We start from the raw sequence: 96,995 nt of genomic DNA, 5'->3' as shown, positions 1-96,995 counted from the left end.
AAACAATCTGCAGGAACTTAATGTACACTTACATTTTGCCGAAACAATCTGCAGGGACTTAATGTACATTTACATGTACTTTGGCAAAATGTTTTATTAAATATTTTGCTATTTGCTAATCGCCATTTACCAATCGCTATCTGCCAATTTTTATTATTTTTGTTTCCTATTGAAAAATATCCACTTAATATTTTTAAGAATGAAGCTGTTCACCACGCTATGCAATTACCTATGGAGGGCATGGTTCGTCCTTTTAGCTTTTCTGCTCATCCTCCTTTTGGGGCCTTTTACCCTACTCTTTTCCATCCGCCCAAAAGATTTCCCGAAAGCCTATATATTTATTCGTCTTTGGTGCTATATCCTTTTTTATGGCATGGGGTTTAGGTACCAACTCATGAATACAACGGGGCAACAGCTGGACAGAAAGCAGAATTATATTCTCATTGCCAATCATACTTCCATCATGGATATTATGCTGATGAGTATCTTGCACCCACACCATCCTATATGTTTTATCGGCAAAGCGGAACTGGCAAAAATTCCTATATTCGGGCTTATCTATAAAAGAATATGTATCACGGTGGATAGAGGGAACATTAAAAGCCGAGCAAGGGTGTATCCATTAGCTGCACAGAAAATAAAAAATGGGCAAAGCCTAGTTATCTTTCCAGAAGGAGGCGTTCCTGATGATACTTCTGTAATCCTAGCTCCCTTTAAAGAAGGAGCATTTAAAATAGCTTCGGAACATCAAATCCCGATTGCCGTGTACACATTCCAAGGACTAAAGGAAATGTTTCCTTTCGATAACAAGAAAGGTTACCCTGGTAAAATAAAAGTGCATTTTCATGGTATTTTACCCCCCAATACAAACGCCGAAACGCTGAAAACAGAGGCTTTCCACAGAATGAAAAAAGTTTTAGAAGTTTATTATGTATGATGATGGAAGTTAGAGGTTAGAGATTAGAAGTTAGAGGGCTAAAGGCCATTTGAGATTTGAAATTGTTTGAAAGTTTGATAAAATTTGAAATTTCAAACCATCTCAAACCATTTCAAACCACTTCAAACCATTTAAAATTATACAAAGCCTAGCCAACTTCCTCCTGCCCATCAAAAATTCAAAAATTATTTAGCATAAGCTCCTAAAAAATAATTACATTTGTTCACTATTCAAAAAAATATGGCATCCACTAAAACCACTCATTGGGGACAGTTCATTCCCCTTGTTTCCGTTTTTTTCTTTTGGGGATTTGTAGCAGCAAGTAATGATATTTTAATTCCCGTATTCAAAAAAGCATTTCATCTCACGCAAAGCCAAAGTCAGCTGGTAGCATTGGCATTTTACATTGCCTACACAGTAGGGTCTTTGGTTTACCTTTTCATTTCTAAGGCGATAAAAGTAGATGTAATCAATAAGATAGGATACAAAAATGGACTGATTTACGGTCTCATCATTTCAGCACTCGGTACGCTATTATTTTATCCTGCTGCCAATACAGGCTCTTTTGTACTGATGATTTCGGGACTTTTCATTGTAGGATTAGGCTTTTCATTACAGCAAATCGTGGCCAATCCGCTTGCCATTGCTTTAGGTCCAAAAGAAACGGGAGCCCAGAGACTTACCTTAGCAGGAGGCGTGAATAATCTGGGTACTACCATAGGTCCACTCATTGTCTCTTTTGCCATTTTCGGTGCGGTGAGTTCAGGAAACACCGAAGCGAGTATAGAAAGCGTGAAAATCCCTTACCTCAGTCTAGGTGCGGCGTTTATCATTGTAGCTATTTTAATAAAATTTTCAAAACTTCCGCAAGTAACAGCAGTCATTGAAGAGGAAAAAGAAGTGCAACATTCGGTAGCCAGAACTTCGGCATTCCAATACCCTCAACTGATTTTAGGGATGATAGGTATCTTCCTCTATGTGGGAGTGGAAGTTTCCACCGCCAGTAACCTGCCAGACTATATGGAAAAAGTGCTAGGATTTCAGACGAAAGATATCGCTCCTTATATTTCATTGTACTGGGCTTCTATGATGATTGGGAGATGGGGCGGAGCTATAGAAGCATTTGATGTAAAAGGGGGGATGAAAAAATTCTTACAATTCCTCGCTCCCTATTTGGCTTTCTCAGTATTTCTATTGGTCAATTTCATTGCAGACCATGATTTAAACAATTTTTATCCCTATGCAGTAGTCATCTTGGTACTCATCGTGGCAGATATGGCCAGTAAAGGAAACCCTGCAAGAATGCTTTTTATCTTTTCAATGATGGGGATTATAGCATTGGCTACTGGAATGCTTACCACGGGAATGACTTCCGTATATGCCTTTACCAGCGTAGGACTTTTCTGCTCTACCCTATGGCCATGTATTTTTGCTTTAGCCATCAATGGATTAGGAAAATATACCAACCAAGGCTCCAGTTTTCTCATCATGATGATTATGGGAGGCGGGATAGTGAGCTGGTTCCAAGGCTATTTAGCAGACCTTACCAATATCCATTTTAGCTATATCGTAGGGATATTATGTTTTGCGTACTTAGCATTTTACGCTTTAGTAGTACCCAAAATTTTAGCTAAACAAGGGCTTTCCTTGGAGGAAAAGAAATAAATCCTATGGCGGGAAATAAAAAACAAATTCGGATAACAATATTTTGGACAATGATTTTCATCGTTCAGATGTTGTTTTTCCAGTTTCTTCCTCAGTTCCCTAAACTGCTCCAAACTTTCAATGTATTTTTTGAAAAGCAGAAGTATGTCCATATGGCCATTTTCAGCAGACAGAATTTTCCTTGGGGAGATATTTTTTATCTCTTATTAGGAATGGGGCTTATCATTTGGATGATACTTCAGTGCAAAAAGTGGTCTTGGCGGCGGATGAATCTTTTTCTCCTCTCCCTGATTATTTTTAGTCTTTTGTACCAAATATTTTGGGGAATACGCTATCAGCATCCTCCTATAGATAAAAATATTTACCTACAAAAATTCACTGATGAAGAAATAAAATCTGTAGCCAAAAAAATTATTTTCAATGCCAATACGCTTCGGCAACAAATCTCTGAAGAAGAGTTCCATAATCCTCCAGAGGAAATCATCAAAAAATCAGCTCATTCTATCCTCCACCAACAGAAAAAAAACCTTCCTCCATCAGAACAATACAATATTTCTATCCCTCATGTAAAAACTTCCCTCTATACGCCCATTCTTAGTTATTTAGGGGTATGGGGCTATTATAATCCATTTACTGCCGAAGCGAATATAAACAGGAACCTCCCCTCCGTAGCTCTCCCTTTCACCGCTGCCCACGAAATGGCACACCAAATGGGCGTAGCAAGAGAAGGCGAAGCCAGTTTTGTAGGCTATCTCTACGCTACCCAAAGTAATGATGCTTTCTTAGCATACAGTGCCTATCTTCAAGCAATTTCCTATGTAGTTGCTATGATAAAGGATGAAAAAATAAGAGAAGAAATAAAGCAAAATATCCATCCCAAAGTATTAAAAGACATGGATACCAAAAGACAATTCTCTCAGCAATACGCAGGGCAACTCAATACTTTCTTTTCCCAACTGAACGACTGGTTCCTAAAATCTAACCAACAGGAGGGCATCATTTCCTATTCCACCGTAGGAAATTATATCGTAGGATATGAGTTACTTCGTATGGATTAGTGAAAGGGATTATACTTGCAAATTGAGCATATCCTTACACACATTTTCCTATGTAACTGAAAAACCTTATCTTTATTGCGTAATTTTTCAGGAAGAATATGGATTTAGAATTCAATAAGAGAGAAGACGCCAACCGATTAAAACTATCGGAAATCAACGGGATTTTTAGCAAAATAAAAAAAGGGGGAGGAGAAAAACGCCTCGAAAAACTTCGTCAAGAAGGAAAAATGACCGCTAGGGAAAGAATAGAATACCTCCTAGATAGCAAAGCACCATCTATAGAAATAGGCGGTTTTGCAGGGTATGAAATGTACGAAGAACACGGCGGATGCCCTTCTGGTGGTGTGGTAGTAGTCATGGGATATATCTCTGGAAAACAATGCATCGTAGTGGCCAATGATGCTTCAGTAAAGGCAGGTGCGTGGTTCCCAATCACGGGAAAGAAAAATCTAAGAGCCCAAGAAATTGCGATGGAAAACCGTTTACCTATCATCTACTTAGTAGATTCGGCGGGTGTTTATCTCCCTATGCAAGATGAAATTTTTCCAGATAAAGAGCATTTCGGAAGAATCTTTAGAAACAATGCCAAAATGAGTTCCATGGGCATCATACAAATTTCTGCTGTAATGGGAAGTTGCGTAGCAGGAGGTGCTTACCTGCCCATTATGAGCGATGAAGCCATGATTGTGGATAAAACGGGCTCTATTTTCCTAGCAGGAAGTTATTTAGTAAAAGCTGCTATTGGCGAAAGTATAGACAATGAAACTTTGGGAGGTGCTACTACCCACTGCTCTATTTCGGGCGTTACAGACTACAAAGCCAAAGATGATAAAGACGCTCTAGACCGAATAAAAACCATCATGCGTTCTATAGGCGATTATGAAAAAGCAGGTTTTGACCGCATTGAAAGTCGCCCTCCCGCAGTAAACCCTTCAGATATTTTTGGAATTATGCCTATTTCAAGAGCAGAGCAGTATGACACTTATGAAATCATCAAATGCTTGGTAGATAATTCTGAATTCGAAGAATATAAGCCCGACTATGGAAAAACCATCATTTGTGCTACGGCAAGGATAGACGGCTGGAGTGTAGGCATCGTGGCCAACCAAAGAAAAATGGTAAAAAGCGGAAAAGGAGAAATGCAATTCGGAGGGGTCATCTACTCGGATTCTGCGGATAAAGCCACCCGATTCATCGCTAATTGTAACCAAAGAAAAATTCCACTGCTCTTTTTACAAGATGTTACAGGATTCATGGTAGGCTCTAAATCTGAACACGGAGGCATCATCAAAGACGGTGCAAAGATGGTGAATGCCGTATCCAATTCGGTAGTACCCAAATTTACAGTGATTACAGGAAATTCTTTCGGGGCAGGAAACTATGCCATGTGTGGAAAGGCCTATGACCCGAGACTCATCGTGGCATGGCCATGGGCAGAATTGGCAGTAATGGGAGGAGCTCAAGCCGCAAAAGTTTTGGCACAAATCCAAGAAGCTACACTCAGAAAACAAGGAAAGGAAATTTCTGAAGAAGAGCATCAGGAAATCTTAGATACCATTTCCAAGAAATATCAAAAACAAACCGAAGCCACCTACTCGGCAGCAAGACTTTGGACGGATGCCATCATCCATCCAGAGGACACCAGAAAATGGATTTCCATGGGAATAGAAGCGGCAAATCATGCTCCTATTACCGAGAAGTTTAATTTAGGTGTGATTCAGGTATAACTATTAAACCCAATTCAATATGAAAAAATTAGGATTATTTTTTGCCATTACAATGGCACATTTGGCTTATTCTCAATGTACTATTGAGGGAAAATCTTCCATTCAGCCCAATGTGGAAGAAACTTACACGGTTACCAAAGCAACTGGACAATGTACTGACTGTCATCTTTGGGTAACCATTGGAGGAAATGCAGCCATTGTTTCAGACACGAAAAAAAGTGCTATTCAGCTTAAAGCAGGTACTTCTGGGAGACAAATCATCTCTGCTACGGTACTCACTTCAGATGGCATAGCCCAATGCTCTAAAAGCATAGACATCGGTTCTACAGCTTCAGCTAATGTGACTAATAATAATTCTTCTAGCAATAAAGAAAACTGTGATATCACCACTTACAACTATACTGAAGTAAAAACCTCGGATACCACGGTTAATTTTTACCCTAATGAATTGAATACCAATTTCCACTTCCAATGGAAAACTACTTATTTTGATGGCGAAGTGAAAAACTCCACCATGCCTACTCCGCAATTTCCTTTTAGCAAAACAAAAGGCATAAAATCTGTAAATGTAAAGATTACTTCATCCAAATGCATGAAAGAGTTTACAAAATCATACGAGGAAAACTATTGGAGATTTTTTTAACACATTGGTCATACCATAAAGCTGTCCTTCCCGGGCAGCTTTTTTTGAATAATCAATCAAGGGTTATTCTATCTAAAACACATCATTAATATATGGCAAATAAATAAGCACACCAATAACAATGGAGAAAAGCGTAGCCAAAAGTACCGCTCCTGCACTCATATCCTTGATGACACCAATTTTAGCATCAAAATTCGGATGAATATAATCACAGATTGCTTCTATAGAGGTATTCATCAGCTCTAATGCCAGTACCAGTCCGCAACAAAACAAAATAACACCTATCTCCATAGTACTCATGGGAAAATAGTAAATGAGCCCCCCATTCACCACCAATGCAAAGCTATGAATCTGAAAATTTCTTTCCCTACGAAGAACATAAAAAATCCCCCTAAATGCTACACGAAAGCTATGAACTAAAGATGGTTTTTTCATAGTTTTTATTTCTCTTTCAAAAGTAAAAAATATTTTTTATTATTTATTCTCATCAATAATTATTATATTTGCGTAAATTATCTTTATATTATGAAGTTTATTGTATCCAGTGGTGAGCTGCAAAAAGCACTTCAAACTGTGGGCGGTGTAATATCTGGTTCCCAATCGAGACCTATTTTAGAAAATTACCTTTTTGAATTAGAGGGCGAACAATTGCGTATTACGGCTTCTGATGGAGAGACCACATTAATAACTTCTATCGTAGTAAAATCAGAAGACCAAGGAAAAATAGCAGTACCTTCTAAACTATTCCAAGACTTCATTAAAACTTATGGAGAGCAGCCACTTACGCTCATCGTAAAGGACAATGAAGAGGGAACTGGGCAGGTATTAGAAATTTTAGATGAGAAAGATAATTTCTTGGTGGCACTAGATAATGCAGATGAATATCCTTCTATACCTGATTTTGAAGCCGCTCAGCAAATCACTATGCCTTCAGATGCACTTTCTGAAGCGTTGGTAAATACGCTTTTTGCTACCTCTAATGACTCATTAAGACCTGTAATGACAGGGATGCTTTTCCAAATTGGAGAAACGGAAACCAATTTCGTAGCAACGGATTCGCACCGTTTGGTGGTGTACAAAAGAACCGATATCACGGGGGAACCGATGGATTTTATTATGCCAAAGAAACCTTTGAACATATTTAAAAACATCCTTTCTAGCTCTGATGAAGAAGTAAAAATAGAGTTTAACCAAAATATGGCGAAATTCACTTTCGGAAACCATATCTGGATTTGTAGATTAATTGATTTAAAATATCCTAATTACTCCGCAGTAATCCCAAAAGAAAACCCTAATGTATTAACCATTAATAGAAACCTCCTTTTGAGTTCCATCAAAAGAGCCTCTATTATGTCTAATAAATCTACCAATCAGGTAAGGTTTAAGCTTTCAGGAAACATATTGCACCTTCATGCAGAAGATACCGAATATGCAAATAAAGCAGATATGCAAATCCCGTGTGACTACAATGGAGAAGATATTAACATCGGGTTTAGCTCTAAATTTTTAACCGAAATGCTTGCAGTGCTTCGTTCTGAAGACATCGTATTGAGAATGTCACAGTCCAATAGACCAGGAATTATAGAGCCTGTAGATGGTCTAGAAGAAAACGAACATCTTTTAATGCTTTCCATGCCAGTGATTGGAATATAAATCCATCTGAATATCATTAAAAGCCCGAGTTTTCCTCGGGTTTTTTATTCCATTATTAATGTCTCTGAAACCATGAAAAATTATTTTTACTTTCTGGGTGTAGATGAACATGCTTCGGATGAAGAAATTAAGAAAGCATACAGAAAACTTTCACTAAAGTATCATCCCGATAAAAATCATAATGACCCTTTTTTTGAAGCTCGTTTTCGTGAACTACAAGAGGCCTATGAAATACTCATAGATACAGATAAAAGAAAAAAATACAGAGCCAACCTCCAAGCATCTCAAAAGTCTTTTAAATCTACTCTTCCGCCTTACATCAAAACTTTTGAAGCCAATAAAACATTTATAAAAAAAGGAGAAGAAATCACCCTAAAATGGATTACCCAAAATGCTGATGTAGTAAAAATTTTCCCTTTTGGACTTATGACGCCCTATGGTGAAAAAGCATTTAAAATCACAGGATTTAAAGAGGGAAAATTCCAAGTCATCCTTCAAGCTCAAAATGCAATCACCAGACAAACCGTGGTAAAAGGAATTACCATTCATGAAGGGGAAGCACCAGAAATAACGCTAGAAAACGAAGCCACAGAAACAGAAAAAATGAATGACCATTCTTTTGAAAAACAATCTCGTGGTTTTACCTTAGACAATACAGGCGTAGTGAAAATCCTCATCATTATTGTACTGATGATACTCATTCTCATTTCTACTTTTTTAAAATAAAATACTATCATTTACAATCATATAAAAAGACATCTTATGTACACAGAAAATATCTATTCTAATTTAGAATTTAATGAAGCTCGACCTGTGATTCAAGTGCTCATAGATACTGATTTTAGCAAAGAAATCCGAATCGCAATGCACAAAAACACCATAATGAAAGAACACAAAACGCAATTTCCCATCGTAGTTCACATCATCGAAGGACAGATTGCCTTTGGTGTAGAGGGAAAAACTTTAGAATTAAAACCAGGAGACCTCATCGCTTTAGCTCCTCATGTTCCACATGATTTAAAAGCACATGAAAACTCCATCATCCGACTAACTTTAAATAAAAATGATTCCGTGCAACGCGTACAGAAAATAGCAGAAAGCTCACAGAACATCCGTAAAGCCACTCCTCAGGATGCAGATTCCGTAGCACCACTTATGTTTCAGGCAATGGAAGACATCGTTTACAAACTCATTGGCAAAGAAGATGCTCACGAGGCGATTTCCTTCCTAAAAAACCTCTTTACACAAACATACAATCAATATTCTTATCAAAATACATTCGTTTATGAAGAGGATGGGCAGGTAATAGGTTCCCTAGTATTTTATGATGGAAAAAACCTCCAGAAATTAAGGCAACCCGTATTAGAATACGCCCAAAAATACTCCAAAACCTCCATCGCTATAGAAGATGAAACCAGTGAAGGAGAAACTTATCTGGATACACTGAGCGTAAGCCCTCAACACCAAGGAAAAGGGATTGGACTAAAGCTATTAAATTTCCTTGTAAAGTACACCCAAGAAAATGCTTTACCTCCAGCCACCCTTTTAGTAGATGAAAATAATCCAAAAGCAGAAGCCCTCTACCTAAGAGCAGGATTTGTTTTTAAAAATACCCAAAATTTAGCAGGAGGTAAATATAAAAGATTGGTTTACCAAAAGTAAATATTAAAAATTCCCCATCTAATTAAAGATAGGGAATTTTTATTGGTATCGCCTAACTTAAAAGAGAACTCACCTTAACACCTTTTATTTTGTTTAAATTCTCTGATTTTTAGAGCTTTCAAAACACTTTGACGAAGTATCCAAAACATTTGCTTATTTAATTCTCCATTTTTTCCATTTTTAGAGACTATAAATAGTGTACTATGGATAAGCTTATAATATTCTAATTACTACCCCCTCTTGTACTTGGTTCAAACATCCAAAATAATAGCAAAAGTCATATAGTGATTTAAGGAAATAAAAAAAGCCACAAACTTTCGCTTGTGGCTTTTTCGCGATCCGGACGGGACTCGAACCCGCGACCTCCGCCGTGACAGGGCGGCATTCTAACCAACTGAACTACCGGATCAATTTTTTCTAAGATAAAATTGTAAATCTTTTGCGATCCGGACGGGACTCGAACCCGCGACCTCCGCCGTGACAGGGCGGCATTCTAACCAACTGAACTACCGGATCTAACTTAAAAAAACTTCTTCGCTTTTCGTGAGTGCAAAATTAAGCGTTTTTTCTTAATCTGCAAATTTTTTGACAAAAAAAATTAAAAAAAATGCCTTCCAAAATGGAAGACATTGATAATCAGTATGATTTTTTTTCTTACAAATGAGCGTTTAATTTTTCAGCAAGTACTTCCTTAGAAGCTACTCCCACTACTTTATCTACCACCTCACCGTTTTTGAAAATCAAAACCGTAGGAATATTACGGATACCATAATCCACAGATACTTGCTGATTATTATCTACATCCACTTTTCCTACTACCGCTTTTCCTTCAAAATCATTTGCTAACTCTTCTACTACAGGAGCTAACATACGGCATGGTCCACACCATGTTGCCCAAAAATCTACCAAAACTGGCTTATCTGAAGCCAATACTACATCTTTAAATGAATTGTCTGTAATTTCTAATGCCATTTTTATATTTTTTGTGTATCCAAAGATACGATTATTATTCTATTCATTCTCTATATCCCATCTATCATTATCATAGATGAAACCTGAATATCTTTTTTTGTAATTCAAAATAATGATTAACGCCCCGCCGCTATTTCCTTGAGTGCTACTACTAGTGCATCAATATCTGCCTTTGTGGTACTATGCGAAAAGGAGATCCTTAGGGGGGTAGTGGTTTTCATTTCTTCATCATCTAAAAGCATCATCATTACCATAGACGGCTTAGATGCCCCTGAGGAACACGCCGAACCTTGAGATACTGCGATCCCTTTCATATCCAGCTTCATACCAATCATTGGTTCAAAAAATGGTAATCTCAGATTTACCAATGTATAAAGACTTTTCTCCATATCCGCACTATGCCCATTGAACTGAACATTCGGGATTGCTGCTTTTATTTCATCGATAGCATACCTCTTAATCTCCTGAATATGTGCCACATACTCCTTCATTTTTTCTAATCCTCTTTCCAAAGCCTTTCCCATTCCTACTATCCCTGAAACATTTTCTGTTCCTGCTCTTAAGCTTCTTTCCTGTCCTCCTCCAGTAATCAAAGGTTTTAGTCCTGATGATTTACGGATAAATGCAAAGCCAGCTCCTTTAGGCCCATGAAACTTATGTGCAGAGCAAGAGGCGAAATCTAGAGGAATTTTAGAAAAATCTAAATCCAGATGTGCCACCGTCTGTACCGTATCAGAGTGGAACAACGCTCCATTTTCGCGACAAATCTCAGCCACTTTCTCAATGTCTAAAAGATTTCCTATTTCATTATTGGCATGCATCAGAGAGACCAAAGTTTTTTTGTCCGAAGACTTTAGCACCTCCTCTAATTTATCCAAAGGAATATCTCCATTTTTATCTGGACGAAGATAAACCACTTCTACCTTATCTTTGTTCTTCATCTCTTGTATAGTCTCTGCTACGCATTTATGCTCCATCGGAGAGGTAATGATTCTTTCCACCCCTAAATTCCTCACACAAGATTTGATAATCATATTATTACTCTCCGTGCCACAGGAGGTGAAAATAATTTCCCCTGGTGATACTTTTAATGCTTCTGCAATGAGCCTACGAACATTTTCTATAAGCGTCTTTGCTTCTTGCCCAAAACTATGGGTAGAAGAAGGGTTCCCAAAAGTTTTCATGGAATCTACCATCGCAGCAATCACTTCATCCGTAAGCGGTGTAGTAGCTGCATTGTCCAAATATATTTTATGCATGGATAATTTTTTTTTACAAATTTAATTAAAATAACGGTAATAAGACTCATCTGCCCAAGAAAGCATAGGCTCATCACCGCTGGTATCTCCAAAAGCGATGGTTTTATCAAATTTTTCACCTTGAATTTCTTTTAAAATCCTATTCACTTTCTCTGGTCCATTACAGTTTTCGCCTATAAATGTACCAGCGTACTTTCCATTAAAAAATCCTGCCCTTGTAGCAACGAGCTGAAGATTAAAATGATGTGCAAAAGGTTTTGTCCAAATATCCAAAGAAGCCGTTACCAGCAAACCTTTGTTATGTTCTAAATCCAATTGATTTATGAATTTTACCGCCTCAGGTCTGAGCAATTCAGAGTGCTTCTCTTCAAAAAAAAATTGTGCTTTCCGTCTCAGTTCTTCCTCTTTTTTTCCTTTGAGAAAAGCAGAAATAAACCCCTGTTTCACCTTAGCGGCATCTGCTAATTTCAGTTTAACCAAAATAAATAGCGGTGTAAATTTGAGAAACTGAAAATAATATTGACGAGGCTGATAATATTTTAAGAATGCAAACATGGTATCTTTCCTCGTTAGCGTTCCATCAAAATCAAAACAATAGAGTCTTTTCATGGTTACAGCTTCATTTTTTTAAAGATAAATTCAGGGATATTCCTAATAACAAGCATAATCCATCTCCAAATAGGCAGTACGAAAATGGTGTTTTTTTTTCTTTTATATCCTTTATAAATACATTCTGCAGCTTGTTTAGGAGAAGCGGTAAGCAACGGATTAAGTGGCATTCCTTCGGTCATTTTAGTATCCATAAAGCCTGGCTTCACCGTCATCACATGCACCTTTTTAGTGCAAAGAAAATTTCTCAACCCTGATAAATACTGTGTAATTGCTGCTTTGGAAGCACCATAAATAAAGTTGCTCTGCCTTCCTCTTTCCCCAGCCACGGAACTGAGGACAATCATCGTTCCGCCTCTTTTATTAATCATTTTTTGAGCAAAAAAATTAAGTATTGGAACTAGTTTCGCAAAGTTAATGGTGATGATTTTCTCTGTATTTTGTTCATCCTGCCATCCCTCTTCTACGGATTTTCCAAGGTAGCCCGTAGCACAGAACAAGAGGTTACTATGTATATTTTCTAATGCGTGAAAATTGGTTTTCTGGAGCAAATCTAATTCTAATACTTCACTTGCTTGGAGGTATTTCACATCAATATGCTGTGCAAATCTCTTCGCCTCTTGCGTATTGGAACTCAAAAGATAAATTTTTTCATACCGCTCTCCTGCGGAAAGACATTTCTCCACGAAAGCCTGTGCCACATCTGAATTACTCCCTAACACTATCATATTTCGTAATTTTTACCTGTGAGTATTCTTTTTCTTTGTAATGATTCAAAGGTAGCATTATCCACACCTTTGAGGTAATTGGTCAGTTCTGCCCTACTCATGCTATCTTTGGTAAGATATATTCTGCCGCCATATTCTGCCACAATATCATCTAAAGCACGCACTAATTTAGGCAGTTTTTTATTAACCTTAAAATCTAGTGCTAGGGTATATCCTTCCATCGGGAAAGCATTAAATGCTTCAGGATTATTTTTCCCAAAGAGTTTTAGCACTGCTAAAAAGGAGCCGTTTCCACTATCGGCAATTGTTTTGAGTATTTTTCTCATTCCTTCCTTTCCGTACCGCTTAGGAATAACCATCTGGTACTGAATAAATCCTTTTTTTCCATAGATTTTGTTCCAATGATTTATGGCGTCCAAGGGATAGAAAAAAGTTTCGTAATCAATATAATTTTTTACAATTTTCTTGGATTGTTTAGCGTAATAAAGCCAATTAAAAATTTTTACACTCCAAGCATTAAGCACGAAACTGGGGAAGTAAAATGGAACGGTAGGACTGAACTTTTTGGGTATTTTAAGCCCTTTTTCCTCCATAGACTTAGGAAGTTCCGAGCGTAAAGCATGCTCACCACGCATAAGAATAGAACGCCCTATTTTATCTCCTTTTTGGAGGCAATCTATCCATGCCACGGTATAAGTCCAATCCTCACTTTCTTCAAAAAGCCGAAATATTTCATCTAAGTTTTCTGCCTTAATACTTTCCTGACGAATGTACGGAGTCTCTATATTTTTTAACTGAAATTTTGCAGAGAGAATAAGTCCCGTAAGTCCCATTCCGCCCACAGTAGTCCAAAAAAGGGAAGTATTTTCATCTCGGGAACACTCTTTCACTTCGCCATCACTGGTCAATATTTTAAATGCTATCAAACTATCTGAAAAACAACCTTCCGCATGATGATTTTTACCATGTACATCAGATGCGATGGCACCGCCCACAGAAATAAACTTGGTTCCAGGTGTTACCATAAGGAAATACCCTTGCGGTACCACGACTTCCAAAATTTCTGAAAGCAAAACTCCCGATTCTGTTTCTAAGACACCATTTATTCTATCAAAAGATATGAATTTATTGAGTCTTTTCGTGCTGAGCATCCGCTCTCCCAATGCAGCATCTCCATAGCTTCTTCCGTTTCCTCTAGGGATTACGGAGCTGTATTGCTGAACCATTTGTTTAAGCCTTGAAAGAGAGTTCTCATAGATAATTTCTTTTTCCACCACAGGAAAACCTCCCCAGCTGGTTACTTTCTGCGTTCGCTTTTTTTCCATATCATTCATTATTTATTCAGATAGATAAAGGTGAGGAAAGTGAATACCCATAAAAGTACAGTGATCTGAATATATCGGTCTTTATATACTATTTTCGTAGGAGATTCGGTTTTATTATACACCAATGTTTGCTGTAAATATCTTAAAAATGCAAATACCACAAAAATAAATGTATAGAAAATTCTATTCCCGAATTTCTCTTGTACATCCGGCTGTACGGTAAACATCAGATAGGAAATAATGGCCAATGTAACGGACATGGAGAGGGCAATGTCTGCAAACTGAACATTGTATCCGTCTAAGGCTTTTCTGGATTTCCCAGAGATAGCAGCATTCACCAGCTCCCCTCTTCTTTTTCCCATCGCTAATACCAATGCCAAAACAAATGTGAGTAGTATCGCCCACTGAGAAACCAGAATCCCTGTGAGATAGCCCCCAGCAAAAACCCTAAGCACGAATCCTATGGCAATAATGCTGATATCCACGATGGCAATATGCTTTAGCTTAAAGGTATAAGCCAAATTAAGTACAAAATAGGCGACAATCACCGTGCAAAACTTCCATACTACTTCGCCAACCAATTCCTTCGCCACAAAGCACAGCCCTACCACTACCACGAGTAACGCTAACAACAATAGTTTTGCGGTAAGCTTAGAAATGGCACCACTCGCCAGTGGCCGATTCTTCTTCTCGGGGTGCATCCTATCCGATGCTATATCAGAATAGTCATTAATGATATAAATAGCACTTGCCGTAAGAGAAAAAATGACAAAAGCCAAGAAACTCTCTACTAAAAGTTCCCATTGGAGTACTTTTCCTGCAAAAAATACAGGCAAAAAAACGAAGGTATTTTTCACCCATTGCTCCACACGGAAAAGTTTCAGATATTTCTTCACGAAAATAAATTTTCACAAAAGTACGAAATTAACAGAAACAAGCAGTCGGTTAAAAAACAGTTAAAGGGTTAAAAAATTAGCTCTAAAAAATTAAAAGCATCTAAAAATACAAAATGTAGAAAACCTACTCTACCCTCTCTACTTATACACACTCATTTCTTTTTTAAATACAGCACTACGGATAGAGAGAAAATCTAAAACACTGTGAAAGACATGATTTTGAGTAAGCGGTGTAGTAGGGATAATAGGTTTGGCTCCTTCTGATGTCCATACAATGAAAGGAATTTCATATTGCTCCTTGGGGGCTATAGTCATAGGGAGGCCGTGCATGTAGAGATTTTTTTCGCCCAAAGATTCTCCATGATCAGAAACGAATATCATGGAAGAAGTATATCCTTCTAAAGACTGAAGCTCTGTAATGATTTTATGCAAGAGATAATCCGTATAAACGATGGTATTATCATAGGCATTGATAAGTTCCTCCTGAGCACAATTTCCCAGCTCTACACTATTACACACCGGACTGAATTTCTGAAAAGAGGCAGGGTATTTTTTGCTGTACTGTGGCCCATGGCTGGTGGATGTATGCAGGATAATGAGCGTTTTCTTTTTATCGGAATGAAGAATCTCTTCCCTGAGCTGGGTAAGCAGTATTTCATCATAATCACACGCTTCTCCTTGGCATTTTTGCTTTAGTACATCTCCATTTTGGTATTTTTCTATTTTTACGGGAGGCTCTCCTGTGTTAGTAGTTCGCCAGATGACATTTACCCCACTTCTATGGAGGTAATTGGGCAAAATTTCATAGAGTTCTCCAGAATTTTCATGCGACAAAATGCACTGTACTCCCGCTGTAGTATAGGTAGCACAAGAAGTAGCAGGAAAATGCCTTAATCCCTGTACCTGAGAAAGCAACGGATTGGTATTTTTAGAATAGCCATAAAGGGAAAAATTTTGGCTCCTTGCAGACTCCCCAATGACCAATACCATTACCGATTTTTCATCATCTGCTATCTGTGCATCGGGCAAAGGAATCTCCGTTCTGTTTTCTTGAGCCTTATGAGTAAAATAAAGTGCTGTATTTACAGAATACGCCCAAGGCATAGCCAGCCCACCAAGGTATTTAGAATGATTATCTATCCAGAGAATATTCTTTGCATTGAGTGCAACAATGAGCAAAATAGGCAAGAAAGTAAACCCTAAAGTCTTAAAAAACCGTTTAGGGCGAGGATAATCTATCTTGGTTTTAAAAATAAACACAGATGGAAGAATTCCCATCAACAACACATACAGCATCCATTTGATGGAAAAATAACTGCTGGATTCGTCATAATTGGTATTAAATACATTCCCTATCATGCTTTCATCTACAATGACGCCGTAAGTATTAATAAAATACACCGAAACTGCACTGAGAATAAAAGTAACAGAAAGGAGAACCTTCCCCACAAAGCGGGTGAGAAAAAGTACCAAATAAAAAGCAAAAAAATTAGCAAGTACCATGAGTATCAATAAACTGATTACCATCAGTAGCCCTAAAAAGCTGGTATAATCTATGTTTTTCAATACGAAATCAAAAAATCCGTAATGAAAAAATAAAAAATTCATTATACTGATAATGAGAATAAATTTATTCAGCGGCAGCCTGCCCGTCCATTTTGTAAGCATAATATTTTTTTGTAACAGAATATAAAGAATAAATGAGACTGATGAGTGCTAAAAAATACACTGGTAAAGGTTCCTGAAATAGCTTAATAAGCATCACGATGACTCCAGAAGTGAATAATAACAGAAAAACAGGGTGCCATTTCGGACTACCTATCCATTTCCATAGCTGATATTTCCTCTCTATGAGTATCCCAATCATCGCAGCACACACCCCAAGACTACTACCAATAATTACATCCAAAGGATGATGTGCCCCTACGGCTACTCGAGAAAATGCAATGACCAAACCGAGTATCAACCCAAAGACAACAAAAATAAATCTGGGAGCCAGTTTACTAGGCAAAAAAGCCCAAAGCAACAAGGTTACCCAAGTGAAAATGGTAATGGAATGCCCAGAAGGACAAGTAGAAAAACCCAATGCTGTTTTACCAATAATATTCACCTGCTCCTCACCAAAAGCTGTACACGGCCTAGGGATATCCAAAAGGTTTTTAGGAATTTTAGAAAGCAACAATGAAATCAAGGATGCCGAAATTAATGCCTGCCAAAGTCTTGGGAAAGGGATAAATAGAAAAGAAAACAAAGTAAACACCACGAAAGCATCTCCCAGCTGAGTAATATTATGCTGAAGAGCAGGAAGCTGCGAGAGCCGCTGGTTTAAAATAAAAAAACCTTCCTTCTGAATCTGCACATAACCATCAATAGAAAGTGCATTATGATACAAGAGAAAGAAAAATACACCCCCTATAACAAGTACAGGATAAAGGAGATGATAAACTCTTACCTTTTCAAAATTCATTTTCAATTATTTATAGTATCCCAAATAAAAAAGTCCGTAGCATTTCTGGCTATCCTCCAGCTGTAAAAAGTCATGCAGATTTTCAGCAAACTTCGGGGAAGACCAGTAGCACCCTATTTCTAATGCCGTACAGGTAAGATACATATTCTGAACGGCCATTGCCGTAGCTGCAATTTCCTCCCATGCAGGAACGAGTCCCGAAAAATGAATAGAAATGGTCATTATAGCTCCTGATTGCTCTATCTTGTGAATGATATCTTGGTATTTTTTCTCTAAAAAATCCTCAGGAGCCACACTGTTTTTATAAGCATTCGCCATCTCTAGTGCCAGTTGGCTTTTTTCCTCCCCTTTAAAAACCCGAAAACGCCAAGGTTTCGTTTTCTTATGGTTCGGTGCCAAATCTGCTGCATGAAGGAGGGTTTCTATATGTTCATTATCAATTGACTTATCAATATAATCCTTAGGATAAACACTTCGTCTTTGTACTATGATTTCATGTATGGTCATAATGCAAATGTAAGAAACAGACATGAATAAAAAAAGTACATTAAGTTCCCGCAAGTTGTTTTAACCTAATGTCAATATACATTAAGTTCCCGCAAGTTGTTTTAACCTAATGTCAATATACATTAAGCTCCCGCAAGTTGTTTTAACCTAATGTCAATGTACATTAAGTTCCCGCAAGTTGTTTTAACCTAATGTCAATGTACATTAAGTTCCCGCAAGTTGTTTTAACCTAATGTCAATGTACATTAAGTTCCCGCAGATTGTTTTAACCTAATGTCAATGTACATTAAGTTCCCGCAAGTTGTTTTAACCTAATGTCAATGTACATTAAGTTCCCGCAAATTGTTTTAACCTAATGTCAATGTACATTAAGCTCCCGCAAGTTGTTTTAGCCTAATGTCAATGTACATTAAGTTCCCGCAAGTTGTTTTAACCAAATGTCAATGTACATTAAGTTCCCGCAGATTGTTTCGAGCAAGATGCAGTTGCATTTTAATTCCCGCAAGTTGTTTCGAGCAAAATGCAAGTATGCTTAAAATAGAGTCTTTACTTTTAACGCTTTTTTAACTTGAATGCCCTAAGATAATCACAAAAATGGTCTTACATTTGATGAAAATTAGTCTCAAATAAATAAAAAGTATATGGCAGGGAAAATAATCTGGATAGATGATGAAATTGATTTACTAAAACCTCATATCGTATTCTTAGAACAGAAAGGGTACATAATAACCCCCATTAATAATGTAAACGAAGCATTAGAAATTATAGAAAAAGAAGCTTATGCTTTGGTGCTGCTAGATGAAAATATGCCAGGGATATCTGGTTTAGAGGCCATACCGATGATTAAAAAAATAGATTCTACCATAAAAATAGTCATGGTAACCAAAAGTGAAGAGGAACACATTATGGAGGAAGCCATCGGTTCTCAAATTGCTGATTATATCCTAAAACCCGTCAATCCGAACCAGATTTTACTTTCGCTAAAGAAAAATCTACACGAAGAAAATTTAGTGGAACAAAAAACCATCCAGAGCTACCAGCAGGAGTTTAGAAATCTTTCTTTAGAGCTAGGGTACATCAGAACCTATGATGACTGGGCAGAATATTATAAAAAACTACTCACTTGGGAACTTAAATTTGATAAGGTTTTTGATAGTGAATTCGCTGAATTATTACACTCTCAAAAAGAAGATGCCAATATTCAGTTTGCCAAATTCATTGAAAGAAACTATGAAAACTGGCTCCACTCCAATGATAAACCCCTAATGTCTCATACCCTTTTTAAGGAAAAAATAAAACCATTGGTACTCCATGATAAGGTACTCATCTTGATGATAGATAATCTTCGGTATGACCAGTGGAAAGTAATAGAAGGGCTTTTCACAAGGTTTTACACCAAGACCTCTGAAGACCATTACTATAGCATTTTACCCACCGCTACCCAATACGCTAGGAATAGCTTCTTTGCAGGGCTACTTCCCAGTGAAATAGAAAAAAAATATCCTGATAAATGGTACAATGACAATGAAGAAGGAAATAAAAATGAACATGAAAAATTCTTTTTACAAGAACAAATCAAGCGATTGGGGCTTTCTCCAAAGGTTTCTAAATACATCAAAATATTAAATTCTGATTTTGAAAGAAAAATATTTGAAGATTTTAATCAATATAAAAATGCCGATGTACTTACCATTGTGTATAATTTCATTGATATTCTTTCTCACGCCAAAACAGATAATCATGTGGTAGACCAATTGATTCGGGATGATAAAACCTTTCGTTCCTTAACGCTCAACTGGTTTGAAAATTCTCATTTATTAAAAATCATAAAATTAGCAGCAGAAAATGGATTTAAGCTGGTGGTTACCACAGACCACGGCACTATGTATGTAAAAAAACCCAGCCGCGTGATAGGCGACCGAGAAACTTCTACCAATATACGATACAAAACAGGAAAAAGTCTTACCTACCAAGAAGATGATGTCTGGGCAGTTACACATCCTGAAAAATTGTTTTTACCTAAATCCAACCTTACTTCAAGCTATATTTTTGCCAAAAACAACTACTTTTTTGCTTATCCTAAAAATTATAATCATTTCGTATCTTACTATAAAAACACCTATCAGCACGGGGGTATTTCCTTGGAAGAGTGCATCATCCCTATCAGTATTTTAGAACCGAAAATGTTTTAGAAAAAAACAAAAAAAGCAGCTTTTTAAGGGCTGCTTTTTTACTTATAGGATTCTATCATTTACTTTTTTAAGATTTTCTGAGATACTTTCTCACCGCTTACGATTCCCGTTACGATGTACATTCCAGAAGCGAGGTCAGAAACAGAAAGTTTTTCTTCCACAGAAACTTTAGCTTCTTTTACCACTTGTCCATTCATGTTATAGATTTTCACTTCAGAAGCCTTTGCAAATTCTATCACATCACTTACCTGTGTGTATTTCACTAAACTTAATTTAGATTTTGAAAAATCTACAGTAGAAAGCGTACCTTGTACTAAAGAGAAATCATCAAATGAAGCATTACCATTTTTATATGCACGAACCGCCAAAACAAACCTATCCACATTTGCTAAAGAGGTAAAAGTTACGGAATGTTGCGTCCAATCTGTAGCAGGCGTCAAATAACCATTATTATTTCTTAAAGGGTCATTTGCTGCAGATGAATCTAGATAAGCAGGTGTTGTAGCTCCTGTTGGATAAAAATAAGACCAAAGTCTTGCATCTTTATTTCCTGTTGCTTTATACCAAAAGGATAGTGTGTATTGGGTACTTGGTGTTATATCCACCACCTGATAAAAACCAGTAGTTGCCGATGGATTAGCATACCCTGCACCAAAATTACTGCTTCTTGCATGACTTGCATCAATAGTCGGCTCAGTGTATGAATTTACCCAACCTTTTTGCCAAGGTGCCAATGTTCCTGTTTCAAAGTCGCCATTAGTTACGAGATTCGTTTGTGCAGACACGATGGAAGACATTACCAAAGCTGCTGCAAAGAATAAATTTTTCTTCATAGTCAAATTATTTAATATTATTTTGATTACAAAATTAGGTATTTTCACACAATATGAACTCTTTTTCGTATTATTTTTTTGTTAACAAAGACGCTCAACTGTAGGGTAAAATGCCTAAATATTAGTAGGGAGACTGATAAAGAATTTGGTTCCTACACCTACTTGAGATTGTAAGGAAATTTCTCCTCCGTAGCCTTCTACCATCTTTTTTACCATGGTAAGCCCCAGCCCCATACCATTGGTTTTTGTAGAAAAACTAGGCTGGAAAATTTGCTCGTGCATTTCCTTAGGAATCCCGATGCCAAAATCTTCCACCGTAATTCTTACTCTTTTATTAATTTGCTCTATATCTACATTGATAATTGGGCGTTCAGCATCTTCAGAAGCTTTTCTGGCATTGGTGATAAGATTGGTCAGGATTCTATGCAGGTACACTTTATCCATTTTAATCTCTATTTTAGGTTTATTATGATGAAAATGGATAGGGGCATCATTGTATAGGTTAAGAATATTATTCACTTCTTGTACCAAATCAAATACTTCTTCTTTTCTCTCGGGAAGCTGAGCAAACTGAGAAAAAGCAGATGCCACAGCAGAGACGGTATCAATATGCCCGATGACCGAATTCGCCATATTATTTACTCGTTCCCTAATATCAGGTAAAGAAGGGTCAAATCTTTGGGCAAAATTCTGAATTCTGAGTCGCATAGGTGTGAGCGGTGTTTTCACTTCATGTGCCACCTGTTTTGCCATTTCTCTCCATGCTTTTTCTTTCTCATTAAATGCCAACCTTTCTCTTTGCTCTTGGATTTGGAGTATCATTTTATTATATGCCTTGGTGAGTTCTCCCAGTTCATCATCATTATAATATCTTAATGGGGTAAAATCATCCTGAAAAAGCGTTACTTTTTGTATTTTATCGGTATATCGGGTAATGGAACGAGTAAGTTTTTTCGCCATATAGCCACTGGCAAAGTAGAATATAATCCCTAAAAAAACGATGACCAAAATTCCTTGAAGCAAATATTTTTTTATGTACTGACTGTACACATCAGAATTATGAAAATAAGGCAGATAAACAATACCTATAGGCTCTAAAAAATTATTAGTAATAATAGAGTATGTAGATGTCTTTTCGGTTTCATGTACCTCATCATACTCTTGGATATCTAATCTATTTTTTTTTGTAATAATTTGTTCTAAGTATCGGGGTGGAATTTTGATTTGTTCTACCTGTGCATTCGGTTTATTTGAAATAATAAACTGACCTTTTAAGTCATAAATCACAATATCCTGCTTATTCACATCGGCAATTTCTAATATTTTAGATTTTAGCACCGTATGAATATCCTCCGTGGTAATAGTTTCATGGCTCACTGCGTAATCTAATGCTCCTAGAATGGCGTCATTTTTTCGCTGGAGTTCGGATTGATTAATCTCTTCCAATGAATTATTCAAAATGGCATATGCCAATGCAAAGGTAAATGTGATATTGATTGCCGCAATGACAAGCATTATCTTATAGAAATCTTTCCTAAGGGTAATTTTTTTAAATTTTTCAGCCATGTACAGACATTAGTTTTGCTACATATTTTCCTATAATATCGAACTCAAGATTCACTTGGTCTCCTACAGCAAGCTGATGCATATTGGTCATTTCATAGGTGTAAGGGATGATGGCCACTGAAAATTCTTTCTCACCGCTGTAGGCTACGGTAAGGCTAATGCCATTCACTGTAATAGACCCTTGTGGAACAGTAACAAAACTTGCATCATAACCAATGCTAAAAACAAAACTTCCTTCCTTGTCTTCAATGGACTTTACTATTCCTATGGTATCCACATGTCCCTGCACTATATGTCCGTCTAATCTTCCATTCATCTGCGTACATCTTTCCAGATTCACTTTGGTACCCACTTCCCAAGTTCCAAGATTCGTTTTTTTCAAGGTTTCATTAATGGCAGTAACCGTATATTCTTCTCCATCTATTGCCACCACAGTAAGGCAAGTCCCATTATGTGCCAAACTTTGGTCTATTTTCAGCTCCTGCGTAAAAGGGCATTTCAATGTAAAATCTATATTACTTCCCTTTTTTTCAATACGAACAACTTCCCCAATACTTTCTATAATTCCTGTAAACATAATAATATATAATGATTATTGGATGATAAATCTCACTGGCTGATTAAAATATTTTTAATCATCAAAGCCCTAAGTTCAATCTTTTTTTTCAGGCTCAAAGATAGGGAATTCTCATTTTAGAATTACATAGTGATGCACTAAACGCATGAAATTATATTTTAGAGATGAAAGTTAAGATATTGGAAATTAGAAATTGTACAATGTACAAAGTATAAAGTACAAAGATTTTGGAGATTAGAAAACAAATCGTTAAAAACCATTCACCATCCGCTAAAAGCCAGTCGCCCAAATTCTACTGCATGTACTGACCCCATTGGAGTCAAATATCTTTAGCAATAAAAATCGTTTTATAATACGACCTCGTCGGGGGCGTATGTTATATGGAATCATATTCCATGCTATAAATATATGACCTCTACGAGGTCAGACAAAAAACCTACTGCCTATTGCTTCCCGCATCCTCCTTTTAGAAATTAAAATTTATATAATGCAAAATAATAATGTACAATGATTTTAGAAATTGGAGATTAGGAAAAAACTATTTGCCAATTTCCAAAAGCTAGAAGTTCTTCACTAAAAGCAAAAAAAACATCGCTTTTCTTTTCAGAGAAACGATGTTTATTATTTTAAATTTCAATAAAGCTTAATTTCCAGTATTTGCTTCATTAATCATTTTTTCATTTGCCGTAATAGCAAACTCTACTCTACGGTTTTGTGCTCTACCTGCATCGGTATCATTAGAAGCTACTGGAGAAGATTCTCCCATACCTTGGGTGTACATTCTTCCGGAAGAAATCCCCTTAGCTACGAGGTAAGATTTTACAGCAGCGGCTCTTCTTTCAGATAATTTTTGGTTATAGCTATCAGAACCTTTACTATCTGTATGCCCATAGATATTGATATTGGTATCTGGATTATCTTTTAAAATTTTCGCCATTTTATCTAGATTCTGTTTAGAAGCCACGGAAAGGTTAGCAGAATCAAACGCGAAATTAATTAAGCTTTCAGAAAAAGTAACTCTAATTCCTTCATTTACTCTTTCTACCTCTGCCCCAGGAAGTGTTTCTTTAATATCTTTCGCTTGCTTATCCATTTTTCTACCGATGACATTTCCTGCTGCACCTCCTACTACACCACCAAGTACAGCACCCAGCGGTGCATTTTTCCCTTTTCCGAGATTGTTACCGAGTATTCCTCCGATAATTGCTCCTGAGGCTGCTCCTATGGCAGTACCCCTCTGTTGATTGTTAGAATTTTGTACAGCTTCACAGCTGGTAAAAATCATGGCAGAGCTAAGCCCAATGCCCAATAAATATGATTTATTCAGTTTCATAAGATGATTTTATATTTAAAAATTATTTAGAGATTTTTTGGAAATTATAGACCACATCTACCATTTCTCCCCCCAAAGGTACAGATTGCCTCAGACTAAAATAATCATTGGTTCTAGATACCAAGTACAGTGAATATCCTGCTGTATTATGCTTTGCCTTAGTACCTTGTGCTATTTTTTTGAAAACAAAATGATTCCCATCTTTTACTTCAAATTTTATAGGCTGCGTAAGTGTAGGACAAGCACCCGCTCCATTCAAGGTATAAGAACCCGACCAATTATTCGGAATCAGTTTCCATGTACTTCCTATCCAGCAATTGATATCTGCACCTTCATCAAAAGGTTTAATACTAAATTTTGATGAGTCATAGTTCACACTGGTCAATGACCATTCGCCTTTCATTGCAAGAAAATCTTTCCTATTATCCTGTGCTATTTTCCCACTTGCACACGAAGCAAGAATAATGGAAGCCGCACCTAATACAAATAGCTTATTCATAATATTGAAGTTTCTTATGTGTATAAAAATACTATGCCAAACTGTGATTAAAATAATAAAAAATAAATTTTGTGATGCAGTCTATAAACATCATATCATAAAAAACGGAAAGTGATATGGAAACGGTTTTAAGACCAACCTCAATGCTTGTATTTTACTTCGTGAATTTTCTTTACATTTGTACCCGATATTCATACTATGGAAAATCTTAGTCAAAATACTACGGTACAAAAGCCAAAATGGATCAGAGTAAAACTCCCTACTGGGAAAAATTATCGCGAACTGAGAACTTTGGTGGACAAATATAAACTGAACACCATTTGCCAAAGTGGAAGCTGTCCTAATATGGGAGAATGCTGGGGAGAAGGAACTGCTACTTTCATGATTCTAGGGAATATATGTACCAGAAGCTGTGGCTTCTGTGGCGTAAAAACAGGAAAACCTATGGATGTGAACTGGGACGAACCCGAAAAGGTAGCTCGCTCCATAAAACTTATGAAAATAAAACATGCCGTACTTACCTCTGTAGATAGAGATGACCTGAAAGATATGGGCTCTATCCTTTGGGCAGAAACAGTGAATGCGGTAAGAAGAATATCACCTGGCACCACCATGGAAACACTCATTCCTGATTTTCAAGGTATCACCAAACATATTGACCGATTGGTTGCTGTGGCACCAGAAGTGATTTCTCACAATATGGAAACCGTGAAAAGACTGACCCGAGAGGTAAGAATACAAGCCCGATACGAAAGAAGCCTAGAGGTACTCCGATACCTTAAAGAAGCAGGACAAAGACGCACCAAAACAGGCATCATGCTAGGACTAGGAGAAACGAAAGAGGAGGTCTTCGAAGCAATAGAGGATGTACGAAATGCCAATGTAGATATCATTACATTAGGACAATACCTCCAGCCGACTAAAAAACATTTGGCAGTAAAGCGTTTCATTACCCCAGAAGAGTTTGAAGAATATCGCGTTTTTGCTGAAAGTCTTGGATTTCGCCATGTGGAGAGCTCGCCACTAGTAAGAAGCTCTTATCACGCAGAAAAACATATTCACTAGTCTAAAAATTACAAGGTTAAAAAAAAAATCGAAAGGTTGAAAATAAGATAATGGGAAAAAATAAAAAAAGAAGATTTGAAGAAAACAAAACACTACAGAATGTAATTCAGCCTACCAGAGATGAAGCACTGGCGGGGTACCCACTGAAAGGGAAATGGCGTACCGAAGTATTTAAGAATGAAAATCCCATTGTCTTAGAGCTCGGCTGCGGAAAAGGAGAATATTCTGTAGGGCTTGCTGAGGCTTTTCCAGAAAAAAACTTCATCGGTGTAGATATCAAAGGGGCTCGGTTTTGGTTCGGAGCCAAAGAAGCCATCGCTAAAGGCATGGACAATGTTTGCTTTCTTAGAACACAGATAGAACTCATAGACCTCTTCTTTGATGAAAATGAAGTGGATGAAATATGGATTACTTTCCCTGACCCGCAAATCAAGTACCGAAGAACCAAACATAGACTGACCAACCCTATTTTCCTCAATAAGTACAAAAAGATTCTAAAAAAAGAGGGCATCGTTCATCTGAAGACCGATTCTGAATATCTTCATGGCTACACCTTGGGATTATTAGAAGGATTGGGACATGAGATAGTTACTGCACATCATGATATCTATGGGGCTCCAGAATACGACCCTAATGTACCTTTATTAAGAGAAATTCAGACTTATTACGAGCAGCTATTTGCTGCAAAAGGGAAAACCATTACCTATATTCAGTTTAAAATCTCATAAGCTCAGCCCTTTGATGATATTTATCCAATAAACAAGAGAATTTAAACCACCTAATTTCCAAACCTTAAAGAGACAATATTTGAGATATAAATAATGTACTAACAAAAAGTCGCTTATATAGTATAAGCGACTTTTTCTATTTTAATTTATTGCACAAAGGGACACTATCCCTTGAATTTCCCCATAGCTATGAATTTATTTTGTCTTTGTTCTACCAATTGTTCTGGCGTAAACTTAGCAAAGCTTTTAATATTGTTCAGGATAGAGTTTTTGAGATTTATGCTAGAAGCAGCAGGGTCATAATGTGCTCCTCCCAGAGGCTCCTCAATAATGGCATCAATGAACCCATGCTCTAAAGCATCTTTCGGAGTAAGTTTAAGTGCATTAGCTGCATCTTCTTTATGATCCCAGTTTCTCCAAAGAATAGAAGAACAAGATTCAGGAGCGATAACCGTGTACCAAGTATTCTCTAACATATACACTTTATTGCCTACTCCTATGCCTAAGGCTCCACCACTAGCACCTTCTCCAATGACATAAGTGAAAATAGGCGTTTTCAGCCTAGACATCTCAAAAATATTCCTTGCAATAGCCTCTCCTTGTCCTCTCTCCTCTGCTTCTAATCCTGGATAAGCCCCAGGAGTATCCACCAAGGTAACCACAGGAATTCGGAATTTCTCTGCCAGCTGCATGAGTCTCAACGCCTTTCTATATCCCTCAGGGTTAGGCATCCCGAATCTTCTGTGTTGTCTTTCTTTGGTAGTACGCCCTTTCTGGGTACCTATAATCATTACTTTATGTCCATCTATAGTAGCTAAGCCACCTACCATAGCAGGGTCGTCCCCGAAATTTCTATCCCCATGAAGTTCTAAAAAAGAACCTTTATCTACCATGCCATGAATATGATCTAAAGTATAAGGTCTATTGGGATGTCTAGAGAGCTGTACTCTTTGCCATGGTGTAAGATTACCATAAATTTCCTTTTTCTTTTCTATGATTTTATCTTCAATTTGTGAGCAAGCCAACTTTACATCTACCCCAGCATCTTCCCCTACGAGTGAACAGGTTTGGTACTGATCCATCAGCTCTTTTATCGGTTGTTCAAAACTTAAATATTCCATCTGTAAGTTTAATTTTTTCAAATGTACGCAAATTTTAGTAACTATGGATAATTATGATAACTTAGCCAAAGCATTTTCTATCCTATGCACTGTTTCTGCTTTACCCAGAACAGAAATAATATCAGGTACATCTGGTCCTTTCAGTTCTCCTACGAGGGCTAATCTCAGTGGCATCATCACTTTCCCCATACCCACTTCATTTTTCTCTGCGATATGATGAATCAATTGCTTGTAATCTGCGTTTTCTCCTGCATTGCTTACCTCTTCTTTCAGCTGTGTTAATAACGATGGTGTAGCTTCATTCCACGCTTTTTTCACGGCTTTTTCATCGTACACATTGGGAGCTTCAAAGAAATACTTTCCTTGTTCCATGATTTCTTGTGGGAAATTAACTCGCTCTTTCAGCATACTGATAACCTTGAGTAGTTTTTCTGTGTCTATTGATGCTAAAGAAATATTCTTCTGATTTCTTATAAGCTCCAAAACCTCTTGGTCTGTACATTTCTGAAGGTATTCATGATTAAACCATTCGGCTTTTTCTTTAGAAAATCTAGCTCCTGCTTTATGGACTTTATGCAGGTCAAACTGGGCGATCATTTCATCCATAGAAAGGATTTCTTGATCATCGGCAGGGCTCCATCCTAGTAATGCTAAGAAATTAATAAAAGCTGCAGGGATATAGCCTTGCTCACGATAGCCCATGAATGTTTCTCCCGTAGCCTCATCATGGAAATCCAATGGAAAAACTGGAAATCCCAACTTGGCTCCATCTCTCTTGCTGAGTTTACCTTTACCTTCGGGTTTTAAAATCAATGACAAATGAGCAAATTGTGGTGCCTCCCAGCCCATGGCTTCATATAACAAAGTATGTAATCCCAAAGAGGGTAACCATTCTTCACCACGGATGACATGCGTGATTTCCATCTCATGGTCATCAATGATATTAGCAAAATGATAGGTAGGCATTCCGTCATTTTTTACCAAAACCTTATCATCTAAAGCATTGGTATTTACGGTAAAACTTCCTCGGATGATATCATTCAGCTGTAATACTCTATCAAAAGGCATTTTAAAACGAATAACAAAAGGCGTTTTATCTGCTAATAACCGTTCTACCTCTTCTTTCGGCAAAGCTACGGAATTTCTCAGCCGAGTTCTGGTTTGATAATTATAGGAGAATACCTCCCCTTTTTCTTCAAACTCTTTACGGATAGCGTCTAGCTCTTCAGGGGTGTCAAAAGCAATGTAGGCATAATCCGTTTTTAGAATTTCATCAATGTATTGGTCATAGATGTGCCTTCTTTCGCTCTGTCTATAAGGTCCATAGTTTCCACCATGTTTAGGGCTTTCATCCGGAATGATGCCGCACCACTCTAGTGCTTCCTGAATATAATCCTCAGCACCTGGGACAAATCTTGCGGTATCTGTATCTTCTATTCTTAGGACGAAATCACCGCCTTGGCTTTTAGCAAAAAGATAATCATATAAGGCAGTTCTCACACCTCCTAAGTGGAGTGGCCCTGTAGGGCTAGGTGCGAATCTTACACGGATTTTTTTCATTGAAAATAGTATTAAAGCACAAAAATACGGAAATTGAATGAAAATAAAACTATTGACAATGGGCTTTTAAAGCCAAAAAAATGCTATAGACAGAAAGCTCCCCCTCTACCAAAGAGGGCAGTTGCAAACTAAAAGTATTTATAGTTTTTGTACAAATCCCTTGAGTTTTAATACGACTTGGAAGCACTTTATCAAAAGTGTCTATACCTTGTCATCGTACTCCATAGGGTAAATTACGAACTAAAAAAACCATATAGGCATATCGAATGAATTCTACATACCTATATGGTTGTTGCCATTATCATCGCCATCAAAACATTATCTCAAGACAATAAACGATGCCCATGCACTATGCTTTCATAAATGACTCCTTTGTTTTCTGAGGGAGATTTTATGTTTTCATCATTCATCGTTTGAGTTTGTTCCAAAGGATTTATGCGTTACATAATGGTCTCCTTTTTTATATTTTGTCAGCATTATGCATTCATCATTCATCGCCCAAACATCTCGGGAGACTTTTATGATGGCATCATCATTATTTTTCTTTCAGATGCTGTTCAAAATAATCTGTTACTTTTTGCATAAGATGCACCCTATCTCTGCCTACTACATTATGTGCATGCCCTGGATACACGAAATAATCCACCTGCACTCCTTTATCCACAGCAGATTTTAAGAAATCTATAGAGTGTTGCCATACCACTACATCATCCTGAGCACCATGAATCATAAGGAGTTTGCCCTTTAAATTTTCCACTTTATCCAGGAGATTGGCTTTCGCATAGCCTTCAGGGTTTTCTTGAGGCGTATCCATATATCTTTCGGTGTACATCACTTCGTACATTCTCCAGTCTATTACTGGACCACCAGCCACTCCAACTTTAAATACATCGGGATACTTCAGCATGAAACTGGTGGTCATAAATCCACCAAAACTCCAGCCATGAATTCCCATTCTCTTAGCATCCACGAAGGGTAAAGATTTAAGATACTCCACCCCTTTGAGCTGATCTTTCATTTCCACCTCTCCGAGCTGTCTGAAAACTGCCTGTTCAAAAGCCAATCCTCTATTGCTAGAACCTCTTCCGTCCATGGTGAATACTACAAAACCACGCTGTGCCATATACTCATACCAAAGGTTCCCACTTTCTGGGAAAGCATCTGTTACCAACTGTAAGTGTGGACCATTATAAAGATATACAATGACTGGATATTTTTTATTGGCATCAAAGTTCGTAGGTTTAATGAGTTTTCCGTACAAAGGTGTACCGTCATCCGCTTTCAGTGTTACCAGCTGTATTTGGGGTCTATCAAAATTTCTCAAAGGGTCTTCGGCGGTGAGTAGATTTTGTACCTTTCCTGTGGAGAGATGAATGATATCCACCTTTCTAGGTGTATTTTTAGCTGAATATACATCATAGAGATACGCTCCTGATTTGCTCAAAGCAGCATTATGCACTCCCAAATGAGTATTGATTCTAGTGATTTTTTTGTTTTTCCAATTGACTTTATATAAGTTTTTCTGTAGTGGAGAATCTTTAGTTCCTGAAATAATAATTTCATTATTCTTCTCATAAAATCCTAACACACTATTTACCAGCCAGTCTCCTTTGGTAATTTGCCCTATCAACCCTTTATCCACATGATAATGAAAAAGATGATTGTAGCCCGTTCTTTGGCTTTGCCAAATGAAATCTTTAGCAGAATGAGGGAAGAAAATGGCAGCATGCTGAGGTTCTACATATTTATCTGATTTTTCCTCGAAAAGTGTTTTGATAAAAGCTCCAGTTTCAGCATTGTATTGATTAAACTTTAGATGATTTTGTCCTCTATTGAGTACGCCTACGAAGATGGTCTTCTCATCAGGACTCCAAGTAACCGCAGTGAGGTATTGGTCTTTTTCCCCATCGATATTGAGGTAGATGGTCTTATTTTGAGCGATGGAATAAATCCCAAGTTTCACTTGGTGGGAAGTTCTCCCTGCCATTGGGTATTTAATATTTTTATTTTGAGCGGGTGTAGTATGCCATTCCACGATAGGGTAATCTTCTACCATAGATTCATCCATCTTATAGAAGGCAATTTTATTTTCATTCGGTGAAACGAAAATTCCCTTATCAATCCCAAACTCTTGACGGTGTACCGATTGTCCACTGATGATATTCGGGTTTTGCTCTTGAGTAATAGGAGTTAGCTGACCGCCATTTCTGATATACAAATTATTCGTTCGGGTAAATACTTGCATATCTTTTTTCTTACTGAAATAGACATTCTCCGCCTCATTATCCACACCCATCATCTCCGAAATACTCCATGTATTATTCTTTTTTTCCAACCAGAAATAACGATATTGTTTTTGAAAATAGCCTTTATTTTCGTCTATAAAAGTAATTCTTGGCATTGCCGCAAATGTATGCCCTCCGATGGCATTAAGCTGTGAAAGGGATACCAGCGTATCTTTTTTCCCTGTTTTAATATCGGTTTTCAGATAGGCATTTTTCACTCCTTGGAAATAGGCATCTTGATTTTCCAACCAAGAAAACTGCTGAATGTTCTGTATTGCTAGCGAAGAACGAAGCCCGTTTACCGCTTCCGCCATGGTGAATTTTTGTTTCTGAGCATCCATGCTGTGCATGAAAAGAACAGCCGCTCCTAAAAGTATTTTTTTCATATATCCAATCTTAATTTTCAAATTGTTCATTATTCTGATAAAGTACAGTCATTGGGTCTTTATCTGTTTTTCGTGAATTCCATTTGTACTGATGTGTCCAGTACGCTATTTCAGAAGATAGTATCCCTATTCCTGCTCCAAATAGCACATCAGAAAGTCTATGTCTTTGATGATAGATGCGCATTCCTCCTACCATTGATGCCATTCCATACGCTACATAGGGTATCCAAGGATAATGTTCTCCATATTCCATACTTAGGAAGGTAGCTCCAGCAAAAGCATTCGCTGTATGCCCTGAAGGAAAGCTGTACTGCGTACCATCAGGTCTTTCATTTGCGAATAGATATTTCATTCCTAAGGTCAGTGAAAAATTGAGCAAACTGCCTTTTGCTATAATGACTGTTCTATTTTTCCAATCAGTTTTGGGTTGCATACCTATCCATTCCAAACCATATGTAGCAACATACGGAACGAACTGTAAAAAATCTTCTGCAGAGCCATGCAGTGCCAATACTTCCTTTCCGCCTGCTAAACTACCTTTTTTCACCACAGGATTTCTTGCCCACTCTATCGCCACCGAAGATGCCATAGCACCCGCTGGAATCCATAATTGTTTTTTTTCAAAAGTATTCCGTTGTTGTTTTACACTTAAAGTATCCTTGCTCTGCCCAAACACTATAGCATAAAAAAACATAAATAAAAATCCGAAAAATCTCATGTTAAGATTTTTTTACAAAAGTAATATTCATTCATGGAAAAATAAAATTTAAGTTTAAATCTAATGCTGTTTCATTATCTTTGCAAAAATTACAAGTTGCATAATAAAAAATTATGGGAATCAGTTTTTTACATCCATATTTTACCATTGCTGTTATCACACTCATCTTTATCAGTATTTCGGAACTAAGAAACGGAGCATACAAACCTAGCAAATTAACATGGTTAGTTATTGCTTTCCTTATCATCCTTACTGGATTTAGGAACTTGATGATTGATGATTTAGCATATCAAGCAATGTACAACCAGTTTGGTAGTACTATGTCCTTTAGCATTAAGGAAATGAAAGATAATATATGGGGGGTAGAATGGATGTATGTGCTTTATGGCAAAATAGTATATGCACTGAAGTTACCATTTACATTTTTTGTTATCCTTACAGCTATTTTTACCATTACATCAAAATACCTATTTATTACTAAAAACAGTGCCTACCCTGCTTTGAGTTTTTTGCTGTATATGTTTCCTACTTTTTTCATGGGAGACATGGGGCATATGAGACAGGCCATTGCCACTGCCATTGTTTTCATATCGTTTTGGACCATTAAAGAAAGGAAATTATGGCTTTTCCTGCTTTTGATGTTTATTGCATTTAATTTCCACAACTCTTCCATCACCTTCGTATTGGCATATTGGTTAGTGAAAGTACCACTCAAAAAATGGATGATTGCTTCTCTAGTAGGAATAAGCATTCTACTTTCTCCTTTTGAAGTATATAGTAGCATTTCTTTATTAGAAAATATTACCCCTAAAGAAGTGATGCAAGATTATCAAAACTATGAAACCATAGTACACGAAGATACAGGAAAAATAAGGCTACTAGATTTACAAACTTTTTTTTACCTCTATTTCATTCTTGCATTTAACAAAGAATCTGAACAAAGAGTACCCTATTATGAATATATGAGAAACCTTACAGTAGCTGGGATATGTTTGTATTTTATCTTTAGAAACAGCCCTGTTTTCTCTACTCGATTGGTTTCTTATTACTTACTCTTTTCTAGTGTCACTATTCCGAATATCATCGCAGCGGTTTCTTCCATTAATTTAAGGAGATATCTCTATCTTATCATGATTTGTTTCGTAGTGTTTTATTATTTTGTATTTGCCACCATGGGAGGAAAAAGGTCTTTCACATGGGAGACTTACTCCAACTGGTTAATAGGAGGGTAATACTACTTTCAATAAAAAGAAAGCCCATCAAAAAAAACCACTTCCATGAATAGAAATTCATGGAAGTGGTTTTTTATATAAGGTACGACGCTATTCCCTAACTATTTTAATACAAATTATCATATTACCTCAGGAAAGTACTAAAACTGCAATTTTTTCCCAAAGGACAAATCCCCTGCATCTCCTAATCCTGGTGAGATATAGCCCTTTTCGGTCAGTGCTTCATCCACAGCTCCTATCCAAATATGAGCTTCCGGAAAAGCCTCAGCAACTGCTTTTACTCCTTGTTCACTACCTATTGCTGCCACAATGTGCAATTCTGATGGCTTACCTATTTTGAGCAAATCCTTCAGAGCTTCTACTAAACTCGCTCCTGTTGCAAGCATAGGGTCTGCCACTATGAGCGGTCTATTTTCTATCTCAGGACAAGTGAGATAATCCTGCTGAATGGTAAAATAATCATTAGAATCATGCTTTCTGTATGCCGCCACAAAACCACAATCTGCCTGATCAAAATAGTTTAATATACCTTCAAACAAAGGAATTCCTGCTCTAAGTATAGTTACCAGTACAGGCTGTTTTTCTAGTTCTTTACCCTGATACATTGCCAATGGCGTCCTAATTTCTACAGGAATAGAAGGAAGTTTTTTAGAAATTTCATATGCTGCTATCTCACCTATTCGCTCTAGATTTCTTCTAAATTTCATTCGGTCGTTCTGTATCTCTACCGAACGAAGCTGATTTACAAAAGAATGCACCAAACTAAATTCATCAGATAATACCGTTATCATATTTTTTTATTTTAATTATTTATTCACTATCATTTACACACCATTGAAAGACAGCTATTTCCCCATCATCTTCCACCTCAGTTTCCTAATAAACCGTATTTCCTCATCAGAAAGTACCACAGGACGAGGCTGAGTGAGAAAATACCTCATCATAATCCACCATGAGATGATATTTTTATCTTTAAGACTCACTTTAAATGCAGAAAGTGCCGCCAAAGGAAAACTTAGCCCAATATTTCGGAAATATTTACCCAATTTTTGGTACTTTTCTTTTCGGTACAAATGAGCAGTAGGACGAAGATGCTTTACCCAAAGTTCAGGTAATGTACGCACCGTAAATCCATTCATCTGTGCTAGCATGACATCTATATTATCCCAGCCTAAAATAGGTCTTAATCCATTCATCGCCATAAAGCACTCTTTTCTATAGCTTTTGATGGGACCACGAACATGATTTTTAGATGAAATTGATTCAAATTGCCAATTATTATCGTCCTTAAAATCAAAAACTTTCTCCTTATGGAGAAGTACATCATCCTTGAGAATATACACGATGCCCGATGCCATGCCCACCCTTTCATCTGACTGGTAAAGGGCTACAATTTTCTCTAAATAGTCCTGAGGGAAAATAATATCCGCATCAAATTTACAAATAATCTCCTTGGGGGTAATGGCACTCAGCCCTTCGTTAAAAGTATTCACCACTTTAGCACCCGGCTGATGCTCTGATTTCGGTAATGCAATCCCATGAAAACGAGCATCTTTCTCACAATACGCATCAATAATAGTTTGAGTCTCATCTTGTGAACCATCATTCACCACCATGACCTCAAAATAAGGATAAGTCTGTAGAAAAAGCGACTCTAAACAATCGCTTAAAGTCGCTGCTTCATTATGTGCCGGAATGATAATGGTAAAAGTCATATATTTTCTTTCATTAATTCCTACCTAACACATAGATGTCATGTACTACTAAACCTCCAAGGATTTTCTCATCTTTTCCTGTCCATTTCACACAAGTAGGATTTTCTTTAGGATAGCAATATTTACCCTTCTTCAAATCCCAATTTTGATTAAAAATAACCACTAATTGTGTAGGTCTATCATTAATTTCTTTATCCCAGGTCTTTAAATAACTTTGGTAAGTCATTTGCCGAAATGAAATCATATGAACTTCTTCTCGATTTCTATTAGGTCCATAACTAACAGATTTTATCGTACTTTTGTCCATTTTAGACAATAGATAAGAAAGAGGCTTACCTACAAAATCTTGTTTATGAGCAACAAGTACGGAAGCATCTTTTATACCTACTTTCTCTATTGTTTGAGCCATACCATGGGTACAAAATACAATACCAAAAAAACTGAAAAGTTTTATAAGCTGTTTCATTAATTTCTTCCTAACACATAGATGTCATGTACTACTAAACCTCCAAGGATTTTCTCATCTTTTTCTGTCCATTTCACACAAGTAGAATCTTCCTTAATATAACAAGGTTTTCCTTTGCTCAAATCCCAATTTTGATTAAAAATAACCACTAATTGTGTAGGTCTATCATTAATTTCTTTATCCCAGGTCTTTAAATAACTTTGGTAAGTCATTTGCCGAAATGAAATCATATGAACTTCTTCTCGATTTCTATTAGGTCCATAACTAACAGATTTTATCGTACTTTTGTCCATTTTAGACAATAGATAAGAAAGAGGCTTACCTACAAAATCTTGTTTATGAGCAACAAGTACGGAAGCATCTTTTATACCTACTTTCTCTATTGTTTGAGCCATACCATGGGTACAAAATACAATACCAAAAAAACTGAAAAGTTTTACAAGCTGTTTCATCATTTATAATATTTAATTTAGTATTTCTTAAGGACATAAATCTACCTGATATCCACCACCTGGACTTCCTGCTTTCTTTTTGGTTCTTACTCCCCTAAATCTCCCCGCACTGTCCATTTTAGTAAGTGCTACCCCTGCGTTGTAGGTCTCTAATATATGAGATAAAGCTCCTGCTTCTCCTATATCCAGACGCATATCATTCCATTCATTAAATAAATTAGGTGGCAAAGTAGGAGGATATCCTGGCACTTGTACACTGGGAAATTTCTTCAAAAACTGTGCTATAGCATTAGGGTCTGTTACCACTAAAGCATATACCGTTCCACCAGAAGTAATGATAAATCTCATGTTAAAAGAGCCATACTGCAGATGATACTGCATCATGCTGTATACATCTCCAAAAGACGGAGGTGAGTTATTGGGGTGATTGTGTATATCTGCTATCGGATAGGGAAAAGGGGAATTCACAGTTCCGCTATTTGTACCAAAATTTTGCACAGGCGTATAATTTGGATTACCATTAGGGGTATGGCTACCTATTGCTACTCCGTTTTCATTTCCATTTGCATTAAAAGCATTTTTAATGTCTTGTACAGCATTCTTAAATTTTTGCGTTTTTCCCAGTTCATTTGCCTTATCAGTTCCCGATTTTATCTTTTCACACGGTGGATCTTTAGGTGGGTTAGTTTGTTTAGGTGGACGAGGTGGGATAATGACAATAGGTGGCGATGGTATAGGAGGTAATGGTTGCCAGCCTGCGGGAGGAATTATCGGTTTGGGAGGAACATGAATATAGACAGGAGGAATTTCAGTAGCAGGAGGTTCACCATTTGAGTGACAATTCATTCCACATCTGGCATTTACATCTCCTCTCTGATGATTAACATAGATATCATTAATAATATTTCCTTTATTGATTAATATTTCGTACTGAGAATCTGCATCCAAAGACACATACGAAACCTTACCTTTCATTTTTTTCATGATGTCATGTGAAGAAAGTCTATAATCTTCCTCATCGAAAGGCGTTCCATCCGATTCAAATCTCCATAAATGACCTTGTATTACATTACTATCTATTCTGAAAGAAAACCGTTCCAATACCATATTGTCATCATTCTTGACAGGAATAATAATCAATACAATTTTATTATCCTCTTGGGAAATATATGTATTATCCCAATCAATATTTTTATTTGTCAATAAAAGATTTTTCTGGTAAATACTATTTTCCGTAAAATAGTGTTTATCTATTATTTCTACTATCTCTTCATAAGAGTTTATAGTTTCTTTATCATCAATTCTATCTGAAATACAAGAAAATAAGGATAATATCCCAAGAAATAATAAAACCCTAGCCTTTTTCATGTAAATTGTTTTTAATGCGATTGTAGCATATTCTTCGGATCGAGCAAATCATTCAGTTCTTTTTCTGAAAGAAGATTTTTCTCTAACACCAAATCATAAACGCTTTTCCCTGTTTCTAATGCTTCTTTAGCAATTGCAGTGGATGTTTTATAGCCCAATGCAGGATTCAATGCTGTAACAATTCCGATGGAATTTTTCACCATATTCAGGCATACTTCTTTATTGGCAGTGATGCCTACTACACATTTTTCTCTAAGGGTATCTAGTGCATTGCAAAGGAACTGGATATTCTCCATAATGGCGTGAGAAAGCACGGGTTCCATTACATTAAGCTGAAGCTGTCCTGCCTCCGCAGCAAAGGTTACGGTAAGGTCATTCCCTATGATTTTATAACACACTTGGTTCACTACTTCTGGAATTACTGGATTCACTTTTCCTGGCATAATGGAAGAGCCAGGCTGCATAGGAGGAAGATTAATCTCATACAACCCTGCACGAGGTCCCGAAGAGAGTAACCTTAAATCATTGCATATTTTAGAGAGTTTTACTGCCAATCTTTTCATTGCCGAAGAATAAATCACATACGAGCCTGTATCAGGAGTAGCTTCTACTAAATTCGGTGCAGAAACGATAGGATAACCCGTAATATCTGCAAGATTTTCAGCACATTTCTTGGCATAGCCTAGCGGTGCATTCAGTCCCGTTCCTATAGCGGTAGCTCCCATATTCACCTCTACGAAAAGTTTTGCATTATTGTTCAGCCTTTCCACATCTTCTTCCAGAGTAGCTGCAAAAGCTTCAAACTCTTGCCCTAATGTCATCGGGACAGCATCTTGGAGCTGCGTTCTTCCCATTTTGATAACATCCTGAAATTCTTCCCCTTTTGCTCTAAACGCCTTTACGATGGAAGCGAGTTTCTCTACCAATTTTTCATTCATCTGAAGAAGGGCTAATTTTATTGCCGTAGGATAGGCATCATTGGTAGATTGAGAAAGATTAATATGGTCATTGGGAGAGCAATGCGTATAATCTCCTTTTTCTTTACCCATTTTTTCGAGGACGATATTAGCGATGACCTCATTAGCGTTCATATTCACAGAAGTCCCTGCCCCTCCCTGAATCATATCAATAGGAAACTCAGCATTATACTTGCCAGTAGCCAGCTCATCACACGCTAAGAGGATATTCTGGTAAAGTTCATCATTCAATAGCCCGAAAGAGTGATTGGTCATGGCTGCTCCTTTCTTCACCCAAGCCAAGGCACGAATAAATTCAGGGTAAGAAGAAAGAGTTTGACCAGATATTTTAAAATTCTCTATGGCTCTTTGCGTTTGTACACCATAATACGCATTGGCTGGTACTTGTAGCTCGCCTAAGAGATCGGATTCTTTTCTGTAATTCATGATAAGTATATATTAGAAGTTTGCACACAAAGATACAAAAACTATTGACCTTTTCGTAAATATTAAAACCTACCTTCAAAAGAAACGCCTATCAAAGGAAAATCCTCTTCAAATCGTTTCCACTCTTTCTGCGTATTACGGATAAAAAACGGTACTTTTTTACTAGAACTAAAGAATTGAACGGAGGATTTTATGGGTTGATTTACATCCGAAGTGCCAAACGCTTCTATCACTTGTACCGAAAGCAGTATCCCTTCCTCCGAAATAGGAATATTCTCTAATGGAATATTGTTTTTATTTTTAACCATTTGATTTAGCCCGATGATTACTAAACTATTATCAATAGGTTCTTTGGCAGGAACACCATTTTCTATAGGGTAAAAACGAATAAAAAGCCGTGCATTCTCATTGTCAAACACCTTTTTCATGGGAAGCATCATGGATTTTAGTATGCCCGATTTTTGATACGGATTCTCAATAAGATATCCCAGCTCTACCGAACGAGGCGTTATGGAAGACAATCTAACAGAACGATTTTTCTTGGCAGGAAAACCAAAAGTTTTCTTTTCTCTTTTCGCCAAATGTACTTCGGGAATACGAACCACTTTTTGAGACAGCAATATCTTTCCAGTGAACGCATTCACCTTTTTATCATAATACCCTTCTTTCCTAAGTACCAATTCATCAAATGTTCGATGCACTCTAAACTTCCCCAATGAATCTGCATAAAACAGCTTTCCGTCCATCACCACCTCTACAAAAGAAACTGGCTTTGAATCCAAACTATCTATAATGGAAATGGTTTGGCTTTTAAAAGAAATATTGACCATTAGCAAAAAGAAAACGGTGATGATTACTTTATTCATTCTCATACAAAGATTTTTTTCTAATCACAAATCATGGTTATTTCTGATAGTATTCATCAAGGATATTTCTGCAAAAGAGCTTTGAGTATGGCATAGGTCTCTACATCCATAATTCCGTCATAGTTTTCGGGTCTGAAACGATATTGGAAAGCAGTAATTGTTTTTTTCGTCGCCTCATCTACCATGCCTGAGGTAGCAATATTAAAACCAAATTGGTTTAAATCTTTTTGATATTGATATATGACCGATGGAGCATATAAATCCTCATTAACGAGCTGCACCATAAACCTTTCCTTAGCATCTTCATCATACCACATGCCTATTCCGTAGTCAGTATATAGTTTTTTCCAAGGAAATTTAGGCCCTGGATCTTGTTTTCTGGTAGGAGCGATATCTGAATGTGCCAATATATTCTGTGGAAGGATTCCGTATCTATTGGCAATATCTTTTACCAATTCAGCTACTTTTTTCACTTGATAATCGGGAAAGTCTGGGAAGTAATATCCGCCAGGTACATCTTTCGCCTGATTCACAATCTCTATACCAATGGAAGAATCATTCAGATTGTTATTCCCTCTCCAATAGCTCACCCCAGCGTGGTAAGCTCTTTTATTCTCATCTACCAACTGGTAAATTTCATTATCCTCCGTATCATTGACCAAATAATGTGCACTTACTGCCTGCTGGGTAAGCACTCTAAGCGATGCCTCATTATTCAGTGCAGTATAGTGCAAAATAATATACCTCTGCCTAAATCCTTGCCCTAAAGAAGGAAAATGGTTTTTAGTAACCATATATCCCATAGGTTTTGCAGAAACAATGGAGCCATAGCTGATGGTATTATCATTTTTAGCAGGATTAGAAATATTCTCTTTAAAAAAGTCTAAATTCCCAAAATGAGTAATTTGAGGCTTCTTTTCTTGTGTTGTCAGGTGGGCATGCTGTGCATGAGATGGATTTTTTTCTTTCTTCTTCGGTGGGATGACAGTTGTTTTTTTAGAAGACACATTGCGTACCACTCCTTTTTTAGGAGTAGCACAAGAAAAAACCAAAACCGATAACACACTGGTATATATCATTTTACGCATTTTAAATTTTATTTTGATGAATTATTTTGTAAAAATATGAAAAAAAAGTCTAAAAAAAATTTGGTATTTAGAAAAATACCCTCTATATTTGCACTCGCAATTACGGAATAGAAGTTCATTACTATTTGCAAGGAGGGTTGCCGGAGTGGTTAACGGAGCAGTTTGCTAAACTGTCGACGCGAAAGTGTCGCATGAGTTCGAATCTCATACCCTCCGCACAAAAATCTCGGGGTGTAGCGTAGTCCGGTCATCGCGCCTGGTTTGGGACCAGGAGGTCGCAGGTTCGAATCCTGCCACCCCGACAAAAAGTTCCTTCGGGAATTTTTGTGTTTTACACAATGGGTGCGTAGCTCAGCTGGATAGAGCATCTGCCTTCTAAGCAGACGGTCAAAGGTTCGAATCCTTTCGCGCTCACAAAAAAGCCTTACAATTGTAAGGCTTTTTTTTTGTTATTTACTAAAAAAACATCACAAATTCGGTATATTCATAAAAAACAGCCAGAAAACAAAATTTTCTGGCCGTTTTTATTTTTCATGGTAATGAAATTTTACATCGGTGGCATATCTGCTCCTTCGTCATACCCTCCATTTCTATCTTGTTTTTTACGCGGAAGCTCTACTTTTTCCCCTTGTCTGAATCGGTAAGTGAATGTAAGCGACATCTGTCTCGGCATCCATTGCATATAAACTTCAGAATCCATTACATCAGAAAAAGTAAAATTATTCATTCTTCTAGTACTGAAAATATCTTGGATATTAAATGCAATGGTTCCATTTCCTTTCCAAATGGTTTTAGAAGCTCCGAAATTCAGTGCGTACATAGAATTTCTCTTGGTAGAAACCGTTCTTTCTGCTCCTCTATAAAAACCTTGAAGCTGAATATTAAAAGTTCTATCTACCCTAAAGCTAGAGGTAAGCCTTGCGATAGTGGAAAGTCCATTTCCTGAGAAATCCCTAAATCTTTGTGCGGTATTCCCATTGGCATCTATCACATTAAAGGTATAGTATCCAGAGTTATCGTACCCGAAGATATTAAAGCTCCCCATCCATTTCCACCATGGCAAAAGTTCCGCAGAGAAGTTGAAATCCAATCCATAGCGAGCCTCCACTCCATTATTAATCGGCATGGAATAGAGCGTATTCACTCTTTCATCTGCTCTGTAGGTTACCATTCTCACCTCATTATTTGAACGCCTGTAATAGAGCGTAGGGTTTATGGTCAGTTTTCCTTTAGAATAATTGTATCCTAACTCATAAGAATCTACAAATGAAGGGTCTAAATCTATATTTCCTGCAAAAAGCGTTCTCGGGCTGCTGTATCTCCCATAGGGAACGAGGAAAAATGAACGCGGACGGTCTATTCTTCTGCTATAATTGAGTAGAATCTGATTATTTTTAGAAATATCATAACTCAGATATACACTTGGGAAAAGATTATTATAATTTTTATTTTTTACCAATACATCTCCAGCCTTATTTCTATAATCAATGTCAATATTAGAATGTTCATTTCTCAATCCCAATTGGTAACTCAAATTTCCTAATTTACTCTTAAACTGCACATAAGCGGCATTAAACATTTCCTTATAATCGGTAGTATTAGAATAAAGGTCAGCCACTGCCTGAACGCTATTCATCACGGAATCGGTATTGAGGACATTGTCATAAATATTATGATTAATATCTAAACGATACCCCGCTTCTAATTTAGAATTTTCCCCGATAGGCAATTCATAATCCAATTTCCCTAAAGCCGTTTTTCTTGTGGAGTTCTGGTTCATTTCATCATTCTGCCCTAAGATGGAATTATTAAACTCCCTCATAAAGGAATCATTTTCATTTTTAGTCTGCTGAAGGCTCACTGCGAGGCTTAGGTTATGCCCTTGTTGATTAAACTTATGGTCTATCCCAAAGTCTCCTTGCACCGTATTATTCTTACCATTACCATTTTCGTCTCTATGGCTATAGAGTGGAGCTGTATTTCGTCTCTCTTCGGTAATATCAATGCTTCCTGTAGTACGAGAATCAAAAGCTCTGAGCGTAATGGAAGCATTCATAGATGTTTTATCATTAAAATCATAAACCATTCCCGTAGCACCATGATAACTATTTTGCTCGTTATAATTAGTTCCGAGCTGTTCAGAGTGGGTAATATTACCATCGGTCATTACATTTTTGTAATTAGAATAGCTATTAAATATCCCTCTGTTTTTTCTATAGCTTCCGCCCCCATTGATGAACCAAGCAAGATTCCCTTTTCTCCAGCTGAGGTTGGTATTCAACATAGTCTGAGGTAAATAGCCTACCGCTCCCGTTACGCTCCCATTGAAACCTAATTTTTTATTTTTTTTCAAAATAATATTAAGAATTCCCGCTGTTCCAGAGGCTTCGAACTTAGAAGACGGATTAGTAATTACCTCTATTCTTTCTATTTGGTCCGCAGGAATAGCACGAAGTGCATTGGCACCATCATCTATCCCAAGGAGTGCTGATGGTTTTCCATTGATAAGAAAACGGACATTAGAACTCCCCCGCATAGAGACCGTTCCATCCGTATCTACATCTACGGAAGGGACATTAGAGAGTACATCTTGCAGGCTTCCTCCTTTGGAAATAAGGTCCGTAGAGGGGTCATATACTTTTTTATCTAGCTCTACTTTATACGCTTTTGGAGCTGCAGTGATGACCACAGCGTCTATTTCTTTGGTTTTAGCTCCGTTTCCTTCGGGCTCCAGAGTGATAGTAGGGAGGTTTCCTTTCCCTATATTTTGAGTCATAGTTTTAGCTTTAAACCCTACTGCATCTATCTTTACGGTATAACTACCAGGTACTAAGCTCAGCTTAAAAACCCCTTTATCATCTGTAAGTACCGCATCATTCAGAGCCTTATTGGCTTTATTTTCAAATACGATAGAAGTATAAGGAATCACCGCACCATCGGTAGATTTTACATTTCCAGCAATGCTCACTTTTTCTTGTGCAAAAGCCATTGCAGCAGCAGAAAGTACGAAGGTAAGTCCTAAAGTTTTACGGCGAAATACATTCGCCACATGAGTTTGTTTCATAGTTTTAATAATTTCTTCCAATGAAACCATCATCGTGTTTCATCTTCCTTAGACGCAAGAAATCAAGAAATGTTAAAACAATCAATGTTAATTTTTTGTTAAAATGATTATATTTTTACCAAATCCACATAATTACTATTTAGTCTTTATATAAATAATGAAAAAAAATGAAAAAAATAAAAACAATTAATGCGTAATAGCAAAACCGCTCCTCCTCTTGAAAAATAAATTATAGAAGATCAAAAGCCGAATAAGCCGCCTATTTTACGCCAATGCCATTGTTTCAATAATTCTTTTTTATGAAAAAACACCGTAGGATAATGAAACAATGCAGGTCTGAAGCCTCTAAAAAACTCTTCTACCGAAGGTACATCACTTCCCTCAAAATCAAAGTCTTTCTGAGAAATCCATTCTGAAATTGCAAAGTCCACCAGTTTAGAAGAGCCATTGAGCTTTATTTTGTCTTTTACATTATAAGTACCCAGTAATGCAACGGCGTTCGTATCTTGGTACAAGGCTAAGGCATTAATGATTTCACCATGATAGTAAAAAGCATAGAAATACATCCTTCCAGTTTCCGATAAAGCATGTAGCGTATCTATATACGCCATTGCATCTTTTTCTTGCCGATGCCCCACCATATTGGTAAGCATAAAATCTTTACCTTCCTCAAAGGGAATAGCTCTCCACACAGCATTTTCCACCACCTCTTCTTCTAATCGGAGTTTCCTTTTTCTTTTGGGAGAATATTTTCTGAATGCCTCTTCGTAAGGCTGATTTTGAAGAATAAAGTTTTGCCTGCATTTAAAATCATCAGGCAATGAATTGTGCTGATTATAGGCATAATACGCCACGAAATAATTTTTCATCAGATACCGATGAAACTCCATATTCATAGCTTGAGAATCATGAGCAGAAAAAACGCCCAACTGCTGGCAGAGTTTGGGTAAGAGTACAAACTTTACTCCCATTTTTTTTACAAAAGGGATAGGCATCACCGCATCATAATTCCCTAATACCATAATATCCCACTGATTGCCTGCTACCGCATTTAGAAAAGTAGAAGTAGCAGAATATCTATACTGTGCTGAATTTTCTAGGCATCTGTCATACAAATTAAAATCAATTTTATGATGAGGAATTTTATGTATTTTCATAATAAACGATGGTCTGAAAAACTATAATAATCTGATGCGGTAATAATGATATGGTCTAATAGCTGAATGTCTAATGTTTTAGTAGCCTCATTTATTTTTCGGGTAATATCTTGATCTTCTGAACTCGGAACCAGTATCCCCGAAGGATGATTATGAGCGATAATGATTCCCGTAGCGTAATATTCTAATGCCATTCTACAAATGACTCTTATATCTACTAAAGCTCCCGTATATCCACCTTCTGAGCACCTTGCCTGATGAATTACTCTACCTGCGTTATTGAGAAAAAGCACCCAAAATTCTTCTTTTTTAAGGTCGGCAAGGCGGGGATGTAAAATGAGAAAAGCATCTCTACTACTTTTAATCTGAGGATATTCAGGAAGTTCCTGCATAGATTTTCTCCTGCCTATCTCTAACGCCGTAGCCATGGAGATGGCCTTTGCCTCACCTACGCCTTTAAATTTCATGAGTTCCGGTAGCGTGAGCTGAGCAAGCCTATGCCAACTATTTTCTACCGAAGTGAGTATTTTTCTTGCCAATTCCACTGCACTTTCCTCACGGTTTCCACTGCCCATGATAATGGCCAATAATTCTGAGTCCGAAAGGGATTCTTTGCCTTTCAGGATGAATTTTTCTCTCGGTCTATCGTCTTGGGCAAGAGATTTTATAGACATAATAGTGATTTTGAATTAATAATACGCGTACATGATGATGATTTTATTAGACGCATCAATGTACCGAGCAACGGTATTAAAAAAATTTTGAGATACCATAGGACATCCTAAACTGAGGCAAATAGGTTTTGAGGTTTCCTCATCGGGAACACAGCCATAAGGATGAAGTACGATGGCTCTTTTCATCGCTTTATTATTGGTAGCATCCAGCCCTTTCAGCCGATAAGATTTCCCAAACGCCCCTGAATAACTTTTACCAATTTCATATTTCCCCAAAGAAGATTGGTAAGAATTTTCTGTATTACTAAATATCAGCGTAGAAGAATGAGCTTTCTCAGAACCTGCCCCATGTGCCACCAATCCTTTTTCTAATATTCTCTGCCGTTTAAAACTGTATAAGAAAAAACGGTTTTTATTAGAAGGAATTCTAAAATCAATGAATATCGCAAGGTCTGAATTGTACTTTTCTTTTTGAATGAATTTTTCTATTTCCAATAGCCTATCCTTCCCTATCTGCCCAAATGAAAAAGCAAACCAACAAAATAAAAACAATATAGAAAAGTGTTTTCCCATCTATTCACTACGAAATAATCAATCCATCTTTCATCACTAATTTCCTATCCGTAATTTCTGCCAATTCTTTATTGTGAGTAACAATAACGAAAGTCTGATTGTACTTATCTCTGAGATCAAAGAAAAGCTGATGAAGGTCATCTGCGTTTTTAGAATCTAAATTCCCTGTAGGTTCATCTGCAAGGATGATTTTAGGAGAATTTATCAGTGCCCTCACCACCGCCACACGCTGTGCCTCTCCCCCCGAAAGGGCATTGGGTTTATGGTGAAGCCTTTCTATAATTCTTAAATCTTCAAATAAAGAATACGCTTTCTCCAGTGTATCATCATTATAGGCACCCGCTATTCTTGCAGGTAAAAGCACATTTTCCAAAGCCGTAAACTCTGGAAGCAACTGATGAAACTGAAATACAAAACCAATATGTTTGTTTCTAAATTTAGATAACTCCCTATCTTTCATAGCAATATAAGACTGCCCATCCAAAAGTATTTCTGTCCCATATTTTTCAGGATGCGTAGGTAGATCCAGTGTACCTATGATTTGCAATAGCGTAGATTTCCCAGCCCCTGATTCTCCTACAATAGAGACCACTTCTCCTTCTTTCACCGTAATATCCACCCCCTTGAGTACCTCTAAATCTCCATAGAATTTTCTAATATTTTTCGCTTTAATCATAATCCCAAAAGTACGAAAATATTTGATTACAATATATAACCGTGTTTTTGAGAAATTGTACGAGGTACAAAGTACAAATTTTAGAAGTTGGAGATGAGATGTTAGAGATTAGAAGCTAACTGCTATTCGCTAATAGCCAATAGCCATCTGCCAATAGCCATAAACTGATAAAAAAAAGCCCTATCAGAACTGCAACTCCGATAGGGCAAAATAAAATTTATTGAATTAATTTTTCTAATCTCTCAAGCCTCTGCTTTAAATCTGCAATCTCTGCATCTTTAGCTTTTAATGCTTTATCTTGCTCTATACTATGCAAGTAAAGCTCTTCTATTTTCTCCACATTGGTCAGCTGCGTTTCCATTAAATCTACATAACCTTGTGCTTTAATAGTCTCCGCAGATTTATATCCTGGTAAATGTCCATTGGTTTTTACAAAATCTTCTACTTGGCTCAATGATTTGAAATTGTAATCTGCCTTGATAGACGAAGTCCCTGTATAGTACTTTTGGAATACATAATCTGGGAAGATGGTAGCTCCATTGGTACCCATAAATGAAGACGCATGTACTTTACCATCATCTAAAATACTAACCGTATTTGAACGAGTAGAACCATCCGAATTTACAGCAAGTTTAATGGAATTATTAGTAACATCTTCCGTCCATAAGCTGGCTAATGTAGTAACATCATTAGTACCTATTTTTAACACTCCATTGGCATCTGCATACACATGACGATTACCTGCATTACTTGCTAAAGAAGACGACTTAATATTACCCGCTACATCGAGCTTTTCAGTTGGGTTATTTACTCCAATTCCCACATTACCATTATTCCTTTTGATAATCATTCTATTTCCTATAAGTTGACCGCTATCATCAAATGCTCTAAAATAATAATTTGAACCTTGGTTACTTCCTGTTTCAGTTGTATCATCCATTCCTGAATCCCAACGCAATACAGTGTTAGATCCATTAATTCTTCTTAAAAATCTTAAGTGTCCATATTTCTCTATTTCTGTTTCGATAACAATTCTAGTATTATTATTTTTCATAGAAAACTTTGCATTTCCTCTAACATCAAGTTTTTCAACAGGAGAAGATGTTCCAATTCCAACATTTCCATCTCCTCTTGCAAAAAGAATATAAGGACCTTCAGGATTTGAATTTAAACCAGAGGCATAAAGATTGAATCCTATACCATTTGTGCTACTATCTTTCGCTTTGAATACAAAATCAATACTTCCCGAATTATATTTAGAATGTTCCTTGCCGATGATGATATGAGAGCTAGATGAGAGGGGCATATTAGGAGATAGAAAGGATGCCAGTCTATTGTATCCATTGGTTACTATATCTGTTCGGATTACTTCTAACTGCGAAGTAGGTGCATTGAGAGTTCCTATTCCCACCTTACCATCATCATAAATCTCCATCCGTTTCTTCCTAATTTTACCTAATGTTGTATGAAATTCAAGATTGGAAGAATGCTCATTTGCTGACCAATCTTTAGTAGCATAACCAAACATCGCTGAGGTATTAAAAAAATTACCATTAGTAGTACCATCATAACCACCACCACCAAAGGTAAGTAAATTATCTCCCTTTCTTATAACCTGAGGGCTTCGTGTAGTACCTCTAGATCTTATTGTTGAAAAACCTCCCGAATATTGTGGTATATCTGAAAAAACTCTTACGATAATACCTGATTTTTCCCCATTTCCTTTTAATTCAATATTTCCAAAATCATTTTTCAAACAAACCGCTTCATTCGCAGTATTTTTTATTCCTGGACATTTTGCCCATAATAAATCTGATGTTGAAAGATTGGAAGAGGTTTTCATCCACTCGGTACCATTATAGAAATAATACCCTTTTTCCGTAATCTTCGCTACTTTAGGGTCATTACCTGTATAAGCAGAAATAGGAGAAGTAGTTTCATCCGTAGCATATACCAAAGTACCTTCTACAGGAGTTTCAATATTAGCAATTCTCGTCTTGCTTAGCTTCGGGGCAATAATCCCTTCGTTAGTGGTGGCTTCTTTCTGAGCATTGGCTGTACTTGGGCGAATGTCCATCGTAGCACTCGGCTCTATGGTGTTTATCCCTACTTTACCCCTGTAAGGGTCTTGCTGCTGTTGCTGTGCGTAGCCATAGGTCATAAAACCTAAGAACGCTAACACACTGATCTTGATTGTTGTTTTGTTCATCGTTTTTAAATTTAAAATGTTGATTTATTTTTTTATTAAATGATTAAAAGATTGAAAAAATTAAAGGATTCCGTTCGTTTCGATGATTTCGATGATTTCGATTTTTTAGATTCTTTAATTTCTTTCCTTTTTCTAGATAATTCCTTATTAAATCCCTATCCTCCCAAAAAACAATTAGTGAACTGTACAAATTAGAAGGGAGACACTGATATCGTATTGATTTTTGTAAAAAGTTCTGGTGAAGGATAGGGAAGGTACTGGTGCAGGTCTCTCCTCTATGGGGTAACAAATAACTATGATGATGACATAGACACAAACAAAATTGCCCCCTTCTCAATGAAGGAGGATATAAATTAAAATATCCGATATTTGCTCGCTCTAGATTTTTTTTATAGATTCCGCGTACACACGCATATTTATATATACTTAGCGAAGGTAAGTGTGTGTGTGTGTGTGTGTGTGTGTGTGTGTGTGTGTGTGTGTGTGTGTGTGTGTGTGTGTGTGTGTGTGTGTGTGTGTTTACACAATCATTTGAATTGACCAAATTTTTGGCCCACTTTTTTTCAGTAATTTTATATGTATTGATTGCGTGTAACATAACGAGGCAAAGATAGATAAAGTTTTCTAATACACAAAAAGTTTTTTATAAGTTGTATCATGTACAATGATTTTAAAAATTAAAGCTTAGAAGGCTAAAAGACTAAAAAGTTAGAAGCTATTCACTAAAAGCCAGCAGTTAAAATCCTATTGTCTATGGATTGCCTATTTTTTCATACGCTAAAATTATTTTTTGAGAGGTAAAAATTGTACTTTTGCTTTCGATGTATAATAAAAAATAAGTAATGAAAAAATTGATACTTTCCGCTATGTTGCTCGGGATATTTTTCGCTCCTGAAGTTACCATGGCACAGACAGAAACCTCTGGAAGAGAAACAGTATATAGAGCTACCGCAGCAGTAGAAAATGCTTTGGTACATACCAAACTAAAAGTAGGATTTGATTTTGATAAAGAACATGTTCACGGAGAAGAATGGCTCACTGCTGCTCCTCATTTTTATGCAACCAATACTTTAGAACTAGACGCGAAAGGAATGCTTATTCATGAAGTAGCACTAGAAAAAAAGAATAAAAAAACACCGCTGAAATTTAATTATACCCAAGAGAAACTCACTATTCAATTGGATAAAGAATATCAGAAAGATGAACAATACACTGTATATATTAAATATACCGCCCGTCCTTCAGAAGTAAAACAGATAGGAAGTGCAGCAATTACGGATGCCAAAGGACTTTATTTTATTAATGCACAAGGTAAAGATCCTAATAAACCTACGCAAATTTGGACTCAGGGAGAAACAGAATCTTCCTCGGCATGGTTTCCTACCATTGATAAACCCAACCAAAAAACTACACAGGAAATCTATATCACCGTTCCTGATAAATACATCACGCTTTCTAATGGTTTACTGAAAAATTCTAGTAAAACAGGGAACAACCTAAGAACAGACTACTGGGTGATGGATAAAAAACATGCTCCTTACCTATTTTTTATAGGCGTAGGAGAATATGCCGTGGTAAGAGACCGATGGAAAAATATAGCGGTGGACTACTATGTAGAAAAAGAATATGAACCGTATGCCAAGCAAATTTTCGGGATGACTCCTGAAATGCTGGATTTTTTCTCTAATAAACTGAACTACCCTTACCCTTGGCAAAAATACGCTCAAATTACTGCTAGAGATTATGTGTCGGGAGCTATGGAAAATACCACGGCTGTACTTCACTCAGATATGGCACAGCAAAAACCAGATCAGCTAAAAGACGAAAACCGCTGGGAAGATGTCATTGCTCATGAATTATTTCACCATTGGTTCGGAGATTTAGTAACTACCGAAAGTTGGTCTAATCTTACCATTAATGAATCATTTGCTAACTATTCCGAATACCTGTGGAATGAATATAAATATGGAAAAGACCTCGCAGACTATGGATTGATGCGTGCTAACCAAGGATATTTCCTTAATCCTGAAAATATCAGTAAAGATTTGGTAAGGTTTAATTACCATTCTAGAGAAGATATGTTTGATGCGGTGAGCTATAATAAAGGAGGTGCTATTCTTCACATGCTTAGGAATTATTTAGGAGATAAGGCATTCTTCGCTTCTCTTACCTCATTTTTGAAAGTCAATGAATATGGTACGGCAGAGGCACATCAGCTAAGACTGGCAATGGAAAAGGTCAGTGGTAAAGATTTAAACTGGTTTTTTAATCAATGGTTTTTTGGCAGTGGACACCCTACACTTAGCTATACCAGCTCTTTTGATCCTATAAAAAAAGCTGTTACATTATCTATTCATCAGTCTCAAAACCAATATTTTCAGTTTCCATTAGTGATAGATTTTATAGAGAATGGGAAAGCCCAAAGACACAAAGTTTGGGTAGATGCCAAAGCGAAAAATGACTTCGTATTGCCTTCATCTAAAAATCCTGAAGTGATTAATGTCAATGCCGATGGGGTATTGCTTTCAGAAATTAAAGAACAACTTACCCCTGCACAGGCCACTGCTATGTATCAGGCTTCTAAAGATTTTCTAAGCAGATATAGAGCCATCAAAGCAGTGGAAAAAATGCCTGAAAATGACACAGCCACTCAGCTTTTAGTCCGTGCCTTGAAGGATAGCAATTTCAGAATTAGAGTAATGGCACTCAATGCCTTAGATTTATCTCAACCTGCCGTAGCAAAGCGAGCAATATCTGAAGTAGAGCAAAAGCTAAACGATGATAAAACACTGGTAGTAGCCGCCGCACTTTCTGCATTAGCAAAAACTAAGAATGCAAAATACGCTTCTGTCTTTGAGAAAAATGTTTCTTCACCATTATCATTTGCTACAAAAGCAGCCGGTTTAGAAGGTCTGGTTCAGGTAGCTCCTGAAAAAGTAGAAAAAATCATCGGTACAATTGACTTAGAAAATGCCAGCGAAAACATCATTACTTCCCTTTTACCTGTTATCATTAATAATAAAGTAGAAAAACAGCTTTCTGCAATTGCCTCTACTGTGGCTTTTTATCCTTTTATAAAATTCCAAGATCCTAAATTAGGTGCATTGGCAGAAAAAGGATTCCACTGGATGATGACTACCGATAATAGTAAAGCAATAGATCATCTTACTAAAATTCTAGGGCAAGTAAAAGGACAACTGGGCGGTAATCCACAAGCAAAAATGATGATTCTCAATATGCTGAAAGAAGGGGTGCAAAAGAAAATGGAAACACTCAAACAAAATCCTAATAGTATATCTCTGCAGTACCAAGTGGAACAACTGAACAAAACAATAACTTCCTATCAATAGTCTCCTATTTAATAGAGATGAATTGAAAAATAAGCTGCCTCTGAAAAGAAGCAGCTTATTTTTCAATTATTTTTTAAGGAAATATTATCCGTGGAGTCTTTTCCAGATGGCGTCTTTGAGTTCGGGAAGTCCTTCTTGAGTAACGCCAGAGAAAAAAAGTGGTGGCTTATGCTCAGGAAATTCTGCAGCGATTTCCGCTTTAAGTTCGTCATCAAGTAAATCCGATTTGGATATTGAAACGATAAAATCTTTGTCTAAAAGTTCAGGGTTGTATTCCTTTAATTCATTTTCCAAAATTTTATACTCTTGATAATGATTTTCAGAATCTGCAGGAATTAGAAACAATAAGATAGAGTTTCTTTCTATATGCCTTAAAAATCGGTGTCCTAATCCCTTTCCTTCTGCAGCACCTTCTATGATTCCAGGAATATCTGCCATTACAAAAGATTTGTAATTTCTATAGTTCACTATTCCTAAGTTGGGGGTAAGTGTAGTAAACGCATAGTCTGCAATCTTAGGTTTTGCTGCGGAGACAGCGGCTAAAAGAGTAGATTTTCCAGCATTCGGAAAGCCTACTAGACCTACATCTGCAAGGACTTTGAGTTCAAAGACAATGTAGCCTTCTTCCCCAGGAAGTCCAGGCTGGGCGTAGCGAGGTGTTTGGTTGGTAGCGGATTTAAAATGCTCATTCCCCAATCCTCCTTTTCCACCGTGCATCAGGATGATTTCTTGTCCATCTTCTAATATCTCACCGATGATTTCTCCTTCTTCATTTTTAGCAATAGTCCCTATCGGTACTTCTATGTACACATCTTCCCCGAATCTTCCTGTAAGCTGATTCTTTCCACCAGGCTGCCCATTTTCTGCACGCACATGTCGGGTATAGCGAAGGGGAAGGAGTGTCCATTCATGGGCATTTCCTTTCATGATAATATGCCCACCTCTACCTCCATCTCCACCATCTGGACCCCCTTTCGGGATGTATTTTTCTCTTCTTAAGTGGGCAGACCCAGCACCTCCGTGTCCAGATTTACAATGGATTTTTACATAATCTACAAAATTTGACATGTACTATTTTTTTTGTGTGAAAAATTCTTTTTTACCGTGCAAAGATAGTGATATTACTATGTTTTAGGCAAAAATACCTCTGCCAGCATACATCTTGCACTTCCTCCTCCATTGGTTTCTATAGTTTGGAGGTCAGCATATACTACTTCACAGTATTTTTCTATTTGGGCTATTTGTTCTGGTAATAGTGATTGGTAAGCACTTTGGCTCATTACAAGGAATTTTTCTCCTTGTTCATTTTGTACCTGAAGCATATTTCCTGCAAAATTTTGCATTTGAGTTTCGGTAATCTCTACAATTTCTTTACCCGAATTTTGAATAGTGTGGATGACATGCTCTCTTTCTGCTTGGTCATCAATACAGTCTAAACAAATAACTACAAATTGGTCTGCTACACACATCATCACATTGGTATGATAAATAGGAAGTCTTTCGTTTCCTGCAGTTTGGAAGGAATGAAAAACGATAGGGGTATAACCGAACTGTTCACAAAAAGTTCTGAATAAATTTTCGTCTAATCTTAGAGACACTGAACCATAAGCAATCTTATTATCATGATCAAAAATCATACTTCCTGTGCCTTCTAGAAATTTTTCATCCGTTTCTGATGAGGTAAAATCTATAATTTCTTTTACTTCAAACCCTTGATTTTTAATTTGCTCTAAGATATCCATTCTTCTTTCATCTCTTCTGTTGGGAGCAAACATAGGATACAGTACCACCTTACCATCATGTCCAAAGCTCACCCAGTTATTAGGGAAAATAGAGTCTGGTGTATGTGGCTCTAAAGTGTCTTTTATAGTAATAACATTGATTCCTTTACTTCTGAGCTTTTCTACGAAAGCATTAAACTCTGCTAAGGCTTTGGTTTGGGTATCTTCATTTTCAGAATTCACCTGAAAGTAGTTATTTTCCGCTGTTTGAGCATTGTACCCAAAAGCGATAGGCTCTATCATGAGAACAGTATGAGTTGTTTGCATAGTTTTAATAAAATGAATGAACAAAGATAAAGGAAAACTCCGTTATATTGCAAGGGTATCTGGATAGATTCTATAGGCATTAAAAAACATAACCACGACAATTCGTCGTGGTTATTATTCTCTGTTTTTATAAAAAATGAATAGTGTGTTATTCCCTCACTAAAGGCATGGTAGAGCAGCGGAGCAGCCCACCCATCTTAGAGATTTCTCTGTAAGGAATTTCTTCCACAGTAAAGCCCCACTCGTCTCTTAAGTGATTATTCATGCGGGTGAAAGCCTTATCAGAAACAATGATTTCTGGCGAAATAGAGAAGATATTCGGGAACATGGCAAACATTTCCTCATTATCTACATGGAAACAGTTTTCTTCTCCAAAGATGTCTAATATCAGTCGGTAATCACTTTCATCTACAAATCCATCTTTATAGATGATGCATTTATCTTTTCCTATAGGGTTAAAAGTGCAGTCTAAGTGGAGAATTCCCTCAAAAGGAACCGTGTCATTTTTTTTCAGCTCGAGGTCAATGATTCTTTTTTTAGGGAAATATTCTTTGAGAATCTCAATGGCATATTCATTGGTTCTCGCAGTTTTGAAATTTCTATAATCCTCACTAAAACAAGTTCCTATGAAAATAAAATCATTCCACACAATGACATCACCACCTTCTACATGAGCAGATTCTGGGAGATTAATGATGTTTCTCCATGGCACTCTTTCGAAAATTTTACTATAAGCCTCTTGTTCATCTGCTCTATCAGGGATGAGATTAGAGAGAATCATTTTATCCTCAATCACGAAGGCTACATCTCTAGAAAAAACCTGATTATAATCTTGTATAACTTCTGGACGAAGCACCTCCACACCATGTTTAAGAAGTACTTCCTTAAACCCCTCCATTTCCGTGATGATATCCTTCTCTATAGGGTAAATACCTTGTGCAATACTGTGATAAGATTTTGCATCATAACTTTCTTCTAGGGTAGGTGTAGCACCGTTAGAAATGGGCTGTCCCAGTACCACTGTTTTCAGCTTACCCGTTTCATTTTGGATATTTAGATTCATAAAATCAATAGTTTTCACAAAGATAATAATATTTTTTTAGGTAAAGAGGGATAATATGCGTAGCAAACAGCTATATTTGTTGGATATTGAATTGAGATAGTTAAATAACCGATGCTTTTAAAAGACTTATTAAAAATAGTATTTTTCATCATTGCTTTTCAGCAGATGATGCATTTCGTTGTTCAGGTGCCTATTTTTCTTTTTCAATCGGTAAATGCAAAAGAAATTGATGAGGAGTTGATTTGGATGGATATCATCATCAAAATGATATTTATAGTGTTGTTATTTTTCAGTGGTTACAGATGGGTAGATTTCTTTTCAAAAAACGAAAAAAACTTTTTTGAGGAAAAGAAATCTAGTGGTCACTTAATGGTAGCAGCACTTTACATTTCCATGTACATGATTATTCTTACAAATATTTTAGGACTAAAAGATATCTTTCATTTTTCTATTTTGGGAATTCATGCTTATATTCCTCTTATCAAAATAATTTTATCCATTTCTATTTTGGCAGTAGTTCAAAGGAAGAAGATAAGGTAGGAGGTATAATTTTGGTATTTATCAAAACAAAAAGCTACCCTTTTCGGTAGCTTTTCATTTTCTAGAGCCATTATCGGGATTTGAACCCGAGACCTCTTCCTTACCAAGGAAGCGCTCTGCCCCTGAGCTATAACGGCGAGTGAAAAAAAAATCACAAGCCTTAAGTTGGTTGTGATTTTCTAGAGCGGAAGACGGGGGTCGAACCCGCGACATTCAGCTTGGAAGGCTGACGCTCTACCAACTGAGCTACTTCCGCATTTTTTATTGTTGGTAATTTTGTGGTGCAAAGATAATACTTTTTTTTAAACCCACAAATATTTTTTTATTTTTTTTCTAAAAATAAAAAGTGGGGAGAGCAGGATTCGAACCTACGAAGCCGAAGCAACTGAGTTACAGTCAGTCCCATTTGACCGCTCTGGAATCTCCCCATTCTTATTTTGAGCCTCCAGAGGGATTCGAACCCACGACCCCGAGATTACAAATCACGTGCTCTGGCCAACTGAGCTATGGAGGCAAAAAATTTTAAAGACCTTCTTAGTTCCTTTTTGCGAGTGCAAATATAGAATCAATTTTTAAATCTTCCAAATTTTTTTTAATTTTTTTTTGATTTTTTTTCTATCTCGTTTCTTTATGCTTGATTAATAGCTTTTTAGAAATATCCACACAAGCATCAATACTTTCTTCAAATGATGCCGTAGTTTTCTTTACAAGGATATCATCCCCAGGAATCACCACTCTAAGCTCTGCGGTTTTGTTTTCTTTATCGCTAGAGTTCTCTACTTTTAGAGTAAGATGACATTCTAATATCTTATCGTAAAAAGTGTCCAGTTTTGAAATTTTCTTTTCTAAATGCTCTTCTAGTGGTGCATGCGGAGTCATACCGATGGCTTGTACTTGAATTTTCATAACAAAAAATTTAAAAAATGATTAATTATTATTCTTTCTCTCCACGAGGATGGGTTCTTTTTAAAACCGTTTTGAGTAGTTCTATATTTGCATGGGTATAGACCTGCGTACTTGCCAGAGAACTATGTCCTAAAAGTGTTTTTACTTTAGATATTTCAGCACCATTATTAAGCAAGTGGGTGGCAAAGCTATGCCTCAAAATATGTGGACTTCTCTTCTCCTTGTGAGAGACAATACTAAGGTAGGATTTTACTTTTGTGTAGACAAATTTTTCCGTGATTTTTTTTCCTTTTTTTGAAAGAAAAAAATAAGGTAATTCAGAAACTGGACGAAGATGCGTGAGGTAATGGGATAAGATTTTTTCTAAATCAGCTCCTATAGGGATGAGTCTTTGTTTTTTACCTTTTCCCTCTACTTTGATAAGCTGTGCATTAAAATCCACATTCTGGAGTTCTAAGTGGCACAGTTCAGCTCTTCTCATCCCTGTTTGGTAAAGCGTTTCTACTAATATATGAGCCAATTCATCTTTTTGTTCTATCTCCGTGAGTCTTTGCATTTCTTCTTCAGAAAAGGGCATTTGCTTCTTAGGATGTTCTTTGAGAATTTTTATGGTCTCTGTAGGCGGATGTACTATCTCTCCTATTCTCTGTAGAAAAAGATAAAAACTTCTAAGACTAGAGATTTTCCTATTCATACTCCTTTTAGCCAATCCTTTCTGTGCCAAAGCCATAATGAATTGTCTTACGGCATTTTTATCTGCATGAACAATGTCTTTTTTTTTCAAAGTATTTTCATAGAATGCCTGAAAATCAAGCAAATCTCGTTCATAACTTTTTGCAGTGTTTGGAGAGTATTTTTTTTCTGAAAGCAAATGATCTAGAAAACGGTCTATCATAATAATAAAAAACTTCCCAAATATATTAATTTGGGAAGTAAGTTTTTGATAAAAATGATTTTTTATGCTTGCTCTTCTTTGCTAGCTTCTCTTTGTTTGTGAGCTGCTTTTAATTTCGCTTGTCTCAAAGTTACAGAAGGTTTAACGAACTGTTGTCTTGCTCTAAGCTGACGAACAACTCCTGTTTTATCGAATTTTCTTTTGTATCTTTTAAGCGCTCTGTCGATAGACTCTCCGTCTTTTACTGGAATTATTAACATATTTTACATCTCATTTTACGAGTGCAAATATAATACATTTATTTTATTTACAAAAATTTAATTCTTAATATATTCGTGATATGCTTCACTGTTGGTTCCACCATGTTATTTTTACACTGAATATTATTTATTTTTTCCGTGGAATAACCACCCTTTCGTTTTCTAATTGTATGGTAGTAAAATCTAGAGAAAACACCTTTTTCAATAATTCTTGTTGGGTCTCAGCGTGCATAGGCATGGGCTGAATATTTTTTTCATGCAAAACGAAAACCTCATCTGCATAACGAAGTGCCAAAGCAGGATCATGCATAATGGCCAAAATGGTATATCCTTCCTCTGTGAGCGTATGCAAGTATGCCATCAGTTCATGCTGCTGATGAATATCCAAATGATTGGTAGGCTCATCTAACAAAATAATTTTAGGATTTTGTACCAGTATCCTCCCTATCAATACCCGCTGTTGCTGTCCGCCACTGAGTGCATTAAAATTAACATTAAGCAAGGAATGGATTCCTAATTGTTTCGCCACTTTTTCTATTCGGTCTTCGTCCTTGGAAGTGAGTGAAAATGTAGAAAATGCAGAACGACCTGTTTCTAAAATTTCTTTGACCGAAAACGGAAATACTGGCTCAAATGATTGAGATAAAAAGCCAATAGTAGCCGCTTTTTCTTTGGCAGAAAACCGCTTCGCTGATGTTCCAAAAAAATAAACTTCGCCCCCAAAATCTTTTTGTAAACCTGCAATAATTCTAAAAAGTGTAGATTTACCACTTCCGTTTAACCCCAAAAGAGCTGAAAATTTTGACGGTTTAAAACACACGGATAATCCATCAAAAATAGGAGACAATTTCGGGTAAGAAAAATGAATGTTTCGTATTTCTATCGCCTTATTTTCCATCACTGCCAGTTGAGTTTATTGGTTTTCATTAAATATACGAAGTATGCCCCACCTATGAGCATAGTAAACACCCCTACAGGAATCTCAAAAGCGAAAAGAGAACGAGAAAAGTCATCAATTAACACTAAAAAAGTGCCCCCTAAAAGCATACTTTGGGGAATCAATCGGACATGATTCGCTCCAGATAACATTCGGATAATATGCGGCAAAAAGAGTCCATACATGCTAATGATACCTGCAGAAGCTACGGAACTTGCCGTCATGAGCGTAGCGGCAGATACCAAAACTATTTTTTCTAACGCAGGATTTACCCCCACCGCTTTAGCGGCTTCATCTCCCAAAGAAATTAAATTCAATCGCCAACGGAAAATATAAATCACAATGAGTGAAATGAGAATAGGAAAAAACACCTGCTTGATTTCTTCCCAAGTAGCAGAATTAAGTTTACCTAAAGTCCATTGTACTATAGCAGAAAGTTTAAAAGGATTAGAAATGTACTGAACGACACTTAATAACGCTGTAAAAATCCCAGAAACCACCATCCCAGAAAGCACAATAGAAACGATGGAGTAAGTCCCCTTATTGGCAGCGATGAAATAGGTAATCGCGACCGAAATAAACCCGAAAATAAAGGCCGAGAGTGCTATGGGTAAAAACTCTGTTACCATTGCCAAAGAGGCTCCAAAAGCAGCCGCAGAGGAAATTCCTAAAAGATAAGAATCTACCAAAGGATTCCTAAGCACCCCTTGCAAAACCACACCCGAGGTAGAAAGTGCCGCACCGATCAGAAAAGTAAGCAATACCCTAGGCAAACGAATATTAAGGATAATATTGGTATCCGCTTCCCATCTTAAAAGTTCTTCTGCAGAGAGGGTTCCCTGAATAAATTTCCAGAAAAGCGTAGAGTACTCCACAAAAGAAGCGTGTTCACTAGCACCCACAAATAAGGAGGCCAATAGGACAGGCACGGGCAGTATATAGAAAATTAAGAGATTAAATACAGATTTTGTCATGATTTTCTAAACTGCTGAAACAGGGCATTTCCTGTTTTCTCTCCATACAAAAACACCAAATATTCTTTGGACTTCTGAAGCAAAATTTCTTCAGAATGCATCTGATATGCCCAGCTTTGCATATAGAGTGTAGTAAGCAAGGCCTTTAAAGTGTGGGGATTAAAATAGTGCATAGGCATCAGGGTATAAATTTGCTTATGTTTAATAGCATTTACCCCAGAGAGCTGAGGATTTTGATAAAAAAGCGAAGGACTATCATTCCACATAAAAATCACATCAGGATTCCATGAAGCCAAAGTTTCGGGATTGATATTCGCCTGATCCATCTGGGAGGTACATACATTTTTCACTCCCGCGAAGACCAAGCACTCATTCATCATGCTGGTTTGTCCTGTAGTGGTATATATTCTTCCATTTGCCCAAGAAAAATACGCACTTTTAGGCGTTACATCTTTTACCGCTTGTGCCATCATTTCAAATTCTTTCTTAGCAAAAGAAAGTAATGCCTCTCCTCTTTCTTTAGCATCTAAAAGCAATGCCAAATCTTTTATTTCTTTTTCTATATCTTGATAAGTTTCTGATTTCCCCATATATACCGCAATCCCCATCTCTTTCAGGCTGGAAATTACATTAGGAGAAAGCTGATAGGCAATGACCAAATCAGGATTCATGGCTACGAGGCTCTCCAAGTTCGCTGATTCCATATCTCCAGGAGTCGCTATTTTTTTCTCCGCAATACGAGTATCCATCAAGGCGTATGCCTTGTGATTATCGGCATCGGTATAGATTTTAGAAGGAATCCCTACCAGTGTTTCTTGTTTTTGAAGCATATAAACCGTTTCCAATAAAGGTTCATACAATACCACAATGCGTTGGGCAGGTTTTTCTATCCTCACGGTATTTCCTTGTGTATCCGTAGTACTGAGTTTTCCATTTTGATTTTCCGTTTTGGCACAAGAAACCATCATGCTCAAAATGAATAATAAAAACAAGAAAAAAGTAACACGATTTTTATTTAAAGTAACAAAACTATTTGGTAAAGTCATTATTTTAAGTAATTTTGCAAAATTAACGGATACAAATATACTTATTTTTGTTACGCAAAAGCAGGATTTGATATAAAAAATTATTATGAGAAAGATAAGCATTACAGCGTGTTTTATTTCCGCTTTTTACTTTGGACAAGCACAGCCCGAAATTGCTAAAGATAGTGTAAAATCAGTAGGGGAAGTACTCATCAACACTGAAAAGAAAATCCATGTGAATTATCTAAACATTAAGGGATTAGAAGCTCCTATGAGCATCAATGTTTTAGATAATAAGATTTTAGAAGAAATGAATATCACCAAAGTAGAAGATGCAGTAAGAAATATCCCTGGCATTCACTCCGTAAACCAATATGGTGCATTTCAGTTTTTTAATATCAGAGGGTTTGATGACTTCGTGGTACTGAATGACGGTATCCGTGATGAAAGACATACCATTACCCAAAGTGCACCAATTACCAATCTTGCCAGCGTAGAAAGAATAGAATCTCTTAAAGGGCCGAGTGGTGAAATGTTCGGTCATTCTGCATTAGGAGGCATCATTAACATCGTAAGAAAAAAGCCTACCGAAAAGTTTACAGGGAATGGTGCCGTAACTATAGGAAGCTACAATACTCAAAATTACACCCTAGGATTAGGAGGTGCTATTATTCCTAATAAATTAAGATTCAGATTAGACTCTGGCATCCACAAAACCGATGGATGGAGAAACATCAGTGAAAAGACAAGAAATGTAGCTGCTACACTTCAATATTTTATCAATAACCATACAGAATTAGAGCTTTTCGCTCAGCATAATAATGATTATTTCCAAGGAGACGCAGGGGTACCTTTGGATAATTTCGGTAATGTTATCAAAGGGCTAGACTATACCCAAAGCTATAGCAATCCTCATGATTATACTAAAAACAAAAGAACAGAGCTTAAACTGAAATTTACCCATAAATTAAATAACGGCTCTCGCCTTACCAATACGCTCTCTCATTATGATGATAGCATAGATTACATGCTAGATGAGGTACTCTTCTATAATCCTAACACCAAAGCGATAAACTTGTATAATGGTGCCTACCACTTTAACCATCTTACCAAACCTACCAGCAATCAGCTAGATTATCATTTCAGCTTTAACACTGGAGGCATCAAGCACCATGCTATGGCAGGAAACACCATTTCCTATTTGGATAGAAAAACGCTTTACAAAAACATCATCTATGATGGGGCTGTAGAAAGCACCTATCCTCACTTTAGCAATAGAAGACCTGGCGAACTCTCCAAGATATATGAAATAAAGGAACTCCTCATTGGGACTTATTTCCATAACTGGATTCAGTTCACCGATAATTTCAAAACACTCATAGGGTTGAGATATGATTCTTTTGATGGCACTTACCACCCAAGAAGAGCTGTAGATGAAGCTGTTACCACAAATCGTGATAAGTTTCATAACTTCTCTTTCCGTTTAGGGCTTTCTTATCAGCCTTTACAGGATTTCATGACCATCTATGGTTCAGCCTCCAATTTCTTTAAGCCAACCCGCTCTCATAACCATAGAACCAATAACGCTTTCTTGCCACAAAGAGGGTTCCAAACTGAAGTGGGAGTGAAATTTCATAAGAAAAATCTTTATAACATCACTGCTTCTGGATTTTATATAGAGAAGAGTAATGTCATCGTAGGGCATAATATCCTTTCTCAAGTGGGCGGAGCAAACTCTAAAGGATTCGAGCTAGATGCAGATTTTACCATCAGAAAAAATCTATACCTCAAATTAGGGTACGCATTTACCGATGCCCGATTTATCTCTAAAGGACAATCTGACGAAGATAAAAAAATCGTTGGCAATAAAACCCCATGGACTCCTCTACATACCGCAAACTCTTGGATTAATTACGAGTTCGACCACGCTCTTAAAGGGCTAGGTATAGGTGCAGGTGTTTATTTTGTAGATAAAGCATATCAAAACCAATTTAACAACCAATATCTTCCTGCCTATACTTTGGCCAATGGTACCATTTACTATAAAACGAAAAACAATATCCGCTTAGGATTTAACATTGAAAATATTTTTAATCAATTGTATTTCCGAAGTGCATTGTCTAGCAATGACCTCTATTCTGAGCCTCAGCATCAGGCATACCAATCTCTTATGCAAGGATATCCAGGAAGGGGAAGAAACTTTAGCATTACACTAAGCTATCAATACTAATAACCTTAATAATAAATTGTTCACCAAACCTATTTCTATTCAAAGTTCTATTTTATTTTAATTTGGTGTAAAAAGAGGCTGTCCAATGGTTACGGACAGCCTTTTTTATGCCATTTGTATTTTGAATCTACTATAATGCTTTGGCTTTGTAGGAATCAATAGTTAGTAAGTAGTAAACCTCTAATTTCTCATTATAACTAATTACTCTCTTCTATTTTCTTTGCATATTCTTCAGAGAAGACCACCTGGTCTTTCTGGAGTTGCTCTAATGTTTTGGGCAATGTATAATGAAAAAGCACCTCCGCTTGGTCATTTAAAAAAACGAGTTCTTTCTCTTCTCCATCTATCATTTCAGCAAAAACAGACCACATAGAAGTATCGTGGAGTTTTAGTAGTTCAAAAAATTTCGTTGCTTGAATTTGTACTGTTTTCATAATTAAAATCCTAATAATCTAAATTTAAACTGAAAGCCTATGTTTTCTGAAAAAACAGGCGTACTATAATGCCCTACCCGATAGAAAATCCCTAGATTAAACCAACTGGATAGGAAGTTATTCCACTCTACCCCCACTTCTTGGTAGAGCTTATCCAAAGGCTGAAACTCCGTAGCATGATGATGAGCGTTTTCCATTTTCCCAATGATACTCCTATGAACCAGACTGAAACTAGAAGTATTCTGCCCTATACTTTTAAAATGCCACGGCAAAGTATGCATAAAATACATTCCTACAAAAGAATCATTATAATACTTTGTACTGGGCATGGTAACAAATCCGAGGTAAGAAAATAATGCAAAATTCACCCCCGAACCAGAAGAAAGTCCATTGGCACTGTAATTTCTCCAGAGGGGAGCATCTCCGAAAACCATTCCGCCATAAAGACGAACCCCTGTAGTTCCCCATTTATTCTCATAAACATGATTCACAAGAAAATCAGCTTTACTATAATCCCATTGCCCTCCTAAGGCATTCCAAGATTTCTCATAATTGAGATATACCTCTGGATACCTCTTCTCTACCGTAAATTTACCTCTGGGGGTTTTTACATATTTAAACAGCGGTGTATATTTTAAAGTGGCAGTGGTGGTAAAAAACTTAAAATCATTGCCTCCTCCATTATAGCTGTACGGCACTACCAATGACTCTCTATTTTTGGAAGCTGAAATTTCCAGTCCCAAAGCATTAGATACATCATACTGATAGCTCATTTTGAAAGATTTGTAATTCACATAATGCCGATTATTCATTGCGATATTTGCATTACTCATCACCATAATACCATCCCATAATCTTTCGCTAAAACGCCCTGCACTCACTTTGTCATTCACATATTCCACTCGGAGTTTAGAAATCCTATTTTTGCTAAAGGAATAATCTACTCCTAGCCCATATTTTAGAACCTCATCTTTCAGTCCGTACGCCACATAGGCATCAGGAGAAAAATTCGGGTGAAATGTTTCATTAAGTTTAGCACCTGCCCCTACTCTAAAGCCTTCGTGATTATTAAAGCTAAGGAATTTCAGTACATTCCAGTCTATTTTTTTCGTTCGTAGATTTCCATCTAATAAACCAGCTGCCCCATTTATTTTTCTCTCTAAATCATAGGTAGCACTCAGTTCTGAAAGCACGGTATAAGAATGCTCTTCTCTTGGATTGAGAGGAGTACTGCGGTACTTTGCCATAGGTTCTTGAGGGTCTTTGTTTTGATAAAAATATCCCCGATACTCCTTTTTATCCACCTGTGCAGAAGGTTCAAAATCAAAATACTTAGCAGTAACAAAACCATAAAGTTTAAATTTCTTTAGCTTCTGCTTATCATTATCCTCAGGCTTTATTTTCACGCTATAGAGTTTGGTTTTTAGATTTTCACTTTCTAAAAACCATTTGCCATTCTGCAATGTCCAGATGCTGGTGAGCTTGTACTCCCCAGGCTGTTTTCCATTACTTTCTATTTTTTTGATTCCAAAAGTTTCTGCATCTATATAGAGATATCCGTTAAATAATCTCTTCTGTATGGCTCTTCTGTAAGTTACTTCCCGAAAGTGGATCACCCAGTTTTTCCTACCCTCTATTTCTACAGAATCTGTAAGGAAATAGCGGTATATATTTCGGTTTTTGGGGTCTATCTCTTTAGGCATTTTTTCATCTCTATTGGTATGGAGCATGAGCAATTCATTTAAAGGTTCCTTAAGCCCCGCCATCTCATTACTCAGAATTTTCTTTCGCTCTCCTTTTTTCTGAGAGTAAAGATGCTCCATGGTTCTTTCCCAAAGAAACAATTGACTATTGGCGAAGACTTTCTTTATGGTAAGTACAGTATCAGGCTGTTGCTTTTTTCTCACCCATTTTATTTTGTCAAAATTCCCTAGTGCTTCCCTAAGAGACTGATTATAGGAAGAAATACTATCCGGATTAATATCTACCGCAAGTTTTTCATAAGACTTATACCGATATGAAGACAAAGATTTAGGAGAGTTCTGTTCAAACTTTCGGTGCACTTCATCCAAAATTTTCAGTGCTGCTTTATCACTTTGTGCATCTAGTTTTCTCTTCCCTATTTCCTGTTCCTCTTCTGGGAAAAGACTTTTCTGCATAAATTTATCCACCACTGCTTTTTCGGTGCGGTAGCCTTTTTTCTTAATCAGCACTTCTGTACATTTCGTGGTAAAAGACAGTACTCCTTGGGCATTGGTCTTACCGATGAGCTGATGATTACAGTACACTTCTGCCCCTTCCATCACCGTACGAATATCACTATCATAAACCGTTACTTTAGACTGCCCCCAAAGGATAAAACTCCAAGAAAAAAATACAATATATAGTAAACGATGCTTCACTGTAATAATATTTTAAAACCCCACAAAATTACCATTATTTGCTCCAACGGCATAATTTTCCCGTTACATAATCCTTTTATTTTGATATGTAATTCTCACTCTATTAATGAACTCGTCTTGATTTTTTATTTAGTTTCAATTTCCTGAAGTTTATATAATTTCAAAGCACTTTGCCAAAATCCCTCAAAGAATATGGGCAAACTTTAAACAAAGTGGATTGCCCAATTATTCATCTAGGACAAACCTTACACAAGATAGGTTTTTAAATAATTCATCTGGTGCAAACTCTGCACAAGGTGGGGCAAACCTTACACAAGGTGGTGCAAACTCTGCACAAGATAGATTTTTAAATAATTCATCTGGTGCAAAGCATGCACCAGATGGTGTTCCCAAAACACAAGATGTTTTATTGAGAAAAATATAATATTTTAGACCCAAAACAAGTAAAAACATAAAATCACACCCATAAAATCTTTCTACAAAATCTGATGAGACAATAAAAAACTCTTTTGCTTACGCAAAAGAGTCTTAATGTTATTGATTTAGATTAAATACTATTTTTTCACTGGAGCGATGTCCATCAGCTTCATGAATTCATCTAATTTTGGCATAATGATGATTTCCGTTCTTCTATTCTCAGCTCTTCCAGACACGCTCATATTGGTAGATTTAGGGTTGTATTCACTTCTTCCGCCTGCGGTAATCCTTGCAGGCTCTACCCCGAATTCGTTTTGTAAAATTTTTGCCACAGAAGTAGCTCTCAGGGCAGATAAATCCCAATTGTCTTTCGGTAAATTCATAGAGTTCAGCGGTGCATTATCTGTATTTCCTTCTATGAGTACCGAGTATTTATCATAGTCATTAATCACTTTTGCTACTTTCCCTAGCACTTCATGTGCCGCAGGAAGCACCTGATAATCTCCTGTTTTATAAAGCATCTTATCAGATAGTGAAATCATCACTACCCCCTTCAGTACTTTCACTTGTACATCTTGATCAGCTACATTATCCAGTGATCTTTTCAGCTTATTAGAAAGGGCTAGATTGAGGCTATCATTCTTCGCATTGGTAGATATCAGCTGCTTAATGTACGCATTAGAAGCATTAATCTCTCCTACGAGTTTATCAATATTCACAGAGCTTTTCCCTTGGTTAGACAAACAAGCATCCAAAGAAGATTTAAGGGCATCATGCTGACTTTTTAGGAGGTTATTTTCACTAGATAATGCCGTGTTAGTGGATTTTAAACTCTGTATCTCCCTTTGTCTTTCTGCCAAATTCTCAATGGCTTGATTGTAATTCCCTTGGAGGGCATCAAATTGTTTCCTGCTCACACATGAAGTAAGCATCAGTGCAAAAGCACATGTAAGAAATAGTCTCATTGTCTTAAAATTTTTAATTAATAATTATTTGTTTCTTTCTTCTAATACATCTCCCAATACATTCTTCACTAAAAGCCAACTAGAAAACTTGATTCTTCTCGGTATCAGTCTATTGGTTTCTGTCCATTCTAGTATATACCAGTAGGTATCTGTGTGTACATGCCTATTGAGAGCCATCTTCCCGTTCCATGTAAATCGGTTCGCGGATGTTCCCTCAAAAACCTGTGCACCATATCGGTCAAAAATTTTGAATACAGGGTTTTCCTTTTTTAGAATTTCTGAGTAATTAATTTCATCATTCTTTCCATCATAATTTGGAGAGATGGCATTAATGAGATTAATGATTTCAAACTCTGCCTCTACTATGCCACATCCACTTTCATCTTTCACATAGACTGTATAAATCCCCCGAGGGACATTGGTAAATACATTAGAATCTTGCCATAGCACTCCATTTAATGAGTACTGATACGGAGGTGTTCCTCCTTCTACATGGATGGTTACCGTCTTTTCATTAATATCAATACCCGTAATCACTGGCTGAGGAATGGCAGAAACGGTTACCGTCTGCGTTACCGAACACCCTCTATGCGTAAGCGTTACGGTATAAGTACCTACGCCCACAGTAATAGAATTGGTGGTAGCACCAGTACTCCAAAGTACAGCATCAAACCCTTCTCCTACATCTAATACCGTAGTTTGATTGGCACAAATCTCTACATCCTGAAGATTTGCCGAAAATTTCGCTGCCTGAACAGCTATCGTAATCGTTCCTACACTTGGGCAAAAACCATCACTACTAAACCGAACAAAAAAAGTATCTATGCCGTTTACAGTTACAGGATTAGATATTGGGTTCACATTATTCATCGCATCGTCTAAATCTGTGAAATAAGTAGCAGTAACTCCCGCCTGATTGGTAAATGAGGATATATACGCATCTAAATTCACCTCCTTAATACCATCTTCATTATCATCACACACCGTCTTATTAACAAAAATAGACTGTAATGGCACACTCTGAGGTACATTCAGCACCACAGGTTTTATGACTGGCGGACACCCATTCTGTGCATCTACACGAATATAAATAGTAGTAGTGATAGCAAAAATAAATGGATTAGGGAGTGTATTATTATTTCCGGCATTCGCATCTGCCAAATTCGCATAATAACGAACTTGATAATTAGCAGGATTAGTAACAATTTGATTCGTCAAAGTACCTAAATCCAATAACACTGCCCCACCGATGGTGGCACTACAGTATGAGCCATTATAATCCTGAACTATAGGTCCGGGTACTATTTGAAGCTGAATTTCTGCAATTTCTTTACATCCAAAAACATTTTTCACCACTACAAAAACCGAAGTAGGATTAGTAATAACATACGCCATAGGATTAGCAATACGTGTAGCAGGATTTTCATTCTGGGCATCAATAAGCGTAGGATAATAGTCATAAGTAACCCCCGTAGCAGCAGTTACCACTGCTGTGGTAAGGTCATAAGTGGCTTGTCCGTTTACTAAACAAGAAGTGAGCGTTTGATTTTGAGTAGAAAAATTCTGAAGCCGAATGGTTACCGTTACCGTTTCGCATTCTGGAAAATCTGGATGGTTCCCACAGAAAGAATAGGTAAAAGTATCCGTACCTCCAATGGCATTGGCATTAGCAGTATAGGTAATTTCTCCCGTTGCAGGCTGGATGCTCACCGTTCCCCTAGTAGGTGGTACCGTAACCGCCACTGAATTGATATTTAATGCCTGAGGAATACTCGCCGAGGACAAGACAGGTACAATGGTTGCCTCTTTACACACATCTAACACCGAGGTACTATTCACCATACACTTCTCTATTTTCACTACATCAGAAACCTTAGGTTCACAAGTACCATTGGTTACTTCCACAGAATAATATCCTGGTACGGTAGGCGTATAAGTAATTTGATTCGCTCCAGGAATAGGATTTCCGTTTAATAGCCACTGATAGCCATCATAAGGCCCTGAAACTACAGAAATAGAGGCATTAGGAAAACAAGTGCCTGTTACTGCTATTCTCGGCTGGGTATTAAATCCCGCAAAATAACCTCCGTACCCCACTGCATCACTTCCAGCAATGATTCCCGCAGTAACCGCTTTAGTGGAATTTACCACAATATTCCCTGTAACATTCGGTACGGAATAGGTTACCCAGTTAGGATTTCCTACCATGGGATAGGGACCTGAGTTAGCGGGTAACGCTGCACCGTTGAGCTGCACCACCGCCCCTGTTTCGGTAACGATATTGAGCCTTGTAGGGACATTCAGCAGTCCCGCAGGGTTATTATTGGTAACTATTTCATTTTCTTGAATTATTCCTACCTCATCTATCGCCTTAGGAAGATAACAACTGAGTGCGGGGATAAAATTAAATCCCCCAGTAGCCGCAGAGAGTAAAGACGCCGTAGAACCTGAAAGCAACTGATACACATATACATTCTGGGTGGTGCTGATATAGAGATTATGATGTCCATTCGCATGAGGAATGTATTTATTTTCAGGGATAAGGAAAAACTCACCTTCATTCAGTGTAGCAATAGGGGTTACTTCATCATTGACAAAAACCTGTGTTCCATCTACAGTAGCAATGATGATAGGCGTTTCCATATTAGAACCTATCGTTCCATTTCCTTTTACTACCGCAAATGTTTTACCCAAATGCTCAGTAGGCACACTTTGATCCATAAGAATATCAGAGCTATTGGTATCCGTAGCGTACTGCCCATTAAAATTACCATTGGTTACCGCCACGGGCTTATCTGAAATAATCTTGGCTCCGATGATTCCATTTTGATTTTGGGCAAACATACCATTTCCTTCGATGATATAAGACTGCCCTTTTTGTAGCGTAAAAGTAAGCGTAGGCGTATTGGCACCCGTATTTCCATTAGAGAAAAGAACATCACGGCTGTAGCCCGAAACGGTTACTTGGGTATTATTTTCCGTGGCCATCACCGATGCCATAAAATTAAAAAGATTATGCCTCGCCACGATAGGTGCCATGGCAGCATAAAAATGAGTTCCTAAACCACTTTTCCCTTTTGAGGTCAAAATTTCTGCGTGATTATAGGTACTGAATCGCAGATTTGCAAAAAACGGATACGCTCCCCTCACTTCTAATCCCATACTAACAGGAGTGAAAAGCTGTGCATTATCTCGGGTAATAATATACTGACGAGGAATGGTAAACTTCTGAGGATTTCCTTTACTGATGGTTACCGTACCTATCTGCACATTATTATGGTAAATGGTTACAGGAAAAGGAATGGTTCTATTGGTAGAAAAATAAAGATTTTGCCTATCCGAAGCAGAACCAGACCTCTGAAACATGGGAGCAAACCAATGTTCCGTGTCTAATTGTGCAAAACCAAACTGAAAACAAAAGAACACTAACAGAAAAGAATATATTTTTCTCATACCATAATCATCTTGAAGTGGTAAAATTAAGAAAGAAAAATGGAAAAATCATGAATAATAACATATAAAGGAAATTATACATAATATATATGAAAAAATCAAAATTACTAAAAACACCCATCCCAAACATTACGATTTTATTATTAAATTTCACATTAATTTAATTAAAATTATAAAATATTTTACTATATTAGCCAAATAAAAAATATTTCAATATGAAAAACATTATTTACTCTTTAATGGCTGTTTTCATGTCCCTAAGCATGAAAGCTCAGCTGACCGACCTGACCACAGGAGTTTGGAGTTTAGAGAAAGTAGTTATCAATAACACTGATTACCCTTTTCCAAACACAAATTCACTGATTACCGCGACGGCAAGTTTTCATAACAACGGCTTCTCTACCTCTATGTGTAATATTTTTAACGCTGATGCAGGATATTCCTCTTCATCTATCTCTATCACTGGTGCTGGATTGACCTTAGGAAGCTGCCCAACGACAAACAACGATGAATACAATCAGTTTGAGAATTATTATTTCGGAACATTTTGGGGAGGAACTGCGGCTACCGGCTTTTATCAAAACCATACTTATTCCATTACCTCCATTGGGCAACAGCTTCAGCTTACCATTACCAATCCCAATGGCGACCAAGCGATTTACTGGAGAGCTGCACTTTCTACTACAGAAAATGAAGTCATAAAAGACAATGTAAGCATCTCCCCTAATCCTTTTAAAGATTTTATACAGATTAATTCTGATGATACCATATCAGATTTCAAAATCTCTATGTACGATATGCAAGGAAAACAAGTCTTTAACCAAGTTTTCAGAAAAGAAAAATCAGTAAAAATTCATCTTCCTGATTTAGAAAAAGGCGTATATCTATTTCATATGAAATCCAAAGACCACCAGATTTCAAGAAAAGTGATAAAGAAATAACCATAAAAAAAGCGACTCTTTTTTAGGAGTCGCTTTTTAAATGAATTATATTTATAATTCTTTGAATGAATGAAAAAGAGTTAAACTCTCTCTTCATTTTTTAGAAAATCTCTCTTCCAGAGAAGTGAAAAGCAGCTTCTATCTGTGCATTTTCATCAGAATCAGAACCATGAACCGCATTTTCCCCTACACTTCTTGCAAACATTTTTCTGATAGTTCCCTCTGCAGCTTCTGCGGGATTAGTTGCTCCAATGAGTGTTCTAAAATCCTCTACTGCATTGTCTTTCTCTAATACCGCCGCTACGATAGGCCCCGAACTCATGAAATCCACCAATTCTCCATAGAAAGGTCTTTCGCTGTGTACTTCATAGAATTTCTGTGCATCTGCTTTGGTAAGCTGAGTAAGTTTTAGAGCTTTAATTTTAAAACCCGCCTCTGTAATTTTTCCTAAAATCGCCCCGATGTGTCCATCTGCTACAGCATCTGGCTTAATCATTGTAAATGTTATATTTCCTTTCATAATCAAAATTAAGGGTGCAAAAATACGAAAGTTTCCTTAGAGATAAAGGAATTATTTTAAAAAACAGTAAAAAATCTATCAATAAATATTTTTTGGCATGGCATTTGTTACTTTAAAAGTGATTCTCATGTTTAATTTGAGTTTTCATGGTTATTAGTTTTTACCTCTTGTAGCAATACAAGAGGTTTTTTATTTTTTAACTCCTAGTACAAGTAAAGCTACTTTGTTATTTTGTTTTTCTTAAATTTTCTGATTTTTAAGACAATTTCAAAGTACTTTAACAAAGTATCATTTAAACAAAAATCATTACACTTCATCTGGATTGAAACAAAAAAAAACCGAGCTAAAAAGCTCGGTTTTTTATCCATGACATTGGATTATTCTAAGTTCTTCACCATAATCCAACCATTGTACTTAATGGTAGTCTTTTGGGTTGTTGGCTCTATCCAAGTAAGCGTGTACCAATAAGTATCGGTAGGCAACTTCTTACCGTTAAGCGTTCCGTCCCACTTGTATTGGTTCTTCTGATTTCCTTCCCATATCTTCGTTCCATATCTATCATAAATCACCACTTGAAGAGTATTGTGGAAACTAATTTCTGAATAATCTAATATATCATTGACACCGTCTCCGTTTGGAGTAATTGCATTAATCAAGTTGGGTACTAAAGCCCCCGTCATGATTGGAGCACAATTAAAGGCATCTTTTACGAAAATCATATTCACTCCTCTCTTCAATCCTGTAAGCACATTGCTATTTTGCCATACTACGCCATCTAATGAATATTGATAAGGTGGTGTTCCTCCTGTAACGGTAACCGTAGCTTCTGTATTAGAGATTTCCACATTAGTAATTACTGCTTCTGGTGCTTTAATTACTCTTACTATTTGCTTAGTTCTACATCCATTAGAAAGTAACTCTACCCAATATTCTCCTACTGGCACATCACTGATAGAAGGAGTAGTAGCTCCTGTACTCCATAAGTATCCATCAAATCCAGGTCCTGCCTCTAAAGTTGCTCTATTTTCTAGACAAATTACCACATCTTTCAATTGAGCAGAATATTTTGGTTCAATTACGGTCAAGTTAATTGCTGCAATACTATAACATCCAGCAGCATTATATACTCTCACATACACCGTAGTAGTAGGCGATGTATAAGTAGCTGGATTAGGAATTTCATTTCTATCATGCTCAGCATCTGCTAAAGAAGCATAGTATTTTTTCTCAAAGTTAGCACCCGCCCCCACATCTGCAACAGTTAAATCAAATACAGCCGCTGTAGGATTACCTTCTATAAAACAGCTTCTAAGCGAAGCATCTCTTACATTCGGTTGGTTATTATGGGTCAAAGTAATTTTTGCAAATTTCACACAACCTTCTGGAGTAACCACTCTTACGAATACATCTCCTGCGGCAGAATCAAAAGAGGCTGGAACCGTAATTTCATTCACTTCATTCTGAGCGTCTGCTAATGTACGATAGTATTTTAGTGTTACATTCTGATGATTAGTTACCGTTACTGCTGTAAGGTCATAATTTGCTGTTCCATTGTACGGGCATCCTGCAAGGTTTCCATCGTTCGTAACAAGGTTTATTACATTAAGTTTTACTGAAACTATTTCCTTATCTCCAAATTCTGGTACGGTACTATTAAATTGATACACGAAGGTATCTTGTCCTTGATAACCTGGATTTGGTGTATAAGTTACGGTATTCATAAATCTATTAATAGTAAGGGTACCGTTTTGCGGTTGTGTTACAATTGAAATAGAATTAGAATCCACTGGCTGGCTAGAGTTCGTAAACGATACTGGAATAATCTTTTGTCCACACGCCACATCATCAATAGAATGCTCATAGGTACAAGGGAATACTTTATAAGGATCCGTAATAGCATAATCACACCCTGAAAGAAGTACTCTAAGTGTATAGTTACCTGACTGAGTAGGCGTAATAGTATTACTTGTAGCTCCTGGAACAGCTACCCCATCTAAAAACCATTGATAAGCCTCATAAATAGGATCCACACCAATAACTATACCTGGTATGCACTCTCCAGAAACAAGTTCAATGGTCGGTGATAATGAGAATCCTGCAAAATATCCACCGTAACCTGCAGTAGCATATCCCCCATTAATTCCAGCGGTTACTGCTCTAGTAGATTTTACCGTTACATTCCCTGTAATATTAGGAGCCACATAAGTTACCCAATCTGTAGTTCCATTCACATTAAATGGACCTTGAACATTATTTACTATGTTACCATCGGACCTGACCTCTACGGTTGCTCCTGGTTGGGTAATTATATTAAGTTTCAAATTAATCTGAGTATTAATAATCCCAGGCATTTGATTAATATTCCCTATCTCATCGATAACTCTTGGAAGATAACATCCCAATGGTGGAATATAGTTATATCCTCCCGAATAGGTATCTTCCATACCTACCAATTGGTACAAATACACATTTTTTGTGGTAGAAATATACATATTGTAATGGCCATTTCCTTGATCCACATAGCTGGTACTTGGAATTCTGTACCATTGCCCTGCATTAAGCGTAGCTACTGGCGTAGGAAGACCGTTAATGTACACCTCTGTATTATTTTCAGTTGCAATGACCATTCCTCCTTCCATATTTTCATCAGGCACCAATGGAGAAAGGGATCTCACTATGGTAAAAGTACTTCCTAATCTTTCTATTGGTACCGCTTGATCCATAATTAAATCGGAACCCGAACTAGTATCATTACCAAAATTCCCATTGGCATTACCATTTGTTACCACCACTGGCTTATTAGAAACAATTTTTGCCCCAATAAACTTTCCTATAGAATTATGCTTTGCACTAAATACTACAGACTGACCTTTGTTTAAGTTATAAGTATAAGATGGAGAAACTGTACCATTTACACCTTCAAACTCAATACCTGTACCATATTCGCTCAATGTAACCGTAGTATTATCCTCCGTAGCAAGAACGCCAGCCGTAGCGTTCATAGTATTAGTATTACCAGTATAAGGTGTGGCTGCCACCCTAAATTCTGTCCCCTTTGCAGACCTTCCCTTTAATGTCATCGTCTCCCCATGAACACTGGAAGCCACCCTGAGACTTGCAAGGAAAGGGCGTTCTCCTACTAGCTGTAATCCTTTCATTTTAGGTGTCATAGCATCAGTCTCTGATCTTGTAACCAAGTACTGTGCAGCTTCTGCAGCAGTAAGTGTCCATACTTGAGGTGCTCCTTTTGCTACCCCGTTAACAGTTGCTACCAAATCATTCCCACTATAGACCTCTACATCAAAGGGTACAGTAGAGTCAGTAGAAAGATAAAATGCATAAGAGTACCCTCCTGTCATTTTTTCATAATATGGTGCAAACCAATGCTCTGTATCCCTTTGTGCAAAAGACTGCTGGAGTCCTAAAACACTAAGAATAAGTAAAATTAATATTTTTTTCATATAGGCATAAAGTTTTTAATTTTCCTTTTAAATTCTTTTCCGATTCCAAACTTACAAAAAAATAATAAACAATAGTAATAAAAATCATTATTTGTGATAAAAAAATTATCTTTCGGATATGAAAAAGTACTCACCTCACCCCATACTAAAAAGAAAAACATACAAATAAAAAAGCCATCCAGAATACTAGATGGCTTTAATATCAATATCAAAAGGAGTATTACAAAGAAACTCTGATGAATTTAGTTACTTCTAAATCTTCTGCTACAGATTTTACATACGCAGAAACTTTCATATCAGTATCTTTGATATAATCTTGGTCTAATAATGCTTTTTCTTTATCTAAGGTAGTGTTATCACTAATGAATCTTTGCAATTTCCCTGGTAAGATTTTATCCCAAATTTGCTCTGGCTTACCTTCCGCTTTAAGCTCTGCTTTAGCATCTTCCTCCGCTTGCTTTAACACCTCTTCTGTTAATTGAGAATAAGAAACGAATTTAGGCACATTTTTCAATGGCTTACCGAGACGCACAAGTTCCTCATTGTCTTTCTCAATGGCAGCGATTCTTCCTTCTGTTTCGCTTGCCACAAATGCTGGATCAAAATCTTTATAAGAAAGTACCTCTGGACTCATAGATGCCACTTGCATAGAGATATTTCTTGCTACCTCTGCACCGTTATCTACAGATTTAGAAAGTGCTGTAATAGCTGCAATTCTATTTCCTGCGTGGATGTAAGGTCCTAAGAACGCTCCTTCAATTTTTTCAAATGCAGATATCTCAATTTTCTCACCAATTACCCCAGTTTGCTCTGTTAATTTGTCTGCTACAGAAATTCCATTAAAATCAGAAGCCAATAAAGACTCTAAGCTATCATGATTTAATGCCTGCTCTGCAAGTTCGTGTGCTAATTTTACGAAAGCCTCGTTTTTTGCAACGAAATCTGTTTCACAAGCCAAAGTGATAATTACCCCTTTAGTATTGTCTGCATTTACTTTTGCAATCACCGCTCCCTCAGTAGATTCTCTATCTGCTCTATTAGCAGCTACCTTTTGACCTTTTTTTCTAAGGATTTCTATTGCCTTATCGAAGTCTCCTTCTGCTTCTACAAGGGCTTTTTTGCAGTCCATCATACCTGCACCGGTAATGTTTCTTAGTTTTGCTACATCTGCAGCTACTGGTGTGTACATATTCTATTAATTTTATTTATTTAAAAAATAATTACTAACTTTCGCAAATCGTTTGCAAAGATAATGATATTTGCCCGAAAATCAAAAACCTTTATATTTACTAATTACAAAATATTAATACGCATGAACTATTTCAGAAGTCTCTTTCTCCTCTTCACTCTGGCGTCCACTATAAGCCTCGCCCAGAAGAAAAAAACTCCCAAAAAAGCAAATATCACAGCCGAACAAGCTCTGAAAAGTGAAGACTTAAAAACCATTGCTACTTTCATCCGAAACCACCCTGACGACCCACAAATACCGCAGCTCAAATCTAAATTAATCCAGCTTCTGAAGCCGACCATAACACATTCATCCGCTGCAAAATATCCCACTCAAAGCAGTACCCAAACGAAAAGTACACTTTCTTCTCCCCAAAAGCAGCAGAATGATGAGACCTCAGAGATTCTGAATCACCTTTTTTCTAACGATACTGGTATAAAAAATTCTTTTGTGCAAATATCCAATAAGTCCAATTGCGATATTATCGTATCATTTTCAGGACGAAAACAAAACTACTCTTTAAACATTGCTAAACGCAGTAAAAACCATATTTTAATAGAAAAAGGAGAATATATGATTTCTTCCATAGTATGCAACGCTCAATTTGCCACCAATAAAAACATCCAAAAAGACATCACTATGGTACTGGGCAATTAAATAGTTGTTAGCGATTGGCGACTCACATCTGGCTTCAAACTAATTTAAACAGTATCAAAAAAATAAGCCATTAACTTTTAATGATTGGCTTCCGAACACTAAAGTCTTTATACTTTTTACTTTGTACTTTATACTTTTTACTTTGTACATAATACAAAAAACAGCCATCCTCATAGGACAGCTATTAGTCTGTATTATTGCTTACACTACTCCTTTACATCTACTTTTAAGAACAGTTCATCCAGTTGTTCATCAGCAATAGGACTTGGTGCATCTATCATCACATCTCTACCCGAATTATTTTTAGGGAAAGCAATATAATCCCTAATCACTTCATTGCCGTCCAAAATAGCTACCAAACGGTCAAAACCGAATGCCAATCCTGCATGCGGCGGTGCTCCGTATTTAAAGGCATTCATTAAGAAACCGAACTGAGCTTCCGCTTCTTCCTTACTAAAGCCTAACAAATCAAACATTTTAGCCTGAAGTGCTTTATCAAAAATCCTTACTGAACCACCTCCAATTTCATTACCATTCAATACCAAATCATACGCATTCGCTCTGGCTTTACCCGGCTCGGCAGCTAACAAAGGAATATCTTCTGGCTTGGGCGATGTAAATGGGTGATGCATCGCGTGGTACCTCCCCGTCTCTTCATCCCATTCCAAAAGTGGAAAATCTACAACCCAAAGCGGTGCAAACTCATCTCCCTTTCTTAATCCCAACTGATTTCCCAGCTCCATTCTCAGAGCAGAAAGCTGGGTACGCACCTTATGAGCATCTCCACTCATGATGAGCATAAGGTCTCCTGCTTTGGCACCAAATTTTTCAGCGATATTTTTTAAATCCTCTTCACCGTAAAACTTATTTACCGAAGAGGTAAGTGTACCATCGTTTTGGAACTTCACCCATATCATTCCCGTAGCTCCTACTTGTGGTCTTTTCACCCAATCTACAAGGGCATCAATTTGTTTTCGGGTATAGTCTGCCTTTCCTTCCACATTAATCCCTACCACCAGTTCGGCATCATCAAAAATCTTAAAATCTCTCCCTTTTACCCATTCATTCAGCTCTACAAACTCCATCCCAAAACGAATATCTGGCTTATCATTTCCATATTTCCTCATCGCTTCATCGAAAGTCATTCTCGGAAATTGACCAAAATCTTTCCCCGTTACTTCTTTTAAAAGGGTAGCCGTAAGTCCTTCAAAAATATGGAGCACATCCTCCTGCTCCACAAATGCCATTTCGCAATCTATTTGGGTAAATTCTGGCTGTCTGTCTGCTCTTAAATCTTCATCACGGAAGCATTTCACAATTTGAAAATACCTATCCATTCCCCCTACCATCAATAATTGTTTAAAGGTTTGAGGCGATTGAGGTAAGGCGTAAAATTGCCCTGCATTCATACGACTTGGCACCACGAAATCTCTGGCTCCCTCTGGCGTAGATTTAATCAAAACAGGTGTTTCCACCTCTATAAATCCTTTATCCGACAAATAATTTCTCACCTTTTGAGCCATCTGGTGACGGAAAATCAACTTGTCTTTGACTGGATTTCTACGAATGTCCAAATAGCGGTATTTCATTCTCAGCTCTTCACCACCATCGGTATCATCTTCTATGGTAAAAGGTGGGAGTTCTGATGCATTAAGAACAGTAAGTTCATTGACCAAAATTTCTATCTCTCCTGTTGGTATTTTAGGGTTTTTAGACGCCCTTTCTATCACTTTTCCACTCACCTGAATTACAAATTCACGCCCGAGTTTCTTTGCCTTTTCTATCAATTCTTTCGATGAACGATCTTCATCGAAAACCAACTGCGTAATCCCGTACCTATCACGCAAATCCACCCAAATAACAAACCCTTTGTCTCTAATGGTCTGCACCCAACCTGCTAAGGTAACTTCTTGATGAATATGATGTAATGATAACTCGCCATTGGTGTGTGTTCGGAACATATTTTTTGATTTATTTCAAGATTATACTTCAAGTGGCAAAGATAACTTTTTTAGGCGAAAAACTTTTGGAAATGAAAACGAAATATTTTTGTACATTTTGAGATACTATTTTATCATGAAAATCACAAATATCAGCCCTCAATAACATCTATTCTTACGCAAATTATTTGCTTTTAGAAAATAAAGTAGCATCTCATATTTTTCCATTCCTTATACTCCACACCCTAAATATAATTTTCAATCATACAAAATCTCCTGCAAAAGACATTGCAAGAGATTTTAACAACTTAAATAATCACTTAATTTTTCTGCACATTAAAAAGCAAATCCCTCTTTATTAATAGACTAATTCTATTTTATTATTTTGTTTTGCTTCAATGTTTTTACGGGTTTCTGAAAATTGCTTCATTTCTTCAGCTGGAAGCTGTATACCCATTTCTATAAACATCAAAGCAGGATTTTCAGCAAACTCTTTTTTCTTTCTGAGATAGGTAGCATAATCCGTATTCAGTGTCTTTATTTTTAGTTTTTTAAAAAGCTCAAAAGAAATTGGTCTTTCTATTTTTTTCACTTCCACCAAATAAATCTCATAATCTGAATGAGTATCTTTCATTTTCAAAATCATCCCTGGTAATCCGCTAAATTTATAAGGTCCATCATTAATAGGAAACTCCTCTGTAAACCAAGCCTCCCACTGCTTGCCAGCGAAACGAGTGATCGCTTTTTTCACATTATAACTATGGTATTTTGAAGTTTCATTGGTATGCACCCACGAGATTTTTCGCGGCTCAGTCGTTTCATAAATCGTTGCACCTATCATTTCACGAAAATGAATAGAACCATCTCTATAATTTTTTTTAATGATATAATCTAATTTAGCATCTGGAATGTTTTTCTTATTAATGGTGCCTGTAGCATTATAAATGGAATCTAATTTTAAGAAAACTGTAGGATAAAAAACAGATTCTTTACCATCAATATCTAAATTAAAACTCTCTGACTGAACAAAATCCCTGTTTAAAGAATCAATTTTAAAATCTACCCGATAAACAAACCTATATTGAGAAAGTAAATTTCCAAATACAAAAACCAAAATAAGCGTTACTATTTTTTTCATAATTTATTGATTTTTAAATTATAACTTCACGAATCTATATGATTAAGATTGACAATTAAAAAAATCTTTTCATACCTTTTTTAGTTTATTTGACTTAAATTCATTATGCTGAGCCTCTGCAACCTTATGTTAAATTTTTCGCACCCACATAGTCTTCACTATTTTTTCTTTGAGAATAAACAAACTCGCAATTCACAGTTGCTAAATAAGTGTTTTTATTCTATATAACAAAATTTAAAACCTCGTTTATCGGAACGAGAACAGCAAATTTTAGAATATTCTGCCAAAGGAATGAGTCTCAAAGAAATTTCAGAAAAAGTATTTCTCAGTACCGAAACGGTAAAATTTCACAGAAAAAAAATCACAGAAAAAACAGGAACACAAAATATATCAGAGGCTATATCCTATGCAAAAATGAATAAACTGATATAAGCTATTCCTTTTTTCTATACTCTAATACATCTGCTGGCTGACAATCTAGTGCCTCACAAATAGCTTCCAAAGTGGAGAGCTTAATTGCCTTCGCTTTACCTGTTTTTAAAATAGAAAGATTAGCCTGAGTGATACCTATCTTCTCGGCGAGTTCTTGGCTTTTCATCTTTCGCTTTGCCAGCATTACATCAATATTGATAATTATAGGCATACCTAAATAGTTAGTTCATTTTCTTGTTTTAGTTCAATGGATTTTTCAAACAGAAGTGCCATTAGAAATAAAACCGCCGCCGTCACCAAATCACTACCTTCAGTAATTTGGGTCGATACCACTAATTCCTTATGTACAAAAGTTTCTGTATAAAAAACTTCCGCCCAATATACAATAGTCATTACCAATGCCAAAGCACTCATTCTGAAAATCATCTTAGGAATTTCAGGGTTAAAGAAATTGTAAATATCTACCCTTTTTACCAATTTCAAAGCAAGGATATAAAATAAAATACTCAAAACCGCATCTAAGCTCTCCGCCATCATAATCACATTAAAAGAAGTAATATCTCCTTTATAGAGCAAAGCTATATCCAGTGCATCAAAATACTGCCGTTTTTGCTCCCAATCAGAATGATAAGCAAGTAGCATCCAAAAACAGAATAGCATTCTAGCAACACTGTACACAACTCCTAGCCCAAAGGCAATATTTAAAAACCGAATTGCAAAACGAAATCCTTTTTTCATTCTAAACAATATTTTATTACCGCAAATATATATTTTTTTATTGCAAAACAATAAAAAATATTTTCAAAAAAGCACTTATTTAGAATTATCCCAAATTATCATTTTGTGAGAAAACTCACTTTTTACGAATCTTAACATTCATTAACTTTGCGACAAATCAAAATAATAAATATGGCAAGTATTACAAAATCTACTATCGGTAGGAAATTCGCAATGGCATTGTCTGCAATGTTCTTATTGGTATTTCTACTGATGCACCTTTCCGTGAACATGCTCTCTGTCATCAGCGAAGAGGCGTTTAATACGGCATCTTATTTCATGGGATACAATCCTTTCGTACAAGGACTTATGCAGCCTATCCTATTAGTAGCTGTCATTTTCCATTTCGTGATGGGTTTCATCCTAGAAATCAAAAACAATAGTGCTAGACCTGTAAAGTACGCAGTAAATGGTTCTAGCCATAACTCTTCTTGGGCTTCAAGAAATATGATCATCTCTGGTGCGGTGATTCTTGCTTTCTTAGCACTACACATGTATGATTTCTGGGTGCATGAGATGAGCTACAAATACCTTCCAGGAGATGGTAACCCGAACAATACCACCCGATTTTGGGGAGAGCTGAATGACAAGTTTGAAAACATTGTAAGAGTAGGATTCTACATCGTGGCTTTCGTACTTTTGGGGCTTCACTTGGCACACGGATTCCAATCTTCTTTCCAATCGGTAGGAGCGAGACACCCTAAATATACGCCTTTCATCAAAGCATTCGGAAAGTGGTATTCTATCCTTATCCCTCTTGGGTTCATTTTCATCGCTTTGTTTCACTACTTTGATTTAACACCATTATTCCAATAACCCTTGGTAGAAAATCAATTAAGAAGTAACTGAAATTCAAAATTTTAAAAACAACAAAATGAATATATTAGATTCCAAAATTCCAGCAGGTCCACTTGCAGACAAATGGAAAAACCATAAAAGCCACATGAACCTTGTAGCACCGAATAACCGTGATAAGATAGATGTTATCGTGGTAGGTACAGGGCTTGCAGGAGGTTCGGCTGCTGCTACTCTAGCAGAACAAGGGTACAATGTAAAAGCATTTTGCTACCAAGACTCTCCGAGAAGAGCCCACTCTATCGCCGCTCAGGGAGGGATAAACGCCGCTAAAAACTACCAAGGAGATGGAGACTCTATTTATCGTCTTTTCTATGATACCATCAAGGGAGGAGACTACCGTGCTAGAGAAGCCAATGTACACAGACTGGCGGAAGTTTCTGCCAATATCATAGACCAATGTGTATCTCAAGGAGTACCTTTCGGTAGAGATTACGGCGGTCAGCTAGACAACCGTTCTTTCGGTGGGGTTCAGGTAAAAAGAACTTTCTATGCCAAAGGACAAACAGGACAGCAGCTTTTATTAGGTGCTTACTCTGCTATGAGCAGACAAATCGGGAAGGGGCGTATCAAAATGTACAACCGCCACGAGATGATGGATTTGGTCATCGTAGATGGTAAGGCAAGAGGGATCATCGCGAGAAACCTTGTAACGGGAGAGATAGAAAAACACTCCGCACACGCTGTAGTCATCGCATCGGGAGGGTACGGAAATGTGTACTTCCTCTCTACTAATGCAATGGGTTCTAATGTTTCTGCCGCTTGGAAAATTCACAAAAAAGGTGCTTTCTTCGCTAATCCTTGTTTCGTACAGATTCACCCTACTTGTATTCCTGTACATGGAACTCAGCAATCTAAACTAACGCTAATGTCTGAGTCCCTTCGTAACTCAGGAAGAATTTGGGTTCCAAAAAATATAGAAGATGCAGTAGCCATCCGCGAAGGAAAACTTAGACCAGAAAATATTAAAGAAGAAGATAGAGACTACTATCTAGAAAGAAGATACCCTGCATTCGGTAACCTAGTACCAAGAGATGTGGCTTCTAGAGCTGCTAAAGAGAGATGTGATGCAGGTTACGGAATAGAAAATAACGATACCAAAGAAGGAGTATATCTAGATTTCTCTACAGAAATTATGAAAAAAGGTAGAGAAGCCGCTACAGAAAAAAATATTCATAATCCTTCGGAACAACAAATCTATGACCTGGGTAAAAAATGGGTAGAAGAGAAATACGGAAACCTTTTCCAAATGTACGAAAAGATTACCGCTGATGACCCTTATGTTACACCGATGAAGATTTATCCTGCGGTACACTACACCATGGGAGGAGTATGGGTGGATTATAACCTTATGTCCACTATCCCAGGATGCTTCGTTATCGGAGAGGCGAACTTCTCAGATCACGGTGCGAATAGGCTAGGTGCTTCTGCACTTATGCAAGGTTTGGCAGATGGCTATTTCGTATTGCCTTATACCATTGCAGATTATCTTTCAGCAGATATTCGTACAGGAGCCATCCCAACCGATACTCCAGAATTTACCGAAGCGGAAAACAATGTAAAAGAAAGAATCAACTTCTTTATGACCAATAATGGTACCCACTCCGTAGATTATTTCCATAAAAAACTCGGAAATATTATGTGGAACAAAGTAGGAATGGGTAGAACGCCTGAAGGACTGAGAGAGGCAATTGCAGAAATAGAAGAGGTAAGAAAAGAATTCTGGAAAAATGTAAAAGTTCCTGGTGTAGCAGATGGCATGAACCCTGAACTAGAAAAAGCAGGACGCGTAGCCGATTTCCTTGAACTTGGACAGCTCATGGCAATAGACGCTCTGAAAAGAGAAGAATCTTGTGGAGGACACTTCCGCTGGGATCATGCCACAGAAGACGGAGAAGCAAAAAGAGATGATGAAAACTTCAAATATGTAGCCGCTTGGGAATACAAAGGTACTGATATCAATGCCGAAGTAATGCATAAAGAAGAACTCATCTACGAAAATATCGAAGTGAAAACAAGAAGTTATAAGTAAAAATAAAATAGAGATGAAAATTATTAATAAGATAATATTAGTGGTAATGTTTATAGCACTTGGGACTTCTTTAATGTTTTCTCAAAAAAGCACTACCCAAGCAATTGATAAACCTGAAGAAGGTAAATCTTTAATATACATAGCTAATCTTGCTACAAAAAAAGTTGCCGTTTTTAAAAATACAGATTTAGTATCATCCATAAAAGTTGGAAATTATGTTAAATATTCTGTAGAACCTGGAACTCATATTTTTTGGGCTGCGAAAAAACCTTCTAATTTTGTTGAAGCAAATGTAGAGGCAAACAAAGTATATGTATTAACTTTTGAACCTGATGCTACAGCTTCAGTTGGAGGAACATTTGGGCTTGTAGGTGCTTTGGCAGGTTCTGCGTTGGCGGGAGCAGTAGCAAAGCCCTTAAATCCGGAAGAGTTTTCAGATAGAAAAGCGTTTTATCGAATAATAAAGAATATGAAATCAGTAGAATTAGATACAACTCCAATTAATAAATCAGAATCTGATACTAAGGAAATGACTGATAAAGCAATGGTAAAATATTCTGAATTAAAAGAAAAGCAGGGCAAAGACATTTTATTATTAAGCCCTAATTGGAAATTCGAAAACGCGGATAAACCTGTTAAACAAAAATAATCTCCAAAAAAAGTAAGAAAATGAGTGCAAAAAAAGGACTTAATCTGACTCTGAAAATTTGGAGACAGAAAAACAATAAATCAAAAGGACAATTTGAAGTATATAAGATTTCTGATGTATCCCCAGATTCATCGTTCTTAGAAATGCTTGATATGCTCAATGAACAATTGGTCAATGAAAACTTGGAACCTATCGCGTTTGACCATGACTGCCGTGAAGGAATCTGTGGTATGTGTTCTCTCTACATTAACGGCCGTCCACACGGACCTGATACAGGAATCACTACTTGCCAGCTCCACATGCGTATGTTCAAAGATGGTGAAACCATTACCATAGAGCCATGGAGAAGTGCAGCCTTTCCAGTAATCAAAGACCTTGTGGTGGACAGAAGTGCTTTCGATAGAATTATGGCAGCGGGAGGATTCATCTCTGTAAATACCTCAGGAAATACCACCGATGCGAACGCTATCCTCGTTCCGAAAGACGACGCTGATAAAGCGATGGATGCCGCAGCTTGTATCGGATGTGGTGCATGTGTAGCTACTTGTAAAAATGGTTCGGCAATGTTATTTGTAGGAGCAAAAGTTTCTCAGTATGCCCTCCTTCCTCAGGGAAGAGTAGAAGCCAAAAGAAGAGTACTAAACATGGTAAAAGCCATGGACGAAGAAGGCTTCGGAAACTGCTCTAACACAGGAGCTTGTGAAGTAGAATGTCCGAAAGGAATTTCTCTGGAAAACATTGCAAGAATGAATAGAGAATACCTCTCTGCTTTTGTAGATAAAGGATAAAATTCATACAATGTTACATATAAAAAATCTCTCTTTCATGAAGGAGAGATTTTTTTTAACTTTTTATTAATATCATGATTCATTTTTTTTATCGTATTTTTGTTAAAACAAAGTATTTTAACATTTTTTATTTATGAATAAAAGGTTTATACCTATCATTTCTATATTAATGTCGCTTTCAGTTTTAGTATTTGTTTTTTTACAAATCAATTGGCTGAAAGAATATTATAGTGCCTTAGATCAAGATTTTTCTAATAAAGTACAGCAAACGCTGCATGATGCCGTGGAAGATGTTAATACATTAGAATACGAGAAATATTACAATGAAATTTATAAAGATTTCGGAAAAACCGTAGTAGCCACCAGCGAACAGCCTAGCTCTACCATTATACAACAAACGGTAGATTCTGCTACCAAAAAAGTGATTACCTTTCAGCAAAATATCATAGAAAAAGAAAATCTTCCTATAGAAAATACAGGAGATAGCGTGAATAGAATCAAACTTTGGACCGATGAAACCATCACTCAAATAAAAAAAGACACCACTAAAAGACAAACACTTACCCCAGAAATCAGCAACTCTCTGAGCTCTGGTGAATATCAGCTCAAAGAATTTCTAAGAATAGAAGGAAATAATAGACCGATAGATAAAAGAGTAGATAAAAAAACACTAGACTCAGTATTGGCATTTCAGCTCAAAAAAAATGGCATCCAAAGCTCGTATGGCTTCGCTATTTTTAATGATAAAAATGAGCTTACCAAAATTTCCAATGACGAATTTTTCCACCAAAAAACCAACACTCCCTACACTACACCACTATTTAAAGATAACAAAGACCAAGTACTTTATTCCCTATCCATCGTTTTTCCAAGGAAAAACCTTTCACTCATAAGGAATAATTTACCCATGCTTCTAGGAACTTTCCTATCATTACTCACCATCCTGGGCATCTACATTGTCTCCATCAATTATATGATGAAACAAAAGAAAATAGCAGAGGTAAAAACCGACTTCATTAATAATATGTCGCACGAGTTTAAAACCCCTCTCGCTACCATTTCCGTAGCTACAGATTCTCTTGCGAATGACAAAATAGCCCACGATCCTGAGAAAGTAAAGTACTATTCTAACCTCATCAAACAAGAAAACCTCAGGATGAAAAAACAAGTGGAAAATGTACTCAATATGAGCAAACTAGAACGAAATGAAGTACAGCTTTTCCTCCGAGAAACGAATGTAAGAAATCTTATCAAGCAAATTGCAGAAAGCTTTGGATTAATTGTTGCTCAAAGAAATGGAAAGTTCATCCAAGAATTTAATGCTGAAAAATACATGGTAAAAATAGATGAATTTCATCTTTCTAATACCCTGATTAACCTCTTGGATAATGCCAATAAGTACTCTCCAGAAATCCCAGAAATCACCATAAGAACAAGAAATGAAACAGGGTGGTATGTCATAGAAATTGCAGATAAAGGAATAGGACTAGAAACGGATAATAAGAAAAGAATTTTTGATAAATTCTTCCGCGAAGAAACAGGGAATATTCATAATGTAAAAGGACAAGGATTAGGGCTTTCCTATGTAAAAAAAATCATAGAACTACATAAAGGACAAATCCATGTAGAATCCCAAAAGGGAAAGGGCTCTACATTTACCATTAAACTTCCGATGGGATAACAAATACAAAAAATCTAAAGATTAAAAAAAACTAAAAAGATTAAAAAAATGAATAATAGAATATTACTCGTAGAAGATGACCAAAGTTTTGGGGCGGTACTCAAAGATTATCTCACCATCAATAACTTTGAAGTTACCCTTGCCACCGATGGCGAACAGGGACTAAAAGAGTTTACAGAAAATGACTTTGACATCTGCATCTTTGATGTAATGATGCCTAAAAAAGACGGCTTCTCTTTAGCAGAAGATGTAAAAAAAATAGATAAAAATACCCCTATTATCTTTCTCACTGCAAGAAATATGAGAGAAGACATTCTAAAAGGGTATCAGCTGGGAGCAGATGACTATATCACTAAACCCTTTGATACAGAACTCCTTTTGTACAAAATAAAAGCCATCCTCCAGAGAAGTTCTACCATGGAAAATGAAGAGCAGGAGCAATTTAAAATCTCCAATATCTTTTTTGATTCCGTGCTGAGACAGCTCCGTGTAGGCGATAAAGAACATAAACTCTCTCCCAAAGAAAATGAACTTCTTAAGCTACTATGCCAGCATAGAAATGATTTTATGCCAAGAGACCTCGCACTGAGAAAAATTTGGAAAAAAGAAAACTATTTTACTGCCAGAAGTATGGATGTGTATATTGCTAAACTTCGTAAACTCCTAAAAGAAGATGAAGGTTTAGAAATCATCAATGTACACGGAGAAGGCTTTAGACTGCTGGTAAAGAATTAAATCTCATCATCGATATTAAAAAAACTGCCCATTTTAGGGCAGTTTCTATTAAAAATATTTTCCTCTATTCCTCATGTGAGGGTTATGAATATGCTTTTGCATAGAAGGCATTTTCAGCTGATCTTTCATCATTTTTATCTGCTCTGTCATTAGCCCCGCACTGTCTAGCCTCTTTGCTTCCTCTAGAAGTTTTTGCCCCTCTTGTTTTCTTCCTTTTGAAATGGCTACAGCTGCTAGATTAAGCGTTGCCATGGCTCTATCTTGTTTCATATTAAGCCCATATTCCAAAGCTTTTCTCATCATTGGTTCTACCTTTGCAGGGGATTCCTGAGCCTGAGACAGCCCCACCAGATAATGATAATACCCATACTGAGACCTATGAAGCTGTGTAGGATATTGTGTAATTTTATTGAGCCACTGCACCGCACCAGGCATATTTTGCTTTCTCAATTGCCAAAATGCCAACAAAATATACTCATTTTTAAAATACAATAATATCGGAATCGCCGAAAGGAAAACCATCACAATCCCCCAGCCAATCATCCTATTAAACATCATATACACACCTAAAGCGATGAGTAATGCGGTAAAAACCAACTTAAAATTCTTGTTCATACTTCACAGTTTGATTCTATTTTTGCAAAGATAAGGATTATTTAATTCAAAATAAGATTACAATTCTTGCAATTCCAGCTGAATCTGATTACCAAAAATCTTCCTTGAAATCTTCTCAAAATTCTTGGTAACATCCGAAACAAAAAACTGATAATAAGGCATTTCCTTATTGAGCAAATTATTTTTCTCTAGCACCTGTGCCAGTTCATTGGCTACAATGGTGGGGGAGTCTATAATCCTTACTCGAGTGCCATAATACTGCTTAATCTCTTCTAATAATAATGGATAATGCGTACAGCCCAAAATGAGCGTTTCTATATCTTTCAGTTTTTTATTGCTTAGGTAGTGATAAATAATAGAATGGGTAATAGGATGGTTTCTTAGCCCTTCCTCTATCGCAGGAACTAAAAGCGGTGTAGCCAGCTCTTCCACCTTAATATATTTATTATGCTTTCGGATGCTCTTTCTGTAAATTCCCGAAGCTACCGTAGCCTTGGTAGCAATAACACCTACCGTAGTATGAATTTCAAAAGCGATTTTCTCTGCCACAGGATGAATCACATCAATGACGGGAACCCTGCCATCTACCAGTGCTATAACTTCCTTTAGTGCATTGGCGGTTGCAGAGTTACATGCAATCACGATGGCTTTACAATTTTTATCTAATAAAAACTGTGCAATTTTAGTACAATACCCTATGATGGCTTCCTTAGATTTTTCCCCATAAGGCAAATGCTTAGTATCCCCGAAGTAAATGATACGCTCATTAGGGAGACGGCGTTTAATTTCCTTAGCCACAGTAAGCCCTCCTACGCCAGAATCAAAAATCCCTATTGGCTGATGAGCTTCTAAATGGCTATAATCTTGTTTTTTCTTTTTCAAAGGAGAGCTGTTTTGAAAACCAACTCCAAAGGTACAATGAAAATCATTAAAATTCCCCTGCTTTTTTTATTTTTTTCGTTACTTCCGTACTAAAGTTGTTCATTTTCGGAAATACCTATTGACAAGTTACTGATTTACAACAACTCTAAAAACTTTCAGCTCTTAAAACGCTGAAAAAGCTAGTTTAAAAAACCAAACTGAAAATAAAACTGAAAAACGAATAGTACAATCCATCCTACCATTTTATTTTCTCATAAGAATACTTTTCTAAATTTTTCATTTTTTAGGCATAAAACATATCTGCAGCTATACCATCTGCAAAAAACCATTTCTCTTTGGGAATACACAGCCTTCCCTCCCTTTCTACTAATTCTCCAAAACGAATTTTCTCTGCTTTTTTCTTCTCAAAATACCGTACAATAGTTTCTGGGAAATAGGTATAAATCTGCTCAATGTCCACCCCCATAGCCGTCCTCAGCCCTATCATCATCCTTTCATTGTAAGCATCTTCCATACTCAGCAGTTCGGACTCCGAGGGCAGCATTTCTTTTTCTAGTGTTTGGATGTATTTAGCATTATTGGCGATATTCCAGCTTCTCTTATTTTTCCCATCAAAAGAATGTGCCGAAGGACCTATCCCTAAGTACGGCAGGTGTTGCCAATAGGCAGAATTATGCTTAGAATGGAAATTAGGTTTTGCAAAATTAGAAATCTCATATTGCTGATAACCATGTGCTTCTAAAAATGAAATCATATACTCAAATTGCTGTTGCTGAATTTCATCATCAGGAGCCGCCACTTTTTTTCTCTTTACCCAATTTTCTAATGCCGTCCTAGGCTCTATGGTTAGTGCATAAGCAGAAATATGTGGAATATCCAGTGCTACGATGGTCTCTAAATTCCTTTTCCACACCTCAAAATCAGCGGTAGGGTTACCATAAATAAGATCTATGCCAATATTATCAAACCCAAAAGATTTTGCATTTTTCACCGCTTCCAATGCTTGTTCAGGTGTATGTGCTCTATTCATCATTTCCAAATCAGATGCGTGAAAACTCTGAATGCCTATGGAAAGCCTATTAATAGAGGATAATGAAAGCTGTTCCAAATATTCCTTAGACAAGTCATCAGGATTCGCTTCCAGCGTAATTTCTATTTCTTGACTAAAATGGAAATATTTCTGCACTTCATTAATCAGTTCGGTGATTTGTTCCACCGTGAGTACAGAAGGGGTTCCTCCTCCGAAATAGAGCGTTTTTAAAGTTTCATTTTCTAGTTCTTTCGCTCTCATTTGGAGTTCTTTTTTCATCGCCCAGAGCATTTCAGGAATCCGTGTTTTCTGTGTGGAAAAATGAAAATTACAATAGCTACATTTCTGTTTACAAAACGGAATATGAAAGTAAATCATAATAAAAAAAGTCCCAAAAAATTTTGGGACCAAAATCTAAAGTTATGAAAAATACTAATATCTAAATCCTCTAGGGTTCAAGAAATTACCAAAATTATAAGACAACCCTACCATAAAACTATTTCCTCCGTAAGTCTGAATATCAGACAAACCAATATTATAAGTAGCTCCTACGGTAAACCTATCAAGACTTACTTTTACTACTGGAGAAATGGCCAGTGCCTGATTATCAAATTTATTTTGAATGTATCTGAAATTCGCTCCTAATGAGAATGAATTATAATCGGTTTTTAATGTTCCTACCAAGTTACCATCTATCATAAAACTAGAATTGGTATTTAAGTTTGCCCATGCAGATGGAGTAATGATGAAATTTTCAGAAACCTTAAGGTCATAGCCCAAGTTGAGGAAAATTTTAATAGGAGAAGGCTCTAAATTATTGACAATCGCTTGATTATTACTTAAAGCAATATCCGCTACGGAAGCCCCTGCAAATAGACCTCTATAAGTGGCCGCTACCCCAAAATTAGCATACATGAGTAACATAGAATTGGTCCCTTGTAATAGAGGGTCATTACCATGTTCTGTATTCAGCTTAGCATAGTCAAAAGTTTTATTATACCCTGTAACACTGGTACCGAATGAAAACTGATCTTGACGCTCTCCCTCATCACTTAAAGGAATAAAATAGGAAGCCCCCAATGTAGCTCCTCCTGAGCTAATAGGACCGTTAGCATCACGATGGAAAGCCATCCCCACCCCTACTCTATCATATACATTAGCGTGCATACCAATAGACTGCACATTAGGAGACTGGCTAAAATTCGCGAACTGTTTCTGATAATTTATATTCACATGAAAATCATCAGTTTTACCGTAATGTGCGGGGTTAAAAAGAAACTCCCCATCTAGCAAATATTGCTGATAATACGGCAATGACTCCTGAGCTTTTAGTCCCAAACTCATCAGTGCGAGACATACAACGGTATATAGTTTTCTCATAAAATCTGAATTTCGATTGAACAAATATAATAAAACTTATTAATATTGACTTAATAACTTAAATAAATTCTCCACTTTTTAATTGCTTCTGCCATATCTTCTGGCATAGGACTTTCAAAATAGAGTTCTTTTTTAGTGATAGGATGCACGAAACCAAGGGTATGTGCATGAAGTGCATGCCTAGGAAGAACCTCGAAAACATTTTTTATAAACTGTTTATACTTCGGTAATCTTTCGCCTCTTAGTGGGATATGCCCCTCATATCTTTCATCATTAAACAGGGTATGCCCGATGTGCTTAAAGTGTGCTCTGATTTGATGCGTTCTTCCCGTTTCTAGCTTACACTCTACCCAAGTCATATACTTAAATCGTTCTAAAACACGAAAATGGGTTACGGCATGTTTCCCATGACTACCATCAGGAAAAACCGCCATCTGCATTCTATTTTTCAGATGCCTACCGATGTGTCCCGTGATGGTTCCCGCATCATCTGCAATATTCCCCCATACAAAAGCCCAATAAATTCTCTTGGTCTTTCTATCGTAAAACTGTTTTGCCAGATGGCTGAGTGCATACTCATTCTTTGCAACCACCAATAGTCCCGAGGTATCCTTATCTATACGATGTACCAGCCCTACTCTATCCAAATCGGTTTTCAGTCCATTTTTCTGAAAATGAAACGCCAAAGCATTGACCAGCGTACCATCCCAATTACCAAAGCCAGGGTGAACTACCATCCCAGCGGGTTTATCTACCACGATGAGGTCATCATCTTCATAGACTATCGTAAGAGGAATATCTTGCGGTATAATTTCATTTTCTCTAGGCGGATGTGCCAGTAGCACCGAAATCTGATCCCCTGGTTTTACCCGATAATTTTGTTTTACCGCAGTACCATTGACCACTACATTTCCTGCTCTACAAGTTTGAGAAATCTTATTTCGAGACGAATTTTGCCTATAAATCAAAAGAAATTTATCTATCCTCAGCGGTTCTTGGTTTTTATCCACAGTGATATTAAGATGCTCATATAAATCATGATGGTCATCTTCCATATCTTTTATTAAAGCACCGGTAGGCTCTAATTCATCTTGAGACAATGTTTCCAATAGTGTAAATTTTTGCGAAAATAAGAAAAATATTAAGTAGATAAAACGCTCCCTAAATTTAATTCTAAGGAGCGTTTCTGTAGTTATAGATTTCTAAACGATTTTACTTACTGCTTTCGGAGTACTTGCGTATGAACCACTTGTCCATTTTTCATCACTCGAGCATAGTACGCCTCTGCAGGAAGATGACTGATATCAAATGTATCTTGCGAAGTAGTAAGAACGGTTTGCCCCATGGCGTTAGCAAGTTCGATGGTGTGACGTGAGTTTCTATTGTTTAATGTAGAAGCATTACGACTATTTTCAAATTGACATAAATCCGTAAAATGCAATTGGTAAGCATCCCCTTCAATACGGTTTATAATATATTCTTCTGGACATTTTTTGATTAATCTAATATTTACGGTACTACTACCACACTCATTAGTTGCTGTTACTTCTAATGGTGTAAATTGAAACGCTATATAATCTATACCCGTTGTGATTTGATTCGTTTGTTTATTTCTCCAAGTAATATTATGAGGATTTATTCCTTGTTCTTCTATATTCTCAATAAAGGCTTCAGCATAAGTAGGGGTAGAATGTATATTAATATTCAATTTCGGTTTCCCTACCCAGATTTTTTTGGTGATTTTTTGTCCATTAGCAAAATTCATATTTCGGAGATTGAGGCGTACCATAATCTATATAATTGTATTTTAGATGAATCACCCCTAATTGTATTCTATTGTTTTTTTGGCTTTCTTTTGCCAATACTTTTAACTCATCCGCAGAAATAAAATTAGGATTATTACTTGCTCTATGTAGTTCACTCCACGCTTGGATAAAATAATTGTAATCTACATTATTAGGTGTTTTCTTATCCAAGTTGGTAAAAGAAAATACCCTATCATACAAAATAGGTGTGGTCATTTGGCTTTTATCCACATATTGCATTAGACTATCCATCTTTTGGGTATAAGTACGCTCTTGTGATTGTAACAGTCCTCCACTTATACACAGTACAACGACTGCGGTTTTTATTAAAAAAGTTCTCATATGTTTATTTGTTTAATGTTAAATTATTTATATCAAATCTGCCTTCTGTGATTTGAATTTTGTCTAATGGATTATCTTTATTGTATAATGTTGCAAAAAAAGTCCCTGAATATAAAGACACTCCATACATTAAATCAGCTTTTGTGAAATTGATTATCCCACAATTATCACTTGAATAATAAGTTAATTGATTATTATTTTTTATAACTCTGTATATCATATGTGGATTTTTAGGACCATAAGGAAAAAATTCCCCATCAGATTGTCCAATGATATAGTCTCCCTTTCCTTTTTTCATATTGTCTATATATATATACAGCTCACCTTTATCAGAGTTAATATAATTAGTTATTTTTATAACCTTCCAGTCATCTTGATTTGGCCAAAAATCATCTCCTTGCAAACTTTTTAACCCATAAGCAGGAGGACCACCAAAATTTTGAGAACCATTTTTAGGAATTAATACTTTTCCATTTACCAAACCCCCCGCCGTATTTGCTCCTGTTTGGGTAATAGGCGGTAATTGGTCTTCTGCTTCTTTTTCTCTGTCTCTGCACCCCATCGCGGCTAAGCCAATGGTAAGTGCTAAAAATAGGTTTTTCATAATGGTTTAAATATTTATTAATTGGTAAAAGAAAATACCCCATCATACAAAATAGGTGTGGTCATTTGGCTTTTATCCACATATTGCATTAGGCTATCCATCTTTTCGGTATAGGTACGCTCTTGGGCGTTTAATATACCTCCAATACATACGAATGTGATAATGAGTTTTTTCATACAATTATTTATTTAGAGTGTTAAAGTTAATATCAAATCGTCCGTCTTTTATTTCTATTTTATCGTTAAAATCATCCTTGTTATATAATACCCCAGAAAACACCCCAGAAACAATAGGGTAATTATACTTTGTAACAGTAATCGTTCCTGAGTTGGTATCGGAATGATAAGTTTTATTACCTCTATCATATTGAATAGATGTAGATGAATTTGAAGGTGATACAGGATTATACTTATTTGTTAACAAATAAGTCCCTACTTTATCACCTTTGATGAAAATAAATAAATTCTCATATATCGGCTGTCTTCTTCCTAAATAAATTTCAAACCCATCATTTCCATAATAATGTGCAGTTAGAGGAAATGCATAAGGAGCTGATAATCCCACAAAATATTTAGGAATCAATACTTTTCCATTCACCAAACACCCCGCCGTATTTGCTCCTGTTTGGGTAATAGGCGGTAATTGGTCTTGTGCTTCTTTTTCTCTGTCTCTGCACCCCATCGCGGCTAA

87 protein-coding genes, 9 tRNA genes and 2 pseudogenes are annotated in these 96,995 nt (G+C 36.8%); 29 read left to right on the top strand and 69 right to left on the bottom strand.

The window, feature by feature from the left end; genetic code table 11:
- Window positions 1-199: 199 nt before the first annotated feature.
- From HMPREF9699_RS03860 to HMPREF9699_RS03840, 5 genes are all read left to right on the top strand, one after another.
- A complete protein-coding gene (locus HMPREF9699_RS03860; RefSeq protein WP_002662563.1) occupies window positions 200-937 on the top strand; it encodes a lysophospholipid acyltransferase family protein in 738 nt (245 codons plus the stop codon).
- 240 nt (window positions 938-1,177) lie between these two features.
- Window positions 1,178-2,602, top strand: a complete 1,425-nt coding sequence (locus HMPREF9699_RS03855; protein WP_034985528.1) for an MFS transporter — start codon at window positions 1,178-1,180, stop codon at window positions 2,600-2,602.
- A gap of 5 nt (window positions 2,603-2,607) precedes the next feature.
- Window positions 2,608-3,660 carry a DUF3810 domain-containing protein gene (locus HMPREF9699_RS03850; RefSeq protein WP_002662561.1) on the top strand — a complete coding sequence of 351 codons (1,053 nt, stop codon included), beginning with the start codon at window positions 2,608-2,610 and terminating at the stop codon, window positions 3,658-3,660.
- A 98-nt stretch (window positions 3,661-3,758) separates the two neighbouring features.
- The gene (locus HMPREF9699_RS03845; RefSeq protein WP_002662559.1) at window positions 3,759-5,387 is read left to right on the top strand and encodes an acyl-CoA carboxylase subunit beta; all 1,629 of its coding nucleotides are present in this window, start codon (window positions 3,759-3,761) and stop codon (window positions 5,385-5,387) included.
- A 19-nt stretch (window positions 5,388-5,406) separates the two neighbouring features.
- On the top strand, window positions 5,407-6,030 hold the full coding sequence (locus HMPREF9699_RS03840; RefSeq protein WP_002662558.1) for a hypothetical protein: 624 nt from the start codon (window positions 5,407-5,409) through the stop codon (window positions 6,028-6,030).
- A 72-nt stretch (window positions 6,031-6,102) separates the two neighbouring features.
- Here HMPREF9699_RS03840 and HMPREF9699_RS03835 read toward each other — a convergent pair whose 3' ends face one another.
- A complete protein-coding gene (locus HMPREF9699_RS03835; protein WP_002662556.1) occupies window positions 6,103-6,465 on the bottom strand; it encodes a diacylglycerol kinase family protein in 363 nt (120 codons plus the stop codon).
- Window positions 6,466-6,555: 90 nt separating this feature from the next.
- Between HMPREF9699_RS03835 and dnaN the strand changes: the two genes are divergently transcribed.
- The 4 genes and pseudogenes from dnaN (at window position 6,556) to HMPREF9699_RS11410 (ending at window position 9,345) form a co-directional block, all read left to right on the top strand.
- A complete protein-coding gene (gene dnaN / locus HMPREF9699_RS03830; RefSeq protein ID WP_002662554.1) occupies window positions 6,556-7,683 on the top strand; it encodes a DNA polymerase III subunit beta in 1,128 nt (375 codons plus the stop codon).
- Between the two features lie 72 nt (window positions 7,684-7,755).
- Window positions 7,756-8,409, top strand: a complete 654-nt coding sequence (locus HMPREF9699_RS03825) for a J domain-containing protein (protein WP_002662552.1) — start codon at window positions 7,756-7,758, stop codon at window positions 8,407-8,409.
- Between the two features lie 36 nt (window positions 8,410-8,445).
- A pseudogene (locus HMPREF9699_RS11415) lies at window positions 8,446-8,718 on the top strand (AraC family ligand binding domain-containing protein); the annotation flags it as partial.
- A 120-nt stretch (window positions 8,719-8,838) separates the two neighbouring features.
- A complete protein-coding gene (locus HMPREF9699_RS11410; RefSeq protein ID WP_051008217.1) occupies window positions 8,839-9,345 on the top strand; it encodes a GNAT family N-acetyltransferase in 507 nt (168 codons plus the stop codon).
- A 335-nt stretch (window positions 9,346-9,680) separates the two neighbouring features.
- Here the strand turns inward: HMPREF9699_RS11410 and HMPREF9699_RS03815 are convergent.
- The 11 genes from HMPREF9699_RS03815 to HMPREF9699_RS03765 all read right to left on the bottom strand — a co-directional run bounded on the left by HMPREF9699_RS03815 (window position 9,681) and on the right by HMPREF9699_RS03765 (window position 18,108).
- Window positions 9,681-9,754 (bottom strand) — tRNA-Asp (locus HMPREF9699_RS03815).
- Window positions 9,755-9,787: 33 nt separating this feature from the next.
- Window positions 9,788-9,861, bottom strand: a tRNA-Asp gene (locus tag HMPREF9699_RS03810).
- A 138-nt stretch (window positions 9,862-9,999) separates the two neighbouring features.
- Window positions 10,000-10,317, bottom strand: coding sequence for a thioredoxin (gene trxA / locus HMPREF9699_RS03805; RefSeq protein WP_002662550.1), 318 nt, complete (start codon window positions 10,315-10,317; stop codon window positions 10,000-10,002).
- A 116-nt stretch (window positions 10,318-10,433) separates the two neighbouring features.
- Window positions 10,434-11,576: a cysteine desulfurase family protein gene (locus tag HMPREF9699_RS03800; protein ID WP_002662549.1), complete on the bottom strand. Its 1,143-nt coding sequence runs from the start codon at window positions 11,574-11,576 to the stop codon at window positions 10,434-10,436.
- 21 nt (window positions 11,577-11,597) lie between these two features.
- Entirely contained in the window at window positions 11,598-12,185 is a 588-nt protein-coding gene (locus HMPREF9699_RS03795) for an HAD-IB family hydrolase (protein ID WP_002662548.1), read from the bottom strand.
- Between the two features lie 2 nt (window positions 12,186-12,187).
- Window positions 12,188-12,913 (bottom strand): SDR family NAD(P)-dependent oxidoreductase, encoded by a 726-nt coding sequence (locus tag HMPREF9699_RS03790; RefSeq protein WP_002662547.1) that lies wholly within the window; start codon window positions 12,911-12,913, stop codon window positions 12,188-12,190.
- Entirely contained in the window at window positions 12,910-14,238 is a 1,329-nt protein-coding gene (locus tag HMPREF9699_RS03785) for an FAD-binding oxidoreductase (protein ID WP_002662546.1), read from the bottom strand. Before HMPREF9699_RS03785 ends, HMPREF9699_RS03790 begins: the two co-directional genes overlap by 4 nt.
- An 8-nt stretch (window positions 14,239-14,246) precedes the next feature.
- Window positions 14,247-15,134, bottom strand: coding sequence for a UbiA prenyltransferase family protein (locus HMPREF9699_RS03780; protein WP_002662545.1), 888 nt, complete (start codon window positions 15,132-15,134; stop codon window positions 14,247-14,249).
- Between the two features lie 138 nt (window positions 15,135-15,272).
- Window positions 15,273-16,802: a phosphoethanolamine--lipid A transferase EptA gene (gene eptA / locus HMPREF9699_RS03775; RefSeq protein ID WP_002662544.1), complete on the bottom strand. Its 1,530-nt coding sequence runs from the start codon at window positions 16,800-16,802 to the stop codon at window positions 15,273-15,275.
- The gene (locus HMPREF9699_RS03770; RefSeq protein ID WP_002662543.1) at window positions 16,765-17,601 is read right to left on the bottom strand and encodes a phosphatase PAP2 family protein; all 837 of its coding nucleotides are present in this window, start codon (window positions 17,599-17,601) and stop codon (window positions 16,765-16,767) included. Before HMPREF9699_RS03770 ends, eptA begins: the two co-directional genes overlap by 38 nt.
- Before the next feature lie 6 nt (window positions 17,602-17,607).
- A complete protein-coding gene (locus tag HMPREF9699_RS03765) occupies window positions 17,608-18,108 on the bottom strand; it encodes a nitroreductase family protein (RefSeq protein ID WP_002662542.1) in 501 nt (166 codons plus the stop codon).
- Between the two features lie 641 nt (window positions 18,109-18,749).
- Here HMPREF9699_RS03765 and porX point away from each other — a divergent pair.
- The gene (gene porX / locus HMPREF9699_RS03760; RefSeq protein ID WP_002662540.1) at window positions 18,750-20,300 is read left to right on the top strand and encodes a T9SS response regulator signal transducer PorX; all 1,551 of its coding nucleotides are present in this window, start codon (window positions 18,750-18,752) and stop codon (window positions 20,298-20,300) included.
- A 59-nt stretch (window positions 20,301-20,359) separates the two neighbouring features.
- Here the strand turns inward: porX and HMPREF9699_RS03755 are convergent, their stop codons facing one another.
- The 5 genes from HMPREF9699_RS03755 to HMPREF9699_RS03735 all read right to left on the bottom strand — a co-directional run bounded on the left by HMPREF9699_RS03755 (window position 20,360) and on the right by HMPREF9699_RS03735 (window position 25,108).
- Complete coding sequence (locus tag HMPREF9699_RS03755) at window positions 20,360-21,133, bottom strand: T9SS type A sorting domain-containing protein (RefSeq protein ID WP_002662538.1); 774 nt, start codon at window positions 21,131-21,133, stop codon at window positions 20,360-20,362.
- A 114-nt stretch (window positions 21,134-21,247) separates the two neighbouring features.
- The gene (locus HMPREF9699_RS03750) at window positions 21,248-22,699 is read right to left on the bottom strand and encodes a sensor histidine kinase (protein ID WP_002662536.1); all 1,452 of its coding nucleotides are present in this window, start codon (window positions 22,697-22,699) and stop codon (window positions 21,248-21,250) included.
- On the bottom strand, window positions 22,692-23,276 hold the full coding sequence (locus tag HMPREF9699_RS03745) for a riboflavin synthase (protein ID WP_002662535.1): 585 nt from the start codon (window positions 23,274-23,276) through the stop codon (window positions 22,692-22,694). The genes HMPREF9699_RS03750 and HMPREF9699_RS03745 overlap by 8 nt, the downstream gene beginning before the upstream one ends.
- 643 nt (window positions 23,277-23,919) lie before the next feature.
- The gene (locus tag HMPREF9699_RS03740) at window positions 23,920-24,609 is read right to left on the bottom strand and encodes an OmpA family protein (RefSeq protein WP_002662533.1); all 690 of its coding nucleotides are present in this window, start codon (window positions 24,607-24,609) and stop codon (window positions 23,920-23,922) included.
- 22 nt (window positions 24,610-24,631) lie between these two features.
- Entirely contained in the window at window positions 24,632-25,108 is a 477-nt protein-coding gene (locus tag HMPREF9699_RS03735) for a hypothetical protein (protein ID WP_002662532.1), read from the bottom strand.
- A gap of 198 nt (window positions 25,109-25,306) precedes the next feature.
- On the opposite strand from HMPREF9699_RS03735, the gene lipA reads away from it, so the two are divergent.
- Both lipA and trmB read left to right on the top strand, forming a co-directional pair.
- A complete protein-coding gene (gene lipA, locus HMPREF9699_RS03730) occupies window positions 25,307-26,173 on the top strand; it encodes a lipoyl synthase (protein WP_002662530.1) in 867 nt (288 codons plus the stop codon).
- A gap of 50 nt (window positions 26,174-26,223) precedes the next feature.
- A complete protein-coding gene (trmB, locus tag HMPREF9699_RS03725; RefSeq protein WP_002662529.1) occupies window positions 26,224-26,901 on the top strand; it encodes a tRNA (guanosine(46)-N7)-methyltransferase TrmB in 678 nt (225 codons plus the stop codon).
- Between the two features lie 164 nt (window positions 26,902-27,065).
- On the opposite strand, the gene HMPREF9699_RS03720 is transcribed toward trmB, so the two are convergent.
- The 4 genes from HMPREF9699_RS03720 to HMPREF9699_RS03705 form a co-directional block, all read right to left on the bottom strand.
- Window positions 27,066-28,022: an acetyl-CoA carboxylase carboxyltransferase subunit alpha gene (locus HMPREF9699_RS03720; RefSeq protein ID WP_002689059.1), complete on the bottom strand. Its 957-nt coding sequence runs from the start codon at window positions 28,020-28,022 to the stop codon at window positions 27,066-27,068.
- A 51-nt stretch (window positions 28,023-28,073) separates the two neighbouring features.
- On the bottom strand, window positions 28,074-29,582 hold the full coding sequence (gltX, locus tag HMPREF9699_RS03715) for a glutamate--tRNA ligase (protein WP_002662525.1): 1,509 nt from the start codon (window positions 29,580-29,582) through the stop codon (window positions 28,074-28,076).
- A 535-nt stretch (window positions 29,583-30,117) separates the two neighbouring features.
- Window positions 30,118-32,253, bottom strand: a complete 2,136-nt coding sequence (locus HMPREF9699_RS03710; protein WP_002662522.1) for a S9 family peptidase — start codon at window positions 32,251-32,253, stop codon at window positions 30,118-30,120.
- A gap of 10 nt (window positions 32,254-32,263) precedes the next feature.
- The gene (locus HMPREF9699_RS03705; RefSeq protein ID WP_002662520.1) at window positions 32,264-32,971 is read right to left on the bottom strand and encodes a phosphatase PAP2 family protein; all 708 of its coding nucleotides are present in this window, start codon (window positions 32,969-32,971) and stop codon (window positions 32,264-32,266) included.
- A 113-nt stretch (window positions 32,972-33,084) separates the two neighbouring features.
- Between HMPREF9699_RS03705 and HMPREF9699_RS03700 the strand changes: the two genes are divergently transcribed.
- Entirely contained in the window at window positions 33,085-34,203 is a 1,119-nt protein-coding gene (locus HMPREF9699_RS03700; protein ID WP_002662519.1) for an EpsG family protein, read from the top strand.
- A gap of 140 nt (window positions 34,204-34,343) precedes the next feature.
- On the opposite strand, the gene upp is transcribed toward HMPREF9699_RS03700, so the two are convergent.
- The 8 genes from upp to HMPREF9699_RS03660 all read right to left on the bottom strand — a co-directional run bounded on the left by upp (window position 34,344) and on the right by HMPREF9699_RS03660 (window position 41,561).
- Window positions 34,344-34,994: a uracil phosphoribosyltransferase gene (gene upp / locus HMPREF9699_RS03695; RefSeq protein ID WP_002662518.1), complete on the bottom strand. Its 651-nt coding sequence runs from the start codon at window positions 34,992-34,994 to the stop codon at window positions 34,344-34,346.
- A 54-nt stretch (window positions 34,995-35,048) separates the two neighbouring features.
- Window positions 35,049-35,918, bottom strand: a complete 870-nt coding sequence (locus HMPREF9699_RS03690) for a glycosyltransferase family 2 protein (protein ID WP_002662517.1) — start codon at window positions 35,916-35,918, stop codon at window positions 35,049-35,051.
- 13 nt (window positions 35,919-35,931) lie between these two features.
- Window positions 35,932-36,384 carry a hypothetical protein gene (locus HMPREF9699_RS03685; RefSeq protein ID WP_002662516.1) on the bottom strand — a complete coding sequence of 151 codons (453 nt, stop codon included), beginning with the start codon at window positions 36,382-36,384 and terminating at the stop codon, window positions 35,932-35,934.
- Window positions 36,384-36,839, bottom strand: coding sequence for a hypothetical protein (locus HMPREF9699_RS03680; protein ID WP_034985509.1), 456 nt, complete (start codon window positions 36,837-36,839; stop codon window positions 36,384-36,386). Before HMPREF9699_RS03680 ends, HMPREF9699_RS03685 begins: the two co-directional genes overlap by 1 nt.
- Before the next feature lie 24 nt (window positions 36,840-36,863).
- The gene (locus HMPREF9699_RS03675) at window positions 36,864-38,204 is read right to left on the bottom strand and encodes a hypothetical protein (protein ID WP_002662514.1); all 1,341 of its coding nucleotides are present in this window, start codon (window positions 38,202-38,204) and stop codon (window positions 36,864-36,866) included.
- 11 nt (window positions 38,205-38,215) lie between these two features.
- On the bottom strand, window positions 38,216-39,607 hold the full coding sequence (aspA, locus tag HMPREF9699_RS03670; protein WP_002662513.1) for an aspartate ammonia-lyase: 1,392 nt from the start codon (window positions 39,605-39,607) through the stop codon (window positions 38,216-38,218).
- A 62-nt stretch (window positions 39,608-39,669) separates the two neighbouring features.
- Window positions 39,670-40,479 (bottom strand): hypothetical protein, encoded by an 810-nt coding sequence (locus HMPREF9699_RS03665; protein WP_002662512.1) that lies wholly within the window; start codon window positions 40,477-40,479, stop codon window positions 39,670-39,672.
- A gap of 50 nt (window positions 40,480-40,529) precedes the next feature.
- The gene (locus HMPREF9699_RS03660) at window positions 40,530-41,561 is read right to left on the bottom strand and encodes an N-acetylmuramoyl-L-alanine amidase (protein ID WP_002662511.1); all 1,032 of its coding nucleotides are present in this window, start codon (window positions 41,559-41,561) and stop codon (window positions 40,530-40,532) included.
- Between the two features lie 131 nt (window positions 41,562-41,692).
- Here HMPREF9699_RS03660 and HMPREF9699_RS03655 point away from each other — a divergent pair.
- The 3 genes from HMPREF9699_RS03655 (at window position 41,693) to HMPREF9699_RS03645 (ending at window position 41,975) form a co-directional block, all read left to right on the top strand.
- A tRNA-Ser gene (locus HMPREF9699_RS03655) sits at window positions 41,693-41,777 on the top strand.
- An 11-nt stretch (window positions 41,778-41,788) separates the two neighbouring features.
- Window positions 41,789-41,863 (top strand) — tRNA-Pro (locus HMPREF9699_RS03650).
- Between the two features lie 38 nt (window positions 41,864-41,901).
- Window positions 41,902-41,975: transfer RNA gene (locus HMPREF9699_RS03645), tRNA-Arg, on the top strand.
- A 133-nt stretch (window positions 41,976-42,108) separates the two neighbouring features.
- On the opposite strand, the gene HMPREF9699_RS03640 is transcribed toward HMPREF9699_RS03645, so the two are convergent.
- The 6 genes from HMPREF9699_RS03640 to HMPREF9699_RS10780 all read right to left on the bottom strand — a co-directional run bounded on the left by HMPREF9699_RS03640 (window position 42,109) and on the right by HMPREF9699_RS10780 (window position 49,914).
- On the bottom strand, window positions 42,109-44,658 hold the full coding sequence (locus tag HMPREF9699_RS03640; protein WP_002662510.1) for a TonB-dependent receptor domain-containing protein: 2,550 nt from the start codon (window positions 44,656-44,658) through the stop codon (window positions 42,109-42,111).
- Window positions 44,659-44,864: 206 nt separating this feature from the next.
- The gene (locus HMPREF9699_RS03635; protein WP_002662508.1) at window positions 44,865-45,782 is read right to left on the bottom strand and encodes a hypothetical protein; all 918 of its coding nucleotides are present in this window, start codon (window positions 45,780-45,782) and stop codon (window positions 44,865-44,867) included.
- Window positions 45,779-46,456, bottom strand: coding sequence for a RadC family protein (gene radC, locus HMPREF9699_RS03630; RefSeq protein ID WP_002662506.1), 678 nt, complete (start codon window positions 46,454-46,456; stop codon window positions 45,779-45,781). The genes HMPREF9699_RS03635 and radC overlap by 4 nt, the downstream gene beginning before the upstream one ends.
- A gap of 15 nt (window positions 46,457-46,471) precedes the next feature.
- The gene (locus HMPREF9699_RS03625) at window positions 46,472-47,008 is read right to left on the bottom strand and encodes a murein L,D-transpeptidase catalytic domain-containing protein (protein ID WP_245946072.1); all 537 of its coding nucleotides are present in this window, start codon (window positions 47,006-47,008) and stop codon (window positions 46,472-46,474) included.
- A gap of 28 nt (window positions 47,009-47,036) precedes the next feature.
- The gene (locus tag HMPREF9699_RS03620) at window positions 47,037-47,705 is read right to left on the bottom strand and encodes an ABC transporter ATP-binding protein (RefSeq protein ID WP_002662502.1); all 669 of its coding nucleotides are present in this window, start codon (window positions 47,703-47,705) and stop codon (window positions 47,037-47,039) included.
- Window positions 47,706-47,922: 217 nt separating this feature from the next.
- Window positions 47,923-49,914, bottom strand: a complete 1,992-nt coding sequence (locus HMPREF9699_RS10780; RefSeq protein WP_002662500.1) for a hypothetical protein — start codon at window positions 49,912-49,914, stop codon at window positions 47,923-47,925.
- Window positions 49,915-50,756: 842 nt separating this feature from the next.
- Here HMPREF9699_RS10780 and HMPREF9699_RS03610 point away from each other — a divergent pair.
- Complete coding sequence (locus tag HMPREF9699_RS03610) at window positions 50,757-53,264, top strand: M1 family metallopeptidase (RefSeq protein WP_002662496.1); 2,508 nt, start codon at window positions 50,757-50,759, stop codon at window positions 53,262-53,264.
- A gap of 84 nt (window positions 53,265-53,348) precedes the next feature.
- On the opposite strand, the gene obgE is transcribed toward HMPREF9699_RS03610, so the two are convergent.
- The 3 genes from obgE to HMPREF9699_RS03595 all read right to left on the bottom strand — a co-directional run bounded on the left by obgE (window position 53,349) and on the right by HMPREF9699_RS03595 (window position 56,375).
- Window positions 53,349-54,332 carry a GTPase ObgE gene (obgE, locus tag HMPREF9699_RS03605; RefSeq protein ID WP_002662494.1) on the bottom strand — a complete coding sequence of 328 codons (984 nt, stop codon included), beginning with the start codon at window positions 54,330-54,332 and terminating at the stop codon, window positions 53,349-53,351.
- A gap of 56 nt (window positions 54,333-54,388) precedes the next feature.
- Complete coding sequence (ctlX, locus tag HMPREF9699_RS03600) at window positions 54,389-55,312, bottom strand: citrulline utilization hydrolase CtlX (RefSeq protein WP_002662492.1); 924 nt, start codon at window positions 55,310-55,312, stop codon at window positions 54,389-54,391.
- A gap of 148 nt (window positions 55,313-55,460) precedes the next feature.
- Window positions 55,461-56,375, bottom strand: a complete 915-nt coding sequence (locus tag HMPREF9699_RS03595; protein ID WP_002662490.1) for a dimethylarginine dimethylaminohydrolase family protein — start codon at window positions 56,373-56,375, stop codon at window positions 55,461-55,463.
- A gap of 111 nt (window positions 56,376-56,486) precedes the next feature.
- On the opposite strand from HMPREF9699_RS03595, the gene HMPREF9699_RS03590 reads away from it, so the two are divergent.
- Window positions 56,487-56,915, top strand: coding sequence for a hypothetical protein (locus tag HMPREF9699_RS03590; RefSeq protein ID WP_002662488.1), 429 nt, complete (start codon window positions 56,487-56,489; stop codon window positions 56,913-56,915).
- A 65-nt stretch (window positions 56,916-56,980) separates the two neighbouring features.
- Here HMPREF9699_RS03590 and HMPREF9699_RS03585 read toward each other — a convergent pair.
- The 10 genes from HMPREF9699_RS03585 to HMPREF9699_RS03540 all read right to left on the bottom strand — a co-directional run bounded on the left by HMPREF9699_RS03585 (window position 56,981) and on the right by HMPREF9699_RS03540 (window position 61,933).
- A tRNA-Thr gene (locus HMPREF9699_RS03585) sits at window positions 56,981-57,052 on the bottom strand.
- Window positions 57,053-57,098: 46 nt separating this feature from the next.
- Window positions 57,099-57,171, bottom strand: a tRNA-Gly gene (locus tag HMPREF9699_RS03580).
- A gap of 91 nt (window positions 57,172-57,262) precedes the next feature.
- Window positions 57,263-57,343: transfer RNA gene (locus HMPREF9699_RS03575), tRNA-Tyr, on the bottom strand.
- 12 nt (window positions 57,344-57,355) lie between these two features.
- Window positions 57,356-57,429, bottom strand: a tRNA-Thr gene (locus HMPREF9699_RS03570).
- A gap of 101 nt (window positions 57,430-57,530) precedes the next feature.
- Complete coding sequence (locus HMPREF9699_RS03565) at window positions 57,531-57,821, bottom strand: HPF/RaiA family ribosome-associated protein (RefSeq protein ID WP_002662486.1); 291 nt, start codon at window positions 57,819-57,821, stop codon at window positions 57,531-57,533.
- Between the two features lie 28 nt (window positions 57,822-57,849).
- Complete coding sequence (locus tag HMPREF9699_RS03560) at window positions 57,850-58,716, bottom strand: tyrosine-type recombinase/integrase (RefSeq protein WP_002662484.1); 867 nt, start codon at window positions 58,714-58,716, stop codon at window positions 57,850-57,852.
- 62 nt (window positions 58,717-58,778) lie between these two features.
- Entirely contained in the window at window positions 58,779-58,976 is a 198-nt protein-coding gene (gene rpsU / locus HMPREF9699_RS03555; protein ID WP_002662483.1) for a 30S ribosomal protein S21, read from the bottom strand.
- Between the two features lie 127 nt (window positions 58,977-59,103).
- Complete coding sequence (locus HMPREF9699_RS03550; protein WP_002662481.1) at window positions 59,104-59,874, bottom strand: ABC transporter ATP-binding protein; 771 nt, start codon at window positions 59,872-59,874, stop codon at window positions 59,104-59,106.
- On the bottom strand, window positions 59,874-60,887 hold the full coding sequence (locus tag HMPREF9699_RS03545; RefSeq protein WP_002662479.1) for a FecCD family ABC transporter permease: 1,014 nt from the start codon (window positions 60,885-60,887) through the stop codon (window positions 59,874-59,876). Before HMPREF9699_RS03545 ends, HMPREF9699_RS03550 begins: the two co-directional genes overlap by 1 nt.
- Window positions 60,884-61,933, bottom strand: coding sequence for an ABC transporter substrate-binding protein (locus HMPREF9699_RS03540; RefSeq protein ID WP_002662477.1), 1,050 nt, complete (start codon window positions 61,931-61,933; stop codon window positions 60,884-60,886). Before HMPREF9699_RS03540 ends, HMPREF9699_RS03545 begins: the two co-directional genes overlap by 4 nt.
- Before the next feature lie 85 nt (window positions 61,934-62,018).
- Between HMPREF9699_RS03540 and HMPREF9699_RS03535 the strand changes: the two genes are divergently transcribed.
- Window positions 62,019-64,142, top strand: coding sequence for a TonB-dependent receptor (locus tag HMPREF9699_RS03535; RefSeq protein ID WP_002662476.1), 2,124 nt, complete (start codon window positions 62,019-62,021; stop codon window positions 64,140-64,142).
- Between the two features lie 197 nt (window positions 64,143-64,339).
- Here the strand turns inward: HMPREF9699_RS03535 and HMPREF9699_RS03530 are convergent, their stop codons facing one another.
- Entirely contained in the window at window positions 64,340-64,576 is a 237-nt protein-coding gene (locus HMPREF9699_RS03530) for a hypothetical protein (RefSeq protein WP_002662474.1), read from the bottom strand.
- Window positions 64,577-64,578: 2 nt separating this feature from the next.
- Window positions 64,579-66,978 carry a DUF5686 family protein gene (locus tag HMPREF9699_RS03525; protein ID WP_002662472.1) on the bottom strand — a complete coding sequence of 800 codons (2,400 nt, stop codon included), beginning with the start codon at window positions 66,976-66,978 and terminating at the stop codon, window positions 64,579-64,581.
- A 217-nt stretch (window positions 66,979-67,195) separates the two neighbouring features.
- On the opposite strand from HMPREF9699_RS03525, the gene HMPREF9699_RS11170 reads away from it, so the two are divergent.
- Window positions 67,196-67,402 carry a hypothetical protein gene (locus tag HMPREF9699_RS11170; protein ID WP_147292190.1) on the top strand — a complete coding sequence of 69 codons (207 nt, stop codon included), beginning with the start codon at window positions 67,196-67,198 and terminating at the stop codon, window positions 67,400-67,402.
- 130 nt (window positions 67,403-67,532) lie between these two features.
- On the opposite strand, the gene HMPREF9699_RS03515 is transcribed toward HMPREF9699_RS11170, so the two are convergent.
- On the bottom strand, window positions 67,533-68,360 hold the full coding sequence (locus tag HMPREF9699_RS03515) for an OmpA family protein (RefSeq protein ID WP_002662470.1): 828 nt from the start codon (window positions 68,358-68,360) through the stop codon (window positions 67,533-67,535).
- A gap of 24 nt (window positions 68,361-68,384) precedes the next feature.
- Window positions 68,385-71,813: a T9SS type B sorting domain-containing protein gene (locus tag HMPREF9699_RS03510; protein WP_002662468.1), complete on the bottom strand. Its 3,429-nt coding sequence runs from the start codon at window positions 71,811-71,813 to the stop codon at window positions 68,385-68,387.
- Between the two features lie 215 nt (window positions 71,814-72,028).
- Here HMPREF9699_RS03510 and HMPREF9699_RS03505 point away from each other — a divergent pair, with 215 nt between their 5' ends.
- On the top strand, window positions 72,029-72,754 hold the full coding sequence (locus HMPREF9699_RS03505) for a T9SS type A sorting domain-containing protein (RefSeq protein WP_002662467.1): 726 nt from the start codon (window positions 72,029-72,031) through the stop codon (window positions 72,752-72,754).
- A gap of 100 nt (window positions 72,755-72,854) precedes the next feature.
- On the opposite strand, the gene HMPREF9699_RS03500 is transcribed toward HMPREF9699_RS03505, so the two are convergent.
- The 3 genes from HMPREF9699_RS03500 to tsf all read right to left on the bottom strand — a co-directional run bounded on the left by HMPREF9699_RS03500 (window position 72,855) and on the right by tsf (window position 77,924).
- Window positions 72,855-73,274 carry a nucleoside-diphosphate kinase gene (locus HMPREF9699_RS03500; protein WP_002687044.1) on the bottom strand — a complete coding sequence of 140 codons (420 nt, stop codon included), beginning with the start codon at window positions 73,272-73,274 and terminating at the stop codon, window positions 72,855-72,857.
- A 377-nt stretch (window positions 73,275-73,651) separates the two neighbouring features.
- A complete protein-coding gene (locus HMPREF9699_RS03495) occupies window positions 73,652-76,735 on the bottom strand; it encodes a T9SS type B sorting domain-containing protein (RefSeq protein WP_002662465.1) in 3,084 nt (1,027 codons plus the stop codon).
- 220 nt (window positions 76,736-76,955) lie between these two features.
- Window positions 76,956-77,924, bottom strand: a complete 969-nt coding sequence (gene tsf, locus HMPREF9699_RS03490; RefSeq protein ID WP_002662464.1) for a translation elongation factor Ts — start codon at window positions 77,922-77,924, stop codon at window positions 76,956-76,958.
- Between the two features lie 123 nt (window positions 77,925-78,047).
- Here tsf and HMPREF9699_RS03485 point away from each other — a divergent pair, with 123 nt between their 5' ends.
- Window positions 78,048-78,620, top strand: a complete 573-nt coding sequence (locus tag HMPREF9699_RS03485) for a DUF6759 domain-containing protein (protein WP_002662463.1) — start codon at window positions 78,048-78,050, stop codon at window positions 78,618-78,620.
- Window positions 78,621-78,826: 206 nt separating this feature from the next.
- Here the strand turns inward: HMPREF9699_RS03485 and aspS are convergent, their stop codons facing one another.
- Together aspS and HMPREF9699_RS03475 are read right to left on the bottom strand one after the other, a co-directional pair.
- Window positions 78,827-80,581, bottom strand: coding sequence for an aspartate--tRNA ligase (gene aspS, locus HMPREF9699_RS03480; protein WP_002662461.1), 1,755 nt, complete (start codon window positions 80,579-80,581; stop codon window positions 78,827-78,829).
- A gap of 337 nt (window positions 80,582-80,918) precedes the next feature.
- Complete coding sequence (locus HMPREF9699_RS03475; RefSeq protein WP_002662459.1) at window positions 80,919-81,698, bottom strand: GLPGLI family protein; 780 nt, start codon at window positions 81,696-81,698, stop codon at window positions 80,919-80,921.
- 258 nt (window positions 81,699-81,956) lie between these two features.
- Here HMPREF9699_RS03475 and HMPREF9699_RS10965 point away from each other — a divergent pair.
- A pseudogene (locus HMPREF9699_RS10965) lies at window positions 81,957-82,130 on the top strand (response regulator transcription factor); the annotation flags it as partial.
- 1 nt (window position 82,131) lies between these two features.
- Here the strand turns inward: HMPREF9699_RS10965 and HMPREF9699_RS03470 are convergent.
- Complete coding sequence (locus HMPREF9699_RS03470) at window positions 82,132-82,341, bottom strand: helix-turn-helix domain-containing protein (RefSeq protein ID WP_002662455.1); 210 nt, start codon at window positions 82,339-82,341, stop codon at window positions 82,132-82,134.
- A 2-nt stretch (window positions 82,342-82,343) separates the two neighbouring features.
- Window positions 82,344-82,868, bottom strand: coding sequence for a DUF2975 domain-containing protein (locus tag HMPREF9699_RS03465; RefSeq protein WP_002662454.1), 525 nt, complete (start codon window positions 82,866-82,868; stop codon window positions 82,344-82,346).
- A 171-nt stretch (window positions 82,869-83,039) separates the two neighbouring features.
- Here HMPREF9699_RS03465 and HMPREF9699_RS03460 point away from each other — a divergent pair, with 171 nt between their 5' ends.
- The 6 genes from HMPREF9699_RS03460 (at window position 83,040) to HMPREF9699_RS03435 (ending at window position 89,647) form a co-directional block, all read left to right on the top strand.
- Entirely contained in the window at window positions 83,040-83,723 is a 684-nt protein-coding gene (locus HMPREF9699_RS03460) for a succinate dehydrogenase cytochrome b subunit (RefSeq protein WP_002662451.1), read from the top strand.
- A 58-nt stretch (window positions 83,724-83,781) separates the two neighbouring features.
- Window positions 83,782-85,794, top strand: coding sequence for a fumarate reductase/succinate dehydrogenase flavoprotein subunit (locus HMPREF9699_RS03455; RefSeq protein ID WP_002662449.1), 2,013 nt, complete (start codon window positions 83,782-83,784; stop codon window positions 85,792-85,794).
- A gap of 13 nt (window positions 85,795-85,807) precedes the next feature.
- Window positions 85,808-86,443, top strand: coding sequence for a hypothetical protein (locus tag HMPREF9699_RS03450; protein ID WP_002662448.1), 636 nt, complete (start codon window positions 85,808-85,810; stop codon window positions 86,441-86,443).
- Window positions 86,444-86,463: 20 nt separating this feature from the next.
- Window positions 86,464-87,231, top strand: a complete 768-nt coding sequence (locus HMPREF9699_RS03445; RefSeq protein ID WP_002662446.1) for a succinate dehydrogenase/fumarate reductase iron-sulfur subunit — start codon at window positions 86,464-86,466, stop codon at window positions 87,229-87,231.
- Window positions 87,232-87,364: 133 nt separating this feature from the next.
- A complete protein-coding gene (locus HMPREF9699_RS03440) occupies window positions 87,365-88,912 on the top strand; it encodes a sensor histidine kinase (RefSeq protein ID WP_002662444.1) in 1,548 nt (515 codons plus the stop codon).
- 48 nt (window positions 88,913-88,960) lie between these two features.
- Complete coding sequence (locus HMPREF9699_RS03435) at window positions 88,961-89,647, top strand: response regulator transcription factor (protein WP_002662443.1); 687 nt, start codon at window positions 88,961-88,963, stop codon at window positions 89,645-89,647.
- Between the two features lie 48 nt (window positions 89,648-89,695).
- On the opposite strand, the gene HMPREF9699_RS03430 is transcribed toward HMPREF9699_RS03435, so the two are convergent.
- From HMPREF9699_RS03430 to HMPREF9699_RS03390, 10 genes are all read right to left on the bottom strand, one after another.
- A complete protein-coding gene (locus HMPREF9699_RS03430; RefSeq protein WP_002662440.1) occupies window positions 89,696-90,262 on the bottom strand; it encodes a hypothetical protein in 567 nt (188 codons plus the stop codon).
- Window positions 90,263-90,319: 57 nt separating this feature from the next.
- Window positions 90,320-91,144 (bottom strand): glutamate racemase, encoded by an 825-nt coding sequence (murI, locus tag HMPREF9699_RS03425; protein WP_002662438.1) that lies wholly within the window; start codon window positions 91,142-91,144, stop codon window positions 90,320-90,322.
- Between the two features lie 283 nt (window positions 91,145-91,427).
- A complete protein-coding gene (gene hemW, locus HMPREF9699_RS03420) occupies window positions 91,428-92,552 on the bottom strand; it encodes a radical SAM family heme chaperone HemW (protein WP_081580577.1) in 1,125 nt (374 codons plus the stop codon).
- A 54-nt stretch (window positions 92,553-92,606) separates the two neighbouring features.
- Window positions 92,607-93,554: a PorP/SprF family type IX secretion system membrane protein gene (locus HMPREF9699_RS03415; protein ID WP_002662434.1), complete on the bottom strand. Its 948-nt coding sequence runs from the start codon at window positions 93,552-93,554 to the stop codon at window positions 92,607-92,609.
- Between the two features lie 50 nt (window positions 93,555-93,604).
- Window positions 93,605-94,609, bottom strand: coding sequence for an RluA family pseudouridine synthase (locus HMPREF9699_RS03410; RefSeq protein WP_172539692.1), 1,005 nt, complete (start codon window positions 94,607-94,609; stop codon window positions 93,605-93,607).
- 161 nt (window positions 94,610-94,770) lie between these two features.
- Window positions 94,771-95,319, bottom strand: coding sequence for a hypothetical protein (locus HMPREF9699_RS03405; RefSeq protein WP_034985496.1), 549 nt, complete (start codon window positions 95,317-95,319; stop codon window positions 94,771-94,773).
- The gene (locus tag HMPREF9699_RS03400) at window positions 95,306-95,701 is read right to left on the bottom strand and encodes a hypothetical protein (RefSeq protein ID WP_002662429.1); all 396 of its coding nucleotides are present in this window, start codon (window positions 95,699-95,701) and stop codon (window positions 95,306-95,308) included. The genes HMPREF9699_RS03405 and HMPREF9699_RS03400 overlap by 14 nt, the downstream gene beginning before the upstream one ends.
- A gap of 4 nt (window positions 95,702-95,705) precedes the next feature.
- Entirely contained in the window at window positions 95,706-96,305 is a 600-nt protein-coding gene (locus tag HMPREF9699_RS03395) for a hypothetical protein (RefSeq protein ID WP_002662428.1), read from the bottom strand.
- Window positions 96,306-96,322: 17 nt separating this feature from the next.
- The gene (locus tag HMPREF9699_RS11300; protein ID WP_002662427.1) at window positions 96,323-96,481 is read right to left on the bottom strand and encodes a hypothetical protein; all 159 of its coding nucleotides are present in this window, start codon (window positions 96,479-96,481) and stop codon (window positions 96,323-96,325) included.
- Between the two features lie 4 nt (window positions 96,482-96,485).
- Window positions 96,486-96,995, bottom strand: a 510-nt coding sequence (locus HMPREF9699_RS03390; RefSeq protein WP_002662426.1) for a DUF5025 domain-containing protein, incomplete at its 5' end; no start/stop codon positions are given.

The sequence above is a fragment of the Bergeyella zoohelcum ATCC 43767 genome (assembly GCF_000301075.1).
Classification (GTDB): Bacteria; Bacteroidota; Bacteroidia; order Flavobacteriales; family Weeksellaceae; genus Bergeyella; species Bergeyella zoohelcum.
This window is presented reverse-complemented; position numbering and strand designations above follow the sequence as displayed.

Coding starts and splice junctions, on each gene's coding strand:
- HMPREF9699_RS03860 (WP_002662563.1), top strand. CDS start 200: ATGAAGCTGTTCACCACGCTATGCAATTACCTATGGAGGGCATGGTTC.
- HMPREF9699_RS03855 (WP_034985528.1), top strand. CDS start 1,178: ATGGCATCCACTAAAACCACTCATTGGGGACAGTTCATTCCCCTTGTT.
- HMPREF9699_RS03850 (WP_002662561.1), top strand. CDS start 2,608: ATGGCGGGAAATAAAAAACAAATTCGGATAACAATATTTTGGACAATG.
- HMPREF9699_RS03845 (WP_002662559.1), top strand. CDS start 3,759: ATGGATTTAGAATTCAATAAGAGAGAAGACGCCAACCGATTAAAACTA.
- HMPREF9699_RS03840 (WP_002662558.1), top strand. CDS start 5,407: ATGAAAAAATTAGGATTATTTTTTGCCATTACAATGGCACATTTGGCT.
- HMPREF9699_RS03835 (WP_002662556.1), bottom strand. CDS start 6,465: ATGAAAAAACCATCTTTAGTTCATAGCTTTCGTGTAGCATTTAGGGGG.
- dnaN (WP_002662554.1), top strand. CDS start 6,556: ATGAAGTTTATTGTATCCAGTGGTGAGCTGCAAAAAGCACTTCAAACT.
- HMPREF9699_RS03825 (WP_002662552.1), top strand. CDS start 7,756: ATGAAAAATTATTTTTACTTTCTGGGTGTAGATGAACATGCTTCGGAT.
- HMPREF9699_RS11410 (WP_051008217.1), top strand. CDS start 8,839: ATGTTTCAGGCAATGGAAGACATCGTTTACAAACTCATTGGCAAAGAA.
- trxA (WP_002662550.1), bottom strand. CDS start 10,317: ATGGCATTAGAAATTACAGACAATTCATTTAAAGATGTAGTATTGGCT.
- HMPREF9699_RS03800 (WP_002662549.1), bottom strand. CDS start 11,576: ATGCATAAAATATATTTGGACAATGCAGCTACTACACCGCTTACGGAT.
- HMPREF9699_RS03795 (WP_002662548.1), bottom strand. CDS start 12,185: ATGAAAAGACTCTATTGTTTTGATTTTGATGGAACGCTAACGAGGAAA.
- HMPREF9699_RS03790 (WP_002662547.1), bottom strand. CDS start 12,913: ATGATAGTGTTAGGGAGTAATTCAGATGTGGCACAGGCTTTCGTGGAG.
- HMPREF9699_RS03785 (WP_002662546.1), bottom strand. CDS start 14,238: ATGGAAAAAAAGCGAACGCAGAAAGTAACCAGCTGGGGAGGTTTTCCT.
- eptA (WP_002662544.1), bottom strand. CDS start 16,802: ATGCTTACAAAATGGACGGGCAGGCTGCCGCTGAATAAATTTATTCTC.
- HMPREF9699_RS03770 (WP_002662543.1), bottom strand. CDS start 17,601: ATGAATTTTGAAAAGGTAAGAGTTTATCATCTCCTTTATCCTGTACTT.
- HMPREF9699_RS03765 (WP_002662542.1), bottom strand. CDS start 18,108: ATGACCATACATGAAATCATAGTACAAAGACGAAGTGTTTATCCTAAG.
- porX (WP_002662540.1), top strand. CDS start 18,750: ATGGCAGGGAAAATAATCTGGATAGATGATGAAATTGATTTACTAAAA.
- HMPREF9699_RS03755 (WP_002662538.1), bottom strand. CDS start 21,133: ATGAAGAAAAATTTATTCTTTGCAGCAGCTTTGGTAATGTCTTCCATC.
- HMPREF9699_RS03750 (WP_002662536.1), bottom strand. CDS start 22,699: ATGGCTGAAAAATTTAAAAAAATTACCCTTAGGAAAGATTTCTATAAG.
- HMPREF9699_RS03745 (WP_002662535.1), bottom strand. CDS start 23,276: ATGTTTACAGGAATTATAGAAAGTATTGGGGAAGTTGTTCGTATTGAA.
- HMPREF9699_RS03740 (WP_002662533.1), bottom strand. CDS start 24,609: ATGAAACTGAATAAATCATATTTATTGGGCATTGGGCTTAGCTCTGCC.
- HMPREF9699_RS03735 (WP_002662532.1), bottom strand. CDS start 25,108: ATGAATAAGCTATTTGTATTAGGTGCGGCTTCCATTATTCTTGCTTCG.
- lipA (WP_002662530.1), top strand. CDS start 25,307: ATGGAAAATCTTAGTCAAAATACTACGGTACAAAAGCCAAAATGGATC.
- trmB (WP_002662529.1), top strand. CDS start 26,224: ATGGGAAAAAATAAAAAAAGAAGATTTGAAGAAAACAAAACACTACAG.
- HMPREF9699_RS03720 (WP_002689059.1), bottom strand. CDS start 28,022: ATGGAATATTTAAGTTTTGAACAACCGATAAAAGAGCTGATGGATCAG.
- gltX (WP_002662525.1), bottom strand. CDS start 29,582: ATGAAAAAAATCCGTGTAAGATTCGCACCTAGCCCTACAGGGCCACTC.
- HMPREF9699_RS03710 (WP_002662522.1), bottom strand. CDS start 32,253: ATGAAAAAAATACTTTTAGGAGCGGCTGTTCTTTTCATGCACAGCATG.
- HMPREF9699_RS03705 (WP_002662520.1), bottom strand. CDS start 32,971: ATGAGATTTTTCGGATTTTTATTTATGTTTTTTTATGCTATAGTGTTT.
- HMPREF9699_RS03700 (WP_002662519.1), top strand. CDS start 33,085: ATGGGAATCAGTTTTTTACATCCATATTTTACCATTGCTGTTATCACA.
- upp (WP_002662518.1), bottom strand. CDS start 34,994: ATGATAACGGTATTATCTGATGAATTTAGTTTGGTGCATTCTTTTGTA.
- HMPREF9699_RS03690 (WP_002662517.1), bottom strand. CDS start 35,918: ATGACTTTTACCATTATCATTCCGGCACATAATGAAGCAGCGACTTTA.
- HMPREF9699_RS03685 (WP_002662516.1), bottom strand. CDS start 36,384: ATGAAACAGCTTATAAAACTTTTCAGTTTTTTTGGTATTGTATTTTGT.
- HMPREF9699_RS03680 (WP_034985509.1), bottom strand. CDS start 36,839: ATGATGAAACAGCTTGTAAAACTTTTCAGTTTTTTTGGTATTGTATTT.
- HMPREF9699_RS03675 (WP_002662514.1), bottom strand. CDS start 38,204: ATGAAAAAGGCTAGGGTTTTATTATTTCTTGGGATATTATCCTTATTT.
- aspA (WP_002662513.1), bottom strand. CDS start 39,607: ATGAATTACAGAAAAGAATCCGATCTCTTAGGCGAGCTACAAGTACCA.
- HMPREF9699_RS03665 (WP_002662512.1), bottom strand. CDS start 40,479: ATGAGAATGAATAAAGTAATCATCACCGTTTTCTTTTTGCTAATGGTC.
- HMPREF9699_RS03660 (WP_002662511.1), bottom strand. CDS start 41,561: ATGCGTAAAATGATATATACCAGTGTGTTATCGGTTTTGGTTTTTTCT.
- HMPREF9699_RS03640 (WP_002662510.1), bottom strand. CDS start 44,658: ATGATGGTTTCATTGGAAGAAATTATTAAAACTATGAAACAAACTCAT.
- HMPREF9699_RS03635 (WP_002662508.1), bottom strand. CDS start 45,782: ATGAAAATACATAAAATTCCTCATCATAAAATTGATTTTAATTTGTAT.
- radC (WP_002662506.1), bottom strand. CDS start 46,456: ATGTCTATAAAATCTCTTGCCCAAGACGATAGACCGAGAGAAAAATTC.
- HMPREF9699_RS03620 (WP_002662502.1), bottom strand. CDS start 47,705: ATGATTAAAGCGAAAAATATTAGAAAATTCTATGGAGATTTAGAGGTA.
- HMPREF9699_RS10780 (WP_002662500.1), bottom strand. CDS start 49,914: ATGAACAAAACAACAATCAAGATCAGTGTGTTAGCGTTCTTAGGTTTT.
- HMPREF9699_RS03610 (WP_002662496.1), top strand. CDS start 50,757: ATGAAAAAATTGATACTTTCCGCTATGTTGCTCGGGATATTTTTCGCT.
- obgE (WP_002662494.1), bottom strand. CDS start 54,332: ATGTCAAATTTTGTAGATTATGTAAAAATCCATTGTAAATCTGGACAC.
- ctlX (WP_002662492.1), bottom strand. CDS start 55,312: ATGCAAACAACTCATACTGTTCTCATGATAGAGCCTATCGCTTTTGGG.
- HMPREF9699_RS03595 (WP_002662490.1), bottom strand. CDS start 56,375: ATGAATCTAAATATCCAAAATGAAACGGGTAAGCTGAAAACAGTGGTA.
- HMPREF9699_RS03590 (WP_002662488.1), top strand. CDS start 56,487: ATGCTTTTAAAAGACTTATTAAAAATAGTATTTTTCATCATTGCTTTT.
- HMPREF9699_RS03565 (WP_002662486.1), bottom strand. CDS start 57,821: ATGAAAATTCAAGTACAAGCCATCGGTATGACTCCGCATGCACCACTA.
- HMPREF9699_RS03560 (WP_002662484.1), bottom strand. CDS start 58,716: ATGATAGACCGTTTTCTAGATCATTTGCTTTCAGAAAAAAAATACTCT.
- rpsU (WP_002662483.1), bottom strand. CDS start 58,976: ATGTTAATAATTCCAGTAAAAGACGGAGAGTCTATCGACAGAGCGCTT.
- HMPREF9699_RS03550 (WP_002662481.1), bottom strand. CDS start 59,874: ATGGAAAATAAGGCGATAGAAATACGAAACATTCATTTTTCTTACCCG.
- HMPREF9699_RS03545 (WP_002662479.1), bottom strand. CDS start 60,887: ATGACAAAATCTGTATTTAATCTCTTAATTTTCTATATACTGCCCGTG.
- HMPREF9699_RS03540 (WP_002662477.1), bottom strand. CDS start 61,933: ATGACTTTACCAAATAGTTTTGTTACTTTAAATAAAAATCGTGTTACT.
- HMPREF9699_RS03535 (WP_002662476.1), top strand. CDS start 62,019: ATGAGAAAGATAAGCATTACAGCGTGTTTTATTTCCGCTTTTTACTTT.
- HMPREF9699_RS03530 (WP_002662474.1), bottom strand. CDS start 64,576: ATGAAAACAGTACAAATTCAAGCAACGAAATTTTTTGAACTACTAAAA.
- HMPREF9699_RS03515 (WP_002662470.1), bottom strand. CDS start 68,360: ATGAGACTATTTCTTACATGTGCTTTTGCACTGATGCTTACTTCATGT.
- HMPREF9699_RS03510 (WP_002662468.1), bottom strand. CDS start 71,813: ATGAGAAAAATATATTCTTTTCTGTTAGTGTTCTTTTGTTTTCAGTTT.
- HMPREF9699_RS03505 (WP_002662467.1), top strand. CDS start 72,029: ATGAAAAACATTATTTACTCTTTAATGGCTGTTTTCATGTCCCTAAGC.
- HMPREF9699_RS03500 (WP_002687044.1), bottom strand. CDS start 73,274: ATGAAAGGAAATATAACATTTACAATGATTAAGCCAGATGCTGTAGCA.
- HMPREF9699_RS03495 (WP_002662465.1), bottom strand. CDS start 76,735: ATGAAAAAAATATTAATTTTACTTATTCTTAGTGTTTTAGGACTCCAG.
- tsf (WP_002662464.1), bottom strand. CDS start 77,924: ATGTACACACCAGTAGCTGCAGATGTAGCAAAACTAAGAAACATTACC.
- HMPREF9699_RS03485 (WP_002662463.1), top strand. CDS start 78,048: ATGAACTATTTCAGAAGTCTCTTTCTCCTCTTCACTCTGGCGTCCACT.
- aspS (WP_002662461.1), bottom strand. CDS start 80,581: ATGTTCCGAACACACACCAATGGCGAGTTATCATTACATCATATTCAT.
- HMPREF9699_RS03475 (WP_002662459.1), bottom strand. CDS start 81,698: ATGAAAAAAATAGTAACGCTTATTTTGGTTTTTGTATTTGGAAATTTA.
- HMPREF9699_RS03470 (WP_002662455.1), bottom strand. CDS start 82,341: ATGCCTATAATTATCAATATTGATGTAATGCTGGCAAAGCGAAAGATG.
- HMPREF9699_RS03465 (WP_002662454.1), bottom strand. CDS start 82,868: ATGAAAAAAGGATTTCGTTTTGCAATTCGGTTTTTAAATATTGCCTTT.
- HMPREF9699_RS03460 (WP_002662451.1), top strand. CDS start 83,040: ATGGCAAGTATTACAAAATCTACTATCGGTAGGAAATTCGCAATGGCA.
- HMPREF9699_RS03455 (WP_002662449.1), top strand. CDS start 83,782: ATGAATATATTAGATTCCAAAATTCCAGCAGGTCCACTTGCAGACAAA.
- HMPREF9699_RS03450 (WP_002662448.1), top strand. CDS start 85,808: ATGAAAATTATTAATAAGATAATATTAGTGGTAATGTTTATAGCACTT.
- HMPREF9699_RS03445 (WP_002662446.1), top strand. CDS start 86,464: ATGAGTGCAAAAAAAGGACTTAATCTGACTCTGAAAATTTGGAGACAG.
- HMPREF9699_RS03440 (WP_002662444.1), top strand. CDS start 87,365: ATGAATAAAAGGTTTATACCTATCATTTCTATATTAATGTCGCTTTCA.
- HMPREF9699_RS03435 (WP_002662443.1), top strand. CDS start 88,961: ATGAATAATAGAATATTACTCGTAGAAGATGACCAAAGTTTTGGGGCG.
- HMPREF9699_RS03430 (WP_002662440.1), bottom strand. CDS start 90,262: ATGAACAAGAATTTTAAGTTGGTTTTTACCGCATTACTCATCGCTTTA.
- hemW (WP_081580577.1), bottom strand. CDS start 92,552: ATGATTTACTTTCATATTCCGTTTTGTAAACAGAAATGTAGCTATTGT.
- HMPREF9699_RS03415 (WP_002662434.1), bottom strand. CDS start 93,554: ATGAGAAAACTATATACCGTTGTATGTCTCGCACTGATGAGTTTGGGA.
- HMPREF9699_RS03410 (WP_172539692.1), bottom strand. CDS start 94,609: ATGGAAGATGACCATCATGATTTATATGAGCATCTTAATATCACTGTG.
- HMPREF9699_RS03405 (WP_034985496.1), bottom strand. CDS start 95,319: ATGAATTTTGCTAATGGACAAAAAATCACCAAAAAAATCTGGGTAGGG.
- HMPREF9699_RS03400 (WP_002662429.1), bottom strand. CDS start 95,701: ATGAGAACTTTTTTAATAAAAACCGCAGTCGTTGTACTGTGTATAAGT.
- HMPREF9699_RS03395 (WP_002662428.1), bottom strand. CDS start 96,305: ATGAAAAACCTATTTTTAGCACTTACCATTGGCTTAGCCGCGATGGGG.
- HMPREF9699_RS11300 (WP_002662427.1), bottom strand. CDS start 96,481: ATGAAAAAACTCATTATCACATTCGTATGTATTGGAGGTATATTAAAC.